At 61.6% G+C, this 115,343-nt stretch carries 61 protein-coding genes, 1 pseudogene and 2 riboswitches (1 of these 64 only partly in view); of the genes and pseudogenes, 26 read left to right on the top strand and 36 right to left on the bottom strand.

The window, feature by feature from the left end; all coding sequences use genetic code 11:
- Nucleotides 1-627, top strand: partial view of an amino acid deaminase gene (locus tag ACA065_RS18145; RefSeq protein WP_497690885.1) — the 3' portion only. Its footprint begins 582 nt before the window's first position; the window shows 627 of its 1,209 coding nt (coding positions 583-1,209); its start codon lies beyond the left edge, outside the window; the stop codon is at nucleotides 625-627.
- Nucleotides 628-755: 128 nt separating this feature from the next.
- Nucleotides 756-1,661, top strand: a complete 906-nt coding sequence (locus tag ACA065_RS18140; protein ID WP_497690884.1) for a sugar kinase — start codon at nucleotides 756-758, stop codon at nucleotides 1,659-1,661.
- A gap of 122 nt (nucleotides 1,662-1,783) precedes the next feature.
- Here ACA065_RS18140 and ACA065_RS18135 read toward each other — a convergent pair whose 3' ends face one another.
- The 20 genes from ACA065_RS18135 to gloB all read right to left on the bottom strand — a co-directional run bounded on the left by ACA065_RS18135 (nucleotide 1,784) and on the right by gloB (nucleotide 30,166).
- Nucleotides 1,784-2,059 carry a peptidylprolyl isomerase gene (locus ACA065_RS18135; protein ID WP_003174397.1) on the bottom strand — a complete coding sequence of 92 codons (276 nt, stop codon included), beginning with the start codon at nucleotides 2,057-2,059 and terminating at the stop codon, nucleotides 1,784-1,786.
- A gap of 50 nt (nucleotides 2,060-2,109) precedes the next feature.
- A complete protein-coding gene (locus tag ACA065_RS18130; protein ID WP_497690883.1) occupies nucleotides 2,110-4,647 on the bottom strand; it encodes a PAS domain-containing hybrid sensor histidine kinase/response regulator family protein in 2,538 nt (845 codons plus the stop codon).
- A 137-nt stretch (nucleotides 4,648-4,784) separates the two neighbouring features.
- On the bottom strand, nucleotides 4,785-6,743 hold the full coding sequence (locus tag ACA065_RS18125) for an acetoacetate--CoA ligase (protein ID WP_497690882.1): 1,959 nt from the start codon (nucleotides 6,741-6,743) through the stop codon (nucleotides 4,785-4,787).
- A gap of 48 nt (nucleotides 6,744-6,791) precedes the next feature.
- A complete protein-coding gene (locus ACA065_RS18120; protein WP_497690881.1) occupies nucleotides 6,792-7,565 on the bottom strand; it encodes a 3-hydroxybutyrate dehydrogenase in 774 nt (257 codons plus the stop codon).
- 7 nt (nucleotides 7,566-7,572) lie between these two features.
- A complete protein-coding gene (locus ACA065_RS18115) occupies nucleotides 7,573-8,964 on the bottom strand; it encodes a GntP family permease (protein WP_497690880.1) in 1,392 nt (463 codons plus the stop codon).
- Between the two features lie 297 nt (nucleotides 8,965-9,261).
- Nucleotides 9,262-10,659, bottom strand: a complete 1,398-nt coding sequence (locus ACA065_RS18110) for a sigma-54 interaction domain-containing protein (RefSeq protein WP_497690879.1) — start codon at nucleotides 10,657-10,659, stop codon at nucleotides 9,262-9,264.
- 148 nt (nucleotides 10,660-10,807) lie between these two features.
- A complete protein-coding gene (locus ACA065_RS18105; protein ID WP_497690878.1) occupies nucleotides 10,808-12,379 on the bottom strand; it encodes an ABC transporter ATP-binding protein in 1,572 nt (523 codons plus the stop codon).
- A gap of 10 nt (nucleotides 12,380-12,389) precedes the next feature.
- Entirely contained in the window at nucleotides 12,390-13,412 is a 1,023-nt protein-coding gene (locus ACA065_RS18100) for an ABC transporter permease (protein WP_497690877.1), read from the bottom strand.
- A complete protein-coding gene (locus ACA065_RS18095) occupies nucleotides 13,412-14,473 on the bottom strand; it encodes a microcin C ABC transporter permease YejB (RefSeq protein WP_497690876.1) in 1,062 nt (353 codons plus the stop codon). The genes ACA065_RS18100 and ACA065_RS18095 overlap by 1 nt, the downstream gene beginning before the upstream one ends.
- Nucleotides 14,473-16,335, bottom strand: coding sequence for an extracellular solute-binding protein (locus tag ACA065_RS18090; protein ID WP_497690875.1), 1,863 nt, complete (start codon nucleotides 16,333-16,335; stop codon nucleotides 14,473-14,475). Before ACA065_RS18090 ends, ACA065_RS18095 begins: the two co-directional genes overlap by 1 nt.
- 127 nt (nucleotides 16,336-16,462) lie before the next feature.
- Nucleotides 16,463-16,744, bottom strand: a complete 282-nt coding sequence (locus ACA065_RS18085) for a peptidylprolyl isomerase (protein WP_497690874.1) — start codon at nucleotides 16,742-16,744, stop codon at nucleotides 16,463-16,465.
- A gap of 858 nt (nucleotides 16,745-17,602) precedes the next feature.
- Nucleotides 17,603-18,409 (bottom strand): IS3 family transposase, encoded by an 807-nt coding sequence (locus tag ACA065_RS18080; RefSeq protein ID WP_497695377.1) that lies wholly within the window; start codon nucleotides 18,407-18,409, stop codon nucleotides 17,603-17,605.
- A gap of 26 nt (nucleotides 18,410-18,435) precedes the next feature.
- The gene (locus ACA065_RS18075; protein ID WP_497690620.1) at nucleotides 18,436-18,741 is read right to left on the bottom strand and encodes a transposase; all 306 of its coding nucleotides are present in this window, start codon (nucleotides 18,739-18,741) and stop codon (nucleotides 18,436-18,438) included.
- A gap of 1,161 nt (nucleotides 18,742-19,902) precedes the next feature.
- Nucleotides 19,903-21,519: an ABC transporter ATP-binding protein gene (locus tag ACA065_RS18070; RefSeq protein WP_497690873.1), complete on the bottom strand. Its 1,617-nt coding sequence runs from the start codon at nucleotides 21,517-21,519 to the stop codon at nucleotides 19,903-19,905.
- A 1-nt stretch (nucleotide 21,520) separates the two neighbouring features.
- Nucleotides 21,521-22,540, bottom strand: coding sequence for an ABC transporter permease (locus tag ACA065_RS18065; protein ID WP_159955783.1), 1,020 nt, complete (start codon nucleotides 22,538-22,540; stop codon nucleotides 21,521-21,523).
- Between the two features lies 1 nt (nucleotide 22,541).
- A complete protein-coding gene (locus tag ACA065_RS18060; RefSeq protein ID WP_497690872.1) occupies nucleotides 22,542-23,615 on the bottom strand; it encodes a microcin C ABC transporter permease YejB in 1,074 nt (357 codons plus the stop codon).
- Nucleotides 23,616-25,448: an extracellular solute-binding protein gene (locus ACA065_RS18055; protein ID WP_497690871.1), complete on the bottom strand. Its 1,833-nt coding sequence runs from the start codon at nucleotides 25,446-25,448 to the stop codon at nucleotides 23,616-23,618. It lies immediately after the preceding gene.
- A complete protein-coding gene (locus ACA065_RS18050) occupies nucleotides 25,445-27,274 on the bottom strand; it encodes an extracellular solute-binding protein (protein WP_497690870.1) in 1,830 nt (609 codons plus the stop codon). Before ACA065_RS18050 ends, ACA065_RS18055 begins: the two co-directional genes overlap by 4 nt.
- A 619-nt stretch (nucleotides 27,275-27,893) precedes the next feature.
- Entirely contained in the window at nucleotides 27,894-29,300 is a 1,407-nt protein-coding gene (locus tag ACA065_RS18045; protein ID WP_497690869.1) for a transglycosylase SLT domain-containing protein, read from the bottom strand.
- A 98-nt stretch (nucleotides 29,301-29,398) separates the two neighbouring features.
- Nucleotides 29,399-30,166, bottom strand: coding sequence for a hydroxyacylglutathione hydrolase (gene gloB, locus ACA065_RS18040; protein ID WP_497690868.1), 768 nt, complete (start codon nucleotides 30,164-30,166; stop codon nucleotides 29,399-29,401).
- Nucleotides 30,167-30,231: 65 nt separating this feature from the next.
- Between gloB and ACA065_RS18035 the strand changes: the two genes are divergently transcribed.
- The 5 genes from ACA065_RS18035 (at nucleotide 30,232) to ACA065_RS18015 (ending at nucleotide 35,446) form a co-directional block, all read left to right on the top strand.
- The gene (locus tag ACA065_RS18035; RefSeq protein WP_497690867.1) at nucleotides 30,232-30,990 is read left to right on the top strand and encodes a methyltransferase domain-containing protein; all 759 of its coding nucleotides are present in this window, start codon (nucleotides 30,232-30,234) and stop codon (nucleotides 30,988-30,990) included.
- 86 nt (nucleotides 30,991-31,076) lie between these two features.
- Entirely contained in the window at nucleotides 31,077-31,529 is a 453-nt protein-coding gene (gene rnhA / locus ACA065_RS18030; RefSeq protein ID WP_497690866.1) for a ribonuclease HI, read from the top strand.
- A gap of 79 nt (nucleotides 31,530-31,608) precedes the next feature.
- Nucleotides 31,609-32,349, top strand: coding sequence for a DNA polymerase III subunit epsilon (dnaQ, locus tag ACA065_RS18025; protein WP_497695376.1), 741 nt, complete (start codon nucleotides 31,609-31,611; stop codon nucleotides 32,347-32,349).
- 249 nt (nucleotides 32,350-32,598) lie between these two features.
- A complete protein-coding gene (locus ACA065_RS18020; RefSeq protein ID WP_497690865.1) occupies nucleotides 32,599-34,854 on the top strand; it encodes an Orn/Lys/Arg family decarboxylase in 2,256 nt (751 codons plus the stop codon).
- Nucleotides 34,855-34,864: 10 nt separating this feature from the next.
- Nucleotides 34,865-35,446, top strand: a complete 582-nt coding sequence (locus ACA065_RS18015) for a GNAT family N-acetyltransferase (protein WP_497690864.1) — start codon at nucleotides 34,865-34,867, stop codon at nucleotides 35,444-35,446.
- 49 nt (nucleotides 35,447-35,495) lie between these two features.
- Here the strand turns inward: ACA065_RS18015 and ACA065_RS18010 are convergent, their stop codons facing one another.
- Nucleotides 35,496-39,701: a glycosyltransferase gene (locus tag ACA065_RS18010; protein ID WP_497690863.1), complete on the bottom strand. Its 4,206-nt coding sequence runs from the start codon at nucleotides 39,699-39,701 to the stop codon at nucleotides 35,496-35,498.
- A 141-nt stretch (nucleotides 39,702-39,842) separates the two neighbouring features.
- Nucleotides 39,843-40,760, bottom strand: a complete 918-nt coding sequence (locus tag ACA065_RS18005; protein WP_497690862.1) for a LysR substrate-binding domain-containing protein — start codon at nucleotides 40,758-40,760, stop codon at nucleotides 39,843-39,845.
- 145 nt (nucleotides 40,761-40,905) lie between these two features.
- Between ACA065_RS18005 and gspG the strand changes: the two genes are divergently transcribed.
- On the top strand, nucleotides 40,906-41,355 hold the full coding sequence (gene gspG / locus ACA065_RS18000) for a type II secretion system major pseudopilin GspG (protein ID WP_497690861.1): 450 nt from the start codon (nucleotides 40,906-40,908) through the stop codon (nucleotides 41,353-41,355).
- Nucleotides 41,356-41,458: 103 nt separating this feature from the next.
- The gene (locus tag ACA065_RS17995) at nucleotides 41,459-41,803 is read left to right on the top strand and encodes a hypothetical protein (RefSeq protein ID WP_497690860.1); all 345 of its coding nucleotides are present in this window, start codon (nucleotides 41,459-41,461) and stop codon (nucleotides 41,801-41,803) included.
- A 60-nt stretch (nucleotides 41,804-41,863) separates the two neighbouring features.
- On the opposite strand, the gene ACA065_RS17990 is transcribed toward ACA065_RS17995, so the two are convergent.
- Entirely contained in the window at nucleotides 41,864-42,100 is a 237-nt protein-coding gene (locus ACA065_RS17990) for a hypothetical protein (RefSeq protein ID WP_497690859.1), read from the bottom strand.
- Between the two features lie 228 nt (nucleotides 42,101-42,328).
- Here ACA065_RS17990 and ACA065_RS17985 point away from each other — a divergent pair, with 228 nt between their 5' ends.
- Nucleotides 42,329-42,886, top strand: a complete 558-nt coding sequence (locus tag ACA065_RS17985) for an NADPH-dependent FMN reductase (RefSeq protein WP_497690858.1) — start codon at nucleotides 42,329-42,331, stop codon at nucleotides 42,884-42,886.
- Between the two features lie 1,146 nt (nucleotides 42,887-44,032).
- Here ACA065_RS17985 and poxB read toward each other — a convergent pair.
- Nucleotides 44,033-45,757 (bottom strand): ubiquinone-dependent pyruvate dehydrogenase, encoded by a 1,725-nt coding sequence (gene poxB, locus ACA065_RS17980; protein WP_497690857.1) that lies wholly within the window; start codon nucleotides 45,755-45,757, stop codon nucleotides 44,033-44,035.
- Between the two features lie 77 nt (nucleotides 45,758-45,834).
- Nucleotides 45,835-47,067: an NADH:flavin oxidoreductase/NADH oxidase family protein gene (locus tag ACA065_RS17975; RefSeq protein ID WP_497690856.1), complete on the bottom strand. Its 1,233-nt coding sequence runs from the start codon at nucleotides 47,065-47,067 to the stop codon at nucleotides 45,835-45,837.
- Between the two features lie 72 nt (nucleotides 47,068-47,139).
- Here ACA065_RS17975 and ACA065_RS17970 point away from each other — a divergent pair, with 72 nt between their 5' ends.
- Nucleotides 47,140-47,547 (top strand): MerR family transcriptional regulator, encoded by a 408-nt coding sequence (locus ACA065_RS17970; RefSeq protein ID WP_497690855.1) that lies wholly within the window; start codon nucleotides 47,140-47,142, stop codon nucleotides 47,545-47,547.
- A 121-nt stretch (nucleotides 47,548-47,668) separates the two neighbouring features.
- Here the strand turns inward: ACA065_RS17970 and ACA065_RS17965 are convergent, their stop codons facing one another.
- Both ACA065_RS17965 and ACA065_RS17960 read right to left on the bottom strand, forming a co-directional pair.
- Nucleotides 47,669-48,163, bottom strand: coding sequence for a DUF934 domain-containing protein (locus ACA065_RS17965; protein ID WP_017136920.1), 495 nt, complete (start codon nucleotides 48,161-48,163; stop codon nucleotides 47,669-47,671).
- A complete protein-coding gene (locus ACA065_RS17960) occupies nucleotides 48,147-49,805 on the bottom strand; it encodes a nitrite/sulfite reductase (protein WP_497690854.1) in 1,659 nt (552 codons plus the stop codon). The genes ACA065_RS17965 and ACA065_RS17960 overlap by 17 nt, the downstream gene beginning before the upstream one ends.
- 423 nt (nucleotides 49,806-50,228) lie before the next feature.
- Between ACA065_RS17960 and ACA065_RS17955 the strand changes: the two genes are divergently transcribed.
- Complete coding sequence (locus tag ACA065_RS17955; RefSeq protein WP_497690853.1) at nucleotides 50,229-51,296, top strand: ABC transporter substrate-binding protein; 1,068 nt, start codon at nucleotides 50,229-50,231, stop codon at nucleotides 51,294-51,296.
- Here ACA065_RS17955 and ACA065_RS17950 read toward each other — a convergent pair.
- Nucleotides 51,293-51,511, bottom strand: a complete 219-nt coding sequence (locus tag ACA065_RS17950; protein WP_497690852.1) for a DUF2970 domain-containing protein — start codon at nucleotides 51,509-51,511, stop codon at nucleotides 51,293-51,295. The genes ACA065_RS17955 and ACA065_RS17950 overlap by 4 nt on opposite strands.
- 113 nt (nucleotides 51,512-51,624) lie before the next feature.
- Between ACA065_RS17950 and ACA065_RS17945 the strand changes: the two genes are divergently transcribed.
- Nucleotides 51,625-58,881: an NEL-type E3 ubiquitin ligase domain-containing protein gene (locus ACA065_RS17945; protein ID WP_497690851.1), complete on the top strand. Its 7,257-nt coding sequence runs from the start codon at nucleotides 51,625-51,627 to the stop codon at nucleotides 58,879-58,881.
- A gap of 57 nt (nucleotides 58,882-58,938) precedes the next feature.
- Here the strand turns inward: ACA065_RS17945 and ACA065_RS17940 are convergent, their stop codons facing one another.
- A complete protein-coding gene (locus tag ACA065_RS17940; protein WP_497690850.1) occupies nucleotides 58,939-63,738 on the bottom strand; it encodes a dermonecrotic toxin domain-containing protein in 4,800 nt (1,599 codons plus the stop codon).
- A gap of 139 nt (nucleotides 63,739-63,877) precedes the next feature.
- Nucleotides 63,878-67,588: a methionine synthase gene (gene metH, locus ACA065_RS17935; protein WP_497690849.1), complete on the bottom strand. Its 3,711-nt coding sequence runs from the start codon at nucleotides 67,586-67,588 to the stop codon at nucleotides 63,878-63,880.
- A 166-nt stretch (nucleotides 67,589-67,754) separates the two neighbouring features.
- Between metH and ACA065_RS17930 the strand changes: the two genes are divergently transcribed.
- The 4 genes and pseudogenes from ACA065_RS17930 to ltrA all read left to right on the top strand — a co-directional run bounded on the left by ACA065_RS17930 (nucleotide 67,755) and on the right by ltrA (nucleotide 73,699).
- Complete coding sequence (locus tag ACA065_RS17930) at nucleotides 67,755-70,061, top strand: fatty acid cis/trans isomerase (protein ID WP_497690848.1); 2,307 nt, start codon at nucleotides 67,755-67,757, stop codon at nucleotides 70,059-70,061.
- A 63-nt stretch (nucleotides 70,062-70,124) separates the two neighbouring features.
- On the top strand, nucleotides 70,125-71,147 hold the full coding sequence (locus ACA065_RS17925; RefSeq protein WP_497690847.1) for an acyltransferase family protein: 1,023 nt from the start codon (nucleotides 70,125-70,127) through the stop codon (nucleotides 71,145-71,147).
- A gap of 59 nt (nucleotides 71,148-71,206) precedes the next feature.
- Nucleotides 71,207-71,791 carry a Fe-S biogenesis protein NfuA gene (nfuA, locus tag ACA065_RS17920; RefSeq protein ID WP_017136914.1) on the top strand — a complete coding sequence of 195 codons (585 nt, stop codon included), beginning with the start codon at nucleotides 71,207-71,209 and terminating at the stop codon, nucleotides 71,789-71,791.
- 484 nt (nucleotides 71,792-72,275) lie between these two features.
- A pseudogene (gene ltrA, locus ACA065_RS17915) lies at nucleotides 72,276-73,699 on the top strand (group II intron reverse transcriptase/maturase).
- A gap of 136 nt (nucleotides 73,700-73,835) precedes the next feature.
- On the opposite strand, the gene cobM reads toward ltrA, so the two are convergent.
- The 4 genes from cobM to ACA065_RS17895 all read right to left on the bottom strand — a co-directional run bounded on the left by cobM (nucleotide 73,836) and on the right by ACA065_RS17895 (nucleotide 75,948).
- Nucleotides 73,836-74,582: a precorrin-4 C(11)-methyltransferase gene (gene cobM / locus ACA065_RS17910; protein ID WP_497695375.1), complete on the bottom strand. Its 747-nt coding sequence runs from the start codon at nucleotides 74,580-74,582 to the stop codon at nucleotides 73,836-73,838.
- A 69-nt stretch (nucleotides 74,583-74,651) separates the two neighbouring features.
- Entirely contained in the window at nucleotides 74,652-75,044 is a 393-nt protein-coding gene (locus ACA065_RS17905) for a cobalamin biosynthesis protein (protein ID WP_497690846.1), read from the bottom strand.
- Nucleotides 75,041-75,748, bottom strand: coding sequence for a CbtA family protein (locus ACA065_RS17900; protein WP_497690845.1), 708 nt, complete (start codon nucleotides 75,746-75,748; stop codon nucleotides 75,041-75,043). Before ACA065_RS17900 ends, ACA065_RS17905 begins: the two co-directional genes overlap by 4 nt.
- Before the next feature lie 11 nt (nucleotides 75,749-75,759).
- Nucleotides 75,760-75,948 (bottom strand): CbtB domain-containing protein, encoded by a 189-nt coding sequence (locus ACA065_RS17895; RefSeq protein ID WP_497690844.1) that lies wholly within the window; start codon nucleotides 75,946-75,948, stop codon nucleotides 75,760-75,762.
- A gap of 98 nt (nucleotides 75,949-76,046) precedes the next feature.
- Nucleotides 76,047-76,253, bottom strand: a riboswitch (cobalamin riboswitch).
- Between the two features lie 1,123 nt (nucleotides 76,254-77,376).
- A riboswitch (cobalamin riboswitch) is annotated at nucleotides 77,377-77,576 on the top strand.
- A gap of 93 nt (nucleotides 77,577-77,669) precedes the next feature.
- Here ACA065_RS17895 and cobW point away from each other — a divergent pair.
- From cobW to ACA065_RS17855, 8 genes are all read left to right on the top strand, one after another.
- On the top strand, nucleotides 77,670-78,737 hold the full coding sequence (gene cobW, locus ACA065_RS17890; protein ID WP_497690843.1) for a cobalamin biosynthesis protein CobW: 1,068 nt from the start codon (nucleotides 77,670-77,672) through the stop codon (nucleotides 78,735-78,737).
- 3 nt (nucleotides 78,738-78,740) lie between these two features.
- Nucleotides 78,741-82,502 carry a cobaltochelatase subunit CobN gene (gene cobN, locus ACA065_RS17885; protein WP_497690842.1) on the top strand — a complete coding sequence of 1,254 codons (3,762 nt, stop codon included), beginning with the start codon at nucleotides 78,741-78,743 and terminating at the stop codon, nucleotides 82,500-82,502.
- Nucleotides 82,503-82,551: 49 nt separating this feature from the next.
- The gene (locus ACA065_RS17880) at nucleotides 82,552-83,550 is read left to right on the top strand and encodes a magnesium chelatase ATPase subunit I (RefSeq protein ID WP_497690841.1); all 999 of its coding nucleotides are present in this window, start codon (nucleotides 82,552-82,554) and stop codon (nucleotides 83,548-83,550) included.
- 53 nt (nucleotides 83,551-83,603) lie between these two features.
- Nucleotides 83,604-84,221 carry a vWA domain-containing protein gene (locus ACA065_RS17875; protein WP_497695374.1) on the top strand — a complete coding sequence of 206 codons (618 nt, stop codon included), beginning with the start codon at nucleotides 83,604-83,606 and terminating at the stop codon, nucleotides 84,219-84,221.
- 197 nt (nucleotides 84,222-84,418) lie between these two features.
- Nucleotides 84,419-97,324 (top strand): amino acid adenylation domain-containing protein, encoded by a 12,906-nt coding sequence (locus ACA065_RS17870; protein WP_497690840.1) that lies wholly within the window; start codon nucleotides 84,419-84,421, stop codon nucleotides 97,322-97,324.
- Nucleotides 97,321-108,645 carry an amino acid adenylation domain-containing protein gene (locus tag ACA065_RS17865; RefSeq protein WP_497690839.1) on the top strand — a complete coding sequence of 3,775 codons (11,325 nt, stop codon included), beginning with the start codon at nucleotides 97,321-97,323 and terminating at the stop codon, nucleotides 108,643-108,645. The genes ACA065_RS17870 and ACA065_RS17865 overlap by 4 nt, the downstream gene beginning before the upstream one ends.
- Before the next feature lie 511 nt (nucleotides 108,646-109,156).
- Nucleotides 109,157-110,305 (top strand): macrolide transporter subunit MacA, encoded by a 1,149-nt coding sequence (gene macA, locus ACA065_RS17860; protein ID WP_497690838.1) that lies wholly within the window; start codon nucleotides 109,157-109,159, stop codon nucleotides 110,303-110,305.
- A 3-nt stretch (nucleotides 110,306-110,308) separates the two neighbouring features.
- Nucleotides 110,309-112,267: a MacB family efflux pump subunit gene (locus ACA065_RS17855; RefSeq protein WP_497690837.1), complete on the top strand. Its 1,959-nt coding sequence runs from the start codon at nucleotides 110,309-110,311 to the stop codon at nucleotides 112,265-112,267.
- 136 nt (nucleotides 112,268-112,403) lie between these two features.
- On the opposite strand, the gene ACA065_RS17850 is transcribed toward ACA065_RS17855, so the two are convergent.
- Nucleotides 112,404-113,081, bottom strand: a complete 678-nt coding sequence (locus ACA065_RS17850; RefSeq protein ID WP_497690836.1) for a helix-turn-helix transcriptional regulator — start codon at nucleotides 113,079-113,081, stop codon at nucleotides 112,404-112,406.
- A 231-nt stretch (nucleotides 113,082-113,312) separates the two neighbouring features.
- Nucleotides 113,313-114,557 (bottom strand): methionine gamma-lyase, encoded by a 1,245-nt coding sequence (locus ACA065_RS17845; RefSeq protein WP_497690835.1) that lies wholly within the window; start codon nucleotides 114,555-114,557, stop codon nucleotides 113,313-113,315.
- A gap of 123 nt (nucleotides 114,558-114,680) precedes the next feature.
- Between ACA065_RS17845 and ACA065_RS17840 the strand changes: the two genes are divergently transcribed.
- A complete protein-coding gene (locus tag ACA065_RS17840) occupies nucleotides 114,681-115,151 on the top strand; it encodes an Lrp/AsnC family transcriptional regulator (RefSeq protein ID WP_497690834.1) in 471 nt (156 codons plus the stop codon).
- Nucleotides 115,152-115,343: the final 192 nt, after the last annotated feature.

Here is a 115,343-nt window from a genome sequence, read left to right as displayed (position 1 = left end):
CACGCCATCAGCGGCATCCGCGACTTCGCCGCCAGCCTGGTGCGTTTGGCGGTGGATCTGCAAAACAACGGCGCCTTCGACTTGCCCAAGCCGATCATCAGCGCCTCGGGCTCGGCCTGGTACGACCTGATCGCCGAATCCTTTGAAGAGCAAAACGCCGCTGGCCGTTTCCTCAGCGTGCTGCGCCCTGGCAGCTACGTGGCCCACGACCATGGCATCTACAAAGAGGCGCAATGCTGCGTGCTCGACCGTCGCAGTGACCTCAATGAAGGCCTGCGCCCGGCGCTGGAAGTCTGGGCCCACGTGCAATCGATGCCCGAGCCAGGCTTTGCAGTGATTGCCCTGGGCAAGCGTGATGTGGCCTACGACGCTGGTTTACCTGTGCCGCTCAAGCGCTACAAGGCCGGTATTGTCCCGGCTGAAGGTGATGACGTGACCGCGTGCAAGGTCACCGCGGTGATGGATCAGCACGCGTTCATGACCGTGGCGCCTGGGGTTGAGCTGCGTATTGGCGACATCATTTCCTTTGGCACTTCGCATCCGTGCCTGACCTTCGACAAGTGGCAGGTGGGCTGCCTGGTGGATGAGCAGTTGCAGGTGGTTGAGTCCTTGCATACCCGCTTCTAAACCGCGTCGCGCCCTTCGCGAGCAAGCCCGCTCCCACATTCGACCGAGTTCCTTCAGTTGAAATGCAATCAAATGTGGGAGCGGGCTTGCTCGCGAAGAGGCCCTCCAGAACACCGAGAGACCCAGGCATGAACACACAACCACGCATCGCCCTCATCGGCGAATGCATGATCGAACTCCAACACCGCGCCTCTGGCGACCTCCAACAAAGCTTCGGCGGCGACACCCTCAACGCAGCCGTCTACCTGCGCCGTGAGTTGGGCGCTGTCGGCGCGGTCGACTACGTCACCGCCTTGGGCGATGACAGTTTCAGCGATGCCATGTGCCAACAGTGGGCCGAAGAAGGCCTGGGCCTGAGCCTGGTGCAGCGCCTGGCTGGGCGCCTGCCAGGTTTGTACTGCATCCAGACCGACGCGAATGGCGAACGCAAATTCCTCTATTGGCGTAACGAAGCCGCCGTGCGCGACTGCTTCACCACCCCGGCCGCCGAACCGATCCTGGCCGCCCTGGCGGATTACGACGTGGTGTATTTCAGCGGCATCACCCTGGCGGTACTCGGTGAAATCGGGCGTGCGCGCTTACTGCACACCCTGATCGAGACCCGCAAGCGCGCTGGCAAAGTGGTGTTCGACAACAACTACCGGCCACGTTTGTGGGCCAGCGTCGAGGCGGCGCGCGTGGCGTATCACACGGTGTTGGCCGAGGTGGATATTGCCTTGCTGACCGAGGACGACGAGCGTGCGTTGTTTGGTCATGCCGACAGCGAGCAGGTCTTTGCGGCGTACCCGGCGATTGCAGAGGTGGTACTCAAGCGTGGGGCGGATGACTGTTTGATCCGCTGTGATGGCAAGCGCTTTGCCGTGCCGGCGCTGAAGGTCGAGAAGGTGGTGGACACTACGGCGGCGGGGGATTCGTTCAGTGCGGCGTATTTGGCCAGTCGGCTTAAAGGTGAGTCGCCAGAGGAAGCGGCCTTGGCCGGGCATCGGCTGGCGAGCCGGGTCATCCAAGTGCCTGGGGCTTTGATCCCAAGATAGTCGGTGAACTGATCGTTCCCACGCTTCGCGTGGGAATGCCTCACCGGACGCTCCGCGTCCGCTTCTGGGACGCGGAGCGTCCCTGGCTGCGTGCCCACGCAGAGCGTGGGCACGATCGCTGGTCAGTCGCGGTAAAACACCTGCACCAAGTGATACCCAAACTTACTCTTGATCGGCCCATGCACCACCTTCACCGGCTTCTTGAAGATCACCGCATCAATCGCCCCGACCATCTGCCCTGGTCGCACTTCACCCAGGTCACCGCCGCGCTTGCCGGACGGGCAGGTCGAGTATTTCTTGGCCAGCACATCAAACGCTTCACCCTTGGCAATGCGCTGCTTGAGCTGTTCGGCTTCTTCACTGGTTTTCACCAGGATGTGACGGGCTTGGGCTTTCATGTTGTTACCTTGCAACGGTCAAACGGAAGGGCGCGCGATTATGCCTGAAGTCATTCGTCGACGCTGATCATGCTGCGGATTTTCGTCGCCAGCAGGTCGATGGAAAACGGCTTGGCGACCATGTCCATGCCGTCTTCCAGGAAGCCTTGGCGCTCGGCGGCTTTTTCGGCGTAACCGGTCATGAACAACACACGCAGGCCGGGCCGGTGCTGGCGGGCGATTTCCGCCAATTGGCGGCCGTTCATGCCCGGCAGGCCGACATCGGTCACCAGCAGGTCCACACGCAGATCCGACTCCAGCAACGGCAGCGCGGTGCGTGCATCCGCCGCCTGGTGGGCGGTGTAGCCTAATTCGTCCAGCACATTGACCACCAGCATGCGCACGGCGGGGTCATCTTCGACCACCACCACCGCTTCGCCGGCCAGTGCCAGCGGCGCTTCGCTCAGATGCGCCGGCAGGTTGCTTTCCAGCGCGGTGCCATGCAGGCGCGGCAGGTACAGGCGCACGCACGTGCCTTGGCCCGGCTCGCTTTGAATGGTCACGTGGCCACCGGATTGCTGGGCAAACCCGTAAATCATCGACAGCCCCAGGCCAGTGCCTTGGCCGATGGGTTTGGTGGTGAAAAACGGGTCGAACGCCTTGGCCAGAATCTTCGGCGCCATGCCGCTGCCGTTGTCACTCACGCCGAGCATCACATAATCCCCGGCCTTGACCGGCTCAAGCGTGGTGATGTCGGTGCCGTCCAAGTAACTGTTGGCGGTTTCGATGAGCAATTCGCCGCCGTCGGGCATTGCATCGCGCGCATTGATCACCAAGTTAAGCAGGGCATTTTCCAACTGGCTGGCATCGGTGTTCACCGCCCAGATATCGCGGCCCAGTACCACTTTGAGCTCGATATGCGCGCCTTTAGTGCGCTGGAACAAGTCTTCCAGCGACGCCACCAGTTGGTTTGGGTCCAGCGGGCGACGGTCCAGCGACTGGCGCCGTGAAAACGCCAGCAACCGATGGGTGAGGGCGGCCGCGCGGTGGGCGGAGGACACCGCCGCATCGGTAAACCGGCCGATCTCGTCGCTACGCCCCGCAGCGATGTAGCGTTGCATCAGGTCCAGGCTGCCGATAATCCCGGTGAGCATATTGTTGAAATCATGGGCGATGCCGCCGGTGAGCTGGCCCACCGCTTCCATTTTCTGCGCATGGCGCAGGGCATCTTCGGCGCGCTCGCGTTCGAACATCTCGTTTTGCAGGCGTTGGTTGGCCTCGGCCAGCGCCTGGGTGCGCTGGGCCACACGTTCTTCGAGGTTTTCGTTGAGGTTGCGCAGGGCTTCTTCGGTGAGTTTGCGTTCAGTCTCATCGATCACAAAGATGTAGAAACCGTTCACCGAGCCGTCATTGCTGAAGCGCGGCAGGTACTTCATCAATGCATGGCGCGGCCGGCCGTCGTGGTGCGGCGTAACCGTCATGAAGCTGCAGGCTTTGCCCCGCAGCGCAGCGGCGATCTTGTCCTCGCGCCCGGCGTACAGCTCGTCGCCGATCACTTCGCGGATGCTCTTGCCGTACAGCTCTTGCGGCGTCATGCCGTACCACTCCAGGTACGCACTGTTGTTCAGGCGAAAACGCTGTTCGTGATCGACATAGCCGATCAACACCGGCATGGCGTTGATGATCAACTGCAGCTCGGTCTGGCTTTGGCGCAACGCCTGTTCGGTATGTTTGCGCTCGGTCAGGTCCAGCGCGGCGCCTAAAAAGCGTGCCGGGCGGCCTTGATGGTCCTTGTAGCAGCGGCCGCGGGCAAACACCCAGCGCACTTGGCCGTCGGCTTGCAGCAGGCGATATTCCTCGGCGTATTCGGTGCCGAAGGTGATGCAATGCTTGATGCTGCGCGCCACCATGCCACGGTCTTCGGGGTGTACGCCTTGCAGGTAGTCGCTGATCGGCAAGAGGCCGGCGTCACTGGGGTCAACGCCGTGCAGGTAGGCGAAATGGGCGTCGGCGATAAAGCGGTCTTCGCCGATATCCCAATCCCAGGTGCCCACTGCGTCCGTAGCCGCCAGTGCCAGCTGCAGGCGTTGCTCGCTGTTGTGCTGGGCCTTGAGGCTGTCTTCGGAGCGCTGTTGCAGCTCGAGGGCTTTGCTGCGGCGTTCGTTGGTTTCGATGGCGGTGACCAGGATGCCGGCCACCGCACCGCTTTCATCGCGCACGGGGCTGTAGGTCAGGTCGAGCCAGATTTCGGTGTCGCGATGGTTGCGTTGCAGCACGAAGCGCTGTTCGCTGAAGGTGCGCACCTGGCCGGTCAGGACCGCGTCGTAGACCGGTGCGGTAAAGCTCGCCAGTTCCGGCCAGGTCTCATGCGCCGGCTGGCCCAGGGCGCCGGGGTGTTTGTTGCCCGCGAGCGCGGCAAAACTATCGTTGTAGAGCTGAGTGAGTTGGCGGCCCCACAGCAGCAGCATCGGCATCGGTGAGTGCACCACGATATCGACGGCTGTGCGCAGGCTTTGCGGCCAATCATTGGCCTCACCGAGGGGGCTTCGTGCCCAGTCCAGCCGTGCAATCAATGCGGCGGCTTCGCTACCGGTGGATGTTCCATTCATGAAAAAGCCCTACATCTGACACTTTGAAGTACAACAAAAGCCGATTATCCCGCGAGACGGGAACGGCTGACTACCCCTCGAAAAATAGCATGCATTGGGGCTTTGTCTTCAAATGAGTGCTTTTGCGCTGAAACCTTTCATCCTTGCGCCAGCTCAGGGCGGTCGCGAAATTGCTCCAGGGCCTGCGGGTTGGCCAGTGCATCGGTGTTTTTGACCGGCTCGCCGTGCACCACATTGCGCACGGCCAACTCGACGATCTTGCCGCTGATGGTGCGCGGGATATCGGTGACCGCGAGAATCTTCGCCGGCACATGGCGTGGCGTGGTATTGGCGCGAATCACTTGGCGAATCTGCTGCTCAAGGGCGGCATCCAGTTCGATGCCGTCATTGAGGCGCACAAACAGCACCACGCGCACATCGTCCTGCCAGCGTTGGCCTATGGCCAGGCTTTCCAGCACCTGCGGGACTTTCTCCACTTGGCGATAAATTTCCGCCGTGCCGATACGCACCCCGCCCGGGTTGAGCACCGCGTCGGAGCGCCCGTGGATCAGCAGGCTGCCATTCGGGCGTTGTTCGGCGTAGTCGCCCTGGGCCCACACACCGGGAAACTGGTTGAAATACGAGGCGCGCAGTTTTTTCTGCTGCGGGTCATTCCACAGGCCTATCGGCATGGCCGGAAAGTGCCGGGTGCACACCAGTTCGCCTTTTTTGCCGATCAACGGCTTGCCCTGGTCGTCCCACACTTCGATGGCCATCGCCAGGCTCTTGCACTGCATTTCACCGCGGCGCACCGGCAGCACTGGGTTGCCGATCACAAAGCAGGAGACGATATCGGTGCCGCCGGACATCGACGACAGGCACAGCTCGCCCTTGATTTCGCGGTACACGTAGTCATAGCTCTGCGGTGACAGCGGCGAGCCTGTCGAGATCAGGCCTTTAAGGCTGCTCAGGTCGTGGCTTACGCGAGGTTGCAAGCCGGCCTTTTCCAGGGTGGCAAGGAACTTGGGGCTGGTGCCGAACACGCTGATTTTTTCGGCGTCGATCAGGTCGATCAAGCGCTCGGGGCCGGGGTGAAACGGTGAGCCGTCATACAGCACGGCCGTGGCGCCGAGGGCCAGCACTGACACCAGCCAGTTCCACATCATCCAGCCGCAGGTGGTGTAGTAGAACAGGCAATCCTCGCGCGACAGGTCGGCGTGCAGGCCGTGCTCCTTGAGGTGCGTGAGCAGCACGCCGCCGGTGCCGTGGATGATGCACTTGGGCACGCCGGTGGTGCCGCTGGAATAGAGGATGTACAGCGGGTGATCGAACGGCACCGCGACGAATTCAGGTTCGCCGCCGGGTTGGTAGAAGGCATTCCATAGCGCGACCCTGGCCTGTGTCCGGTAGTCCTCGACGCGCGCGTGAGGCCGCGCGTACGGCACGATAATCAACTGCTCGAGGGACGGCAGGCGTTCGAGGATTTCATTCAGTTTGGCCGTCTGGTCGATGTCCTTGCCGGCGTAGCGATAACCCGCGCAGGTGATCAGCACCTTAGGCTCGATCTGGCCAAAGCGGTCGATCACGCCTTGGGTGCCGAAGTCTGGCGATGAACACGACCAGATCGCGCCGAGGCTGGTGGTGGCAAGCATGCCTGCCAGGGTTTGCCAGGTATTGGGCATGCACGCAGCCACGCGGTCGCCGACGCCGACACCGGCTGCGCGCAGGCTGTGTTGCAGGCCGGCGACGTGTTCGGCAAGTTCGGCGTAGGTGAGTTGTTCGCGCTGGCCGTCTTCGCTGATGGCGACCACCGCCGGGTGATCATCGCGACGGCGCAGCAAGTGTTCGGCAAAGTTCAGGGTGGCGCCGGGAAACCACTGGGCGCTGGGCATTTCGGCATCTTCGATCAACGTCGCGGTGGGCGGGTGGCGAAATTGCACGTCGAAGTACGCGACGATGGCCTGCCAGAAGGCGGGGCGCTGGTCGATGCTCCATTGGTGCAGGGCGGGGTAGTCAGGCAGCTGCAGGCCGTGACGTTCATTGATAAAACGCCGGAACTTGTCCATCCGCGTGTTGCGGATGCGCTCGGGGGAGGGTTGCCAGAGGATCTCGGACATCAGCAAAGTCTCTTGTTCTCGTTCCCACGCTCTGCGTGGGAACGATCTTTATTGGGCCAGCCAGCCGCCATCAATATTCCACGCCGCACCGCGCACCTGAGCGCCGGCCTCGCTGCACAAAAACAACACCAACTCACCCAGCTGCGGCGGCGTCACAAACTCCAGCGACGGCTGCTTCTCGGCGAGCAAGTCATGTTGGGCCTGCTGCGGATCGACGCCTTTGGCCGCGCGATCATCAATCTGCTTTTGTACCAGCGGCGTCAACACCCAGCCCGGGCAGATGGCGTTGCAGGTGACGTTACTGGCAGCGGTCTCCAGGCCCACCACCTTGGTCAAACCGATCACACCATGTTTGGCCGCCACATACGCGGCCTTGCCCACCGAGCCGACCAGGCCATGCACCGAGGCAATGTTGACGATACGCCCCCACCCCTTGGCCTTCATCCCCGGCAAACTTAATCGTGTGCTGTGGAACACCGAGGACAGGTTGATCGCGATGATCGAGTCCCAACGTTCGGCCGGGAAGTCCTCCACCGCCGACACATGCTGGATGCCGGCGTTGTTGACCAGGATATCCACGCCGCCGAACTCACGCTCGGCGTAGGCAATCATGTCGGCGATCTGCGCCGGGTCGCTGACGTCGGCCGGGTGATGGCCGACCTTGCCGCCGAACGCCTGCACCTGGGCGATCACCGCGCTGGCATCGCCAAAACCGTTGAGGATCAGGTTGGCACCGGCCTCTGCCAGGCTCAGCGCGATGCCCAAGCCGATGCCGCTGGTGGAGCCGCTAACCAGGGCGGTCTTGCCGTTCAATGTCGTCATGAAAACCTCACACAATGCCGGTGGCGTAGAAAGTACCGATCACCACGAACACCGCGAGGGTCTTGATAATCGTGATGCCGAAAATGTCCTTGTAGGCTTCGCGGTGGGTCAGCCCGGTGACTGCCAGCAGCGTGATCACCGCGCCGTTGTGGGGCAGGGTGTCCATGCCGCCGCTGGCCATGGCCGCGACGCGGTGCAGCACTTCAAGGGGGATATTGGCCGCATGCGCCGCCGAAATAAAGCTCTCGGACATCGCCGCCAGCGCGATGCTCATGCCGCCGGAGGCCGAACCGGTGATGCCGGCCAGCAGGGTTACGGTGATCGCTTCGTTGACCAGCGGGTTGGGAATGCCCTTGAGCCAGTCCGCCAACACCAGAAAGCCCGGCAACGAGGCAATAACCGCGCCAAAACCGTATTCCGATGCGGTGTTCATCGCCGCCAGCAGCGCGCCGCTGACCGCACTTTTGCTGCCTTCGGCGAGCTTGCTGCGGATCGCCGACCAGCCAAATACCAGCACCATCACGATGCCCACCAGCAACGCCGCCTGCACCGCCCAGATCGCCGTCAGCTTGGCGATTTCGGTGGTCACCGGCGCGCTCATGCCCGGCAGGCTGAGGCTGTGGGTCTTGCCGTACCACTGCGGGATCCAGTGGGTGAACAGCAGGTTCATCACGCCCACCAAGATCAGCGGTGACAGCGCGATCCATGGGTTGGGCAAGCTCAGGTTTTCGGCGGTTTCCGGCTCGTTACGCAGCTCGGTGCCGTAGCCCTCGCCGGCACGCTGGGCCTTGTTGCGCTGGCGCGCCAGGTAAAGCATGCCGGCGCAGAACACGAAGACTGTGCCGACAAGGCCCAGCCACGGCGCCGCCCAGGCGGTGGTGTTGAAGAAGGTGCTGGGGATGATGTTCTGGATCTGCGGCGTGCCGGGCAGGGCGTCCATGGTGAACGAAAACGCGCCGAGGGCGATGGTGGCCGGGATCAGGCGCTTGGGGATATTGCTCTGGCGGAACATCTCCGCGGCAAACGGGTACACCGCAAACACCACCACAAACAGCGACACGCCGCCGTAGGTGAGCAGGGCGCAGACCAGCACGATCACCAGCATCGCCTGGCGCGTGCCGAGCAAGCGGATCGCGGCCGCGACGATAGAGCGTGAAAAGCCCGACAGCTCAATCAGCTTGCCGAACACCGCACCGAGCAGGAACACCGGGAAATACAGTTTGATAAAACCAACCATTTTTTCCATGAACACCCCGGTAAACGCAGGGGCGACGGCAGACGGGTCGGTGAGCAAAACGGCGCCGAGGGCGGCGATGGGGGCAAACAGGATAACGCTGTAGCCACGGTAGGCAGCCAGCATCAACAGCGCGAGCGCTGCCAGGGCAATGATCACACTCATGGTGTGTCTCCAGATCGAGTTGTTATTTTTGTGGGGTGGTGCTTTGGAGAGGGGCTATAGCGAGATGTGTGCCAATTACTTAAATTGTTGAAATATAACGATATTATTTGATTTGTGATCAGCGGTTCTGAATTTAATCTCTATGTGGAGACAAGTGAAGACCCAATGTGGGAGCGGGCTTGCTCGCGAAAGCAGCGGTTCAGCCAGCACATCTGTGGCTGAACCAGCGCATTCGCGAGCAAGCCCGCTCCCACATTAGATTGTCTTCATAGGTGGAATTAGGTCTCTGTTTTGAGACTAGGCAATGCCAAGGGCGACCATTTTCTTATACAGCGTCGACCGCCCAAGCCCCAGCCGCTTCGCCGCCTCCACCACATTCCCTTCACAGGCCTTGAGCGCCGCCGCAATCACCTGCCGATCAAACCGCTCCCGCGCCGCCGCAAACGTCTCGCCCGTGACCGTTTGCACCGCGTCACGCGCCACCGGGCTGAACGTGCCAATCGCCGCGCGAATCTCCATGGCATCCAACACCAGGCCATCACTCAACAACGCCGCGCGCTCCAGCACATTGCGCAGTTCGCGGATATTCCCTGGCCATGCGTGCTGTGCCAGCAGCGCCAGTGCCTCAGGGTTCAGTTCATGCTGGCTGCGCAGCTCTTCAAGAATCGCCTCGCTCAACGCCGGAATATCGTCCAGGCGCTCACGCAACGGCGGCACCTGGATCGGCAGCACATTCAGCCGGTAATACAGATCCGCGCGAAACTCGCCGCGCTTGATCGCCGCTTGCAGGTCCATGGACGTGGCGGCAATCACCCGCACATCGCTGTGCAGCATTTCATTGGAGCCCACCGGCTCGTATTCCTTTTCCTGCAACACCCGCAGCAGTTTGCTTTGCAGCGCCAGCGGCATGTCGCCGATTTCGTCGAGGAACAGCGTGCCGCCCTGGGCGATCTGTAATTTGCCGGGACGGCCCTTGCGGTCGGCGCCGGTAAACGCGCCCGGCGCGGTGCCGAAGAACTCGGCTTCGAGCAGGTCACCGGGTATCGCCGCGCTGTTGATGCTGACAAAGGCCTTGTGCGCACGCGGCGAGGCGCCGTGAATCGCCTGGGCCAGCAGCTCTTTGCCAGTGCCGGTTTCGCCCAGCAGCAACACCGGCGACTCGGCGCTCGCACTGCGCCGCGCCCGGCGTTTGACTTCCAGGCTGGCCGCGCTGGTGCCGATAAAGTGCGCAAAGTTGTATTTGCTTTGCCGCGAACGCAACAGCGAGCGGGTCGACGCCAGCTCCTGCTGCATGCTCAGGTAGCGCTCAATCAGCGGCGACAGATTGCGCAGCTCATCGAACAGTGCAAAACCAATCGCCCCGATCACGGCGCCGGCATCGTCATGGATCGGCAGGCGCATCACCACCAACGGGCCCTTGGGCGTGTCCTGGATATCCAGCAAAATCGGCTGGTCATTGCGCACCACCTGGCGCAACAAGCTGTTGGATATCACCTGTTCGCAAGGCTGGCCGATGGCTTGGTCGGCGCTTTTGAGGCCGAAACGCTTGGCGTAGCGTTCGTTCATCCACACGATATTGGCGTCACGGTCGACGATCACCGTGCCTTCGCTGGACTGCTCGATGATCTCGAACAGCGACTGGATGGCCAGGCCGCGAACCTGTTGGTAATCCTTGAGGCTTTCGTTGCTATTCATGCGTGCGAATCCTGTGAACGGTGATCGTTCCCACGCTCTGCGTGGGAACGCCTCCCGTGACGCTCTGCGTCACTTGGCGTGCGGGACGCGGAGCGTCCCAGGCGGTGTTACCACGCAGAGCGTGGGAACAATCTCACAAAGCCAGCTCCTACAAAGGGAGATGCGCCGCCGCCAGCAGCTCTTTGGTGTACGCGTGCTGCGGCGCTTCAAACACCTCATGGCTCGCGCCACGTTCCACCACCTTGCCGTCCTTGATCACGATCATGTCGTGGGCCATGGCGCGTACCACCGCCAGGTCATGGCTGATAAACAGGTAGGTGAGGCCGTATTTCTCCTGCAATTCACGCAGTAACGCCACCACTTGTTTTTGCACCGTACGGTCGAGGGCAGACGTGGGCTCATCCAACAGCATCAGCGCCGGCTTGAGCACCAGGGCGCGGGCGATGGCGATGCGTTGGCGCTGGCCACCGGAAAACTCGTGGGGGTAACGGTGGCGGCTGGCGGGGTCGAGGCCCACGTCCTTGAGCACCTGGATCACTTGCGCGTCGCGTTCGGCCAAGCTGCACGGCGCGTGCACTTCCAGGCCTTCGCTGATGATTTGCTCCACCGACATGCGCGGGCTGAGGCTGCCGTAAGGGTCTTGGAACACCACCTGCATCTGCTTGCGCCACGGGCGCATTTGCTGGTTGTTCAGTGGGTCAAGGGCTTCGCCCTGGAAGCGGATACTGCCGGTGGAGTCGAGCAAACGCAGGATCGCCTGGCCCAAGGTGGATTTGCCCGAGCCGGACTCGCCGACAATCCCCAAGGTCTTGCCGCGCTGCACGCTGAGGCTGATGCCGTCCACCGCGCGCAAGTAGGTTTTGCGGCGGAACAAACCGCCGCTCAGAGGGAATTGCACGGTCAGGTTGTCCACCTGCAACACCGTTTCGCGCTCATCACTGCACAGCGCATCGCCGGCAGGTTCTGCATCCAGCAACAGGCGGCTGTAAGGGTGTTGCGGTGCGCTGAACAGCGTCTGGCAGTCGGCCTGCTCGACTATTTCCCCGGCGCGCATCACGCACACGCGCTGGGCAATGCTGCGCACCAGGTTGAGGTCATGGCTGATCAGCAGCAACGACATGCCCAGGCGTTGTTGCAGCGACTTGAGCAGCAGCAGGATTTTGCGCTGTACCGTCACGTCCAGCGCGGTCGTGGGTTCGTCGGCGATCAGCAGTTCCGGTTCGCAGGCCAGGGCCATGGCGATCATGACGCGCTGGCGCTGCCCGCCGGACAGCTGATGCGGATACGCCTTTAGGCGCTCCTGGGGCTTTTGAATGCCCACCAGTTCGAGCAATTCGAGGATGCGCGCCTGCGCCGCCTTGCCGCCCAACCCCTTGTGCAGCAGCAGGGTTTCGCCGATCTGCTTTTCGATGCTGTGCAGCGGGTTGAGCGAAGTCATTGGCTCTTGGAAGATCATCGCAATGCGGTTGCCGCGCAGCTTTTGCAGGGTCGCCGCCGACGCGCCGATCAGCTCCTGGCCGCGGTACTTCACCGAGCCAGTTGTTTCAGTGCCGGCTTCGGGCAGCAATTGCAAAATCGAATGGGCCGTCACCGACTTGCCCGAGCCCGACTCGCCCACCAGCGCCAGGCATTCGCCGGGGCGCACGTCCAGGCACAGGTTGCGCACCACGGTCTGGCCGCTGAAGGCGACACTGAGGTCGCGAATTTCGATCAGGTTCATCTGCAGTCACTCATGAACGTGGGTCGAAGGCATCACGTAATGCCTCGCCGATAAAGACCAGCAGCGACAGGATCAGCGCCAAGGTGAAAAACGCCGTCAGGCCCAGCCATGGCGCTTGCAGGTTCTGCTTGCCCTGGGCGATCAGTTCGCCCAACGACGCACTGCCAGCGGGCATGCCGAAGCCGAGGAAATCCAGGGCGCTCAGGGTTGAAATTGCCCCAGTCAAAATAAACGGCAGGTAACTCAAGGTCGCGGTCATGGCATTGGGCAGGATATGCCGACGAATGATCTTGCCGTCGCCCAGGCCCAAGGCGCGTGCAGCCTTGACGTATTCCAGGTTGCGCCCGCGCAGGAACTCGGCGCGCACCACGTCCACCAGGGCCAGCCAGGAAAACAGCGCCATGATCCCCAGCAGCCACCAGAAATTCGGCTCAACAAACCCTGAGAGGATGATCAACAGGTACAGCACCGGCAGGCCCGACCACACCTCCAGAATGCGCTGGCCGAGCAGGTCCACCCAGCCACCGTAGTAACCCTGCAAGGCGCCTGCGGCAATGCCGATGGCGGCGCTGATGGCCGTGAGGGCCAGGGCGAACAGAATCGACACCCGCGCGCCGAAGATCACCCGCGCCAGCACATCCCGCGACTGGTCATCGGTGCCCAGCCAGTTCACCGTTGAGGGCGGGCTGGGGGCAGGGCGGGTCAGTTCGTAATTGGGCGTGTCATCGCTGAACGGGATCGGCGGGAACAGCATCCAGCCGCCGTCCTGCTTGATCAGCTTTTGCACGTAGTCACTGCGGTAGTCGGCCTGGAACGGCAGCTGCCCGCCGAACTGCTGCTCGGTGTAACGCTTGAGCACCGGGAAATACAGCTCGTTCTTGAAGCTGAGCACCCAGGGTTTGTCATTGGCAATCAACTCGCCGCCCAGGGTCAGGATAAACAGGCCGATAAACAACCACAGCGACCACCAGCCGCGACGGTTTTTCTTGAAGCGCTCGAAACGCCGACGCGCCACCGGGGACAAATTAAGCATCAGGCGTTCCTCGCGGCGAAGTCGATACGCGGGTCCACCAGCGTGTAGCAGAGGTCGCCGATGAGTTTTATCAGCAGGCCAAACAAGGTGAAGATAAACAGCGAGCCGAACACCACCGGGTAGTCACGGGACACGGCGGCTTCGTAGCTCATGCGGCCCAGGCCATCCAGGGAAAAGATCACTTCGATCAGCAGGGAACCGGCGAAAAACACGCTGATAAACGCCTGGGGAATCCCCGAGATCACCAGCAACATCGCGTTGCGGAACACGTGGCCGTACAGCACACGGCGTTCGCTCAAGCCCTTGGCGCGGGCCGTCACCACATATTGTCGGGTGATTTCATTGAGGAATGAGTTCTTGGTGAGGATGGTCAAGGTGGCAAACCCGCCGATCACCAACGCGGTGACCGGCAGCACCAGGTGCCAGAAATAGTCGGCTATCTTGCCCACCGTGCTCAGTTCTTCGAAATTCTCCGAGACCAGCCCGCGCACCGGGAACCAGTTCAGCGACGTGCCGCCGGCAAACACCACGATCAGAAACATCGCAAACAGGAACGCCGGCATCGCATAACCGATGACGATGGCGGTGCTGCTCCACACGTCAAAACTGCTGCCGTGGCGTACTGCCTTGCGAATCCCCAGCGGGATCGACACCAGGTAGGTAATCAACGTGGCCCATAAGCCGAGGGAAATGGTCACCGGCATCTTTTCCAGGATCAGGTCGATCACCGTCGAGCCGCGAAAGAAGCTGTTGCCGAAATCCAGCTGCGCGTAGCTCTTGAGCATCAGCCACAGGCGTTCCGGTGCGGGCTTGTCGAAGCCGTATTGTTTTTCGATGTCCTTGATCAGCTTCGGGTCCAGGCCGCGGCTGGCGCGCGAGCCACTGCTGATGCCCTCGCCGGATGAGCCACCGACGGCACCGCCGCCGATGCCTTGCAGGTGGGCAATCGCTTGCTCCACCGGGCCGCCAGGTGCGGCTTGGACGATCACGAAATTGACCAGCAGGATGATCACCAGCGTCGGAATGATCAGCAGCAGGCGCCGCACGATATAGGCAAACATCAGCGCGCACCTCCGCGTTTTTTCAACTCGGCAGTCATTTGCTCATTCGTCAGCGGCGTGGGGCTGATTTCCCACCAGGTTTCCAGGGCTTCGTCGTTTTTGGCCTCAATGGCCGGGCGGCCGAAGCGGTTCCACCAGGCGGCGGAGGTGCCGGGTGGGTAGTAGTTGGGAATCCACAGGTAGTTCCATTGCAGCACCCGGTCGAGGGCGTGGGCGTAGGTGAGCATTTGCGCCTGGGTGTCGGCCTTGACCAGGCCCTTGATCAGCGTGTCGACGGCCGGGTCCTGGAGCACCATGTAGTTGTTGGCGCCGGAGTCAAACGCGGCGGCGGAGCCGAAGTAGTTGTAGAGCTCCATCCCCGGCGAGGTGGTGACCGGGAAGCCGGTGACGATCATGTCGTAGTCACGGGTCATCAGCCGGTTGACGTACTGGGAGGAGTCGATGCGGCGAATATTCAAGGTGATGCCGATTTGCGCCAGGTTGCGTTTGTACGGCAGTAACAGCCGTTCCAGGCCGTTTTGCGTATTGAGGAAAGTGAACTCAAGCGGCTCGCCCTCGGCGTTGACCAACTTGTCACCTTGCGGCTTCCAGCCCGCTTCCTCCAGCAAAGCCAGGGCTTGCAGCTGCTTGTCGCGGATCATGCCGCTGCCGTCGGTGACCGGGGCCTTGAACACCTGGGTGAACACTTCGTCCGGGATCTGCCCGCGCAGCGGCGCCAGAATCGCCAGTTCCTCTTTAGTCGGCAACTGGCTCGCGGCCAGTGGGCTGTTGGAGAAATAGCTCTGCTGGCGGATGTACAGGTTGCGCATCATCTGCCGGTTGGCCCATTCGAAGTCCCACAACATCGCCAGGGCCTGGCGCACACGGCGATCCTTGAACATCGGCTTTTGCACGTTGAACACATAGCCCTGGGCCGGTTGCGGCATCTCTTTGGCCAAGTGCGCGCGTTGCAGGCGGCCGTCGTCGAGGGCCGGGCCGTTATAGCCGATGGAATAGCCGGTGGCGGAGAACTCGCGGTTGAAGTCGTAGGCGCCGCCGCGCAGCACCTGGCGGGCCACTTCGGTGTCGCCGAAGTACTCCAGGCTCAGGTGGTCGAAATTGTACAGGCCACGGCTGACGGGCAAGTCCTTGCCCCACCAATCCGGGTCGCGGGTGAAGGTGATGGTGGCGCCGGAGTCGATCTTGCTGACCTTGTACGGGCCGCTGCCCAGCGGGGCCTCGTAGCCGCCGCCGTTGGCGAAGTCGCGGGTTTTCCACCAGTGCTCGGGGAACACCGGCAGGGTGGCGATATCCAGGGGCAAGGTGCGGTTTTCATTGCTGGAAAAATCAAACCGTACCTGGCGCTCGCCTTCGACTTCGACGTGTTTGACGTCGGCGAACAGGGTGCGAAAGCGCAGGCTGCCTTGGGTCATCAGTAGGTCGAAGCTGTAGCGCACGTCTTCGGCGGTGATCGGCTTGCCGTCGGCAAAACGTGCCTTGGGGTTCAGGTAAAAGCGTAGCGACAGGCCGTCGTCGGCGCGTTCCATCTTTTCGGCGACCAGGCCGTAGACCGTGTAGGGCTCATCCAGGGAGCGCTGGGCCAGCGGGGCGTAGAGCCAGCCGTCGACCTGGGAGACGCCGATGCCTTTGTCGATGTACGGCAGCACATGGTCGAATCGCCCGATCTCGATGGCCGAGCGTCGCAGGCTGCCGCCTTTGGGCGCGTTGGGGTTGGCGTAGTCGAAATGGGTGAAACCGGCGGGGTATTTGGCCGGTTCGCCGTAGACCGTGAGGTAGGTCTGCGGGGCCGCGATCACGGCGGTGCTGGCCAGCAACAGGGCCAGGGCGCAGCGTAGGAGTGTTGTGGAAAAAGCCAATCGCATTGTCAGCCTTGAGCGCCGGGTGAAGAATAGGTTTTTGTACGTTAACGGCTTAAACGTCGCCAGTCATCACATGCACAACGGCCCACCAAAAGGCGGGCCGTTGTTTATAGCATCAGCACAGGCTGGATCAGTCCTGGCGGCTGGTGACTTCCAGCAGGTGGTAGCCGAACTGGGTTTTCACTGGGCCTTGTACGGTGTTGACCGGGGCGCTGAAGACGACGGTGTCGAATTCTTTGACCATCTGGCCTGGGCCGAACGAACCGAGGTCGCCGCCTTGACGGCTGGAAGGGCAGCTGGAGTTGGCTTTGGCGATTTCTGCGAAATCGGCGCCGCCTTCGATCTGGGCTTTGAGTTCGTTGCACTTTTCTTCAGTGGAAACGAGGATGTGACGGGCGGTGGCTTTGGCCATGGGGAATAACTCCTTGAATAAAAAGGGTGAGCGTACCGGATTCAGGCGGTTATTTGTTGGCAAAGTTCCATGTTTTGTTGGTGGAGTACATATCCATTATTTAGGTAACGGCGGCCTATGGTTCCGCTCTTACAGCGGGTCACTTTTTGAAGGACCAAAAAGTAACCAAAAAGTCCTCGCCCCACCACTCGGCACCTCGCTTAGGCTCGGTGTGCCCGCACGCAGGCTTGAATCCGTGGGCCGCCGCGATGGGCCATCCTTGGCCCAGCGCGGCTAACCCGGCGTCCTGCCGGGTTACCCACGGATTCAAGCCTGCGTGCGGCCAGCGTGGTTGACGGGGCGCCTCAGATCACAATCAAAAGCAAGATCAAAAGCAAGAGCACGGCGGCCTAGTAGCCGACCTGAGTGGTTGAAGCAGAAGCAGGGCAACAGCACAGCAAGAACAGATCAAAAGCAGAGCTGCTTTTCTGTGGGAGCTGGCTTGCCTGCGATGCAGACACATCGGTACATCAGGCATAGCCAGGTGATGCCTTCGCAGGCAAGCCAGCTCCCACATTGACCGAGTACACACATCTACCTGATGTACTGAGCTCCAAATGTGGGAGCGGGCTTGCTCGCGAATGCGGTGGGTCAGTTACAAATAAGCTGACTGACACACCGCCATCGGGAGCAAGTCGAACCGTCGCACCGCCCCTCCCACAATTTGACCGAGTTTGGCTGTCAGCACCGCAGTGCTCTGCTTTTTGTGGGAGCTGGCTTGCCTGCGATGCAGACACCTCGGTACATCAGGCATACCCAGTTGATGCCTTCGCAGGCAAGCTGATCTGGTCCAGTAATTTTGGACATTCTTTTCGGTTCTCAAGCGGCCATCTTTTCTGCCGCTGCCGGCGAGTGATATCCGTTGTAGCTGTGGCGCCTTACATTGTTGTAGCGCGCCACATATCGGTTGATATCAACACGGGCCTCGAACTCTGAATCGTAACCGTCTTCAGGGACCCATTCGGATTTCAAACTGCCAAAGAAGCGCTCCATCGGGGCGTTATCCCAACATTGGCCTTTTCGACTCATGCTTTGCTTTAGCTCATGGGCCATCAGTTCGTCCCTGAATTTATGACTGGTGTATTGGCATCCCTGGTCTGAGTGAAACAGCACGCCTTTCGGTTGCCCTCTCAGCTCAACGGCCATGCGCAGCGATACACTTGCTAGAGTCGCATCGGCGACCAATGAGTAAGACCATCCCACCACCCGTCGTGCAAATAGATCCAAAACCACGGAGAAATAGAGCCAGCGTTTACCTATCTGGATGTAGGTGATATCTGCGCACCAGACTTTGTTGATATCCGCCACATAAAACTCACGGTCCAGCACGTTCTCAGCTATCAGCGACTCAGCGCCCGACGATTTGTACTTATGGGGTCTGCGTTGGCTGCTGGAGATCCCGGCTTCCTTCATCAAACGACTAGCCATGTAGCGTCCAACTTTATGCTCTACACCCTGCATATCCTTGGCGAGCGTTCGGGCGCCGGCTGAACCTTTTGAGGCTTTGTGGAACTTGATCAGCACAACTTTGAGCGCTTCGCGCTCCGGGTTGGTTTTCCCCTGGCGCTGACGCCAGGCGTAGTAGCTGCTGCGGTTGACTTCAAACACTCGGCAGCAATCCGAAATGCCATACTGTTCGCCTAGCTCGCTGATCAGAGGGAATGATCTTTGGAGTCCAAAAGCAGGAGAACACTGGCCTTTTTTAGGATTTCGATATCCCTTTCTTTCTGCCTGAGCAGAGCTTTGAGTCCCTGTATTTGTTTTTGGTCGGCGGTAATGGCCTTTGTGCCAGCTAGCGTTGAGCCTGTACGTTCTTTCCTGACCTGCTCAACCCATCGGCGCAAGGCTGTAGGGCCGATATCGAGGTTGGCACAGACCTCGGGAACAGGCTGATCTTGATCGAGCACCATGCTTGCTGCATTGAGCTTAAACTCGCTGGAATAGGACTTTCGCATCATCATGCACACCTTAGATTTGGGCGCCATCATAGCGCCCTATTGATGTGTCCAATTTCATTAGGCCAGATCAAGCCAGCTCCCACATTTGACCGAGTACACACATCAACCTGATGTACTGAGCTCCAAATGTGGGAGCGGGCTTGCTCGCGAATGCGGTGGGTCAGTTATAAATGAGCTGGCTGACACTCCGCCATCGGGAGCAAGTCGAACCGTCGCACCGCCCCTCCCACAATTTGACCGAGTTTGGCTGCCAGCACCGCAGTGCTCTGCTTTTTTGTGGGAGCTGGCTTGCCTGCGATGCAGACACCTCGGTACATCAGGCATACCCAGTTGATGCCTTCGCAGGCAAGCCAGCTCCCACATTTGACCGAGTACACACATCAACCTGATGTACTGAGCTCCAAATGTGGGAGCGGGCTTGCTCGCGAATGCGGTGGGTCAGTTATAAATGAGCTGGCTGACACTCCGCCATCGGGAGCAAGTCGAACCGTCGCACCGCCCCTCCCACAATTTGACCGAGTTTGGCTGTCAGCACCGCAGTGCTCTGCTTTTTGTGGGAGCTGGCTTGCCTGCGATGCAGACACCTCGGTACATCAGGCATACCCAGTTGATGCTATCGCAGGCAAGCCAGCTCCCACCTTTGACCGAGTACACACATCTAGCTGATGTACTGAGCTCAAAATGTGGGAGCGGGCTTGCTCGCGAATGCGGTGGGCCATTCACCAGCTACATCAACTGACACACCGCCATCGGAAGCAAGCCCCCTCCCACATTTGATTGAGTTCAGCTTCCAGGATCAGGTCGGCCGTCAGGCCGCCTCTGCTTTTGCTTTTGATTCAACCACTCAGGTCGGCTACTAGGCCGCCGTGCTGTAGATCTTGATCTTGATTTTGATCTTAGGCGCCCCGTTAAACCACGCTGGCCGAACGCAGGCTTTGGAGCGGGGGTAAACCGGCAGGACGCCGGTTTAGCCGCGCTGGGCCAAGGATGGCCCATCGCGGCGGCCCCCGCTCCAAAGCCTGCGTGAGGGCACACCGAGCCGGAGGCGAGGTGCCGAGTGGTGGGGCAAGAGCCTTTTGGTTACTTTTGGGCTCTTTTCAAAAGTGACCCGCCGTAAGGGCGGAACCCATACCCGCCATCACCCAAATAACGGATATGTACTCAGTCAACCCCAACAACAGCGGGCACCAAAAACGCCGCCTCCAACAACTGCCGCGTATAAGCATGCTTGGGCTCAGCAAAAATCGCCGAAGCCTCCCCCTGTTCCACCACCTGCCCATGCTTGACCACCATCAACTGGTGACTCAACGCCTTGACCACCGCCAAATCATGGCTGATAAACAAATAGGTCAAGTTGTACTTGGCCTGCAAACTGCGCAACAACTCCACCACCTGCCGCTGCACCGTCCGGTCCAACGCCGACGTCGGCTCATCCAGCAAAATCAGCCGCGGCTTGAGCACCAACGCCCGGGCGATCGCGATCCGCTGCCGCTGCCCCCCGGAAAACTCATGCGGATAACGATGCCGCGACTCCGGATCCAACCCAACCTCGCGAAGCGCTGCAATAATCGCCGCCTCCTGCTCAGCCGGCGTGCCCATCTTGTGAATCCGCAACCCCTCGCCAACAATCTCACTGACACTCATCCGCGGGCTCAAACTGCCAAACGGGTCCTGAAACACCACCTGCATTTCCCGCCGCAACGGTCGCACCTGCTGCTGCGTCAGGCGGTCCAACTGGTGGCCCTCAAAGCGAATCCCACCTTTGCTGGCAATCAACCGCAAAATCGCCAGGCCCAGCGTCGATTTACCCGAACCACTCTCACCGACGATGCCCAAGGTCTGGCCCTGGGGCAGGCTGAAATTGATGCCATCCACCGCTTTGACGTAATCCACGGTATTACGCAAAAAGCCCTTCTTGATCGGAAACCACACCTTCAAATCATCGACTTCCAGCAACGGCGGCCCGACCTCATTGCTCGCCGGCCCACCGCTGGGCTCCGCCGCCAGCAGCTCCTGGGTGTAAGGGTGTTGCGGCGCCTGGAACAGCGTCTCGCAAGCGGCCTGCTCGACGATGCAACCCTTTTGCATCACGCACACGCGATGGGCGATACGCCGCACCAGGTTCAAGTCATGGCTGATCAGCAGCAAGGCCATGCCGAGGCGCGCCTGCAACTCCTTGAGCAGTTCAAGGATCTTCAACTGAACCGTCACGTCCAGCGCGGTCGTCGGTTCATCGGCAATCAGCAATTCGGGCTCGTTAGCCAGGGCCATGGCGATCATCACCCGCTGGCGCTGACCGCCGGACAGTTCGTGGGGCAGGGCCTTGAGGCGCTTGTGCGGCTCGGGGATGCCCACCATCTCGAGCAGTTCCAAGGTGCGCAGGGTTGCGACCTTACCGGTGAGCCCTTTGTGCAGGCCGAGCACTTCGTTGATCTGCTTCTCGATGGTGTGCAGCGGGTTCAGCGAGGTCATCGGCTCCTGGAAAATCATCGCAATGCGGTTGCCACGAATATGCCGGATGGTTTTCTCTTTGAGGGTCAGCAGGTCTTGCCCGGCGTAGGTGATGGTGCCGGCCGGGTGGCGTGCCAGCGGGTAGGGCAGCAGGCGCAGGATCGAGTGCGCGGTAACCGATTTGCCCGAGCCGCTTTCGCCGACCAGGGCCAGGGTTTCGCCGCGCTTGATATCGAAGCTGACGTTGTTGACCACGCGGTGGTGGTGCTCGCCGGTCACGAACTCGACGCAGAGGTCGCGGACTTCGATCAGATTGTCCTGATTCATCTCATTTCCTCGGGTCGAAGGCATCGCGAGCGGACTCGCCGATAAACACCAGCAAACTCAACATGATCGCCAGCACGGCAAAGGCACTCATGCCCAGCCACGGCGCTTGCAGGTTGGATTTGCCCTGGGCCACCAGTTCACCCAATGACGGTGAGCCAGCCGGCAGGCCGAAGCCCAGAAAGTCCAGGGCGGTGAGGGTGCCGATGGCGCCGGTGAGAATGAACGGCATGAAGGTCATGGTCGACACCATGGCATTGGGCAGGATATGCCGGAACATGATCGCGCCGTTCTGCATGCCCAGTGCGCGGGCTGCGCGCACGTATTCGAGGTTGCGCCCGCGCAGGAACTCGGCGCGCACCACGTCGACCAGGCTCATCCACGAAAACAGCAGCATGATCCCCAGCAGCCACCAGAAGTTGGGCTGCACAAAACTGGCGAGGATGATCAGCAGGTACAGCACCGGCAAGCCTGACCAGATCTCCAGGAAACGCTGCCCGGCCAGGTCGACCCAGCCGCCATAAAAGCCCTGCAAGGCGCCGGCGATCACGCCGATGATCGAACTGAGCACGGTGAGCGTCAGGGCAAACAGCACCGACACGCGGAAGCCGTAAATCACCCGCGCCAATACATCGCGGCCTTGGTCATCGGTGCCCAGCAGGTTGACGCTCGAAGGCGGCGCGGGGGCGGGGACTTTCAGGTCGTAGTTGATGCTCTGGTAGCTGAACGGGATCGGCGCCCACAGTGTCCAGGCGTCCTTGGCCTTGAGCAGTTCCTGGATATACGGGCTCTTGTAGTTGGCCTCCAGCGGGAACTCGCCGCCAAAGGCGGTTTCCGGGTAGCGCTTGAGCGCCGGGAAGTACCAGTCGCCGTCGAAGTGCACGGCCAACGGTTTGTCGTTGGCGATCAACTCCGCGCCCAGGCTGAGCACGAACAAAATCAGGAACAGCCACAGCGACCACCAGCCACGCTTGTTGGCCTTGAACCGTTCGAACCGACGGCGATTGAGGGGGGACAGGTTCATCTCAATGCTCCCGGCTGGCGAAGTCGATACGCGGATCGACCAGGGTGTAGGTGAGGTCGCCGATCAGTTTCACGATCAGCCCCAGCAGGGTGAAGATAAACAGCGTGCCGAACACCACCGGGTAGTCACGGTTGATCGCCGCTTCAAAGCTCATCAGGCCCAGGCCATCGAGGGAGAAGATCACTTCGACCAGCAACGAACCGGTGAAGAAAATCCCGATAAACGCCGAGGGGAAGCCGGCAATCACCAGCAGCATGGCGTTGCGAAACACATGGCCGTAGAGCACGCGGTGGTTGGTCAGGCCCTTGGCCTTGGCGGTGACCACGTATTGTTTGTTGATCTCGTCGAGAAAGCTGTTCTTGGTCAGCAGCGTCATGGTCGCGAAGTTGCCGATCACCAGCGCGGTGACGGGCAGCGCCAAATGCCAGAAGTAATCGAGGACCTTGCCGCCCCAACTCAACTCATCGAAATTGTTCGAGGTGAGCCCACGCAAGGGGAACCAATCCAGGTAACTGCCGCCGGCAAACACCACGATCAGCAGGATCGCAAACAGGAACGCCGGGATCGCATAGCCGACGATGATTGCCGAGCTGGTCCATACGTCGAAGTGGCTGCCGTGGCGCGTGGCCTTGGCGATGCCCAGCGGGATCGACACCAGGTACATGATCAGCGTGCTCCATAACCCGAGGGAGATGGACACCGGCATCTTTTCCTTGATCAGGTCGATGACCTTGGCGTCGCGAAAGAAGCTGTCGCCGAAATCCAGCCGGGCGTAGTTCTTGACCATGATCCACAAGCGTTCCGGCGCCGACTTGTCGAAGCCGTACATCTTTTCGATTTCCTTGATCAAGGCCGGGTCCAGGCCTTGCGCGCCTCGGTAGCTGGAACCGGCCACCGAGACCTCGGCACCGCCACCGGCGATGCGGCTGGTGGCGCCCTCGAAGCCTTCGAGCTTGGCGATCATCTGTTCCACCGGGCCGCCGGGGGCAGCCTGGATGATGATGAAGTTGATCAACAAAATCCCGAACAGCGTGGGGATGATCAGTAATAGGCGGCGAACAATATAGGCCAGCATTTAATCGCCTCCGCTCGCCGGATCGGCGCTCGTGTCCAGGGTGACGGCAGGTTTTACATCAGGTTTGGCCCACCAGGTGGCGGTGCCGACGTCGTAGAGCGGCGGGACCTTCGGATGGCCGAGATGGTCCCAATACGCCACGCGGAAGGTCTTGATATGCCAGTTGGGGATCACGTAATAGCCGAACTGCAGCACGCGATCCAGGGCCTTGGCGTGGTCGATCAGGCTTTTGCGCGAGTTGGCGTCGATCAGCTCTTCGACCAATTGGTCGACGGCCGGGTCCTTGAGCCCCATGTAGTTGCGGCTGCCGGGTTTGTCGGCGCTGGAAGACGCCCAGAATTCGCGTTGTTCGTTGCCCGGCGAGGTGGATTGCGGGAAGCTGCCGACCAGCATGTCGAAGTCGCGTGAGCGCAGGCGGTTGATGTATTGCGACACGTCCACGCGGCGGATCACCAGGTTGATGCCCAGGTCCGCCAGGTTGCGCTTGAACGGCAGCAGGATGCGTTCGAATTCGGTCTGGGCCAGCAGGAACTCGATGGTCACCGGTTTGCCGGAGGTGTCGACCATCTTGTCGTCGACGATCTTCCAGCCGGCCGCTTGCAGCAACTGGTAGGCCTCGCGCTGCTGGGTGCGGATCATGCCGCTGCCGTCGGTTTTGGCAGGCTCAAACGCCTGGGTGAAAACTTCGGCCGGGATCTTGTCGCGAAACGGCTCCAGGATCGCCAGCTCCTCCGGGCTGGGCAGGCCGGTGGCGGCCATTTCCGAGTTTTCAAAGTAACTGCGGGTGCGCGTGTAGGCGCCGTTGAACAGTTGTTTGTTGCTCCACTCAAAGTCCAGCAACAGGCTGATCGCCTTGCGTACGCGCACGTCCTGGAACATCGGCTTGCGCGTGTTGAACACAAAGCCCTGCATGCCGGTCGGGTTGCCGTTGGGGATTTCTTCCTTGATCAGCCGGCCCTCGGCGACAGCCGGGATGTTGTATGCGTTGGCCCAGTTCTTCGCGCTGAACTCCAGCCAGTAGTCGAATTGCCCGGCCTTCAAGGCTTCCAGCGACACGGTGCTGTCGCGGTAGTAGTCGGTGATGCGGTTATCGAAATTGTAGAAACCTTGGGTAACCGGCAGGTTCTTGGCCCAGTAATCCTTGACCCGCTCGTAGCGCACCATGCGCCCAGGCTTGACCTCGGCGACCTTGTACGGCCCGCTGCCCAGCGGTATTTCCAGGTTGCCCTTGGCAAAATCGCGGCTGGCCCACCAATGCTTGGGCAATACCGGCAATTGGCCGAGGATCAGCGGCAGTTCGCGATTATTGGTGCGCTTGAACTTGAACAGCACCCGCAGCGGGTCTTCGGCCACCACTTCGTCAACGTCGGCGTAATAGGTGCGGTACAGCGGCGAGCCGTCCTTGATCAGCGCCTGGAAGGTGAACACCACGTCTTCGGCGCGGATCGGGTGGCCATCATGAAAGCGCGCTTCGGGGCGCAGGTAGAAACGCACCCAGCTATTGTCCGGGGCTTTCTCGATCTTGCCGGCCACCAGCCCGTATTCGGTGATGGGCTCGTCCAGGCTTTGCATGGCCAGGGTGTCGTAGATCAGCGGCAGATTGTCTGCCGGCACGCCTTTGCTGATGTACGGGTTGAGGCTGTCGAAGCCGCCCATGCTCGATTCGCGGAAGGTGCCGCCCTTGGGCGCGTTGGGGTTTACGTAATCGAAATGCTTGAAGTCGGCGGGGTACTTGGGTGGCTCGTTGTAGAGGGTAAGCGCATGTTGCGGCGCGGCGTTGGCCGCGCTGCACAGCAACAGGCTGCTCAGTAACGCGTTGCGCAAAGACATCATTGGGCTTTCTCCGAAGCTTTCAGCCACCACGCGCTCAGGCCCAGGCTGTAGGGCGGCGTGGTGACAAAGGCGAACCGGTTGCGGTAGGCCAAGCGATGATAGTTGAGATACCAGTTGGGAATACTGTAGTGCTGCCACAGCAACACGCGGTCGAGCGCACGGCCGGCGGCCAGTTGTTCTTCGCGGGTTTGCGCCGCCAGCAGTTGCTCCAGCAGGCGGTCGACCACCGGGTTGGCGATGCCGGCGTAGTTCTTGCTGCCCTTGATCGAGGCTTGGCTTGAGTGGAAGTACTGCCACTGCTCAAGACCTGGGCTTAAGGTTTGGTTGAGGGTGATCAGGATCATGTCAAAGTCGAACTGATCCAGGCGCTGTTTGTATTGCGCCCGGTCAACGGTGCGCAGGCGCGCGTCGATGCCGATGCTGATCAGGTTTTCGACATACGGCTGCAGAATGCGCTCCAGGTTTGGGTTGACCAGCAGGATCTCAAAGCGCAGTGGTTGCCCGTCACGGTTGAGCAGGCGCTGCCCCGACAGCTTCCAGCCGGCTTCGCCTAACAAGGCCAGGGCGCGGCGCAGGGTTTGGCGCGGAATGCCGCGACCGTCAGTCTGGGGCAGGCTGAACGGCTGGGTGAACAGGTTGGCCGGCAATTGGTCACGGTAGGGCGAGAGCATCAGCCATTCATGGCCCACCGGCACGCCAGTCGCCGCAAACTCGCTGTTGGGGTAATAACTCAAGGTGCGTTTATAGGCGCTGCTGAACAGGGTGCGGTTGGTCCACTCAAAGTCGAACATCAACCCCAGGGCTTCGCGCACTTTGGTTTGGGTGAAGGTTGGCCGCCGCGTGTTCATGAACAGGCCTTGGCTCTGGGTCGGGATCTGGTGGGCGATCTGCGCCTTGATCACATCGCCCCGGTTGACTGCCGGGAAGTTATAGCCGGTGGCCCAGTTCTTGGCCTGGTGCTCGATATAGATATCGAATTCACCGGCCTTGAAGGCCTCGAAGGCCACGTCGCTGTCGCGGTAGAACTCCACTTCGACCTTGGCGTAGTTATACAAACCCTGGTTGACCGGCAGGTCCTTGCCCCAGTAATCCTTGACCCGCTCGAACACCAACTGTCGGCCAGGCGTCACGTGGGTGATGCGATACGGCCCGCTGCCCAACGGTGGCTCGAAGGTGGTGGCCTTGAAGTCGCGGTTTTTCCAGTAATGCTGGGGCAATACCGGCAGTTCGCCCAGGCGCAGGATCAGCAACGGGTTGCCGGCGCGCTTGAACACAAAGCGAATACGGTGGCGGTTAAGGATGTCGACGCGCGCCACTTCCTGCAGGTTGGTGCGGTACTGCGGGTGGCCTTCGGTCAGCAGGGTGCGATAGGAAAACGCCACGTCATAGGCGGTGATCGGCTTGCCATCATGGAAGCGCGCTTGCGGGCGCAGGTTGAACACCACCCAGCTGCGATCCTCGCTGTACTCCACTGACTGGGCAATCAGCCCGTAGCTGGAGGTGGGCTCGTCGCCGGATGGCGCGTATTGGCCGGTGCCGACCATCAACGGCTCGTTCAGCTCGTTGACGCCATATTGCAGGAAATTGGGGGTGGAGACGGGGCTTGAGCCCTTGAAGGTGTAGGGGTTGAGTGTGTCGAAGGTGCCAAATGCCATAACCCGCAATGTCCCGCCTTTCGGCGCTGCGGGGTTTACCCAATCGAAGTGGGTGAATGTTGCCGGGTACTTTAGCCTGCCGAACTGCGTGTAACCGTGGCTCTCGGTAATCGTCGCGTTCGCTGCAAAGCTCAAGGCCAGACTTATTAGTAGAAGGAGGGGACGCTTCAAGTCAGAGATCCGATCCAGGCGGCTTGGGCTTTATGATCGGTACAGTAACAGCTTGTTCCGGTTGGAAAAAGGCTGTTTCCGGGGCTGACTGAGGGTTGGCAAGGTCTTGGGCCAAAGGGCGATCAAATGTGGGAGGCCCCACTACCTCTTCGATGTAGCGCTGTCGCGCATCAAACTGGATATCGGTCTAGGCTTAAAGCGCGCGCGGGGTAGAGACCGTAACCAGCACTGGTGTGTTAGCACCCGAGTGGGAGAGTGGTCCGCACGGTATCGGCGTGGAGTCATTGTCGGCACAGCAAGCTGTGACCACGTATGAGAGAGTGAATCTTTTTCGCCACCGTGTATCCCGCGATGCCAGCTTATCTTGCTGCGAGCGACTTCCCTCGCAGAACAAAAACCAACGGAGCAGTTTGCGAACCGCGCCGCGTGAGAGTGTGGAAAATAGCTCAATAGTGGGAAAGGCAGGCTATTTTTCAAAGCAAAAACAACGAGTTGCCTTATGTTTGATGAGAGCTGGCTTGCCTGCGATAGCATCGGCTCGGTCTTACTGATACACCGAGGTGTTTGCATCGCAGGCAAGCCAGCTCCCACAGAAGCCGGCCCATGCCTTAGGTTTTGTTTAGCGTGGCCCGGAAACCACCAGCATTTGCCCAGGTTTCAACGCCTGGCCAGTACGCGGGTTCCAGCGCTTGAGATGTTGCATCTCAACGTTGAAACGCTTGGCGACGATGTACAGCGAGTCGCCTTTTTTAACCTTGTATTGCACGGGCTTTTTACTGCTGGCGACGATTTTGCGCGTGTCCTGCATCACCAGGGTCTGGCCGACCTTGAGCGCCTGGCCGTTAAGCTTGTTCCAGCGCTGCAGGTCATGCACATCGACCTTGTTCGCCTTGGCAATCAGCGTGAGGTTGTCGCCACTGCGTACCTTGTAGTTACGGCTGCGCCCGGCCACGCGCGCGGTCTCGACTTCGTCGAACACCTGCTTTTTCGGGCGCATCGCCAGCAATTCTTCAGGCTTCATCGTCGAAAGGGTGCTGGTGAGCAGTTGCGCCTTGGAGCTTGGCACCAGCAAATGCTGGGGGCCGTCCAGGGTGGTGCGTTGTTTCAGGGCCGGGTTGAGCTGGAACAGCTCGTCTTCGTCGATTTCAGCCAGCGCGGCAACCCGTGACAGGTCCATGCTTTGCTTGACTTCGACCACTTCGAAGTACGGCGTATTGGCAATCGGGTTCAGGTTGACGCCGTAGGCCTCGGGCGCCAGCACCACCTGGGACAGCGCCAGGAACTTGGGCACGTAGTCCTTGGTTTCCTGGGGCAGCGGCAGGTTCCAGTAGTCGGTGGGCAGGCCGAGCTTCTCATTACGCTCGATGGCGCGGCTGACCGTGCCTTCGCCGGCGTTATAGGCCGCCAGGGCCAGCAGCCAGTCGCCGTTGAACATGTCATGCAGACGCGTCAGATAGTCCAGGGCGGCGGTGGTAGAGGCGGTGATGTCGCGGCGGCCGTCGTAGGCGCGGGTCTGGCGCAGGTTGAAGTAGCGCCCGGTGGAGGGAATGAACTGCCACAAGCCGACCGCATCGCTGCGCGAATAGGCCATTGGGTTGTAGGCACTCTCAATCACTGGCAGCAGCGCCAGCTCCAGGGGCATGTTGCGTTCTTCAAGGCGTTCGACGATGTAATGAATGTAGAGGCTGCCGCGTTCGCCGGCGTTCTCCAAGAAGGACGGGTTGCTGGCGAACCACAAACGCTGTTGCTCGATGCGCGGGTTGACGCCCAGGCCGTCCTGCAATTGAAAGCCCCGTCGCATGCGTTCCCAGACATCCTGGGGCACTTCGGGGCTAGGCTTCTCTGAGAGCCAAATAGGTTTTTGCTTGATCTTGGCAGCAAGATTGGGTTTGGGTTGCACGGTGGATTGTGCAGCGAAGTTGGTCGATTGGCAGCCCGCCAGAGTAGCGGACACAGCCACCGCCACGGCTTGAGCCAGGCGGGTCAATGCGTCTGAAGAGATGGATTTACGAATAGATGACGACATTGGCTGGAAGTAAGTTCCGGGCAAAAATGTCGAGCGATTCTAGAAAGTGCTTTGGTTCCGGTCAACCATTCAGAAATTCCGTATCAGATTGCGTCCGCTTAGAACTTATCTTTCCAGGCCCTCAAGCTAGCAAACACCTCGGCCCCAGAGCGGTTATCGCGTCCATTCCGTTCGTCCGCTTTTTGTTTAACGGATGTTTCAGCGGTGCGTAAAAAAGGGTTAGTACGTTTTTCCAGGGCCAGGTTTGACGGCAATGTCATTTCGCCGCGAGCCCGCAGTTGCTTGACGTGCTCCACGCGTTCGGCGATGTCGGCGTTGTCCGGTTCCACGGCTTGGGCAAATTTCAGGTTACTTTGTGTGTACTCGTGGGTGCAGTACACCAGGGTCTCGGCGGGCAAGGCGGCCAGGCGTTCCAGCGAGGTGTGCATTTGTTCCGGTGTGCCTTCGAACAGGCGGCCACAACCGGCGGCGAACAGGGTGTCACCACACAACAGCACGCCTTGGTGGTAAAAGGCGATGTGGCCAAGGGTATGACCCGGTACGCTATAAACGTCGAAGTCCCAGCCCAACACGGTGATGCGGTCGTTATCCTGCAGGGCCACGTCCCGCGCGGGGATTTTTTCGTTCGCCGGGCCGTAGACCTTGGCATTTGTCACACTTTTCAGTTGCTCGACGCCGCCGACATGATCATGGTGATGGTGGGTGACCAGGATGTCGCTGAGGCGCCACTGCGGGTTCTGCTTGAGCCAGGCCAGCACCGGCGCGGCATCGCCGGGGTCGACCACGGCGCAGCGCTGGGTGTGCGGGTCCTGTAACAACCAGATGTAGTTGTCGGTGAAGGCGGGTAGGGCACTGATCTGTATCATTCTTCGATTCGCCAAGCTGAACACATTGGTGCATCTTAGAACGTCTAGGCGAGTTGGAGAATGCAATGACTGATAAAGCGTTCGCCCAGGCCGATCCTGAGTGGCTGGCCCTGATCAGCGCAGCCCGTGAATGGCTGTCCGGGCCGATCGGGCAATTTCTGCTGGATGAGGAACGGCGCATGCTCGAAGACGAGCTGGGCCGGTTCTTCGGCGGCTACCTGGTGCATTACGGCCCATCGGCGCAGACGCCGCCCGCCGCGCCGCAGGTGCAGCGTAATGTGCGCCTGGGCGCGCCGTTGCCGGGCGTCGAAATTGTCTGCGAAGAGCAGGCCTGGCCTTTGAGTGAGCACGCTGCCGACGTGGTGGTGTTGCAACACGGCCTGGATTTTTGCCTGTCACCTCACGGTTTGCTGCGCGAAGCCGCCAGCAGTGTGCGCCCCGGTGGCCATTTGCTAATTATCGGCATCAACCCCTGGAGCAGTTGGGGGCTGCGCCATGTGTTCGCCCATGACGCCTTACGCAAGGCGCGTTGCATCTCGCCCTCGCGGGTAGGCGACTGGCTGAACCTGCTGGGCTTTGCGCTGGAGAAACGCCGCTTCGGGTGCTATCGTCCGCCGCTTGCGTCGACCAAGTGGCAAGGCCGCCTGGCCGGCTGGGAACGCCGCGCTGGCGCCTGGCAGCTGTCGGGTGGCGGCTTCTATTTATTGGTGGCGCGCAAGATTGTGGTCGGGCTGCGGCCGGTGCGTCAGGTGCTACGCCAGCCGATAGGCAAGCTGGTGCCGATGCCGATGGCCAAGGTCAATCGCAAGCAAAGCGAACCGTAAAACCTCTTTTTGATTACCGGCCGAGTCTTTCGGCCTCGGGATACTGTCGGCCCATTGCCGCCAGCCCGTTTTGATGGATGCAACCGATGACCGATAGCGTAGAACTCTTCACCGATGGCGCCTGCAAGGGCAACCCTGGCCCCGGCGGCTGGGGCGCTTTGCTGGTGTGCAAGGGCGTGGAGAAAGAGTTGTGGGGCGGCGAAGCCAACACCACCAACAACCGCATGGAGCTGATGGGCGCCATTCGTGGCCTCGAAGAGCTCAAGCGCCGCTGTGACGTGCTGTTGGTGACCGACTCGCAGTACGTGATGAAGGGCATCAACGAGTGGATGGTCAACTGGAAGAAGCGCGGCTGGAAAACCGCGGCCAAGGAACCGGTGAAAAATGCCGACCTGTGGCAACTGCTCGATGAGCAATGCAATCGCCATAACATCACCTGGAAATGGGTGCGCGGGCACGTCGGCCACCCGGGTAACGAACGCGCCGACCAGTTGGCCAACCGGGGTGTGGATGACGTGCGGGGCTACAAGCAAAGCTGAGGCTGCTGACGTGTTAACATCGCGCGCTTTGATTTACACCACACTGCCTACCACCGTTGAGAGCTGAACCCTGATGGCCATCCGATCTGTTGTACTCGATACCGAAACCACCGGCATGCCGGTGACCGATGGCCACCGGATCATCGAAATCGGCTGTGTCGAGCTGATGGGTCGCCGCCTGACCGGTCGACACTTCCACGTCTACCTGCAACCGGACCGGGACAGTGATGAAGGCGCGATCGGCGTCCACGGCATCACCGACGAGTTCCTCAAAGGCAAGCCGCGCTTTGCCGAAGTGGCGGATGAGTTTTTCGAATTCATCAACGGCGCCCAACTGATCATCCACAACGCGGCGTTCGACGTCGGCTTCATCAATAACGAATTTGCCCTGATGGGGCAGACCGACCGTGCGGATATCTCCCGGCACTGCTCGATCCTCGACACCTTGATGATGGCCCGTGAGCGCCACCCGGGCCAGCGCAACAGCCTGGATGCGTTGTGCAAACGCTACGGCGTCGACAACTCCGGCCGTGAACTCCACGGCGCCTTGCTCGACTCCGAAATTCTGGCTGACGTTTACCTGACCATGACGGGTGGGCAAACCAGCCTGTCCCTGGCCGGTAACGCGTCCGACGGCACTGGCTCGGCGGAAGGCTCGGGCAATCGCCCTTCGGAAATCCGCCGCTTGCCGGCTGACCGCAAGCCCACGCCGATCATCCGCGCCAGTGAGCAGGATTTGGCTGAGCATGCGGCGCGGTTGGAAGCCATTGCCAAGTCGGCGGGTGCGCCGGCGTTGTGGTCGCAGCTGACGCAGCAATAAATCAGGTGGAATGCTATTCAACATGTGGGAGCGGGCTTGCTGTGGCGAGGGAGCTTGCTCCCGCTGGGGGGCGAAGCCCCCCTAAAAAGCTGACGCCAACTGCGCTGTCGAGCGGGACGATTCGACAAGCTACCTCGCCACAGCAAGCCAGCTCCCACAGTTGATTTGCAGCGCCTTGAAAATCTTCATTCGCGCCATTCCCTTCCAGCTTCTACCCTGAGTGCATAGCCCTCCGGAGTTCGAGCGCTCATGTACAAAGACCTGAAGTTCCCTGTTCTTATCGTACATCGCGACATCAAGGCCGACACCGTTGCCGGTGACCGGGTTCGAGGCATCGCCCTAGAGTTGGAACAGGAAGGCTTCAGTATTTTTTCCGCCGTGGACTACGCCGAAGGCCGGCTGGTGGCTTCTACCCATCATGGCCTGGCGTGCATGTTGATCGCCGCCGAAGGCGCCGGGGAAAATACCCACTTGCTGCAAAACATGGTCGAGCTGATTCGGCTGGCGCGGGTGAGGGCGCCCAACCTGCCAATCTTTGCCCTGGGTGAGCAAGTCACCCTGGAAAATGCGCCGGCCGATGCCATGAGCGAGCTCAATCAACTGCGCGGCATTCTGTACCTGTTCGAAGACACCGTGCCGTTTCTGGCTCGGCAAGTCGCTCGCGCTGCACGCACTTACCTTGATGGCTTGTTGCCGCCGTTCTTCAAAGCGTTGGTGCAGCACACCGCCGATTCCAATTACTCCTGGCACACGCCCGGCCATGGCGGTGGCGTGGCGTATCGAAAAAGCCCGGTGGGGCAAGCGTTTCATCAGTTCTTCGGCGAAAACACACTGCGTTCGGACTTGTCCGTCTCAGTGCCGGAACTAGGCTCGTTGCTCGATCACACCGGGCCTTTGGCTGAGGCCGAAGCCCGCGCCGCGCGTAACTTCGGCGCCGATCACACGTTTTTTGTGATCAACGGCACCTCGACGGCCAACAAGATCGTCTGGCACTCCATGGTCGGTCGTGACGACCTGGTGCTGGTGGACCGCAACTGCCACAAGTCGGTGTTGCATTCGATCATCATGACCGGCGCAATCCCGTTGTACCTGTGCCCGGAGCGCAACGAACTGGGGATCATCGGCCCGATTCCCCTGAGCGAGTTCAGCCCCGAGTCGATCCGCGTCAAGATCGAGGCCAGCCCCTTGACCCGTGGGCGGCCACCCAAAGTAAAGATGGCGGTGGTCACCAACTCCACCTATGACGGCCTGTGCTACAACGCCGAGCTGATCAAACAGCAATTGGGCAACAGCGTCGAGGTGTTGCACTTCGACGAGGCCTGGTACGCCTACGCGGCTTTTCACGAGTTTTTTGCCGGGCGCTATGGCATGGGCACCTCGCGCACGCCAGACAGCCCGCTGGTGTTCACCACGCATTCGACCCACAAACTGCTGGCCGCCTTCAGCCAGGCTTCGATGATTCATGTGCAAGATGGCGGTGCGCGGCAACTCGACCGCGATCGTTTCAACGAAGCGTTTATGATGCATATCTCCACGTCGCCGCAGTACAGCATCATCGCCTCGCTGGACGTGGCGTCGGCGATGATGGAAGGCCCGGCCGGGCGTTCGCTGTTGCAGGAGATGTTTGACGAGGCCTTGAGCTTTCGCCGTGCGCTGGCCAATTTGCGCCAGCACATCGCCGCTGAAGATTGGTGGTTCTCTATTTGGCAACCGCCCTCGGTGGCCGGCATCGACCAAGTGGTCACGGCGGATTGGCTGCTGCACCCGCAAGATGACTGGCATGGTTTTGGTGATGTCGCCGAAGACTACGTGCTGCTGGACCCGATCAAAGTGACGCTGGTGATGCCCGGCCTTAACGCCGGAGGGGCCTTGAGCGATTGCGGGATTCCCGCCGCGGTGGTCAGCAAGTTCCTCTGGGAGCGCGGGTTGGTGGTCGAAAAGACCGGGCTGTATTCTTTCCTCGTGTTGTTTTCCATGGGTATCACCAAAGGCAAATGGAGTACCTTGCTCACCGAATTGCTGGAGTTCAAACGCAACTACGACGCGAATGTCAGCCTGGCCAGTTGCCTGCCCTCGGTGTTCAAGCAGGGCCCGGTGCGTTATCAAGGCTTGGGTTTACGCGATCTGTGCGACCAATTGCATAGCTGCTATCGCAGTAACGCCACCGCCAAACACCTCAAGCGCATGTATACGGTGTTGCCGCAAATCGCGATGAAACCGGCCGACGCCTATGACCAGTTGGTGAGGGGTGAGGTCGAAGCCGTCTCAATTGACGCCTTGCCAGGACGCATCGCAGCGGTAATGCTGGTGCCTTATCCGCCAGGCATTCCGTTGATTATGCCGGGCGAGCGCTTTACCGAGTCGACGCGCTCGATCATCGATTACCTGGCCTTTGCCCGGACGTTCGATAGCAGTTTCCCCGGTTTTGTCGCCGATGTTCATGGGTTGCAACACGAAGACGACGGCAGCGGTCGTTGTTACACCGTCGATTGCATCAAAGGGTAAAAGGATGTTTATGCAAGCTGTAATGAACCCGAAGTACCCGGGGCTCAGTGTGCGGGTCGCCGATGAAGGCTTTGATGCCTATGTGTGGGGCAATGATTTCAGCTTTGAGGTCAGTGCCTACGGCGTTCCGCAGATGGGCAAGCGCGTCGATCAGTGGGTTGTCGAGCCCATCGTGCCGTACCGCAAGTGTTATGGCATCGACCCCGAAGAGTTCGCGAGTTTTCGCGATGCAGCCGACAGCGCGATCTTCATGGCCTACCTGGATGATCGTGCGGTGGGGCATATTGTGGTCAGCACCAATTGGAACGGTTTTGCTCACGTCGACGAACTGGCGGTGGTGCTGCCTGCGCGGCGCCATGGGGTGGCCAAGGCATTGCTGGATGTGGCGCAGTTCTGGAGCCGCAAGAAAAACCTGCCGGGCATGATGCTCGAAACCCAGAACAACAACCTCGGTGCCTGCCGCCTGTATGAGCGCTGCGGCTATGTGATGGGCGGGATCGACCACCTGCGCTATCGCGGGATCGACCCGCTAACCCGCGAAGTGGCGATCTTCTGGTATCGGTTGTTCAAAACCGAGCTGGGTGTGGCCTGAACAGGGCTCGTCGGCACTGTTTCAGACCGCACCGGGGCAGCAGGTGAGGTTATGAATTGATCCAAGAGTGCTCGGCACCGATATCAATCTTCAGTTGGTCACGGAACGCGCGATAGTGCTTTTTGGCCTCTTGCACTGTCTCTTGTAGCCCGTCGGGCTCCGTTATACCTCTGCCCGAATAGTACTGGCGGGTTTCGCTTTCCAGGTCGAATCGGTCACCGCGTATGGGTTTTCCGTTGACAACTTTGTTTTCTTTGGACATTAAATCGAAGGCCGCGTTGTAAATGTCGGGTCGTTTGGATTTCAGGACGTCGGTAAACAGGGTCGGGCCGACGGTCTCAAAAATTTTACCTTCGTAGGTCAGAAAGTCCGACGTGTAACCGACCGCGCCCCTGGCATCCCGGCCAACGGTGGGGCGATTGGCCTCAAAGTAGGCCTTGTTTTTGCCGAAGCGGCGATTCATCTCCGCGATCATTTCAGTGACGACCGGGTTGTCCGCTTGTGTGGCGAAATTGCTCGTATTAACGAAGGGTTGGTAGTCGGTGACCTGGTGCATGACTGGCTGGCTGACCATGATGTCCCCATCACCGGCGTTCAGGCCTGTCGCTCCGACAGAACCCTTGATCACGTCATCGGTGTCGAGGTAGATGCCGCCGTATTTGTTCATTAGCGGGTAGCGCGCCACGTCGGAGGCGGCGGCGAGGTTCTGGCCCTGACCCTTGCGGAAATATGAATACAGGTCGGTGGTGTTCAAAGATTGGAAAAATTCGTCTTCGTGCAGGTTCATGACCGTAACGCCAGGCGCGTCTTTTTCCAGCTTGAGTTTCAGGGTTCGGAACAGCTCCGGAGTATCTGCGTCGATGTGCACAATAGAGGTGAAGCCGGGCATTTTCTCGGCGTTTTTGCTGATATTGCTCACCAGTTTGTCCGGTATCTCGCCGCCGGCCCAGAAATAGTGAATATCTTTTGGCAATGGCCGGACATTCTTGGGCTTCTGCAATATGGCCGGCGTGGGCGCTTCGATGAACCTGAAGGTGTGGGACTCGATCTTTTTGGCTTTCATCAACTCATCAAGCGAGCCCTCTTGCCATTTGTTTTTTGCGCTTCTCCAGAGATAGCGTTTGTTTCTAGTGTCATAGCTCCAGGCCCCCACCTTGGTGTCAAAGACGGCGACGTAGTTTGTGCCCTTATGGTTGATGACGTAGGGGTAGGCAGAACCCGTGCCTATTTTTACGTCGTCCACCGGCACCACGTAAGTGCTATCGCCGAGCTTCCAGGCAGGCGGGGTTTCACCCCCGATTAAACGATGGGCGGTGGCTGAAAGCTCCCAACCATTGCTGCCCAGGTCCCTGACGGCAAGGTCGGGTTGGTTGGCGTTGGGGTGCTGGATAACACGCTGGCCATCCTTGAGTTTGGACTGATAGAGCCCACCGTCGATTTTTATATATTCTTTGTTGCCCGGGCCCACATAGACATTGGCCTCCAAGCCTTTGACCCGCAGCAAGTCGGGGGAAATGTCGACCGCGTAGCTGCGCAGCGCGGACGGGTTGAGTACTTTGAGTTCATCTGCGTTCGCCACTACGCGGGGCTTGAACTTCTTCAGCGGCGCACCGTAGGGCCGCCCCTTTACCACGTCATAGTCGTACCAGTTGCTGTTGCGCAATACGGCACCCGTTTCCTCGGTGCGGTCGAGGAGCTTGTAGCTGCCCACGGCAACTACGCCTTGCTGTTTGCCCGCCACTTTGAGCACGTCGTAGCTGCCGCTGGCACCCCTGAGGACGTTGATCGCCGCCCGTCCCTTGGACCAGACCAAGCGGCTGGCGCCCTTGAGCAGGTCGCCCGCGCCACCCACCGGGTTGAGTGCCTCGAGTGCAGCGCCGCCGAGGAATCGAGCCGCTTTCGTTGCGGTCTTCAGGCTTGCCACGCCCTTGGTCAGCACCTTGCCCGCCTGGGCAGCCTTGCCGACGCCCATCGTCACCAAGCCAACCATATCCAGGCCCAGGTCAAACAAGCCGTCGCCGATATTGCCCTTCATGAAATTGACAATCGCCGACCTGAAGGGAATCAGGTTGAGGAAAAAGTTGCCGATTGCGTCGTCCGCAGCTGCGCTCTTGTCGTAGGAGGTCATCCCGCTGGCATGTTGCCGCAGGTCGTCATTGTGCAGGTCGAGGGATTTGGCGAACACTTTGGCGATGTAGTGAGTTCGCGCGGAATTGAACACCTGGGGTGTTTGAGACACGGTCGGGTTTTCCTTGGCCTGTTTGGCGTGCTCGTCTTCAAATGGGTTGAACTGAACGGTTTTATACAGCCTGTTGGCGTCTCTTCTTTCGAGCTTGTCGTAGGGTGGCGAGTACTGATCTTTCAGGTAGTTGTGTTTTGAAATGGTGCCGGTGCTGGTATCAATCCGATAAACGTTAACCTGCTTGTCGCGGGTGATTTTCACATCCAGTGTATGGCCTCGTCTGGACAAGGTTTTTGTCCAGAAGTCGGTGCCTATTTTGTATTCATTGGTATGGAAGAACTCGAGCTGGCCATACTCGAAGTTCTGCTTATCCTCCGGTGACAGGTTCGAGATAAGGTACTGGGTCAGGCCCGTGTGGCCTTTTTCCTGTGCGGCGATGGCCTCTTTGTAGCGCTCGTTAAAAGCGTCTGCCACCGTCAGTTTGCCGCTCGCGGATTTTTCGCAGAACTCAAGAATGGGAATTCGCTTGTCCTGGGTCTCCCAATGTTCCTTCTCGTCATGCTTGACCTTGTCACCCTGCATGACGATATCCAGCATCGAGTGGTTGCCGGGGAAGCGGCCGGGGCGTCCTGGGTTCGACCAGACTTTGTGGATGTTTTTTGCCTTGAAGACACTGTCTGGCACACCAGGGAACTCTTCCCGGAGCAACTCCAGTGCCATTGCCTCGCGGTTTGGGATGGCTGTTGCAAGCGCTTTGGAGGTGGCTTGCAAGGCACTTTGCTGGGCGTTGAAGGCATTTTGCACCGCCCGCATTTCGCTCTCGGTAGGCGCTGTGTTGCCGGCATTCAAGTGGCCATGGACGACCCCCCAATGACTCAAGGCATCGTGCTGAATACGCTGGGTGAGCGCTACGCCGAGGTCGACTGCCTCGGCGTTGGCCAGCACCTCGCTATAGCTCATTGTGAGGACGCTTCCTGGGGACTGGGCCTCCAGCTTGGCCACCGCGATTGCCAGCTGCGTCCAGGGAATACTGCCGTAAGTCACGTTGGGCGGGATGTCCTTGACCCGATACTCAGGCGCGACCCGTGCCAGCAACAGGCGGGCAGCGAAGTCGGCCGATTGTGGGGTGGCTCGTCCTTGCTCCACCAGGCGGCGGCTCAGGCCGTCGATCACCACCGCCGCCGGCTTGTTCCAATACTGCCGCTGCCCGAGGTCAAAGCCGGCGACGCTGTTGCGTGCCGGCGTGTTCAGGGATTCCGGGTCCAGGCCCAGGTGGATGGCTGCCAGCAAGTAGTCATTGCTGCTGGCATCCGTGGCTATCCCACCCAACTTGGTTTGTATGGCCTGCCCCAATGCCTGGGCCTTGGCCGAGCCCAGCAGCGTTTCCATCGCGGAACTGGTGTAGTTGAAGTCATCGCTCGACAGGTTGGCGTCCGACAGCAGATAGCCCAGCACGCCTTTTTGTTTGTTTGCCAGTGGCAGCCCGGGCAAGGTCGAGTCGGGTGCATTCAGCAGGTCGGTGATGCTTTGTTTTTGCTGCGTTGTCAGTGGGATCGGCCAGGACAGCGCCCCGCTGAAATTGCCCAGGGGATGGTTGTGGGCGTGTTGTGTCGCGCGCTGGTAAAGCGCGAGCAACTCGTCCAGGGTTTTCGGTATGTTCAAGCCACTGCCGCTGAGATAGGTGTGAAGCTTGACGACGGTCGTGGGGGTCAGGTTGTGTTTCTGGTAGTAGGCAGAGAGCTCACATACCGGCAGTGAAAGGCTGTTCAGCTGTGCTGTCAGCTGTGTCTCGATACGGCTTTGCTGATCGCTGGATAAGTCGCCGGGGAAGGCTTTGGTCAGCTCTTCAAGCATCGGTCGCAGTTTCGCCGCCAGCTCTTTCCAGTTGCAGTGTTCCGCAAAGGCTTTCTTAAGGGCCGCCGGGTTGTCGAGTGTGTCAAGGCTTGTGTCGTTGGCCGCGCCCACAGGCGAGGGGGCCTGGAGTGTGATCGAAGCGTTGGCGGCTTGTGTTGAGTCGTGCTGGACCAGACCGGTGAGAGACAGCTTTGCAGCCGTATTGTGGATGGCATTCATAGGGAACCGCTCCTTAGTTTCAGATTCGTCCGATACAAAGCGCCATTGGCGCTTTGCAGCGAGTGGGTGTGAAAAACTTCGGATGGGGTTCCAGCGTGATTGTCAGCACGTGTTTCGCTGACCGGGCGGGGGGAAGGGGGGTTAAGGTGCCAGCGTGTTGCTGGAGGCGCCGGCCAGCAGGGCTTCGGCCTTTTGCGTGACAATTTCCAGCAGCGCATTCAATGCTGGCGTGGGTTCAGCGTCCTTCAAGATCAATGCGTAAAGGATGACAGGGATGGGCGGCGATAACGGGCACGCATCCAGACCTGCGTCCCGTGCACCCGTTGCGGTGAACGGGTCGACAATCGCCAAACCTTCGCCGGCTTCCACCAGGCTGCGCATCATCTGATAGGTCTGCACCCGTGTTTGCACCACCGGCAGTGGGCGCAGGGCTTGCAGCTTGGCGTCCAGCAGGCGGCTCAATGGGTCATGCCCTTCCAGCCCGATCATCGACTGCCCGGCCAGGTCTTGCAGCGCAATGTATTTTTGCTTGGGCTTGAGCCAGCCATGGGGTGCGAGCAATTGCAGCTTGCCCTGAGCCAGTACGCTGCTTTGGATTTGCGGGTGTTCCGGGTCATGCAGGCTCAGGCCGACATCGGCTTCGTGCAGTAGCAGGCTCCTGACGATTTCCCGGGTTGGTTGGCTTGACAGGTTGCACGGCGTGTCCTGGAAGCGTCGGCGCAGTACCGCGATGCTTTGCGGCAACAGCTGATTAGCCAGCGGCGGGGTGCACAGGGCGCGCAGGGTTGGCGCGTGATGGTGTTTCAAACGGCTGGCCAGGCGTTGTACCGGTTCCAGCGCTTCGTAGAGGTGGGCGATTTCAGCTTGCAGCTCAAGGGCTTCGCGTGTCGCTTGCAAACGCCCACGCACGCTGGCAAAGAGCATGAAGCCCAGTTGCTGCTCGGCATCCTTGAGTGTGGCGTCTACATCGCCCACGGGAAGTTGCAACCACTCGGCGGCCGTGCCGAGGTGTCCGGTCTGCAAGATGGCCTGAATCACTTCGATATGACGTAAACGCATCGCCGGAGTCTATGTTCAGTGCGGTGGGGTTTCAATGGCTTGGGAAAAAACAGCGTGGGTCGGCTACCGTTAAGTCTGCTCGCGACTGCAACCTGCAGGTCACACAAAGCGTGTAATAACCGACGAACCCTCAGGGAGCCTTGCGATGTCCGGCAAAACCGCAGTGATTGGTAGCGTGCACGCCCAGCGCGGTTTTACGCGTTGGGCGGTGCTGGTGGTGTTGGTCGTCATCGGGTTACTGGCCCTGGCGGTGGGGCCACGGCTGTTCGGCAACGTGACACTGGCGGAAATAGCCCAGGCGAAGGCTCAGGTGAGCGAATTGGGCAAGGCGCTCGAGCGGTTTCACCAAGACACCGGTCGCTACCCTCAGGACGAAGAAGGGCTGGAGGCGTTGACTGTACAGCCTGCCGGCGAGGCGAAATGGAAAGGCCCCTACGTCAACGAAGAGCTGCTGACAGACCCTTGGGGTGTTGCCTACCAGTACCACTATCCTGCCACTGCGCCTGAAATGCCCTTCGACCTGTTCTCGTTCGGCAAGGACCGCACACTGGGTGGCGTAGGGGATAACAAGGATATTACCTACGCAGGCAACTGATTCATCTGGCAATACCCTGCGACCTGATTAGAATGAATGCTCTGATCATCAACGACCAATGCCGGTTAGCCGGTACATACAACAAAAACAGGTCTGGTCTCACATGCCTATACCCTCGATGTTTTTCGGGGTAACGGCCAAACAACTGCTGGTCTTGGCGACCGTCGGGTGCGTGGCTGCTTATCTCTTCAATAATCATGATGAACACACACCGGAAAACCTCGCCCTCGAGGCGTTTATCCGTTCTCAGGAACAGGTGGGCGAGCAGGTGGGCGCTGTGCTGGAGGTTGCACTGGTCAGGCAGGTGGTGGCTTATCCCGCGTATGGCACGCCGGGCTACAAGCGTTCGCTGTATGCCGTGGAAGGGGAGCGGGGGCGGTTGCTGGTGACGCTAAAGCAGATGGACGGCGAGCAGGGCGTCGAGGTGACGCAGCTGCAGCGGCCGTGATCACCCAGCCCAGTCATCGCCATCAATGGCCAGGACTGAGCAGGTCGATAAGGCGAGATCTTATGAAGCGAGGAACGTTGGGGATTCGCGGACAATAATCTTGTCCGACTGGATCAGTCTGAATTCATCACCGTCCAATTTCTCTACACGGTCGCCAATGGCCAGCTTGTAGGTGGTGGTAGGCGTCGAGCCAGCCTGGCTGTCCTGCGCCGGGTTGGATTCCTGGAACTCATGCACCGAATACACGCGTCCTTCCGCGTCTCTGGCATGGAACTGTCCGACAAGTACTGCAGCCATCTGTTTAGAACCTCTGGAGATAAACACTCGATTTGCGGTTCTGTAGACCGTCATGGAGCGGGGTAGTTTACCTATGGAAAAAAAATACTATTCTTTGACGTTTTCAGGCGTTTCCTACGCAGGTAAGTGCGTGGCAAACGGCGTCGGGATTATCAAAACCTTCTGGTGAACCTGCTGCGAAGACTCTATAACTACTGGCTCCTTTAGTCAGACGTCGGGAAAACCTCAATGAGCAAGGTCTACACGATTGCCGTCCTGGTTGGCAGCCTTAGAAAAGAGTCGATCAACCGCAAGGTCGCCATGGCCTTGGCCGAACTGGCCCCTGCCAATCTCAAGTTGAACATTGTCGAAATTGGCGATTTGCCACTTTACAACGAGGACATCGACGGGGCATCGCCGCCCGCAGCCTACAGTACTTTCCGTAAACACGTGAGCTCATCCGACGCGGTGCTGTTCGTGACCCCGGAATACAACCGTTCCGTACCGGCGCCTTTGAAGAATGCCATCGATGTGGGCTCGCGCCCTTATGGGCAAAGTGCCTGGAGCGGTAAGCCGGGGGCGATCATCAGTGTGTCGCCGGGGGCGATTGGTGGGTTTGGTGCTAACCATCATCTGCGTCAGTCCCTGGTGTTTCTCGATGTGCCGTGCATGCAGCAGCCAGAGGCGTACCTGGGTGGGGCGGGCAGTGTGTTTGATGAGGCGGGCAAGGTGTCGGACAAGACCAAGCCGTTCTTGCAGGCGTTTATTGATGCCTATGGGGAGTGGGTTGAGAAACAGTTGGGTTGAGGTGGGGGTGGTTATTGAGTACATATCCGTTGCTGCGGTAACGGCTTCGTAGGGTTCCGCTCTTACAGCGGGTCACTTTTGGCAAACGCCCCAAAAGTAACCAAAAGGTCTTTGCCCCACCACTCGGTGCCTCGCTAAGGCTCGGCATGCCCGCACTCCGGCCCGTTTCCGCGGGTCGCCGCGATGGGCCATCCCTGGCCCAGCGCGGCTAAACCGGCATCCTTGCCGGTTTACCCGCTCCACCGTGCCTACTTGCGGCCATCGTGGTTAACGGGGCCTGTCAGATCAAGATCAAAATCTACAGCACGGCGGCCTAGTAGCCGACCTGAGTGGTTGAAGCAAAAGCAGGGCAAAAGCAGATCAAAAGCAGGGCAAGAGCGGATCTGCTTTTCTGTGGGAGCTTGCTTGCCTGCGATGCAGACACCTCGGTACATCAGGTATGCCCAGGTGATGCTTTCGCAGGCAAGCCAGCTCCCACCTTTGACCGAGTACACACATCTACCTGATGTACTGAGCTCCAAATGTGGGAGCGGGCTTGCTCGCGAATGCGGTGGGCCAGTTAAGAATAAGCCGACTGACACACCGCCATCGGGAGCAAGCCCCCTCCACAGTTAACCGAGTTCAGCTTCCAAGAACAGGTCGGCTGTCAGGCCGCCTCGACTTTGCTTTTGATCTAACCACTCAGGTCGGCTACTAGGCCGCCGTGCTGTAGATTTTGATCTTGATCTTGATCTTAGGCGCCCCGTTAAACCACGCTGGCCGAACGCAGGTATTACGGAGCGGGTAAACCGGCAGGACGCCGGTTTAGCCGCGACGGGGCAGGGACGGCCCGTCGCGGCGGCCCGCGGAGTAATGCCGGAGTGAGGGCACACCGAGCCTAAGCGAGGTGCCGAGTGGTGGGGCAAGAGCGTTTTGCTTACTTTTGCGCTGTTCAAAAGTGAGCCGCCGTAAGGGCGGAACCAATACAAGCCATCACCCAAATAACGGATATGTACCCAAACAAAGCCAGCTCCCACAGCCCCCCGCCGTCAAGCCAAACGATCCACCAGTGCAAGGGCCTGTCCAGCGCGCCACACGCACCCGCGTCTGGTCAAGGTGGTCACCCAAGTAGTGATCCGCTACGGCGCTGCCAGGCGCTACTGAAGCTCAGCGCAACCAGTTGGTGCGTGCCAGTTCGATCACCTCATCACCACGTCCGCTCATCACCGCCTTGAGCATGTACAGGCTGAAACCCTTGGCCTGCTCCAGCTTGATGCTCGGCGGCATGACCAGTTCCTGAGTCGCCGTGACCACATCCACCAGCACCGGGCCGTCGTGGGCCAGGGCACGGCGCAACGCAGGTTCGAGGTCTTCGGATTGCTCCACACGAATCCCGAGGATGCCCATGGCGTTGGACATGGCCGCGAAGTCCGGGTTTTTCAGCTCGGTGCCGGTGTCCAGGTAGCCGGCGGCTTTCATTTCCATAGCGACGAAACCCAGTGATGAGTTATCAAACACGATGACTTTCACCGGCAGTTTCAGCTGTGCCAACGAGATGAAATCGCCCATCAGCATCGCGAAGCCACCGTCGCCGGACATCGAAATCACCTGACGCCCGGGAAACGCCGCCTGGGCGCCGATGGCCTGCGGCATGGCATTGGCCATCGAACCATGGTTGAACGAGCCGATCAGGCGGCGTTTGCCGTTCATTTTCAAGTAACGCGCAGCCCACACGGTGGGCGAGCCGACGTCGGCGGTGAAGATGGCGTCGTCATCGGCCAACTCGCTGAGCAAACGCGCGACGTATTGCGGGTGGATCGGCCGGTCAGCCTTGGAGGGCTCGGCCAGGTCATCCAGGCCCTGGCGGGCTTTCTCGTAGTGCTTCAATGACGTGTCGAGGAAGCTGCGATCGGTCTTGCGGGTCAAGCGTGGCAGCAGCGCGTCGAGGGTCTCGCTGACATCGGCCGCGATGCCCAGGTCCAGCGTGGCACGACGCCCGAGCGCCTGCGGGTTGCGGTCGACCTGGATGATTTTCGCATCGGTGGGGTAGAACTGGCGGTAAGGGAAATCGGTGCCAAGCATGATCAGTGTGTCGCAGTTGAGCATCGCGTGGTAACCCGAACTGAAACCGATCAGGCCAGTCATGCCCACATCGAACGGGTTGTCCCATTCCACATGCTCTTTACCGCGCAAGGCGTGTACCACCGGCGCGCCGAGGGCGTCGGCCAATGCCACCACTTGGTCGTGGGCGCCGGCACAGCCGCTGCCACACAGCAGGGTGACTTTCTGGCTGCTCTGCAGGATCTCGGTGAGGCGTTGCAGGTCCTGTTCCGCTGGCAGCGTGCGCGGCGCGTGCAGGGCCGGCCACGGCTTGTATGTGTCTTCGACTTCCAGCAACGACACATCGCCGGGGATGACGACCACCGCCACGCCACGGTTGAGGATCGCCGAGCGCATCGCGCGGTGCAGCACCTGTGGCATTTGCGCGGGGTTGGTCACCAGCTCGATAAAGTGGCTGCACTCCTTGAACAGTTCCTGAGGGTGGGTTTCCTGAAAGTAGTTCAGGCCGATCTCGGAGGAGGGGATTTGCGCCGCGATGGCCAGCACCGGCACGTGGTTGCGATGGCAGTCAAACAGGCCATTGATCAAGTGCAGGTTGCCCGGCCCGCAGCTGCCGGCACACACCGTTAATTCGCCGGTGGCGGCAGCTTCGGCACCCGCGGCAAACGCGGCCACCTCCTCGTGGCGCACGTGCATCCACTCGATGCTGTCCATGGTGCGCAGGGCGTCGGTCAAGCCGTTGAGGCTGTCGCCGGTCAGGCCCCAGATGCGCTTGATACCCGCCTGTTCAAGGGTGGTCGCCAATTGCTGGGCCAGGTTGATTTTCGCCATGAAGAACTCCAATCGTCAGTGAGGTTAAAAACTGCTGATCAATAGGGGACAGTTCGATCACGGCGGATGTTCACCCTTTAGTGTGAAGATTGCGTCATGGCGGCGCGGTATTGGCGGGTGCGGCGGGCGATAAACCACTGATCGCGGACTAACGCGATGCAGGGTGCAACGCCGGCCTTGGGCAGATAGCCGCGACTGAGCCGGCGCATCTGATACCGCACCACGGCAAGCGTGGCGAGGGAGGCCAGGGGTTTGCGCTTCCAGTCAATCGGTTTGAGTTGCGGGTTGGGATCGCGACCTTCGCGCCAGTGTCGAATCAGTTGCGGCTCCAGCGTCAGCGCCGTGGCGATACCGGCCATGGCGATGCCGCTGTCCAGCACCTGTTGCACGATCGGCAAGCGGCGAATGCCACCGGTGACCATCAGTGGCATGGTGGCGATGGTCGCCACGTCCTTGGCAAACTCCAGGAAGTACGCTTCACGGGCCAGGGTGCGGCCGTCCCGCGCGTCGCCTTGCATGGCCGGCGCTTCGTAACTGCCACCCGATAACTCCAACAGGTCGATGGGCAGCGGGTTGAGCATTTCGACAACTGCGCGCGCGTCGGCCTCTGCAAACCCACCGCGCTGGAAGTCCGCCGAATTGAGCTTTACCGCCACGCAAAAGGCCGGGCTGACCGAGGCGCGAACCGCATTGATCACCTCCAGCAGCAAGCGCGCACGATTTTCCAGCGAGCCGCCCCAGCGGTCGGTGCGTTGGTTGCTGAGCGGCGAGAGAAATTGGCTGATCAAGTAGCCATGCGCGCCGTGGACCTGCACCCCGGTAAACCCGGCTTTCTCGGCCAGGCGCGCGCTGGTGGCGAAGCGTTTGATCACGTCTTGAATGTCGTCTTCGGTCATCGCCTTGGGCGTGGCGAACATCTTCGAAAAACCGCCCAGGTCGAGCGCCACGGCGGAAGGCGCCAAGGCTTGCTGGCCGAGGTTGGCCATGGTCTGGCGGCCTGGATGGCTGAGTTGCACCCAAAAGTGCACACCTTTGGCGCGGGCCACATCGGCCCATTCGCGGAAGCTGTCCAAGTGCTGCTCATCTTCCAGGGCGACGCCGCCGGGGCCGGTCATGGCGCGGTGGTCGATCATCACGTTGCCGGTCAACAACAAGCCAGGCTCGCCGTCTGCCCAGGCCGTGTACAACCGCTTCAATTCGCGCGACGGCGCTTGCTTGGCATCCGCCATGTTCTCTTCCATCGCCGCCTTGGCGATACGGTTGGCGAGGACCTGGCCGTTAGGCAGTTGCAAGGCTTCGAAAGGTGACATGCGTTGACTCCTGAGCGGGGGAGGCCTCAGGCTAAGCTTAAAGTTAACTTTAATGTCAAGCAGGGCGTGGCGATGAATATTGGTGAGCTGGCAAAACAGAGCGGTCTGGCGGCGTCGCGTATTCGCTTTTATGAGGCCGAAGGGCTGATCAGCCAGGTGGGGCGCCAGGCTAATGGCTATCGACGCTATTCAGCCGAAGCGCTGCAAACCTTGCAGTTGATTCAAAGTGCGCAGCAGGCCGGGTTCACCTTGCAGGAGCTTAAAGCGTTGATGCCGGCGCCGGGCGAGAGCAAGCGCGACGAATTGATTGAGGCTCTGGAGCGCAAGGTGGCGCAAATCGAAACGATGCAGGCGCAGCTGGCCCATAGCAAAGCCCAGTTATTGGGCGTGATCGAGGCGGTGCGGGCGCACCCGGCAGATGTGCCGTGTTCCATGGGGCAAAAGCAGGTGCTGGCGTCGATCACGGATGATCGTCGTTGATCGTTCCCACGCTCTGCGTGGGAATGCCGCTTCGGACGCTCTGCGTCCCGCTGACGAGTGACGCGGAGCGTCACGGGATGCACTCCCACGCAGAGCGTGGGAGCGATCACTGCGCTAACGTTTAGCGACGGCGGAACAGCGGCAACGGCTCATCCGTGGCAGCCTGGTACGTCACCGAGAAGTCCTTGAGGCTTTCCAGCGCTTCGTACGGGTCTTTGTCGGCGCGCAAGGCGAAGGCATCGAACCCGCAGCGGCGCAGGTAGAACAGCTGGTCACGCAGCACGTCACCAATTGCCCGCAGCTCGCCCTTGTAACCGTAGCGGTCACGCAGCAGGCGCGCGTTGGAGTAGTTGCGCCCGTCGGTAAAGGCCGGGAAGTTCAGGGCGATGACCTGGAAGTGCTGCACGTCATCGCCGATTTCTTCGGCTTCTTCATCGGCGTCCAGCCACACGCCCAGGCCGCCATCGCGGGCCTTGAGCGCATGGCCGTGCTCGCGCCACAGGGCCAACGGCACGATCAGGTCGTCGCAGTTGGAAATGCCGTCGAAGCTCGCGTCCTTGGGCAGCAGGTGCCAGGTTTCGTCGAGGACTTCGTTGTTCTTAATGATTCGCTGCATAGACGCGCTCCTTGAACAGGTCGATGCCGATGCGCTGGTAGGTGTCGATGAAACGCTCATCTTCGGTGCGCTGTTCGATGTACACATCGATCAGCTTGCCGATCACCTCGGGCATGGCTTCCTGGGCGAAGGACGGGCCGAGGATCTTGCCCAGGCTCGCATCGCGGCTGGCGCTGCCACCCAGGGACACTTGGTAGAATTCTTCGCCTTTCTTGTCCACGCCCAGGATGCCGATGTGGCCGACGTGGTGGTGACCACAGGCGTTCATGCAACCGGAGATGTTCAAGTCCAGCTCGCCGATGTCGAACAGGTAGTCCAGGTCGTCGAAACGGCGCTGGATCGATTCGGCAATCGGGATCGATTTGGCGTTGGCCAGGGAGCAGAAGTCGCCGCCCGGGCAGCAGATGATGTCGGTCAACAGGCCGATGTTCGGCGTGGCGAAGCCGCCTTCGCGCAGCTCGCCCCACAGGGTGAACAGTTGGCTTTGCTCAACGTCCGCGAGGATGATGTTCTGCTCGTGGGAGGTGCGCAGCTGGCCGAAGCTGTAGCGCTCGGCCAGGTCGGCGACGCCGTCCAGTTGCTTGTCGGTGATGTCGCCCGGTGCTACGCCGGTAGGTTTGAGCGACAGGGTCACGGCGACATAGCCCGGTTTTTTGTGCGCCAGGGTATTGCGGGTACGCCAGCGGGCGAAACCTGGGTGCTGCTGGTCGAGGGCTGCGAGCTCGGCGTCCTGATTGCTCAGGGCCTTGTACTCAGGGTCGACGAAGTGTTTGGCAACGCGGTGCACTTCGGCTTCGGTCAGGGTGGTCTGGCCGCCGCGCAGGTGTTCCATTTCGGCGTCGACTTTCTGGGCAAACACCTCAGGGGTCAGCGCCTTGACCAGGATCTTGATCCGGGCCTTGTATTTGTTGTCACGACGGCCATAGCGGTTGTAGACCCGCAGGATAGCGTCGAGGTAGCTCAACAGGTCCTGCCACGGCAGGAACTCGTTGATAAACGCACCGACCACCGGCGTTCGGCCCAGGCCGCCACCGACGAGAACACGGAAACCCAGCTCGCCGGCTGCGTTGTGCACCGGCTCAAGGCCAATGTCGTGCACTTCGATTGCTGCGCGGTCCGAGGTCGAGCCATTGACGGCGATCTTGAACTTGCGCGGCAGGTAGGCGAATTCCGGGTGGAAGGTGGTCCATTGACGGACGATTTCACACCACGGCCGTGGGTCGATCAGTTCGTCAGCGGCAACGCCGGCGAATTGGTCGGTGGTCACGTTGCGCAGGCAGTTACCGCTGGTCTGAATGGCGTGCATCTGCACAGTCGCCAGCTCAGCCAGGATGTCCGGCACGTCTTCCAGCGCCGGCCAGTTGAACTGTACGTTCTGGCGGGTACTGATGTGGGCATAACCCTTGTCGAAGTCGCGGGCGATCTTGGCCATCATGCGCGTCTGACGTGAAGTCAGTTGGCCATAGGGCACGGCTACCCGCAGCATCGGCGCAAAGCGCTGAACATAAAGGCCATTTTGCAGGCGCAGAGGGCGGAACTCTTCTTCGCTCAGCTCACCAGCCAGGTAGCGTCGGGTCTGATCACGGAACTGCTTGACGCGGTCCTCGATGATGCGCTGATCGTATTCGTCGTATACGTACATATAGGTCCTGTTCTCGGCAAATCTGCGCGCACGGCCGCGCACTCCCAACGGAGCCGGCGCACGATACCAGTTTGCGTTTATGCGCAAAAGTGATGTTTGAGTATATGTAAATAACCAAATTGACTAATGAGAACTGTTATCGCGATACCCACATTTGTCATGCGGGCAATCATCAACTTTACTGTGAGCGTGTTTGAGTGCAATCACCTATAAAACCGATAAGAGGCGATGCAATGAGCAATTCGACCAAAGTCCGTAAACCTGACAGTACCGTTGATGCCTGGGCCATTTTGTTCCTGATCATTTTAGTGGTTGGAGCCGCCGTATTCTGGGTTAGCCACCAGTAAAAGAAGCGTGATTGAACCTCGATTGACTGTCGCATTGCCACTATGATGGCGGTCAACATTCGAGGCACAAACAACCATGTTGAAGGTTCTGATTGCGTGTATGTGGTTACTGGGCTCGACGTACGGGGCGCTAGCCCACGCCGCGTCAGTGGTGTTTCTCAACCCAGGCACGTCCACCGAAACCTTCTGGGTCAGCTACGCGCAATTCATGCAGGCCGCTGCCAAGGACCTCGGCCTGGATTTGCGCGTGCGTTATTCCGAGCGTGACGCCCATACCACCCTGATCCAGGCCCGGGAAGCACTGCAAGGTGCCGAGCGGCCCGATTACCTGGTGTTGGTGAATGAGCAGTATGTCGCCCCGCAGATTCTGCGCATGGCCATGGGCAGCGGGGTCAAGCTGCTGATCGTGAACAACGCGCTCACCCCCGACCAGGTGCAATTGCTGGATGCCCGCGATGACGCGCAGTTGATCGGCAGCCTGGTGGCCGACGACGAGCAGGCCGGTTACCTGATGCTCACGGATCTGCTGCGCCAGCATGGCCCGGTCGCGTCTGGCGACACCCTCGACCTGCTGGCGTTTTCCGGCGCCAAGAACACCCCGGCCGCGCAGCGACGTGAGCAAGGCTTGCGCCGCGCCCTGGCCGAGCACCCTGAAGTCCGCCTGCGCCACTTGGTCTACGGGGAATGGAGCCGCCAGCGCGCCTTCGAGCAAGCCACGCAACTGTTCAGGCGCCACCCGCAGACAGCGCTGGTGTGGTCGGCCAACGATGAGATGGCACTGGGCGCCATGCAGGCCTTGCAAGACAGCGGGCGGGTGCCGGGCAAGGACGTGTTGTTCAGTGCGGTCAACAGTTCGCCGGACATAGTGCAGGCACGCCTGGACGGGCGGCTGACGACGCTGGTCGCCGGGCATTTCACCCTGGGCGGTTGGGCCATGGTGCTGATCAACGATGATGCCAAGGGCGTCGACATCAGCGCCTACGGCGGGCGCGACCGCCAGCAAGCCTTATTCCAGTTGATCGACGGCGAGCAGGCGCAGCGTTTGTTGGGGCCGACGCCGCCGGTCGATTTTCAAGCACTGTCGGCGGTCGGCAAGCCGGCGTCCTACCGTTACCCGTTCAGCCTGCAACTGCTGCTGCATTAAACCCCGGCCAGGTGCAGCACCAGCTTGACGATGGCAAACAGCGTCAGTGCAAACACCGCCGTGAACAGGATGCCCAGCCCTACAAAATGGCTGGGTTTGCCATGGGTAAAGTCGCGCGCACGATTTTTCCCGCTCTGCACACCAAAGGCCGCCGCCAACACGCTGTGCAGCATTTGCCAGAAGGTTGGCGGCTTGTTGTCGAGTGGATCGTCCATAAAACCCTCGTCAGTAAGACTGTCCCACACAGCATAGTCGCCCCGTATCTATACACCACCAGCCTGGGGCTGAACGGTGATGTGCTGTCACTTCATTTAACAGGAGTGACAGCATGTCCGATTCATCCCCCCGTTCCGCCGTTGGTAAGCCGCTGGCGGCGACCCTGAGTATTCACGGCGATTTCCTCGAAAAGGCTGTGCCGCAATGGTTGGTCGACGCGACGCCGGCCCGTCGTCTGGCGCTTAAACAAAGCACGGCGGCCTTGCCGGGCTGGTACAAAAACGCCTCGCCCGAACAGCGCAAAACTGTCACCGCCAGCGTCAAGGCCAGCACCCTCGCTCAGACCCGACTCGACAACACCATGGCCACGTTCCAGGACGTCGATGCCTTCGCCAAGCCATTGCTGCTCAAGGCCTTGAAAGACCAGTTTCAGGTGGACGTCGATGTCGACAAGACCCTGCTTTGCCTGCGCCGCCCGCTGGCGGTGACGGTGCTGGAGCTGGAAGTGGCGTCTTTCGAATTCCTCAAGTTGTCGATGCTGCAAGCGGCGCTGCATAACTTCGAAGCCTGGGAGTGTGCAAGCGGGGCCTACCACAAGAGTTCCGGCTTTGTAGTACAGGCGAGCAGCCCTGACACTTACGAGCCCACCACGGTGAACCTGACGGTCAGCCAGTTCCTGACGTTGTGCCGCAGCCTGGACGTGGGCGCCAAATACCAGGCCTACCTGAAGACGTTCTTCGAACCCGCCGATGCCACCGCCAAGGCGACCCTGCGCCAACAGTTCATTGCCAGCCAGAAAACCGCGATGCGCGCCGCCGCCGACCAGGCGTTGCTGACCCGAGACATTGAGCCTGCGGACCACGCGATGATCGTTTCGGTGATCAACGGCGAGGTGCATCCACGGATGGGCAAAAAACAAGTCTGGTTCAACGACATGGGCCTGATGAGAAAACGCATGACCGGCTGCGTGGCGTTCGTTATCTGCGAAAAGTACCGCTACAACGACGAGGTGATTCTTTACATTCCCCAGGACCCGGTGCACCCCCTCAAGCGCTACACCGTTGCGCAGATGCGCCAGACGTTCAAGCGTCTGTTCACCGCCAGAGACGGCATGCAGTCCAGCGACGCCAGCCCCACCACCTACCAGCGCTTTTTCAGCCAGTTCGTGCCGTATGCGCAGCGTGGGTATTACTTCAGCCAGTTCACCCAAGAGGCGGCCGATTCCCCCGGTGGCCCCCTGACGTCGCCGTGGCGCACGATCATCGAAACGGTCAGCGAAGTGTCGCCCGTTACCCACATCAAGGAGCTGCCGCCGGCGCGTCCTGCAAAAATGGAACCGGCGCCCGACCCGTATATCGCGCCCTCTTATGTCACCCGCAAAGGCCGTGGGCCGTGGGCGGACAATGTGGACCTGTGGGATTACCTGTTTGAGCAAAACCGCGACAAGGCCTATGCCGATGCCCGCAGCCATGCGGTGCCCACCGCTGAGGTCGACATCAAGGCACGGGAAGCGAAGCTGGCCCATCTGCTGGAGATCGGCATGCTGGGCTTGAACATGGTCTCCATGTTTGTCCCGGTATTGGGCGAGATCATGATGGTGGTGATGGCCGGGCAATTGCTCTACGAAACCCTCGAAGGCTCGATCGAATGGGCCGAGGGCGACAAACGCGCGGCCAAGGCGCACCTGGTCGACGTGGCCGAGAACCTCGCGCAGTTGGCCGTCATGGCCGGCGTGGGCGCAGCGGTCAGCACGTTCAGGGCGGCCAGGCCGGAACCGGTTATTGAAAACCTTAGCCCCGTCACGTTGCCCAACGGCGAAACCCGTCTGTGGAAGCCCGACTTGAGTGGCTATGAAAGCGCCGTCACGCTGGAGGCCAGCCCAGGCCCCAATGCGCTGGGGCAGCATCACCTGGAGGGCAAGACCTATATTCGCCAGGGCAATAAGGTCTACGAGCAGTGCTTCGATGACTCGATCAAACAGTGGCGTATCAAGCACCCGAGTGACGCCGATGCCTACCAGCCGATTCTGCACAGCAATGGCCGTGGCGCCTGGCGCCACACCCTGGAGCGGCCGCTGGCGTGGGACCGCCTGACCCTGTTGCGGCGCATAGGCCATGCCACCGAGGCTTTTTCCGATACCGAGCTGATCAAGGTCGCGGATGTCAGCGGCGTCAGCGACAACGCCCTGCGCAAAATGCACATGGACCTTGCGGCGCCGCCGCCTGAGCTGACGGATGCCATGCGCCTGTTCAAGGCCGACACCGACACCGGCCAGGTGATCGATCAGTTGCGTGGCACACAACCGATTGATGACCGGTATCTGTATGCGCTGCCCCTGGTCGCTGAAATGCCCGGTTGGCCGAAGGCGCGGGTGCTTGAAGTCTTCGAGGCACCGGGGTTGTCGGGCGCGTCGGTCAAGTACGGTTCCGAGCGCCTGCTGCGTGGCGCCGCTGCCAAGGCACCGATCAAGATCAGCCGCAGCGATATCCTCGGCGGTCAGTTACCCGCACACATTCTGGCGGCACTCGATGAACAGGAAGTCATTGGTTTGCTGGGCGCGCAAGGCGCTCGGGTGGTGGAACAGAGGCCACAAGAGTTCGGCAAGCAACTCACCGAGTACGCCCAGACGCGCAAGCCGGCGATTTTCGACAGTATCTACGCGGGCACCGAGCCGGTGGCGAGCCAGGTCCGGCAGTTGCAGCGCAGGTGTCCGGGGCTCAGCGAGGCAGGCGCCCAGGAAGCCTTGGCCCATGCGCGCCCGGATGACCTCAAGCAACTGCACGCCACTCGCCGGGTGCCCTTGACCTTGCTGGAGGAAGCGCGCTGGTATGCGCGCCAAGGCCGTCAGACCCGCGCCTATGCCGGTTTGCGCAGCGAAAACATGGCCTCGGCGGACAGCCGGCGCCTGGCGCTGCATTGCCTGGAAAAACTGCCGGGTTGGCCGGACACGCTGCGCCTTGAGGTGCGCGAAGTCAGTGACAGCGGCCTATTGCTGGACAGCATCGGCAGCGCCACCGCGCGCGACAAAAAGTACCTGGTGAAAAAAGGCCCACGCTTCCAGGCGTTCAATGAGCGGGGAGAGGCGCTCAACAGCCTGCCCAAAGAGGGCGACAATTTTTATGCCTCGCTGATGCATGCCTTGCCCGATGAAGCACGGCGCGGGCTGGGGGTGCCCCAGGTCAGCCAGAGCGCCGAGCTGCAGGAAAAAATCATTGATTTTGCCGACCGCTATCGCAGTGAAACGCCGCAACTGCTGGAACCACAAGGGCGGTTGCCCAAGCCGCCGGTGCGGATCAACGACACGCTGATAGGGTATTACGCCAGCGGGCGCGACTCGAATCTGCGGGCGCATCTGGTGGTCAGGGCGCGAGCGCTCTACCCGGAACTGAGCGATGCCCAGGCCGGTGGTTTTATTCGCCAGTTGCAACAGCCGGGCAGAAGCGGCAGGGAGATCTACAACATCCTGCAAAATCGCGAGCGCGAATACACAGCGCTTGTGAGGACACTCGACCAATGGGTGGGCCAGCCTGCGGTGGCGCCGAATCCGTTCAGTGCCGCACCCGACAATTCAGCGTTTTTGCATAGAACCCAAGTCGCCCGGGAACTCAAGGCTGCGTGGCAGCGCGCCCCGCTGGCCGGGGAAGTGCCCAACGCCACTCGCCTGTCGATTGTGATCAATCAGCCCTTGCCGCCGCTGACGGCTGACTTTGCGCATATCCGTGAGTTGTCGGTGGGCGGGCGCGGTTTGAACGATGCCAACGCGGATGCGTTTCTGGCGCAGTTTCCCAATGTGCACACCCTGTCGATCGGTGAACGGCGCTTTGCATGGGATCGCAACTTGCTCGGCCAGCCGTCGCTGACAACGGTGCCCCAGGCGGTGAGCGAGATGGCCCAGCTCAACAGCCTGACGTTCAGGGCGGATGCATCGTTGTTGGCCGCGGACTTTTCCTCCAGGCTCAATGCCTTGACTGCGCTTGAGGCGTTGCATATCGAGTGCAGCGGGTTTTCTCCGACGGCCCTTGATAGCCTGGACCTGTCTGCGCTGGTGCAGTTGAAACGGCTGCAGATCGATGCGCCTCATACGTTGTCGCAGTGGCCTGCGTATGTTGAGGGCTTTACCCGGTTGGAGCGCCTGGACCTGGCCAATACCAGCATCCGCACACTGCCTGAGCGCCTGTATCTCGGGCATGAACAGCTCTGGGCCGGCTTGTCGCTGGACTGGTCGAAGTTTTCCCGCGAAGCGTTCAAGCCCGCCTTTCTCTACGTCAAGCACTACCCGGCGGATGCGGGACATCTGGTTGACCTGCATCAGATGGTGCGCGATTACGCCAGGGGTGAATTGACACTGTTGTTCGGCCCGTCCGAAATCACCACTGCATTGCATGCGAAAGTCATGACGTGGAATACCCCTGAATCACGGTTTGCCGCTGTCGAGTTCCTGAGTGATGAGCACAGCGGGCTGTTCGGTCAGTTCTACTTGCCGCGCACAAGCGACGGGCCGAGATTGCACATGCGCGCAGCGCCTTGGCAGATGGGGCGTAACGCTCAGGTTATCAGTGCGCTCGAGCACAGTTGGCGCGGCGCTGTGGCCAAACGCTACAGTCTGGACGCCAATGTGTCGGTGTTCGAGCTGCCGATGCCGGGCGCTCACGAAACCGTCCCCGTTGCCGATGGCAGCGTGGTTGAGCTGCCTCAACTGCCGGCTGGGACATTTTCCCATGTGCAAACGTTGCGCCTGGACCGGATCGGCACCTCTATCGAACAGACGCGCGGCTTCATTCGGGCATTCAGCGGCACACAAACCCTTGAACTCAGAGGGGTTGGCTTGACCGAAGTGCCGATTGGTGCGGGTGAACTCCCCGCGTTGACGCGGCTTGATCTGTCCGACAACCGCCTGGTGGTGACGCCTGCGGTTCAGGAGCAACTCAATGGCCTGCACAGCCTTGAGCTGCTGGACCTGCGCAATAACCGGCTGAACCAGCTGGATGTCAGTGCATTGACTCGCCTCAAGGCGCTGAACCTGAGAGCGGCACAATTGAAGGCTTGGCCGACAGGTGCGCAGGGCCTGCCGCAATTGTCCTGGATTGACTTGCGCGATAACCAGATACCGACACTGCCGCCAGAGGTTCTGGCCAATGATGAAGCACTGCTGAAGGTTAACTTGGCGGGTAATACGTTCAGCCCTTCGGGAGCGACGGCTCTTAAAGAGGCGCAGCAGCGGATCGAGTCCGCCAAAGGCTTGCCGGAGGGCACATTGGACCGGTTTGCACTGGAAACGCTGCCGCCCGAGTTTCCACCGGAGGAAACCGCGCTGTCGATTGCGCATCATTTGTTGCCCTTGCCGCAGCGGGCGGCGGGTCTGGAAGGCGAGAGCGGTTTTCTCAGAAACTTGCAGCTTCTGAACCCGGCGATTACCGAAGATCAGGCACTGCAACGGCTTAAGCAACTGCGTAACCAGGGCATGAGTGAGCCGCAAATAGATGAGCAATTGACCCAGTGGCATCAGGACGGCGAAGCGCTGACGCGCCAGCTCAATAGCTGGCTCTTCATCCGCGAGGTACAGGCTGCGCAGTTCAGCCTATCGGCGGAAGACCGTGGGCTGGCCGCCTGGCGTATTCGCCAGTGTTGGCAAGATGGGCTGTTGGGTGGCACGGATCAAACCTTGAGCCTGGAGGGCACACAAACCGGTGATTTGCCGGCGCTGAACGTGCAGTTTCCTCAGGTGAGCACCTTGGATTTGACTGGGGTGAGGTTTTCCGCGCAAGGCTCCAACGGCTTTCTTGAGGCGTTCCCGCAACTGAACCGGCTGGTGCTGAGCGGCAACGCATTGACGCAACTGCCCGAAGCCGTTGGGGGCATGCGCCAGCTTGAGCGGCTTGAGTTGGCGGCCAACAGCTTTTCCTCTGCCCAGTCGCTGTATCGTCAATTGGGCGGCGAACGCCTGCGATGGTTGGGCCTGAGCAACAACAGCCTGAGCGAATTCAGCCTGCAGGCCTTCACTCGGCTCCAGACACTGGACCTGAGCTATAACCCGATTCTTCACTGGCCTGACGGCGCGTTAGAGGCTGCCCACCTGCGCAGGCTTAACCTGAGCGGCAATCGATTCACAACCTTCCCGGACCGGTTGCTGGGCGGCAACCATGACGGCTTGGTTGCCGGCACCCGCCTGACGGATTGCCGCGACTTGTCGCTCAATAGTCTGGAGCAGCTCAGGGACTACAGCGACTCCCAGGGGCGGGCGGATGTCATGGGGCGCACGTGGCAGGACCTGGACCTGAAAATCCGAGAGCTCGAAAACGACAGCGATATCGGCTCAGGCTCAGAGGGCGACCCAGGCTCCGATGGCGACTCAGACCCGGATGACGACTCCGGCCCGGATGCGGGCGGCAACGCGCATGGGAATGTTCAAACCCCCGAAAGCATTGACGACTCAGAGCTTGAGGTTGACGCACAGGCATTGGAGCCATGGCTGGCTGATACGCGTGCTGACCTCAGGGCCCTCAGAAGCGACCTTTGGACACAGCTGGCGCAAGAACACAATCACCAACGATTCTTTCATTTGATCTCGATGCTGCGCCTCACCGATGAATTCCGGTATGCCCGCGTCGGCTTGACACACCGGGTATGGGAGGTGATGCAAGCGGCCTCGGAGAATACTGAATTGCGCCAGCTGCTGTTCCATAACGCGGAGACTCATGGCACTTGCGCTGATGGTCGAATTCTTACCTTCAGCGACGTGGAGATTCGGGTGTACGAATACAACACGTTGCGCACTATCCCCCTGCAACAGACCGAGCAACGAGGCCGGGCCTTGATGAACCTGTCTCGTCGCCTGTTTCGACTCGACAGGGTCGAGGCACTGGCTGAGGCGGTGGTGGTTGAAGCCGCCAAGAGGCCTGAAGACGCCGCGGAAGTACGGCTGGAGTACCGCATAGGCCTGACGCAAGGGTGGCCCGACGGATTGGAATTGCCTGGGCAACCCGCAAACATGCAATACGGTACACCGATCAGCGGTCAGCGCTTGGCGGCGGCCCGGGCTTCGGTACTCGAGGCAGAACGCTCTGATGCGTTCTTCCTGGACCTGATCTCCCGCGATTACTGGGTGCGTTATCTTACCGAACGCTACCCCGAGGCGTTCGCTGAACTTGAAGAAAACGCCTCCATCCGGCAGGACCAGGTAGAGGATGAGCACAGTGGCAGAGACGACAGTGCACAGAGCCTGGAGCGTTATATCTCGGCGATCGAGGTGCTGAAAAAAGAGCGGGACACTGCACGCACCAAAAAGCTGGTGGAGTTGTCCAGGCGTGAGGAGCAACGGCTGGCGCCTGGGGTTGAGGAACCGCAACCCGGTCCGTCACGCCTGGCGTAGTCACTCTGGCCCCCATACCCGCAGGTGCGGGTATGGGGTTTTTTTTGCTGATTTCACTTAGGCGCGAGGCGGTTCCAGGCCCAGGAACAATTTCTGATCCAGGGGTGGTTTGATCGTGGCTTTATCCAGATCGACCACGGCGCGGTTGTCTGCCACCGCGTTTTCGATCAGTTGTTTGCGTGTCAAAAAGCGCTGCGCCGGCAGTTTCAAGTGAGCAAAGCTGTGTTGCGCTGCCGGCGTTTCGACGCTGGGGTAATGGAAATGCGCATACCACAACACGTTCAGCGTATTTTTTTCGCGCACGGCGTATTCGGTCAAAAAGTCACCGGCCGCCAGCGGGGTGCGGCTGCTGACCAGGTTGATGTCAACCAGGCCATGGCGCCACAGATAGTCAATGTTGTGAGCCTTGGGCAGTTGTTGCTTGTAGCCTTCGCCGCACATCTCGTGGGCCAGTTTGCGGGCGGCGGACGCTGCGTCACTGTAGGTGGCGATCAAGTCGACGGCGTCGGCGTGGGTGGCGTGGTCGCGTCTGATTTCGTTGATCAGGGCATCGATTTTGTCCGCATGCTGGGTCAACATGTTTTCCCAGTCCAGCGGGGTGACGGTCTCGCGCCGCGTGGGGTCGAGGAGTTTGCGTTGTTGGCTGCGTATCATGCGTTCGATTCGAGCCCTTTCGGCGAACACCGTTTCTGCGCTGCGTTTAATCGTGTTCAACGAACGCGTTACCAAGGCTTTCGGCGGGATGACCGGTGCAGCTGGGGTAACTTCAACCCATACACCTTCATCGGTGTGTTCGAGGTAGGAGGCCACGGTGTTTCCGGTGAGTGGGTCGGTGATGTCGACAAAGTTGCCGGGCGCCCCTGACTGGGTAGGGCGCAAATCCCCCACCAGCGTTTTCTTGTTGCGTGTCTTGATCACTCTGCGAGTGGCCGGTTTCGCCCGAGCGGGGAGACTCGCGCTGGGTGGTTGAGCAAATCCCTCCTGCGTGAGGATCAGGTCGGCCAACTGGGCTTCCAGGCTGGTACGGGCGTCAACAAGGTGTTCCAGGAGCGGTGTTTGATATTCTCCTCGCAAAAAGCCGGAGCCCATTTCAGTCAATGAATTGAATGCGTTCCCCAATGCTTCATATCGTTCTAGGACGTACGAGAGCACGTCAATCTGTTCGCGCGCTGAGTAGCCACGGGTGGTACGCATTTCTGTATGCGCCAGTAAGCTAGCGCTGGTTCCGGGGGCGCCGAGTTCAGCCGTGAAATAAGCCTCCTCCACGGTTCGCGGGGTATAGGCACGATTCACGACGAGTTCGAAAAGAAGTGTCAGTGCCTGTTGTTTCAGGGCGACCGAGGAGATGTGTTGATAATCGGGATAGAGTTCTAATAGAAGCTTGCGCAGTTCCGGGTCCGCCTGCTTGAGGGCGGTTTCAATTTTTTCTGCCGGCTCGATCATTTGCTTGGCCGTTTCAAATTGTCGCTTTTTGATGTGGGTGTATGCCTCGTAGGTGTGCGTGACGCCTTCGGACAGTTCTCGCCTGGCCCGTGTCTCAACTTCCTCGACGGTTTCACCGTAATCGGTGACATAGGTATCGGCAAATTTTTTGTGTGCGACGGCATAGAGCTTTCCCCAGTACGCATAGACGGTTCTTGTGGATAAATCCCGCATTTTTTTGAATTTCGGGCTGGTTCTATCCAGATCCATCATTTCAGCCGACTTCGTTTTGATCTGCTCCATCACGGAATTGTAGGGCTGGGCGTTTTCCCGGTACTTTTCGAAGGCGGTGTTCCATTGCTCAGTAGCCTTCACTACCTCAAGGCGCCTCTGCTCATGGCGCTCAGTGATCCTGGCATGCAGTTCTGGATACTTGACCGAGGAGCCTAGTCTCAGCCAATCCTCTCGCAGGGCTCTTTGCTGGTCGCTTAATCGATCAGCGCAACTGTCAAGCGCGTCGTTGAGCCGAAGCGAATTGTTCGCCAATCGCACGTACTCGGTATTTAGGCTGTGCAAATTTCTATTTAGCGCGGCGATCTGATCCCGGCGTTCTCGCTGCCACTTATCCAGCTTTTCCCTGGGCATGCCACCTTCCAGCCGGGCCTTGCGCTCCAGCCGCCAATGCCCTTGAGCATCGCTGGCCAGCTTGAAACCAGGGTGCAGCGGGCGTTGCGGGTCCACCAGGTAAACCTCACCGAAACCCGGCACCACACTCACCTGGAACAACAGCCCGCCAAGGCTGGCGTGCCAGGTTTGGCCGATGCGGTACAGCCCCTTGAGCGGGCCGCTGGCCTCGGCAGGCGGCAAGGTATCGGGCCACGGCACGTGGACGTCGAGCAACGCCTTGAGCAACTTCGCACTCGCATGGGGGCTGGCCAGCGAGCGGCCGAAATCCAGCGCGGTGTGGCCTGTGGCCGGTGGCTCACCGGGCAGCGCCACGGCGCCATGGCGAATCAGCGACGTGCTGGGCTGAGGCGGTCGACCTGCAGGATGGTGCCAGGAGGCCAGCCGCAGGGCGGTTTCCTCGGCAGCCGGGCGCGCCAGGGGCCGGTGGCTTCGGGTGGAGGGCGTGGCTGCGTGCAACAACAGCATGGCGGTATTGAGCAGCAGATCAATCAGTGCCAGCTCGCGCGTGGTTGGATCGCTGCTGTCCAGGCCCGCCAAGTCCTGCTCCAGGCTACTGATCAGCACCACAAACCAACCGGCCAACATGGCGGGGCCGCGTACCAGTGGCAACAACAGGCTGTTGAACAACAGCCCGGCGCCCTCCATCACAATGGCCCAGCGGCTTTCGTGGTTGGACACCGACTCGCGATCCGCCAGGTCGACCATGGCCCGTGCCGTGCTGCCAAACAAGTGGCTGAGCAATTGGCCGTTGACTTGCGATTGCAGCCATTCTTCGGCGCCTTCGTCGACGGCCAGTGTTGCGGGTGCTGGCTTTTCAGGGGCGGCAAATTCATCGCCCGGCAGGAAGCGAATGATGTGCGGCTCTTTGAACCCACCACGGTCGTAAATGGGCCGCGCGGTTTCGCTCAGCCAGGTCAGCACGCTGGTTTGCAGCTCGCCGGGGCTGGCGAGTGCTTCGAGCAGGGCCTGGCGTGTCGGGAATTGATGCAAGGCATCGGCATACAACGGTCGATACAGCACGTGCGGGCCTAGGCTGGCGTCGCGCGGCTCGATCAAAAAGACGTTGTTGACAGCGTCAGGCGTGGCCCCGGCCTTGCGGCACAGGGCCAGTGGGCGCAGGACGATTTCCTGGCCGTCGACGACCCTGTCTGCGGGTGTCTCGCCCATCAGGGCTTTGACATAACGGTAGCCGGTGGTGGTGACCCCGTGCTGCTGCCTGATCGCGTATTCCAATGCCCGCGTCGGCAACTGCACCTTGAGTTCACGGGTAAACAGTTTTTCCCGTCGACGTGCGTCGACGGTGTCGGACAGCAACAACGCTTTGATCTTCTGCGGATAGGCCGTGCCAATGTCGACACGCTGGACCAAGCCCTGGCTGCCCAGCACGTAGTCTTCGCTCAGCCAGTTCGGCAGTGTCCCGGCGCTTTTGGACGACAGCGTAAGCGTGCCTTTAGGTTTGCCGGCCAGGTTCTTCACCGCCAGCTCCGTCAGCGACAGCCGTGCATGCTCGATGATGCCGGCACCGCCTGGGTAACCGGCCGCCACGGCGAAGTCGAGTACCACATCGTCGGGGTCGTGATCACCGTGGTCGGCCTGCATCTGTTTGCGCAATGCGTTGCGGCTGAAGGCATGGATGTTTTCAATGCCCTCATTGAACGAGCGGCCCTGGTTGAGGCGCAGCACCTGGGCCATGTCCTGCAGGTGGCGATGGTAGGCAAAGCGCTCATTGGCAGGGGCTTGCCTGAGCCACTGCGGGAGTTTTTCGTCGACCTTTTGCAGGTGCGTGGGGGCGGCCACGCTGATTGGCGTAAACAGCAGTGCCGGGTCTGTGAGTGTGTCCAGGATCTGGTCAAGTGCTGCTTCGCTGTGCCCCTGATACGCCAGCGTTTCCAGGTCTTCGAGTTGCTGATTGAGAATAAGCCCGGCCTGTTGTTCAAACACGTTGCCGTCTGGCTCATTGCGCCGCCACGTCAGGCTGTCGAACTGGAACTGCTCCTGCATTCGGGCGCCCCAGGCCTCGCCGAAGGCGTCCAGGGATTCAAATGCCTCGATGGCCCCGGCCGCGCTGCACAACAGCACCTGTTTATCGCGCACCAGCAACAGGTCGGGCGTCAACAGGCACACGTCCTTGCCGGCTTTGGCCAGCGTGGTTTCAATGAAGTAGGCATAGGTGGTTGGCGTGGAGCGGGGCAGGCGCTCGACGCGCACCGGCCAGGCTGCAGTGGTGGCCAGCATGTCCCTTTGGATGTCGCTCAGGTCCGAGCGGCCGGCTGCCGCTGCGGTCATCTGACCGTTGAGAAACTCGCCAAGCCATTGCCAGCGACTGCTGCCGTGGCTGTCCGTTTCGCTCCAGTAGCTGGCCAGGTCAGCCTGGAAATGCAGGTAAAGCGAGCCGGGCAGTTCATCGATGATCTGCGCGATCACCTGCATATCGATGTCGGCCAGGCGGCTGTCGGGCATGGGTGACAGGTAGTACGGCAGGCCGTTCTGGGGTTGCAGGTCGAGCAGGCGCGGGTTCAGGGTGTGGGCCACCGCGACACTGATCAACAGTGGGAAGGCATAGCTGCCGTCGGGCGTGGGGCTGGCAAGCTTGAGCGTGAGCAGGTCCAGTTTCAGACGCGGATAGTGCTCCCGGATACCGCCGAGCAGTGCCTTGAACACCACTGAAAACAAGGCCGGGCGAGTAGCGAAATGGGCATGGATGGCTTGGGCGGGTAACGGGCTCAGGGCCGTGGGTAGATCGGGCATGACGAAATCCTGTTTTCTGTGGGTACCCCGGTGCTGGGTGAGCTGCCGGGTCAGCGGACCGCTGATCGGTCCTGCACAGAAAAAAGGATTTCGTGGTTACGGGGGCGGCATTGGGATACCGCAACACGTACCCAAGTGTTTAGTTGTCATACCCCAAGTTAGGTGCCAGCCAGCGCTCGGTCACGTTCAGGTCCTGGGCCTTGCGCGCGGTGTAGCTGTGCACTTGGTCCTTGTCGACCTTGCCCACGGCAAAGTACTGCGCCTGCGGATGGGCGAAGTACCAGCCGCTGACCGCCGCTGCCGGGAACATCGCGTAATGCTCGGTAAGGAACACGCCGCTACGGCCCGCCTGCATTTCGCGGGCTTCAGGATCCAGCAGTTGGAACAGCTGGGCTTTCTCGGTGTGATCAGGGCACGCCGGGTAACCCGGGGCAGGGCGGATGCCGCTGTATTGCTCCTTGATCAGCGCCTCGTTATCCAGCTGTTCGTCCTTGGCATAACCCCAATGCTCTTTACGCACTTGCTGGTGCAGCCATTCGGCGCAGGCTTCGGCCAGGCGGTCGGCCAGGGCCTTGACCATGATCGAGTTGTAGTCGTCGCCCGCATCCTGATAGGCCTTGGCCACTTCTTCGGCGCCGATACCGGCGGTGGTGATAAAACCGCCGATGTAGTCGGTCACGCCGCTGTCTTTTGGCGCAACGAAGTCGGCCAGGGAGAAGTTCGGCTTGCCGTCGGTCTTGATGATCTGCTGGCGCAAATGATGCAGCTTGGCAATCGGCTGGCCGTCGTCGCCGTAGACTTCCAGGTCATCGTCCTGCACCTGGTTGGTCGGCCAGAAACCGAACACCGCACGGGCGCTGATGAGTTTTTCGTCGATCAGCTTCTTGAGCATTTCCTGGGCGTCGGCATACAGCGCGGTGGCGGCTTCACCGACCACTTCGTCTTCGAGGATGCGCGGGAATTTGCCGGCCAGGTCCCAGGAGATAAAGAACGGCGTCCAGTCGATGTACTCGGCCAGCACCTTGAGGTCGATATTGTCCAGCACCTTGGCACCGGTAAAGGTCGGCTTGACCGGCGTGTAGCTGCTCCAGTCGAACTGCGGCTTCTTGGCGATGGCGGCCGGGTAGCTCAGGCGTTCGGTGCGGGCGCTGCGGTTGGCCGTACGCTCGCGCACGTCGATGTATTCCAGGCGGGTTTTTTCGACAAAACCGGCCTTCAATTCCTTGGACAGCAACTGCGTGGCTACGCCCACCGCACGCGAGGCGTCGGTCACGTAGATCACCGCGTCATTGCTGTACTTCGGTTCGATCTTCACCGCCGTGTGTGCCTTCGAGGTGGTGGCGCCACCGATCATCAACGGCAGGTGGAAGTCCTGGCGCTGCATCTCGCGGGCCACGTGGACCATCTCGTCCAGTGACGGCGTGATCAGCCCGGACAGCCCGATGATGTCGCACTTCTGTTCCTTGGCCACCTGCAGGATTTTCTCCGCCGGCACCATTACGCCCAGGTCGACAATGTCATAGCCGTTGCAACCCAGCACCACGCCAACGATGTTCTTGCCGATGTCGTGCACGTCGCCTTTCACGGTGGCCATCAGGATCTTGCCCTTGGCTTCCGGCTTGTCGCCTTTTTCCAGTTCGATGAACGGGATCAAGTGGGCCACGGCCTGCTTCATCACCCGGGCGGATTTCACCACTTGCGGCAGGAACATTTTACCGGCGCCGAACAGGTCGCCGACGATGTTCATGCCGGACATCAGCGGGCCTTCGATCACTTCGATCGGGCGGCTGAACGACTGGCGGGACTCTTCGGTGTCTTCAACGATGTGCGTGGTGATGCCCTTGACCAGCGCATGTTCCAGGCGCTTGTTCACCGGCCAGCCGCGCCATTCTTCGGTCTCGGCTTCTTTGACGCTGCCGTCGCCTTTGTACTTGTCAGCGATGGCGAGGAGGGCGTCGGTGCCTTCCGGCGTGCGGTTGAGCACCACGTCTTCTACGGCGTCGCGCAGTTCGGTTGGGATCTGGTCGTAGATCTCCAACTGGCCGGCGTTGACGATGCCCATGGTCAGGCCATTGCGGATCGCATACAGCAGGAACACCGAGTGAATCGCCTCACGCACTGGGTTGTTGCCCCGGAACGAGAACGACACGTTGGACACGCCGCCCGAGGTCAGCGCATACGGCAGTTCGTCGCGAATGTAGGCGCAGGCGTTGATGAAGTCGACCGCGTAGTTGTTGTGCTCCTCGATACCGGTGGCGACCGCGAAGATGTTCGGGTCGAAGATGATGTCTTCCGGCGGGAAGCCGACTTCATTGACCAGGATGTCGTAGGAGCGTTTGCAGATCTCTTTTTTGCGCGCTTCGGTATCGGCCTGGCCGGCTTCATCGAAGGCCATCACCACCACGGCGGCGCCGTAGCGTTTGCACAGCTTGGCGTGATGAATGAACTGCTCGACACCTTCCTTCATGCTGATGGAGTTGACGATGCCCTTGCCCTGGATGCATTTGAGGCCGGCTTCGATCACTTCCCACTTGGAGGAGTCGATCATGATCGGTACGCGGGAGATGTCCGGCTCGCCGGCAATCAGATTGAGGAAGGTCACCATGGCCTTCTTCGAATCGAGCATGCCCTCGTCCATGTTGATGTCGATCACCTGGGCGCCGGCTTCCACCTGCTGCAGGGCGACTTCCAGGGCTTCGGTGTAGTTGTCTTCACGGATCAGGCGGGCGAACTTGGCCGAGCCGGTGATGTTGGTGCGCTCGCCGACGTTGACGAACAACGAGCTGCGATCAATCGTGAACGGTTCCAGGCCCGACAAGCGGCAGGCCTTGGGGATGTCCGGGATTGGGCGCGGCGCATAACCGGCCACGGCCTTGGCGATGGCTTCAATGTGGCCCGGCGTGGTGCCGCAGCAGCCGCCGACAATGTTGAGGAAGCCGCTTTGGGCGAACTCTTCGATGACCTTGGCGGTTTGCGACGGCAGTTCGTCGTACTCGCCGAATTCGTTGGGCAGGCCGGCGTTCGGGTGCGCGGAAACGTGGGTGTTGGCCTTGTTCGACAGCTCTTCCAGGTACGGGCGCAACTCGCTGGCGCCCAGGGCGCAGTTAAGGCCCACGGACAGCGGCTTGGCGTGGCTGACGGAGTTCCAGAACGCTTCGGTGGTCTGGCCCGACAGGGTACGGCCGGAGGCATCGGTGATGGTGCCGGAGATCATGATCGGCAGTTCGACATTCAGTTCTTCAAACACGCCTTGCACGGCGAAGATTGCTGCCTTGGCGTTGAGCGTGTCGAAAATGGTCTCGATCAGGATCAGGTCGGCGCCGCCCTCGATCAGGCCTTTGGTGGCTTCGGTGTAGTTTTCCACCAGCTCATCAAAGGTCACGTTGCGGTAGCCAGGGTTGTTTACATCGGGCGACAGCGAGCAGGTGCGGCTGGTAGGGCCGAGCACACCGGCGACAAAACGCGGCTTGGCCGGGTTTTCCAGGGTCTTGGCGTCGGCGACCTTGCGCGCCAGTCGCGCGCCTTCTACGTTTAATTCGTAGGCGAGTTCTTCCATGCCGTAATCGGCCATGGAAATGCGCGTGGCATTGAAGGTGTTGGTTTCCAGAATGTCGGCGCCGGCATCCAGGTAGGCCTTTTCGATGCCGCCGATCACGTCTGGGCGGGTAATCACCAGCAGGTCATTGTTGCCCTTGACGTCACTCGGCCAGTCGGCAAAACGTTTGCCACGATAATCCTGCTCTTCGAGCTTGTAGCTCTGAATCATCGTGCCCATACCGCCGTCGAGGATCAGGATGCGTTCCTTGAGGGCTTGGTGAAGGGCGTGCAGACGAGCGCTACGATCGGGCATGGGACTACTCTGGTCAGGCATTTCGGAGGGGCTGAATCATAGCAAACCTGTGCCGATTTAGAGCATGCCCAGGTTTTGCATGAATATCGTTCATGTTGGTGGTGGTCATGGCCCGGTAGAATCGCCGGCAATTAGCGATCGCACGCATTGAATCGGGACCGGATACATGTCACTTCGCCTTATCGTCAGCGCCGTACTGGCCTTGATTGCCAGTGCTGCCCAGGCAGACGCATTACCGGCCAACAGTTCCGCACCGGCACTCTCTTATACACGCGACATTCAACCGATCTTCACCGAAAAGTGCGTGGCCTGCCACGCCTGCTACGACTCCGCGTGCCAACTCAACCTGGGCAGTGCCGAAGGCGCGGCCCGTGGCGCCACCAAGGTGCCCGTCTACGACGGCGAACGCAGCCAGGCCACGCCCACCACCCGCTTGTTCTATGACGCCTTCGGCCAGCAAGCCTGGCAGCAGAAGGGCTTTTATTCGGTGCTGGACGCCCAAGGCAGCCAGGCTGCGTTGATGGCGCGCATGCTGGAGTTGGGCCATAACGCGCCGCTTGAACCGAACGCCAAGCTGCCCGACGAGATCATGCTGGGCCTGAACCGCGAGAACCTGTGCGCCATGCCCGGCGAGTTCAATGCCTACGCCGGTGCCCACCCCAAGGAAGGCATGCCGCTGGCAGTCACCGGCCTGACCGACCAGCAATACCAGACGCTGCAGCGCTGGCTGGCCTCCGGCGCGCCGATTGATGAGCAAGGCCTGGCACCCAGCGCCAAGGAAGCCTTGCAGGTGCAACAATGGGAAAACCTGTTCAACCAGCCGGGCGCCCGCGAAAGCCTGGTGGCGCGCTGGTTGTACGAGCATTTGTTCCTGGCGCACATCTACTTCGAGGACGGCGAGCCGGGGCACTTTTTCCAGTGGGTGCGTTCACGCACGCCGAGCGGCCAGCCCATTGACTTGATCGCCACCCGTCGCCCCAACGATGATCCGGGCACCAACGTTTATTACCGCCTGTGGCCGGTGCAGGGCGTGATCGTGCATAAAACCCACATCACGTACCCGTTCAGTGCGGCGAAGATGGCGCGGATCAAAGCGCTGTTCTATGCCGGCGACTGGCAGGTCAACGCGTTGCCGGGCTACGGGCCAGGGCGCCGTGCCAACCCGTTCGAGACGTTCGAAGCGATCCCGGCCAAGGCGCGTTACCAATTCATGCTCGATAACGCCGAATACTTCGTGCGTACCTTTATTCGCGGGCCGGTGTGCCGTGGGCAGATCGCCACGGACGTGATCCGTGACAACTTCTGGACCCTGTTCCAGGACCCGGACCACGACCTCTACATCACCGACGCGCGTTACCGTGGCCAGGCCACGCCGTTGCTGGCGATGCCGGGGCAGAACGATGACGTGGGCAGCGTGCTCAGCCTGTGGCTGGCCTATCGCGATAAGCGCAACAGATACGAAGCCTTGCGCCGTGACAGCTATGCTGACTTGCCGCCGCCGAGCTGGTCGAGCGTGTGGGCCGGTAATGACAACGCCCTGTTGAGCATTTTCCGCCATTTCGACAGCGCGTCGGTGACCAAAGGCTTGATCGGCGAGGTGCCGCAGACAATGTGGCTGTTCGACTATCCGCTGCTGGAGCGCACCTATTACCAGTTGGCAGTGAATTTCGACGTGTTCGGCAACGTGTCGCACCAGGCCCAGACCCGCCTTTACTTCGACCTGATCCGCAATGGTGCCGAGCAGAACTTTCTGCGTTTGATGCCGGCGGATACCCGCGACGACTTCATGGACGATTGGTACCAGAACAGCGGCAAACTCAAGCTCTGGCTGGACTATGAAGCGATTGATGATGACACGCCGAGCGGGCTGCCTCTGGACGAGAAGGATCCGAAACGCGATTTTGCCAATCAGTTGCTGACCCGCTACGGTGACCTGAACGCCAGCCCGGACCCGATCAACCGCTGTACCGGGGCCTATTGCTCGCGCGATGGGATTGAGCCGGCGTTGCAGGATGCGGAGCAGGCCTTGAGCCGCCTGACGTCACGCCCGGCAGCGGGGCTCAAGGTGATTGGCCAATTGCCTGAGGCCACCTTGCTGCGGGTCGAAACGGCCAACGGTCAGCGGGTGGTTTACAGCATGCTGCGCAACCGCGCCCACAGTAACGTCGCGTTTTTGCTGGGTGAGGCTTATCGCTATCAGCCGGGGTTGGACACGGTGACGATCTATCCGGGCGTGCTGAGCAGCTATCCGAATTTCATGTTCAACCTCCCGGCGCAGGATGTGCCGGCGTTTGTCGCGGCGATGGAAAATGCCAAGGACGCCAAGCGCTTCGAGAAGATTGTGGATCGGTGGGGTGTGCGCCGCAGCCATCCGCTGTTCTGGCAGTACTTCCATGACATGTCGCAGTACATCCACGAAACCACGCCGCTGGAAGAAGGCGTGCTGGACATGAACCGCTACGAGAATCTTTGATCGACCTTTGGTCGTCCGCCATGGTCCCAGCTTCATGTAGATGAGTTGGGAGAGTGGCGGACGATGTTGATCTCGGTACAGGCGCTGCGCGCTCTGGCGGCCTGGACGGTGGTAGGGCACCACTTCATGCAGATTTTTTTCGGCTTCAAGGCTGACACCGCTTTGGGGCGGTTGTTTGTCGAAAAGGGCGCGGCGGGCGTGGATGTGTTTTTCGTCATCAGTGGCCTGGTGATCTTCCTGTCTACCCAAGACAAGGACCTGCCGCCCTGGCGCTTCTTGTTGTACCGCCTGTTGCGCATCGTGCCAGCCTATTGGTTCTACACCCTGCTGATGGCGTTGCTGGTAGTGGTCGCCCGACCGATGTTGCCGGACCAGAGCGTCGATGCTGCCCATCTGTTGATGTCGCTGATGTTTATCCCTTCCGAGAACCCCGGTGGTTATGGGGTGTACCCGACCCTCAACGTCGGCTGGACGCTAAACTACGAGATGCTTTTTTACCTGCTGTTTGCGTGGGCCTTGTTGTTTCGTCGGCAGTGGCGACTGTTGGTGGTGGCGGCGTTGCTGTTTGCAGTCTGCGAGGCCTGGACCTCGTTCGGCTGGATCAGTGAGTTTTATCGCTCGGACATCGTCGTCGAATTTCTGATGGGTATCGGCATCGGCATGCTCTACCGCAAGGGCTGGATTCGGCCTGGGTTGTGGCTGCCGCTGCTGGGGATCGCCGCTGCGCTGCTGGCGATTTATCATTGGCCGGCATCACCGCGCGCCCTGACGTGGGGCCTGCCCAGCGCGGTGCTGGTGGTGGCGTGCATCGCTCTGGAGCGGTTCTTCGCCAACAATCGGCTGCTCAAAGTACTCGGGGACTGTTCCTATTCGGTGTATTTGCTGCACGTGCTGGTGCTGTCGGCCGGTGGCTATATGGCCCAACGCTACGGCCTGAACCCTTACGCGGTGCTGGCCGTGTGCGTTGCTGTGATCGGCCTGGGCGCCCTGGGCAGCTACCGCTGGCTGGAGCAGGGCAGTTATCGGTTGCTCAAAGGGTGGTTCGACGGCGACGAGCGGCCAAGTTTATCCCGACAAAAATACTAGGACTTTGTATCTCGGTAATAATTTGGCGTAAACTGCGGGCAAGCCTGTGAGGAGTTTCCATGACTGCCATAACCATTACCGACGCCGCCCACGATTACCTGGCTGACCTGCTGTCCAAGCAGAACACCCCAGGTATCGGTATCCGCGTCTTCATCACCCAGCCTGGCACCCAATACGCCGAGACTTGCATTGCCTACTGCAAGCCCGGGGAAGAGAAACCTGAAGACACCGCCCTGGGGCTGAAAAGCTTCACCGCGTACATCGACAACTTCAGCGAAGCCTTCCTCGACGACGCTGTGGTCGATTACGCCACCGACCGCATGGGCGGCCAGTTGACCATCAAGGCGCCCAACGCCAAGGTGCCGAACGTCAACGCCGACAGCCCGGTCAACGAGCGCATCAACTACTACCTGCAAACCGAGATCAACCCAGGGCTGGCCAGCCACGGCGGTCAGGTCAGCTTGATCGACGTGGTGGAAGACGGCATCGCCGTGCTCAAGTTCGGCGGCGGTTGCCAAGGCTGCGGCCAGGCGGACGTGACCTTGCGTGAAGGCATCGAGCGTACCTTGCTCGAGCGCATTCCCGAGCTCAAGGGCGTACGTGACGTGACCGACCACACGCAGAAAGAAAATGCCTACTACTGAGTAAGGTGTTCACTGCGAACAAAAAAACGGCGCCCCGTGAGCGCCGTTTTTTTATGTGCGCCAGGCATGGCGCGTTGCGCGAAGCGCAACCAGCTTGGCTGTGGTGGCCTCGCTGGTGACTTGGAGGTGAAAGTCCTCTACACACCCGGCAAGGGGAAGTGTTAGCCAGAGGCAAGGGTGTCGCGGGTGACTGCGAATCTGAAGGAAGCCCGAGGCAAAATGCTGGCCTGACGAACAGGAAGCGGATAGAGGCGGCGTAGCGGGGTAAGACGGCATAAATCGTTAAAGCCCAATACTTGCACGGAACGCTACGACGTATATCCGACAGGCATAAGCAGGAAGGTCGCGCGAATTACCCTGGGAGATCTGTAGGTTTGCCACTGTGCTACCGGCGTCGAGAGGCGACGGGATGAGCCTGCAGAAGTCAGCCGAGGCCGTAGTAAGTGGCGAAAAAAAAACCACGCCACCAAGGGCCGAACAGGTTATGCCGCCAGTAGGCGTCAGAGTCTCGTCGAATGTCGAAAAAGCAGAAATCTCTCCATAAGAGGGCTGTAACCCCAAGTCCCGGACGGAATCCGAGGCTTGCGGCTGGCAGTGCGCAGACATCGGCGGCGTCTGTGACGTGGACGAACGCGGAGCCGGACACGCTGATGGCGCGGGTGCTTGCACCCGCCAACCTCAAGCGTGCGTATCAACGCGTAGTCAGCAACAAGGGCGCACCGGGTGCCGATGGCATGACGGTCGACCAGTTGGCGGGCCACGTGAAACAGTATTGGCCGACCCTCAAGGCAAGGCTGCTGGCCGGCGAGTATCACCCGCAAGGTGTACGCGCTGTCGAAATTCCCAAACCTAAGGGTGGAACACGCCAATTGGGCATTCCTAATGTCGTGGATCGCCTGATCCAGCAGGCGCTGCTACAACAGCTCTCGCCGATCTTCGACCCTCTGTTCTCGGACTACAGCTACGGTTTTCGTCCGGGCAGAAGCGCCCATCAAGCCATCGAAACCGCTCGCGGCCATGTGGCGGCGGGTTACCGCTGGTGCGTGGAACTTGATCTTGAGAAGTTCTTTGATCGAGTGAATCACGACGTGTTGATGGCCAAAGTTGAGCGTCATGTCGAAGACAAACGCGTACTCAGACTGATCCGCCGTTACCTTGAAGCGGGAGTTATGTCGGGCGGGATCGCCAGCCGACGGCAGGAAGGGACGCCGCAAGGCGGCCCGCTCTCGCCGTTGCTGTCGAACATCCTGCTCAACGAACTCGACCGGGAGTTGGAGCGGCGGGGCCATCGCTTCGTTCGTTATGCCGACGATGCGAACATTTATGTACGTAGTCTCCGTGCAGGCGAACGAGTGCTGGCCGGAGTTGAGCGTTTCCTGAATCAGCGTCTGAAACTGACGCTGAATCGGGAAAAGAGCCACGTGGCACGGCCATGGGTTTGCGATTACCTGGGTTACGGGATGAGCTGGCATCAACAGCCGAGGCTAAGAGTGGCAACGATGAGCCTGGGCCGCTTGCGTGATCGACTCAGAGTTCTTCTGCGCGGAGCGCGGGGTTGCAAGATGGTCAGGACTATCGAGCGAATAAACCCTGTTTTGCGCGGTTGGGCGGGCTACTTCAAGCTGAGTCAGGGCAAAAAAGGCCCTCGAAAAGTTGGACGGCTGGGTGCGGCATAAACTTCGGTGTGTCTTGTGGCGCCAATGGAAACGGCCCTCCACGAGGGCGCGTAACCTAATACGCTTGGGGCTCACTGAAGATCGCGCCTGTAAATCTGCCTTTAACGGTCGAGGCCCATGGTGGAACTCGGGAGCGTCACACATGAATCAGGCGTTGCCGAAGAAACTGTGGGACAGACTCGGGCTGGTCTCAATACTGGACACGATAAACCGGCTTAACCGCATAACCTGAACCGCCGTATACGGAACCGTACGTACGGTGGTGTGAGAGGACGGCGGATGTGAATCCGCCTCCTACTCTATGCTTTAAAATCAGTGTTTTGTAAGGTGTTTCTGCCAAAGAAGATCAACTGTGGGAGCGCATTTCTTCAGGGGCGGTAGAGGTGCGCGTGGCCTGCACGGTACAGCGAGGACTCGCTGAAGCTGTCATTCGCCAGCACCCGCCCGACTACGATCAGCGCCGTACGCCGAAAACCTTTGGCCGTTACCTTTTCGGCAATATCACTCAGCGTACCGACCACCCAATCCTGATCCGGCCACGTCGCCCGGTGCACCACGGCAATCGGGCAATCCGCGCCGTAGTGCGGCAACAGCTCTGCGACGATCTTCTCCAGGTGGTTAACCCCCAAGTGAATCGCCATGGTCGTGCCGTGACGCGCCAAGCTGTCGAAATCCTCACCGGCGGGCATGCTGGTTTTGTCGGCATAGCGGGTCAGGATTACGCTCTGGGCGATATCCGGCAGGGTCAGCTCTGTCTCCAGCAACGCCGCGCAGGCCGCCACCGCCGTGACGCCCGGGATGATCTGGAACGGTATGCCCAACTCACGCAAGCAGCGAATCTGCTCGCCAATCGCCCCATACAGGCTTGGGTCACCGGAGTGCACGCGTGCCACGTCCTGGCCTTTGGCGTGGGCTGCCTTGATCAGCTCAATGATCTGTTCCAAGTGCAGCTCGGCACTGTTGACCACCTGTTCCGCCTGATGACCTTCCAATACCGCTGCCGGCACCAAAGAGCCCGCATAGATGATCACCGGGCAACTGCGGATCAACCGCTGGCCTTTGACGGTGATCAATTCCGGGTCGCCGGGGCCTGCGCCGATGAAGTAGACGGTCATGGAGAATTCCTGCTGAAAACGGGCGAGCATGAAGAATGCTCATGATCGAGAAGGGCGATTATCCGGTTTTTAGTCCGCGCAGGCTAATGCAAAGGTGGCTTGGGCGACTTTTTTGCGCGTGATCAGCAGGCGGGCAGGGGCCTGTGAGAGCTGTTCAGCCAGGGCCAGTGCGGCGCTTTCGGCGACGCCATAACAGCCGGTGTGGGCAAACGCGACCTCGGATTTGTGGCTGAGGTGCGGTTCAAATACCGCCAATTGCGTTGCGCTGAAACACTGCAGCGGCAAATTCAACACCTGCGCCAGGGCGAGCAACCCCGGCTCATTACTCTTGCGGTCGATACTCGCCAGCGCGGTGATGCGATGGCGCTCGACGCCGCCCTCGGCGAGGGCGGCGTCAAACAGGCCCAGCAGGGTGTGAACATCACAGCCCCGCTGGCAGCCCAGGCCGACCACCAAGGTCATGCCGAGTATTGATCGTCGCGGTTGCGGCGAAACAGCCAGGCGCTGATCAGGCCCAGGGCCAGCCAGAAGGCAACGTTGGTCAGTTGCGAAGCGATTTTGAACTGTGCCTCCAGCGCTTGCGGCGCCAGCATTGAATGCACTTCAGGCTGCGGCGCACCCACCACATGCGGCACGGCCAGGATCGCCACGCCCAAGACTTTGAGCAGCCAGTTGCGGCCAAACACCAACAGTGCGATACCAGCCGCTGTGGACGCCGCGGTGCCGATCCACCAGATCTGGCGCTGTGCCAGGTCGGCGGCAGCGGTGCCCGGCAACTCCGGTGGCAGGCCCAGGGTCGGTGCCAGCACAAACGTCGCGTAACCGGCCAAGCCCCAGAGCAACCCTTGAGCCGTGCGGGTTGGCGCGCGCAAGGTGTAGAGACCGGCGAGCATCAGGGCAAAACCGACCGCCACCACCAGGTTGCCGCCGGTGGTCGATAGCACGCGCTGCCAGCCGTCTTCCGGCTCCCAGGCTTCGGCGTCGTGGGTGTGAGCGGCAGCGCCTTGCGCATGTTCATGGGGCATTACTTCGGCAGCCGCCGGGGCCTTCTCAAAGGTTTCTGCCTGCAAAATCAGCGGGGCGACCCAGAAGCTTTGCAGCAGGGTCAGCAGCAGGGCGGCCAGCAAGCCGGTGAAACCTGCGGTTTGGGCGATACGCTTGATCATGTCGGCAGGTCTCAGTGGCACGGGAACGCGGCGCTGTGGCGGGTATCGTGGGCGGCGTTATGCACGGCCTCGATATGCGAGAAACCGGCGAAATACACCAGGCACGCGCCCAGGATCGACGCGCCGATGGCGGCGGTCAGGCGTTGGCTCAGGGTGGCGGTGCTACTGGCGGTGTGCGAGGTGCTGCTGGTGATCGACATGGCGCGTCCCTTCTGGGTGTCAGGGTGAAACGAGCGCATGAAAACCCCGCGAGCCGGGCACGCAGGGTTTTGAACAGCGCCCGCCCACCGCGGGTTTGTTATCTGAATTTTTTCGGGCCGGTCTCCGGGCTTGCGAGGGACACTGGGTCTTAAAAACATCGCCTTCCCATGCCGTACAGGCACAGTGGATCTGACGTTTCACTCGCTTACCGTTGCGGGGGCAGCACCGGAATTCTTATGTGTAGGCATAAGGCACCGGTTTCCCGTTTCACCCTGTGAAGGGCACCCGAAACAAGGTGTGTAGGAGAGCATGGGGGTGGGAGGGGAGTCAATTGGGATATGTGTTTTTGGGGGGGCGCTTGGTGTGTGTGTACATATCCGTTGCTGCGGTAACGGCCGCTTATGGTTTCGCTCTTACAGCGAGTCACTTTTGGCAAACGCCCCAAAAGTAACCAAAAGGTCTTTGCCCCACCACTCGGTGCCTCGCCTAGGCTCGGCATGCCCGCACTCCGGCCCGGTTCCGCGGGTCGCCGCGATGGGCCATCCCTGGCCCAGCGCGGCTAAACCGGCATCCTTGCCGGTTTACCCGCTCCACCGTGCCTACGTGCGGCCATCGTGGTTAACGGGGCCTGTCAGATCAAGATCAAGATCAAGATCAAAATCTACAGCACGGCGGCCTAGTAGCCGACCTGAGTGGTTGAAGCAAAAGCAGGGCAACAGCAGAGCAAAAACAGATCAGAAGCAGAGCTGCTTTTCTGTGGGAGCTGGCTTGCCTGCGATGCGGACATCTCGGTAAATCAGTGAGACACAGTTGATGCCTTCGCAGGCAAGCCAGCTCCCACCTTTGACCGAGTACACACATCTACCAGTTGTACTGAGCTCAAAATGTGGGAGCGGGCTTGCTCGCGAATGCGGTGGGCCATTCACCAGGTGCATCAACTGACACACCGCCATCGGGAGCAAGCCGAACCGTCGCACCGCCCCTCCCACATTTAACCGAGGTCGGCTGTCAGGCCGCCTTGGCTTTGCTTTTGATTCAACCACTCAGGTCGGCTACTAGGCCGCCGTGCTGTAGATTTTGATCTTGATCTTGATCTTAGGCGCCCCGTTAAACCACGCTGGCCGAACGCAGGCTTTGGAGCGGGGGTAAACCGGCAGGACGCCGGTTTAGCCGCGCTGGGCCAAGGATGGCCCATCGCGGCGGCCCCCGCTCCAAAGCCTGCGTGAGGGCACACCGAGCCGGAGGCGAGGTGCCGAGTGGTGGGGCAAGAGCCCTTTTGGTTACTTTTGGGGCTCTTTTCCAAAAGTGACCCGCTGTAAGAGCGGAACCATAGGCCGCCGTTACCGCAGCAACGGATATGTACACCAACCAACCAGACAACCAACCAACCAACCCAACCCCATCATTGACCATCCCCCACGCACTGCGTAGCCTTGCACCTTCGAGGTTCTTCGGCCCACGCCGAAGCTAAGAAGGGAACGCGGTCCAAGCCGCGGCTGCCCCCGCAACTGTAAAGGGTTCAGCTGTCTGCCACGCCACTGCCAATACGGCGGGAAGGCGCAGCCAGCGCCGGTCGCAAGACCCACAAACCCCAAGCCAGGAGACCTGCCTCGCAACCGATTTTCTACTTCAACCGGGCGGGGTGATCCGGTGACGAAATCCGCTTCTGCGCACCGCCGCAGGGCCTATCGTCCCGTATGCCCGCCCCAAAGGGCATCCGATGAAAACACTGGCCAAACTCCCCGTCACCATCGTTACCGGCTTTCTCGGCTCGGGCAAAACCACCTTGCTGCGCCATATGCTCGACAACGCCCAGGGCCGTCGCATCGCCGTGATCGTCAACGAGTTCGGCGAGCTGGGCATCGACGGCGAAATCCTCAAACAGTGCTCCATCGGTTGCACCGAAGAAGAAGCCAACGGCCGCGTATACGAACTGGCCAACGGCTGCCTGTGCTGCACCGTGCAAGAAGAATTCTTCCCGGTGATGCGCGAATTGGTCGCCCGTCGCGGCGACCTCGACCATATCCTCATCGAAACCTCGGGCCTGGCCCTGCCAAAACCTCTGGTGCAAGCCTTCCAGTGGCCGGAAATCCGCAGCGCCTGCACGGTGGACGCAGTGATCACCGTGGTCGACAGCCCGGCCGTGGCCGCTGGCACCTTCGCCGCCTTCCCGGACCAGGTTGACGCCCAGCGCAAGCTCGACCCAAACCTGGACCACGAGTCGCCGCTGCACGAGCTGTTCGCCGACCAACTGGCCAGCGCCGACCTGGTGATCCTCAACAAAGCCGACCTGATCAGCCCTGAAGACCTGGCCCGCGTGCGCCTGGAAGTCGCCGAAGAGCTGCCGCCAGCGGTGAAAATCGTCGAAGCCAGCAGCGGTCGCCTGCCGTTGGACGTGCTGATCGGCCTGGGCGCCGGCTCCGAAGAACACATCGACGGCCGCCACAGCCACCACGATCATCACCACGACGATGAAGGCGAGCATGACCACGATCACGACGCCTTCGACTCCATCTCCATCGACCTGCCGCAAGCCGACGAAGCGCTGCTGCTCGACGCCTTGACTCAACTGGTAGTGCAACACGGCATCCTGCGCGTCAAAGGTTTTGCGGCAATCCCGAACAAGCCGATGCGCCTGTTGATCCAGGGCGTGGGCACGCGTTTCGACAAGCACTTCGACCGTGCCTGGGGCACCGACGAAGCGCGCATCACGCGTCTGGTGCTGATCGGCCAGGAGCTGGACGCGGCGGGCCTCGAAGCGCAACTGCGCGCCGCCCTCAGCGTTTAACCCATGCACCTGCTCAGGACCCAGCCCGGTGGTTTCGTCTCCGACGACAATATTGCCGACTTAGGCCAAACCCCCGCTGAACTGGTGATCCTGTGCAGCGGCGACTCCAGCCTGGCGTTGCTCGCCGAGGCGGCCCAGCAGCTGCCCGACGATTACCCAAGCGTTCGCCTGGCCAACCCGATGCAGGTGCAAAACCATGCCTCGGTCGACCTGTACGTGGATGAGGTGTTGCGCCACGCCAAGGTCATCCTGATTTCGCTGCACGGCGGGATCGGTTATTGGCGCTACGGCATTGAGCGCTTGGTGGAGTTGGCTGAGCGCGGCGTGCAACTGATCCTGGTGCCGGGTGATGACCGCCCGGACCCGGAACTCAGTAGCTTGAGCACCGTGGGCGTGCAAGAACGTGACCGCCTCTGGCACTTCCTGCGCCAGGGCGGCCTGGGCAACGCGCTGGATTTTTATCGCTGCCTGGCCAGCACTTACCTGGGCCGCGACTACGCCTGGGCCGAGCCGCAAACCCTGCCGCGCACCGCGATTTACCACCCGCACAACGCCAGCGCGCGCCTGAATGATTGGCAGGCGGATTGGAACGCCGATTGGCCCGTGGCAGCGGTGCTGTTCTACCGCTCGCATTTGCAGGCGGCCAATACCGGTTTTATCGACGTGTTCTGCCAACGCTTGCAGGCGGCGGGTCTCAACCCATTGCCGATGGCGGTGGCCAGTTTGAAAGAGCCCGGCTGCCTGACGGTGGTCGAGGACCTGTTGGATGAAGTGCAGGCGGCGGTGATTCTGAACACCACCGGCTTCGCCCAGTCCAGCCCCGAAGCGCCGCATTTGCGCCCGTTTCGCCGCAATATCCCGGTGATCCAGGCGATTTGCGCCCAGGACAACCAGCCCGGCTGGGAAGCCAGCGAACAAGGCCTCGGCCCGCGTGATTTGGCGATGCACATCGCCTTGCCGGAGCTGGACGGGCGCATCATCAGCCGCCCGATCAGCTTCAAGGACCTGGCCTGGCGCAGCGAGCGCAGCCAGTCCGACGTGGTGTGCTACCGCGCTGCGCCCGAGCGCATGGATTTCGTCGCGGAGCTGGCACGCCGTTGGGTCGAACTGGCGCGGGTGCCGAATGCGCACAAACGAATCGCACTGATCCTCGCCAACTACCCGACCCGCGACGGCCGCATCGGCAACGGCGTGGGCCTGGACACGCCCGCAGCGGCGCTGAATATCCTGCGCGCGCTGCAAGCTGAAGGTTACCCGGTGCCAACTGAGTTGCCCGACAGCGGCACCGCCCTGATCCACGAACTGCTCGGCGGCGTGACCAACGATCTCGACAGCCTCGACCTGCGCCCGTGTCAGCAAAGCCTGGGCCTGGACGACTACGAGGCGATGTTCCAGCGCCTGCCCGAAGCCAACCGCCAAGCCGTATTGGAGCGCTGGGGCGCCCCGCACAACGACCCGATGTGCCGCGATGGCCGCATGATGATCGCCGGCCTGCGCCTGGGGCTGACCTTTGTCGGCATCCAGCCGGCGCGCGGTTATCAGGTGGACCACAGCGCGGTGTACCACGACCCGGACCTGGTGCCGCCCCACGGCTATCTGGCGTTTTACTTCTGGTTGCGCCACACCTATGGCGCCCACGGAGTGATCCACGTGGGCAAACACGGCAACCTTGAATGGCTGCCGGGCAAAGGCGTGGGCCTGTCGGAAAACTGCTGGCCCGATGCGCTGCTGGGGCCGCTGCCGAATATCTACCCATTTATCGTCAACGACCCGGGCGAGGGCGCCCAGGCCAAGCGCCGTACCCAGGCGGTGATCATTGATCACTTGATGCCGCCGCTGACCCGCGCCGAAACCTACGGGCCGTTGCGTAACCTGGAACTGTTGGCGGACGAATATTACGAGGCGCAGCTGCTCGACCCGCGCCGCGCCCTTGAACTGCAAAAAGACATCCTCAAGCTGGTGCGCGAAACCCGTATCGACCAAGAGCTTGAGCTGGATAACGACGCCGATGCCGCCGTCTGGTTGCCGCGCCTGGACACTTACCTGTGCGACTTGAAGGAGTCGCAGATCCGCGACGGCCTGCATATCTTTGGTGAGTCACCCGAAGGCCGCTTGCGCATCGACACCTTGCTGGCCTTGCTGCGCATCCCGCGGGGCGATGGTCGTGGCCCGCAATCGAGCTTGCTGCGCGTATTGGCCAAGGCGTTTGAACTGGGCTTCGACCCCCTCGACTGTGCCCTGGCCGAGCCCTGGACCGGGCGTCGCCCCGAGGTGTTGCAGCAGATCGATGCGCAGCTCTGGCGCACCGCCGGCGATACTCGCGAGCGCCTGGAGTTGTATGCCGCGCGGTTGATCGAGCAGGCGCTGGAAGGGCCGATTGAGCAGCTTGAAGAGCCGGGCTGGCACGACGTGAAGTCGGTCATCGAGAACCTGCGCATTGTCGTCGCGCCGCGCCTGGACGCCTGCGGGCCAGCGGAAATGCGCGGTTTGCTGGATGCCTTGAGCGGTCGCTTCGTACCGGCCGGCCCCAGTGGCGCGCCGAGTCGTGGGCGCCTGGATGTGCTGCCCACCGGGCGTAACTTCTTCAGCGTGGATGTGCGCAATTTGCCCACCACCACCGCCTGGCGCATCGGCTTTCAATCGGCCAGCCTGATCCTTGAGCGGCATTTGCAGGACCATGGCGACCACTTGCGCCAGCTCGGCCTGTCGGTGTGGGGCACGGCCACCATGCGCACCGGCGGCGACGACATCGCCCAGGCCATGGCGCTGATGGGCGTGCGCCCGGTGTGGGCCACGGGCAGCCAGCGGGTGGATGATTTTGAAATCCTGCCGGTCAGCCTGCTCGACCGCCCGCGCGTGGACGTGACGCTGCGCGTGTCCGGGTTTTTTCGCGATGCCTTCGCCAACCTGATCCGCCTGTTCGATGCGGCGGTGCAGGCGGTGGCGGCCCTGGATGAGCCGGATGACATGAACCCGCTGGCCGCCAAGGTGCGCAGTGAACGTGAAGCCCTGCGCCTGTCGGGCCTGGACGAAGAAGCCGCAGCCAAACAAGCCGGCTGGCGCATTTTCGGCGCCAAGCCAGGGGCGTATGGCGCAGGCGTGCAGGGCGCGATTGATGGTCGCCTGTGGCAAAGCCGCGAAGACTTGGCCGAGGTCTACCTGAACTGGGGTGGCTACGCCTACGGTGGTTCCGATGAAGGCACCGCCGCCCGCGAACAGTTCTCCCGGCGCTTGAGCCAGGTGCAGGCAGTGTTGCAGAACCAGGACAACCGCGAGCACGACCTGCTCGATTCCAACGACTACTACCAATTCCAGGGCGGCATGCTCGCCGCCGTGGAAACCCTGAGCGGTGACAAGGCTGCCAGCTACCATGGCGACCATAGCCAGCCAGACCTGCCGAAGATTCGCACCTTGAAGGAAGAGCTGAACCGGGTGATCCGTTCCCGCGCCGCCAACCCCAAGTGGCTCGAAGGCGTGAAGCGGCATGGTTATAAAGGCGCGTTCGAAATGGCCGCGACCGTGGACAACCTGTTCGCGTTCGACGCCACCACCGCGCTGATTGATGATCACCAATACGCCTTGCTCGCCGACGCTTACCTGCTCGACCCTGACACCCGGGCCTTTGTGCAGCAGCACAACCCCGCGGCACTGCGCGACATGACCGAACGCATGCTCGAAGCCCAGCAGCGTGGCCTGTGGCAAGAACCGGGCGCGTATCGCGAGGCATTGGAAAACCTGTTGCTGGACATAGAAGAAGACAGCTGACCGCTCGTTCCCACGCGGGAGCGTGGGAACGATCCATTTAGAGTTGACTATGACTGATATTCCACATTTCCCGCTGTCCGCCGTGGTCGGCGCCGACGAACTGAAACTGGCGCTGTGCCTCACCGCCATCGACCCCAAAATTGGCGGCGTGCTGATCGAAGGCCCACGTGGCATGGCCAAGTCCACCCTGGCGCGAGGCTTGGCGGATCTGCTCGCCAGCGGTCAGTTCGTCACCTTGCCGTTGGGCGCCACCGAAGAACGCCTGGTCGGCACCCTGGACCTGGACGCCGCACTGGGCGAGGGTCGCGCGCAGTTTTCCCCTGGAGTTCTGGCCAAGGCCGATGGCGGCGTGTTGTACGTTGATGAAGTCAATTTACTGCCCGATCATCTGGTTGATCTGCTGCTGGACGTGGCCGCCAGCGGCACCAACCTGATTGAGCGCGATGGCATCTCCCATCGCCACTCGGCGCGTTTTGTGCTGATCGGCACCATGAACCCGGAGGAGGGCGAGTTACGCCCGCAGTTGCTCGACCGCTTCGGCTTCAATGTGGTGTTGAGCGGGCAAACCTTGCCCACCGAGCGTGGGCAAATTATCCGTCGGCGTTTGGATTTCGACAGCGACCCTGCCGCGTTCTGCACGCAGTGGGCCGAGCAACAAGCCGCCTTGCGCGAGCGCTGCACCCAGGCGCGGGCGCGGCTCGACAGCATTGAGCTGGATGACCAGGCCTTGGCGCAGATCACCGAGCGCTGTTTTGCCGCCGGTGTCGATGGCTTGCGCGCCGACCTGGTGTGGTTGCGCGGCGCCCGCGCGCATGCGGCCTGGCGGGGTGCCGCAGCCATCGCCGAGGAAGACATCGAAGCGGTGGCCGAATTTGCCTTGCGTCATCGCCGCCAAGCGCAAACCCCGCCGCCTAGCCCACCCAATCAAGGCCAGCCGCCCAAGCCTTCAGAGACCTCGCCAGGCCAGGGCCAGTGGGGCGACATGCCCGCGCCGGCCTTGCCCACGGGCGCACGCCGGGATGTGCCCACCTGGCCAAAAAAGCCCTAGGCATTCGCCCTCGACCTGACGCGGGGGCGGATGCCCGGCCCAAATCAGGGCGACTGGACAAAGGCAGGCACGGCAAGGCGCGCAGCGCACAGCAAGGCGCGATCAACTGGCCGGGCACCTTGCTCGGCGGCCGGCCGCGAAACCGCGAGGATTTGTTGTACCACCTGCGCAGCCGCGCAGCCCATGAGCTGTGGCTGGTGATTGTGGATGCTTCGGCGTCGACGCGGCGCCATGGCGCATTGACCGACGCCAAAGGCCTGCTCGCCCAGTTGTTCGACGATGCTTACCGGCAACGTGCACGCATGGCGTTACTCACCGCCAGCGGGCAATCGCCCACATGGCACGTGCAGGGCTTGAAGGCCGCAAAAGGCTTGACCGGTTGGCTGGCTCAACTCGGCGCAGGTGGCGGCACGCCGTTGCTGGCGGCATTGTCCGAGGCCGGACAGTGGCTGCAAGCGCGACGCCAGCGTTTTCCCGCCGAGCAGCAGCGTTTGTTGGTGATCACCGATGGGCGGCTCAAGGACATCAGCGGTTTACCGCTGCTCGATTGCCCCGGGCTGCTGGTGGATATCGAACGCGGGCCGATCAAACTGGGGCGAGCGACTCAGCTGGCCCATGAGCTGCACCTGGACTATCGACATATCGACAGCGTGTCGCCGCAACAAAAGTGAACGTTGCCTGATTTGCGCTTGTCCCCGCTTCCCATGTCACCCCCCGCCTGCCAAATCCCTTAATTTTCCAAGCCTGCCGGAAGCCTCTCCAGGCCTACGGCTGTGCCTGCTTTTTACAGGCGCCCAGCACACCCGATCCAAACGGCAGCTGAAAACGGACTTTCTCCTCCACCGTGACTTATCAGGCAGGTTACCCCATGCAGTTCAGCGAATTATTGGCAGCGATTTCCACCCACGCGATCCGTCTGCAACTGGAAGAAGGCGACCTGATCATCCTGGGTGACGACGAAGCGCTGGACGACGCGCTGTGGGATCAATTGGTCGCGCACAAGCCGCGCTTGCTTGAGTGGGTGGCCGCACAGGGCGGCGACTGGCTGAGCCCGGCGTATCGCATCACCCCGGACATGCTGGCGCTGGTCGACCTCGACCAGCCGGCTATCGACCGCATCGTCGCGGCCATCCCCGGCGGCGCGGCGAATGTGCAGGATATTTACCCGCTGGCGCCGCTGCAGGAAGGCATGCTTTACCACCACCTTTCGGCGGAGCAAGGCGACCCTTACGTGCTGCACGCACAATTTGTGTTCGACAGCCGTGCGCGCCTCGACGCCTTCGCGCAAGCGCTGCAATGGGTGATCGACCGTCACGATATCCTGCGCACCTCGATGGCCTGGGAGCGCCTCGACGAGCCGCTGCAAGTGGTGTGGCGCAAGGCAACCCTGGCGTGCGAAGAGGCACATTTGACTGGTGGCGACGCTCTGGCCCAACTGCTGGCGCGCTACGACGCGCGCACCTACCGCATGAACCTGGGCCAGGCGCCGCTGCTGCGCCTGGTGTTTGCCGATGACCCGGCCAACCAGCGCGTGGTGGCGATGCTGCTGTTCCACCACACCATCCTCGACCACACCGCCCTCGATGTGGTGCGCCACGAAATCCAGCTGTACCTGGCCGGTGAGCAAGCCCAGGCCGGTGAGCCGGTTGCGTTTCGCAGCTACATCGCCCAGGTGCGCCATGGCGTCAGTGAGCAGGCGCATGAGGCGTTCTTCCGCGAGATGCTGGCGGATATTGATGAGCCAACCCTGCCCTTCGGCTTGCAGGATGTGCAGGGCGATGGGCAGGGCATTGATGAGGCGCGCGTCCCGGTGGCCAGCGCTCTCAGCCGTCGCCTGCGCAGCTTGGCGCGCCCCCTTGGCGTGAGCGTGGCGAGCATGATGCACCTGGCGTTGGCGCGCGTATTGGGCGTGGTGTCCGGGCGCGACGCGGTGGTGTTCGGCACCGTGATGCTTGGCCGCATGGGCGCAGGCGAGGGCGGTGAACGGGCGTTGGGCATGTTCATCAACACTTTGCCGCTGCGCGTGGATGTGGGCGAGCAGGGCGTGCGCGCCGGGGTCAAGGCCACCCATGAACGCCTCACCACCTTGCTCAATCATGAACATGCGTCCCTGGCCTTGGCCCAGCGTTGCAGTGGTGTGGCGGCGCCGACGCCGCTGTTCAGCGCGATGCTCAACTACCGCCACAGCGCCGCCACCGATATGGCCGCCGTCATCGACGTCGCCGAAGGCATCCAGGTGCTGGGCGCCGAGGAGCGCACCAACTACCCGCTGACCGTCAACGTGGATGATTTGGGCGAAGACTTTGCGCTGACCGTCATGGTCGACGCGAGCATCGGCGCCCAGCGCGTCGCCGGCTACCTGCATACCGCGCTGCAAAGCCTGGCCGATGCCCTGGAACAGCGACCGGATCAGCCGCTGAGCGGCCTGAACATCCTGCCCGACGCCGAGCGCCACCATCTGCTGCACGGCCTCAACCAAAGCCCCACGCACTACACCGACACCGCGCTGATCCACCAGCAAGTCGAAACCCATGCCGCCGCGCACCCCGAAGCCATCGCCCTGCGCTTCGGCAGTCAGCGCCTGACCTATCGCCAACTCAACGAACGCGCCAACCAGGTCGCCCACCGCCTGCTGGCCCAAGGCGTGCGCCCGGATGACCGCGTGGCGATCTGCGTAGAGCGCGGCCCCGAGATGATCATCGGCCTGCTGGGCATCCTCAAGGCGGGCGCCGGTTACGTGCCGATTGACCCGGCTTACCCGCTGGAGCGCATTGCCTACACCCTGGCCGACAGCGAACCGTTGGCCGTGCTGGTGCAAGCCAATACTCGCCATCTGATGGGCGAGCTGACGCAGATCGACCTCAACAGCCTGCGCGGCGAATCCATCGTCAACCCGCGCCTGAACCTCAGCCCGGCCAGCCTGGCTTACGTGATCTACACGTCCGGCTCCACCGGCCTGCCCAAAGGCGTGATGATCGAACACCGCCAAGTGGCGCGGCTGTTCACTGCCACCCAGCACTGGTTCGGCTTCAACCACAACGATGTGTGGGCGCTGTTCCATTCGTTCGCCTTTGACTTCTCGGTGTGGGAAATCTGGGGCGCGCTGATGCACGGCGGCCAATTGCTGATCGTGCCGCAACTGGTCAGCCGTTCGCCGGATGAGTGCTACGCGCTGATCTGCGAGGCCGGTGTGAGCATCCTTAACCAGACGCCCAGCGCGTTCCGCCAGTTGATCGCGGCGCAAAGCGCCCAGGCCCATTCCTTGCGCCAAGTGATCTTTGGCGGCGAAGCCCTTGAGCCGGGCATGCTCAAGCCGTGGTATGCCCGCGCCATCAACGCTGGTACACAACTGGTCAATATGTACGGCATCACCGAAACCACCGTGCACGTCACCTACCGCGCGCTGGAAGCGGCGGACGCGCAGTTGGTCGGCGTCAGCCCGATTGGTGTGCGCATTCCCGACCTGCAGCTGTATGTGTTGGACGAACGCCGCGAACCCTTGCCGGTTGGCGTGGTCGGCGAGCTGTACGTCGGCGGCGCCGGGGTGGCGCGCGGTTATCTGAACCGTGACGCGCTCAACGCCGAACGCTTCCTGGCCGACCCGGCCACGGGCCTGCGCATGTACAAGACCGGCGACCTCGGCCGCCTGCTGGCGGACGGCAGTGTCGAGTATTTGGGGCGCAACGACGACCAGGTGAAGATCCGCGGTTTCCGTATCGAGCTGGGCGAAATCGAGGCCCGCCTGGCCACCGCCGATGGCGTGCGTGACGCTGTGGTGATCGCCCGCGAAGACGTGCCGGGTGACAAGCGCCTGGTGGCCTACGTGATCGCCGAGCGTGAACTCGGGGCTGCCGAACTGCGCGACTACTTGCTGCTGAGCCTGGCCGACTACATGGTGCCAAGCGCCTTCGTATTGCTGGATAAATTCCCGCTCACCACCAACGGCAAACTCGACCGCAAGGCCTTGCCGGCCCCGGATGCCGACGCATTGGCGCGGCGTGACTACGCGGCGCCGCAAGGCGCGGTAGAAACCGCCATCGCGGCTATCTGGCAGGACTTGCTGAAGCTCGACAAGGTCGGCCGTGACGACAACTTCTTCGAACTCGGCGGCCACTCGCTGCTGGCGGTCAAACTGATCGAGCGCATGCGTCAGGTGGACTTGAGCGCCGATGTACGCGTGCTGTTCGGCCAACCCACACTGGCTGCGCTTGCGGCGGCGGTGGGCGGCCAGCAGGAAGTGCAGGTGCCAACCAACCTGATCAGCACGACGAGCGAACAGATCACGCCGGGCATGCTGCCGCTGGTGGACCTGGACCAGGCCGCGATCGACCACATCGTCAACAGCGTGCCTGGCGGCATCGCCAATGTGCAGGACATCTACGGCCTGGCGCCCCTGCAAGCGGGCATTCTTTACCACCACCTGGCAACCACCGAAGGCGACCCCTACGTGTTGCAGGTGCAGTTCAGCTTCGCTGACCAAACCGCGGTGGACGCGCTTATCCACGCGCTGCACAGCGTGATCGAACGCAATGACATCCTGCGTACCAGCATTCTCTGGGAAGGCCTCGATGAGCCGGTGCAAGTGGTGTTGCGCCAGGCGCCTCTGGCGGTTGAGCGCATCGACGTGCACGGTGTTGACGCCCTGGCGCAGCTGCAACAACGCTTCGACCCTCGCCACTATCGCCTCGACCTGTCGCGCGCCTCGCTGATGCATTTTGGTTACGCCCAGCAAGCGGGCGGCTACGTCGGCATTCTGCTGCTGCACCACATCCTGCTCGACCACACCGCCTTGCAAGTGCTGGTCGCAGAAATGAGTGCCAGCCTGGCCGGTAACAGCGCGCACCTGCCGGACGCGGTGCAGTACCGCAACTACGTGGCCCAGGCGCGCCTGGGCGTCACGCAGGCGCAACATGAAGCGTTCTTCAGCGACATGCTCGGCGACATGGATGAGCCGACACTGGCGTTCGGTGTGCAGGACGTGAATGGCGACGGCAGCGGCATCGTCGAAGCGCACTTGCCATTGGCACCGGCACTCAGCCAGGGCCTGCGCGAACAAGCGCGGCAACTCGGCGTGAGCACCGCCAGCCTGGTGCACCTGGCCTGGGCCCAGGTGCTGGCGCAAGTCTGCGGCCAGCAAGACGTAGTCTTCGGCACCGTGTTGCTGGGCCGCATGCAAGGCGGCGCGGGCGCCGACCGAGCGCTGGGGATGTTCATCAATACCTTGCCGCTGCGCGTCAGCCTTGGCGCCGTCAGCGTGCAAGCCGGTGCGCGCGCCACCCACGCGCGCCTCGCGCAGTTGCTCGGGCATGAGCACGCCTCGCTGTCACTGGCCCAGCGTTGCAGCGGCGTAGCGGGTTCGCAGCCGTTGTTCAGCACCTTGCTCAACTACCGCCACAGCGCGCCGGGCGAAGCCCCGGGAGACAGCCCGTTTGCCGCCTCCGGTATCGAGATTCTCAGTTCCCAAGAGCGCAGCAACTACCCGTTGGTGCTCAACGTGGATGACCTGGGCACAGGCTTTGCGCTGACGGTGCAGGGCGTGGCCAGCGTGGACGTACAGCGCGTGGGCGACTATATGCTCACCGCGCTGGGCCACTTGGTGACGGCGTTGCAACAAGCGCCGACCACGCCCTTGCAGGCGGTGTCGATTCTGCCGGCTGCCGAACGCCACCAACTGCTGGTGGGCTTCAACGCCACCGCCCGTGAATACCCGTCGCAGCTCACCGTGCATCAGCTATTCGAGGCCCAGGCACTGGCGCGCCCCGAAGCCGTGGCGGCGGTGCATGGCGCGTTGTCGTTGAGCTATCGCGACCTCAATCGTCGCGCCAATCGCCTGGCCCATCACTTGATCAATCAGGGTGTACAGCCTGGGGAAAGCGTGGCGACTGCACTGCCACGCTCGCTGGATTTGCTGGTGTGCCAACTGGCGATCCTCAAGTGCGCAGCAGTGTATGTGCCGCTGGACATCAACGCCCCCGTCGAGCGTCAAGCCTTTATCGTGCAAGACAGCGGCGCGCATCGTGTACTCAATAGCTTGGCCGACCTGAACCTGGACGCGCAGTCGCCGCGCAACCCGGACCTGGCGCAGTCCTCGCAAAGCGTGGCGTACATCATGTACACCTCCGGTTCCACTGGCGCACCCAAAGGCGTGCAAGTGCCGCATCGCGCGGTCTCGCGGCTGGTGCTGAACAACGGCTATGCCGATTTCAACGAACGTGATCGCGTGGCCTTTGCCTCCAACCCGGCGTTCGACGCCAGCACCCTCGAAGTGTGGGCGCCATTGCTCAATGGCGGCTGTGTGGTAGTGGTCGAGCATGCCGTGCTGCTGTCCCAGGCGGCGTTTGCCTCGCTGTTGCAGGAGCAAGCCGTCAGCGTGTTGTGGATGACTGCCGGCCTGTTCCATCAATACGCCGACGCGTTGCTGGTGGTGTTCCGCCAGTTGCGCTACCTGATCGTCGGCGGCGATGTGCTCGACCCGCAGGTGATCGGCCGCGTGCTCAAGCACGGCAAACCCCAGCATCTGCTCAACGGCTACGGGCCGACCGAAGCCACCACGTTCTCTACGACATTTGAAATCACCACGCTGGGCGAGGGCGGCATCCCGATTGGCCGGCCGATTGCGAATGCCCAGGCCTACGTACTGGATGCGCGCCAGCAACCGCTGCCGCTGGGCGTGGTCGGTGAGCTGTATATCGGCGGCGCAGGCGTGGCCAAGGGTTACTTGAACCAGCCGCAATTGAGCGCGCAAAAGTTTATCCCGAACCCCTTCGGCGACGGCCTGCTGTACCGCACGGGCGACCTGGCCAGTTGGCAGGCGGACGGCACCTTGCTGTACCAGGGGCGCAATGACCTGCAAGTGAAGATTCGCGGTTACCGCATTGAGCCCGGTGAAATCGAAGCCTGCCTGGCCGCCTTCCCCGGTGTGAAAGACGCCGTGGTGCTGGCCCGCGAAGACGAGCCGGGTGACAAGCGCCTGGTGGCGTACTACACCGCCCAGGCTCCGTTGGACATCGAAGCACTGCGCGCTCATCTGCAAGGCCAGTTGCCGGATTACATGGTGCCGTCGGCCTACGTGTGGCTGGAGCTGCTGCCGTTGACCGCCAACGGCAAACTCGACCGTAAGGGCTTGCCGGTGCCGGACCAGAGCGCGTTGCTCAGCCGCGGTTACGAGGCACCGCAAGGCGAAGTGGAAACCCAGCTGGCGCAGATCTGGCAGGACGTGCTCAAACTTGAGCGCGTCGGGCGCCATGATCATTTCTTTGAGTTGGGCGGGCATTCGTTGCTCGCGGTGAGCCTGATTGAACGCATGCGCCAGGTCGGCCTGAGCTGTGACGTGCGCGTGTTGTTCAGCCAGCCAAGCCTCGCGGCATTGGCGGCGGCAGTGGGCAGCGGCCGTGAAATAGGGGTGCCGGCCAATGGCATTCCCGCGGGCTGCACGTACATCACACCGTCGATGTTGACGCTGGTGCAGCTCGACCAGGCCGCTATCGAGCGCATCGTCGCGACGGTGCCGGGCGGTGCGGTCAATGTGCAGGACATCTACCCGCTGGCGCCGTTGCAGGAAGGCATTCTTTATCACCATATCAGCGCCGAGCAGGGCGACCCGTACCTGCTGCAATCGCGCATGGCGTTCGACAGCCTCGAACGTTTGCACGCTTTTATGGGCGCGTTGCAACAGGTCGTAGCCCGTCACGACATCCTGCGTACCGGCGTGGTCTGGGAAGGCCTGGACAACCCGGTGCAAGTGGTTTGGCGTGACGCGCAACTGCTGGTGCAGGAGGTCGCCTTGAACCCGGCTGACGGTGGCATCATCGAGCAGCTGCACACACGCTTCGATGCCCGTCACTACCGCCTCGACATCACCCAGGCGCCGTTGCTGCGCATGGTCTACGCACAAGACCCGGCGAACAATCGGGTAGCGGCGATCCTGTTGTTCCACCACCTGGCGCTGGACCATACCGCCATGGAAGTAGTCGGCCAGGAAATGCGCGCGTTCCTGTTCAAACAATCGGACGCGCTGCCCGAAGCGGCGCCGTTCCGCAATTACGTAGCGCAGGCGCGCCTCGGTGTCAGCGTGGCCGAGCATGAGCAGTTCTTCCGCGAGATGCTCGCCGATGTCGATGAGCCGACCTTGCCGTTTGGCGTGCAGGATGTGCAGGGCGATGGCCGCGATATCGAAGAGGCGCAGCTGCACCTGGACGCATCACTGGCAATGCGTGTGCGTGAGCAGGCGCGGGTATTGGGTGTCAGCGCCGCCAGCCTGATGCACCTGGCCTGGGCGCAAGTGCTGGGGTTGGTGGCCGGGCGTGATGATGTGGTGTTCGGCACCGTGCTGATGGGCCGTATGCAAGCTGGTGAGGGCGCCGACCGTGCGTTGGGCATGTTCATCAACACCTTGCCGCTGCGCGTCGACGTGGCCGTCGGCGCTGCCGTTGCGGTCAAGGCCACCCATGCGCGTTTGAGCGCACTGCTCGGTCACGAGCACGCATCCCTGGCGCTCGCCCAGCGTTGCAGCGGCGTACCGACGGCCGTGCCGTTGTTCAGCGCCTTGCTCAATTACCGCCACAGCACCCCCGGTGAAATGGCCCGCGATGGCCAGGGCATCTGGGAAGGCGTGCAACTGCTCGGCGGTGAGGAGCGCAGCAACTACCCGCTGACCCTCAGCGTCGACGACCTCGGCGCAGGCTTTGCTCTGACTGTGCTGGCGCTGCCGCAGATCGGCGCCCAGCGCCTGTGCGGCTATATGCACAGCACCGTGGAGCAGTTGGTGGCGGCCTTGGAAAACTCGGCGTCAACTGCACTCAACCAACTGCCTGTTTTGCCCCTGGCAGAACGCGACACCCTGCTGCGCGAATTCAACGCGACCGCCGCGGACTTCCCAACCGGGCACACCGTGCACGGCGCCTTCGAAGCCCAGGTGGAACGCCAGCCCCACGCGATTGCCGTGCAGCAGGACGGCGAAGTCCTGACCTATCAGCAACTCAATCAGCGCGCCAACCAGGTGGCCCATCACTTGCTGGCACTTGGCGTGCAACCCGACGACCGCGTGGCAATCTGCTGCCGCCGTGGCCCGCAGATGCTGGTGGGGCTGCTGGGGATTCTCAAGGCCGGCGCAGGCTACGTACCCATCGACCCGGCTTACCCCGCCGAGCGTATCGCCTACCTGCTGCAGGACAGCGCGCCGATAGCGGTATTGGCCGAGGCTAGCACCCGTGACCTATTGGGCGCGCAGGCCACTGTGGACCTGTTCGACGAACGCTTGCGGCATCAGCCCATCGGCAACCCACAACTGGCCACCCTGACCCCGGCGCACCTGGCGTACGTGATCTACACCTCCGGCTCCACCGGCCAGCCCAAAGGTGTGATGGTGGAACACTGCACCGTGGAAAACCTGGTGCACTGGCATTGCGAGGCCTTTGGGCTGGACGCGCGCAGCCACACCAGCAGCGTCGCCGGGTTTGGCTTCGACGCCATGGCGTGGGAAGTCTGGCCGGCACTCTGCGCAGGTGCCATCCTGCACCTGCCGCCCGCCGAGGTCGGCAATGAAAACATCGACGAATTGCTCGCCTGGTGGCTGGCGCAGCCGCTGGATGTCAGCTTCCTGCCGACCCCGGTGGCCGAGTACGCATTTAGCCAGAACCTGCAGCACCCGACCTTGCGCATCCTGCTGATCGGCGGTGATCGCCTGCGCCAGTTCAACCATGAGCGGCGTTTTGCGGTGATCAACAACTACGGGCCAACCGAAGCCACGGTGGTCGCCACCTCGGGCCGCGTGCGGGCCGGGCAGGCGCTGCATATCGGCCGGCCCATCGCCAATGCCAGTGTCTACGTGCTGGACGCGCAACTGCGCCCGGTGCCGGTGGGGGTCGCCGGTGAGCTGTATGTGGGCGGCAGCGGCGTGGCGCGGGGCTATTTGAACCGCGCCGATTTGACCGCCGAACGCTTCCTGCAAGACCCCTTCAACAGCGGGCGCATGTACCGCACCGGCGACCTGGCGCGTTGGTTGCCCGACGGCAATATCGAATACCTGGGCCGTAACGACGACCAGGTCAAAGTGCGTGGCGTGCGCGTCGAACTCGGCGAAATCGAAAGCCGCCTGGCGGCACTCGACGGCATCGGTGAAGCCGTGGTGCTGGTGCGCGAGGGTCGCCTGGTGGCCTGGTTCACCGAAAAATACCCGCTGGCGATTGAAACCCTGCATGCGCAGCTGCAAGAACAGCTGCCCGACGCGCTGGTGCCAGCGGCCTACGTCAAACTCGCCACGCTGCCGCTGACCGCCAACGGCAAGCTGGACCGCAAGGCCCTGCCGCAACCTGATCAAGCCGCGTTGCTCAGCCGCGACTATGCAGCGCCTGAAGGCTCGGTGGAAACCACCTTGGCGCGGATCTGGGCTGAGGTGTTGCAAGTCGAACAAGTCGGTCGCCACGACCATTTCTTTGAACTGGGCGGCCATTCGCTGTTGGCCGTCAGCCTGATCGAGCGCATGCGCCAGGTCGGCCTGAGTGCCGATGTGCGCGTGCTGTTCAGCCAGCCAACCCTGGCTGCGCTGGCTGGTGCAGTCGGCAGTGGCCGCGAAGTGCAGGTGCCGGCCAACCGCATTGCTGCCGACTGCCAGCGCATTACCCCGGACATGTTGCCGTTGGTTGAACTCGACCAATCGACGATTGATCAGGTCGTCAGCCGCGTACCAGGCGGCGCTGCCAATGTGCAGGACATCTACCCGCTGGCGCCGTTGCAGGAAGGTATTCTCTACCACTACATCACCGCCGAGCAGGGCGACCCGTACCTGCTGCAATCGCACCTGGCCTTCGACAGCATTGAGCGCCTGAACGCCTTCGCCCAGGCGCTGCAACGGGTCATCAATCGCCATGACATCCTGCGCACCGGCGTGGTCTGGGAAGGCCTGGCGCAACCGCTGCAAGTGGTGTGGCGCCAGGCTGAATTACCGCTTGAAGAGCTGCACCTGCAAGGTGATGTACTGGCCGGCCTGCATGAGCGTTTTGATGCGCGACGCTATCGCCTGGATATCAGTCAGGCGCCGTTGATCTGCCTGAAGTACGCCCAGGACCCGGCCAATCAGCGTGTGGTGGTGGTGTTGCTCTATCACCATATCGTCCTCGACCACACCGCCTTCGACGTGGTGCTGCGCGAAATGCAGGGCCACTTGCTCGGCCAGCCAGCGCCAACGGCGCCGCCGATGCCGTACCGCAACTACGTGGCCCAGGCGCGCCTGGGTGTGAGCGAGCAGGAACATGAAGCGTTCTTTCGCGAGATGCTCGGGGATGTCGATGAACCGACCTTGCCGTTCGGCTTGCAGGACGTGCGCGGCGACGGCAGCGCCATCGAAGAACACTGCCTGCGCCTGGACAGCGACCTCAACCGTCGCCTGCGCGCCCAGGCGCGCTTGCTCGGCGTGAGCACGGCCAGCCTGTTCCACCTGGCCTGGGGTCAAGTGCTGGCGGCCACCTCGGGTCGCGCCAGCGTGGTGTTCGGCACCGTGCTGGTCGGCCGTATGCAAGGCGCAGAGGGCGTCGACCGCGCGCTTGGGGTGTTCATTAATACCTTGCCGCTGCGCCTGGATATCGACGAACAGGGCGCCCGCGCCGCCGTCCGTGCCACCCATGGGCGCCTTACCGCGTTGCTGGGGCACGAACACGCGTCCCTGGCCCTGGCCCAGCGTTGCAGCGGCGTGGCGGCACCGGCGCCGCTGTTCAGCTCGATGCTCAACTATCGCCATCGCGGCGTCGCGACGCGCTCCGCCGACGCGCAGCAAGCCTGGGAAGGCATGCAGACGCTGGTCAACGACGGGCGCACCAACTACCCACTGACCTTGAACGTGGATGACCTGGGCGATGGTTACGACGTCACCGCCTTGGCGCAAGTCGACGCGCAACGGGTGTGCGGTTATATGCAGATTGCCTTGGCCGGGCTGGTCGAAGCGCTGGAGCAGGCGCCGCATCAGGCGCTCAATCGCTTGCCGATTCTGGGCAGTGAGGAACGGCAAAAACTGCTGGTGGAGTTCAACGCGACCGAGGTGAACTACAACCTTGAGCAAACCTTGCACGGTATGTTCGAAGCCCAGGTGGCGCGCACGCCGCAGGCCGTGGCGGTCAAGGCCGCTGACCAACACCTGACCTACAGCGAGCTCAACGAGCGCGCCAACCGCCTGGCCCATCACCTGCTTGAACGTGGCGTGCAGCCGGATTCGCGGGTGGGTATCTGCGTCGAGCGTGGCCTGGATATGGTTATCGGCCTGTTCGCCATCCTTAAGGCCGGCGGCGGTTATGTGCCGCTGGACCCGGCGTATCCACGCGAGCGCCTGGCCTACATGCTGCAAGACAGCGCGCCGGTGGTGGTGCTGGCGCAAGGCGCGACCCGTGAGTTACTGGGTGATGTGCCGGTGATCAACCTGGACCACAGCGCCTGGCAGCACCAGCCCGCCGGCAATCCCCAGGTACCGGGCCTTACCGCCCAGCACCAGGCCTACGTGATCTACACCTCCGGCTCCACCGGCCAGCCCAAAGGCGTGATCAACGAGCACGCCGGGGTGGTCAACCGCCTGCTGTGGATGCAGGACGCTTACGGCCTCAAAGCCCATGACGCGGTGCTGCAGAAAACCCCATTCAGCTTCGACGTGTCGGTATGGGAATTTTTCTGGCCGCTGTTCACCGGTGCGCGACTGGTAATGGCGCGCCCAGGCGGCCACAAAGAGCCTGAATACCTGTGCGAAGTGGTCGAAGCCGAACAGATCACCACGCTGCACTTTGTGCCGTCGATGCTGGATGTATTCCTCGCCCACGGCGATGTCAGCCAGGCGGCCGGGCTGGTGCGGGTGATGTGCAGCGGCGAAGCCTTGCCGGGCAGCCTGGTGCGGCGCTTCAAGCAGCAGCTGCCGGGAAGCGGCCTGTACAACCTGTATGGCCCGACCGAAGCGGCGGTGGACGTGACCGCCTGGAACTGCGCGCGCCCCGACGTACCGGACAACACGCCCATCGGCAAACCGATTGCCAACACGCGCATGTACCTGCTGGATGCGCAATTACAGCCGGTGCCATTGGGTGTGGTCGGCGAGTTGTTTATCGGCGGCGTGCAAGTAGCGCGCGGTTATCTGAACCGCCCTGAGCTGACCGCCGAACGCTTCCTCAATGACCCGTTCACCCACGGCCGTATGTACCGCACCGGTGACGTCGGCCGCTACTTGCCCGACGGCAATATCGAGTACCTGGGCCGCAACGATGATCAGGTGAAAATTCGTGGTCTGCGCATCGAACTGGGCGAAATCCAGGCGCGGCTGCTGGAGCATCCGCAGGTTAACGAAGCGGCTGTGGTGGCCCACGAAGACCGGTTGGTCGCTTACTACACCGGCGTGCCCGCCGGCATTGAACAGCTGCGTGCCCACCTGCTGCAGCACCTGCCGGACTTCATGGTGCCCGCGCTGTTCATGCACCTCGACGCGCTGCCGCTGAGCCCCAACGGCAAGTTCGACCGCAAGGCTTTGCCTGCGCCGGGCATGCACGCGCTGAGCGTGCGCGAGTACGTCGCGCCGCAAGGTGACACCGAGATCCTGCTGGCCAAGCTATGGGCCGAACTGCTCAACGTGGCGCGCGTAGGGCGCCATGACAACTTCTTTGAACTGGGCGGGCACTCGCTGCTCGCCGTGAGCTTGATCGGGCGCTTGCGTCAGGCAGGCCTGGAATGCGACGTGCGGGCGCTGTTCGAGCAGCCGACCCTGGCCGGCTACGCCGCCATAACCGAACGAATGGAGATCGTCCTGTGAGCCTTTCTGAGCTGTTGGCGACGCTGAAAACCAAGGACATCCAACTGGCGCTCAAGGGCGAGCAGTTGTCGGTGCAAGGCAACAAACAAGCGTTGAGCGACCCGGCGATCCTCGCCGCGTTGCGCGAGCACAAGCCGGCGTTGATCGAGTTGATCAAGGCCGGCGAGTATTCGGCGACCAAGGCTGGCGAAGTGCAAGTGCCCGCCAATGGCATCCCGGCGGGCGCCGAGCGCATCACGCCGGCCATGCTGACGCTGTCGACGCTGAGCCAGGACGAGATTGATCGCATCGTCGCCACGGTGGAGGGCGGTGTGGCGAATATCCAGGATATCTACCCGCTGGCGCCATTGCAGGAAGGCATTCTGTTCCACCATGTCAGTGCCGAGCAGGGCGACCCGTATGTGATGCAGTCGCAGTTTTCGTTCGACAGCCTGGCGCGCTTCGAGGCATTCGCTCAGGCTTTGCAACGCGTGATGGACCGCCACGACATCCTGCGTACCGGCGTGGTCTGGGACGGTTTGCAAGAGCCGTCACAAGTGGTTTGGCGCAGGGCGCAACTGCCGGTGCAGGCCCTGGCGCTGGACCCGGCCGACGGCGATATCGCCGCCCAGTTGCACGCGCGATTTGACGCCCGCCACTATCGCCTTGACGTGACCCAGGCGCCGTTGCTGCGCCTGGTACGTGCCGACGACCCGCCCCATCAGCGCATCGTTGCCACGTTGCTGTTTCATCACATGGCCCTCGACCACAGTGCCCTCGAAGTGGTGTGCCATGAACTGCAAGCATGCCTCTTAGGGCAGGGCGCAGCCTTGGGCCAGGCTGTGCCGTTTCGCAACTATGTGGCGCAGGCGCGGTTGGGGATCAGCGAGCAGGAACACGAAAGTTTCTTCCGCCAGATGCTCGGCGACATCATCGAGCCGACCTTGCCGTTTGGCCTGCAGGATGTGCAGGGCGATGCGCGCGGGATTGCCGAGGTCAGCCTGCCGTTGGCGCCAGCGCTGGGCCAGCGTTTGCGTGCGCAAGCCCGGCTGCTGGGTGTGAGCGCCGCCAGTCTGTTCCATATGGGCTGGGCGCAGGTACTGGGGGTGTTGGCCGGTAAAGAACACGTGGTGTTCGGCACGGTATTGATGGGCCGCATGCAAGGCAGCCATGACACCGATCGGGCGCTGGGGATTTTCATCAACACGCTGCCGTTTCGCGTGGACGTCGGCGCCGAGGACGTGCGCGCCGGGGTCAAGGCCACGCATGCGCGGCTGACCACCTTGCTGCGCCACGAACACGCCGCGTTGGCCCTGGCCCAGCGCTGCAGCGGCGTGGTGGCGCCGACGCCGCTGTTCAGCGCCTTGCTCAACTACCGCCACAGTGCCCCGGCCGCCAGCGCGCAAGCCGTGTCGGCCTGGCAAGGGATCGCGGCGTTGAGTGCCGAAGAGCGCACCAACTATCCGCTGACGTTGAGTGTGGATGACCTCGGCGAAGGCTTCGGCCTGAGCCTGCTGGCCAGCACGTTGGTAGACCCGCAGCGCATCTGCGCCTACCTGCAAACCGCGCTGGAAAACCTGGTGACTGCGCTGGAGCAGGCGCCGCACACACCGCTCAATCAGGTCTCGGTAGTGCCCGCCGCCGAGCAACACCAGCTGCTGGAGCAGTTCAACGCGACCCAGGCCGACTTCACGCAAGGCACCACGCTGCATGCGCGTATCGAGGCCCAGGCCGCGCTCACGCCCGAGGCTGTCGCCGCCGTGCACCAAGGCCGCCAGCTGACCTACGCCGATCTGAACCAACAAGCCAACCTGCTGGCCCATCACCTGCTGGCGCTGGGGGTCAAACCCGACGACCGCGTGGCCATCGTCGCCCGCCGTGGCCTGGACACCCTGGCCGGGCTGCTGGCGATTCTCAAAGCGGGCGCCTGCTATGTGCCGGTCGATCCGTCGCACCCGGCCGAACGCCTGCATTACCTGCTGACCGACAGCGCGCCGGTGGCGGTGTTGACCCAGCAGTCGCTGCTGGCGCGCCTGCCCGCAGTGGACGTGCCGGTGATCAACCTGGACCGCTTCACCTGGCAGCACCACTCGGCGAGCAACCCTAATGTCAATGTCACGCCATCGAACCTCGCCTATGTGATCTACACCTCGGGTTCCACCGGCCTGCCCAAAGGTGTGATGGTCGAACACCACACCGTGGCCAACCTGGTCGACTGGCATTGCCGCGCCTTTGACCTGTGCGCCGGGCGCCACACCGCCAGCGTCGCCGGTTTCGGCTTTGATGCGATGGCCTGGGAAGTGTGGCCGGCGCTGTGTGTCGGCGCGACCTTGCACCTGCCACCGGCCAATGACGGCGCCGAAGACATCGACGCCTTGCTGGCCTGGTGGTGCGCGCAACCGTTGGACGTGTGCTTCCTGCCCACGCCGGTGGCCGAGTACGCCTTCAGCCAACAGATCGAACACCCGACGTTGCGCACCTTGCTGATCGGCGGCGATCGCCTGCGCCAGTTCTCGCGCGCCCAGCGTTTCGAGTTGATCAACAACTACGGGCCGACTGAGGCCACGGTGGTCGCCACCTCCGGCAAGGTCGAGGCAGGCCAGCCGCTGCACATCGGCAAACCGATTGCCAATGCCACCGTGTACCTGTTGGATGAGCAGCAACGGCCGGTGCCGCTGGGTGTGGCCGGTGAGCTGTATGTGGGCGGCAAAGGCGTGGCGCGCGGTTACCTGAACCGCCCCGAGCTGACCGCCGAACGTTTCCTGCAAGACCCGTTCAACGCCGGGCGCATGTACCGAACCGGCGACCTGGCGCGCTGGTTGCCAGACGGCACTCTCCAATACCTTGGGCGTAATGACGACCAGGTGAAGATCCGTGGCGTGCGCATCGAATTGGGCGAGATCGAAACCCAGCTCAACCAATTGCCCTGCATTCAGGAAGCGGTGGTGTTGGTGCGTGAAGAGCGGCTGGTGGCTTACTTCACCGAAAACGCTCAGCTCGACGCGCTGGCCGTAGGCGACATTCGCTCCCATCTGGTGGCGCACCTGCCGGACTACATGGTCCCGGTCGCCTATGTGAAGCTTGACGCATTACCTTTGACTGCCAATGGCAAACTCGACCGCAAGGCCTTGCCGGCGCCGGACATGGCCGCTGTATTCACCCGCGGGTACGAAGCGCCCCAGGGCGAGATCGAAAGCGTACTGGCGCAGATCTGGGCCGATGTGCTGCAAGTAGAGCGCGTCGGGCGCCGCGATCATTTCTTTGAACTGGGCGGTCACTCGCTGCTGGCGATGCGCATGGTTTCCCAGGTGCGTCAGCGCTTGGGTGTCGAATTGATCCTCGGCGACCTGTTTGCCAATGCCGAGCTGGCGGCAGTCGCCGAAGTGCTGGCCCAGGCGGGGCGCAGCACCTTGCCGGATATTCTGCCGGCCAACCGCGATGAAGACGTGCCGCTGTCTTTCGCCCAGCAGCGCCTGTGGTTCCTGGCGCTGATGGAAGGCGCCAACACCGCTTATAACATCCCTATCGGCCTGCGCCTGCGTGGGCAGTTGCATGTCGAGGCGCTGCAACGGGCGCTGGCGCGTATTGTTGCGCGCCACGAAACCCTGCGCAGCCGTTTCGCCCAGCACGGCGACGATGCCAAGGTGCTGATCGTGCCCGCCGAAGACGTACTGCCGCTGCAAGTGCAGGACCTGCGCCGCCACCCACAACCGCAGCAGGCGTTGGACGCCTTGATCCACGGCGAAGCCTCGGCACCGTTTGACCTGGAGCGCGGCCCGCTGCTGCGCGGGCGGCTGGTGGTAATGGCCGACGATCACCATGTGCTGTTGCTGACCTTGCACCACATTGTCTCCGATGGCTGGTCGATGGGCGTACTGACCCGCGAGCTGATGGCGCTGTATCAAGCGTACAGCCACGGCCTGCCTGACCCGTTGCCGGCGCTGGCGATCCAGTACGGCGACTTTGCCGTGTGGCAGCGTTTGTGGCTCAGCGGCGAAGTGCTGCAGCGCCAGAGCAGCTATTGGCAAACGGCCCTGGCGGGTGCGCCGGCCTTGCTCACCTTGCCCACTGACCGCCCGCGCCCTGCGCAACAGGACTACGCGGGCAGCAGCGTCGAAGTGCGCCTGGACGAACGCCTCACCGCTGGGCTCAAGGCCTTGAGCCAACGCCATGGCACCACGCTCTACATGACCATGATGACGGCCTGGGCCGCGTTGCTGGCCAGGCTGTCCGGGCAGCACGATCTGGTGATCGGCTCGCCGGTGGCCAACCGCACGCGCAGTGAAGTCGAAGGCTTGATCGGCCTGTTCGTCAACACCCTGGCGGTGCGCATCGACACCTCGGGTGGGTTGAGCACCGAGGCGCTGTTGGCGCGGGTCAAGGCGCTGACGCTGGAGGCCCAGGCCCATCAGGACCTGCCGTTTGAACAGGTGGTGGAGATCACTCGGCCAACGCGTAGCCTGGCCCATAGCCCGGTGTTCCAGACCTTGCTGACCTGGCAGGACAGCAGTGCGCCGACCCTGGCGCTGGGCGACCTGGCCTTGGAAGGCATTGTCGAGAACAGCCACTTTGCCAAGTTCGATTTGTCGCTCAACCTCAGCGAAGTGCAGGGCAGCATTCTCGGCGCATTGGAATATGCGGTGGCGCTGTTTGATCAGTCGACCGTGCAGCGTTACGTCGGCTATTTCACGCGCCTGCTGCAGGCCATGGTCGATAACGACCAGGCGGTGCTTGAGCATGCGCCGTTGGTGGATGAGCGTGAACGTCAGCACCTGCTGGTTGATTTCAACGCCACGCAGGTGACTTACAACCTCGACCAAACCCTGCACGGGCTGTTCGAAGCGCAGGTGAAACGCACACCGGACGCGGTTGCGGTCAAGTCCGGCGAGCAGCAACTGACCTATGCCGAACTCAACGCGCAGGCCAATCAGTTGGCCCATCACCTGCTGGCGCTTGGCGTGCAGGCAGATTCGCGAGTGGCGATCTGCGTGGAGCGCGGCCTTGCGATGGTCGTCGGGCTGTACGCGATTCTCAAGACCGGCGCCGCCTATGTGCCGCTGGACCCGGCCTATCCACTGGAACGCCTCGCCTACATGCTGGAGGACAGCGCGCCGGTCGTGGTGCTGGCGCAGGGTTCTACCCGCGAGTTGCTGGGCGCGGTGCCGGTGGTCGATCTGGACCAGCCCTGCTGGCAGCAGCAACCCGTTGCCAACCCCGGCGCAGAGGGCGTCACGGCGTATGTCATCTACACCTCCGGTTCCACCGGCCAGCCCAAAGGCGTGATCAACGAACACCGCGGCGTAGTCAACCGACTGCTGTGGATGCAGGACGAATATGGCCTCAAGACGCATGACACGGTGCTGCAGAAAACCCCGTTCAGCTTCGACGTGTCGGTATGGGAGTTCTTCTGGCCGCTGTTGACCGGCGCGCGCTTGGTGATGGCGCGCCCAGGCGGGCATAAAGAGCCGGAGTACTTGTGTGAAGTGATCGAGGCCGAACAGATCACCACGCTGCACTTTGTGCCGTCGATGCTCGATGTATTCCTGGCGCACGGTGACGTGAGTCAGGCAGCCGGCCTGGTGCGCGTGATGTGCAGCGGCGAAGCCTTGCCGGGCAGCCTGGTGCGGCGCTTCAAACAGCAGTTGCCGGGCAGTGAGTTGCATAACCTGTATGGCCCGACCGAAGCGGCAGTCGACGTTACCGCGTGGAATTGCACAGGCCCGCTGACGCCGGACAACACGCCAATCGGCAAGCCCATCGCCAATACACGCATGTATCTGCTCGACAGCCAGTTGCAGCCAGTGCCGCTGGGCGTGGTGGGTGAGCTGTTCATCGGTGGCGTGCAAGTGGCGCGTGGGTATCTGAACCGGCCGGAGCTGACGGCTGAGCGTTTCCTCAACGACCCGTTTAACAACGGGCGGATGTACCGCACCGGTGACGTCGGGCGCTATTTGCCCGACGGCAATATCGAGTACCTGGGGCGCAATGATGACCAAGTGAAAATCCGTGGTTTGCGCATTGAACTGGGGGAAATCCAGGCGCGGTTGACCGAGTATCCGTCGGTCAATGAAGCCGCCGTGGTGGCTCGCGAGCAACGCCTGGTGGCTTACTACACTGGCGCGCGCAGCGAAATTGACGCGCTGCGCAGCCATCTGCTGCAGCACCTGCCGGAGTTCATGGTGCCGGCGATGTTCGTGCACCTTGACGCGCTGCCGCTGAGCCCCAACGGCAAGCTCGACCGTAAAGCCTTGCCGGAGCCTGGCCCGGACTCAGTGGTGGTGCGCGAGTACGAAGCGCCTCAGGGCGACACGGAAATTGCCTTGGCCAGCCTCTGGGCCGAGTTGCTCAACGTGGAGCATGTGGGCCGTCACGACAACTTCTTCGAACTGGGCGGGCACTCGCTGCTGGCCGTCAGCTTGATGGGGCGCATGCGTCGCCTTGGGTTGTCAGCGGATGTGAAGGGGCTGTTTGGCCAGCCGACACTCTCGGCATTGGCGGCGACCCTGGGCGCTGGTCGCGAAGTCGCGGTGCCGGCCAATCGCATTGCTGCCGATTGCACGCAGATCACCCCGGCCATGCTGCCGTTGGTCCAGCTGGATCAAGCGGCTATCGACCGCATCGTTGCGAGCATCCCCGGCGGCGCGGCGAATGTGCAGGACATTTACCCGCTGGCGCCGCTGCAGGCCGGCATTCTCTATCACCATCGCGCCGTCTCGACAGGCGATGCGTACCTGCTGCAGGCGCAGTTTGCCTTCGACAGCCTGCTGAGGCTGGAGGCCTTCGCCCGTGCGTTGCAGGCGGTGATCCAGCGCCATGATGTGTTGCGCTCATCCTTGCATTGGGAGGGCCTGGAAGAGCCGGTGCAGGTGGTTTGGCGTGACGCCAGGTTAAGCGTGGAAACAGGCCCGCTGCCGGAACGTCTCGACCTGGCGCAAGCGCCCCTGATGCGTCTGGTTTACCTGCAGGAACCGCAGCGCGTGGTGGCGACGTTGCTGTTCCATCACCTGGTGATGGACCACATCGCACTGGATATCCTGCAGCACGAAATGCAGGCGTTTTTGTTGGGCCGAGAGGATGAGTTGGACGCTGCGGTGCCGTACCGCAATTACGTGGCCCAGACCCGTTTGGGTGTTGACGATCACGAAACGTTCTTGCGCGAAATGCTGGGCGAAATCGACGAACCCACCGAGGTCGAGGACCTGGGCGGCACTGAAAAAGCCCATCTGGCGATTGACCTTGATTTGAGCCAACGCCTGCGTACCCAGGCTCGCCAAGCGGGCGTAAGCGCCGCGAGCCTGATGCACCTGGCCTGGGCGCAGGTGTTGGGCAAAGTCAGCGGCCGCGAGCAGGTGGTGTTCGGCACCGTGATGCTCGGCCGCCTGCAAGGTGGCGAAGGCGCCGAGCGGGCCATGGGCGTGTTTATCAACACGTTGCCGTTGCGCGTCGACCTGGGTGAACACACGGTGCGAACCGCGTTGCGCGCTACCCATGCGCGTCTCACCCAGTTGCTCAGCCATGAGCACGCGCCCCTGGCCTTGGCCCAGCGCTGCAGCGCGGTGCCGGTAGCGACGCCATTGTTCAACGTGCTGTTCAACTACCGTCACAGTGCGCCGCAACAGGGTGGTGTGGCCGCGGCATGGCAAGGTATTCAACTGCTGAAAGCCGAGGAACACACCAATTACGGGTTGTCGGTGAGTGTGGATGACCTCGGTGAGGGTTTCAGCCTGCAAGCCATGGGGCAGGGCACCGGGCGTTTGTGCAACTACCTGCAGGTCGCGCTGGAGCAACTGGTGCAGGCGCTGGAGCACAACACTCAAACCGCCATCAGCCGCTTGCCGGTCCTGCCCGCCGCCGAACGCGAACAGCTGCTGGCGTTCAACGCCACCACCCGTGCGTTCCCCCGTGAGCACACGGTGCAGAGGCTGTTTGAAGCCCAGGCCCAGGCGCGCCCTGACGCTGTGGCGGTGCTGCAGGGCGAGCAGGCGTGGAGTTACGGTGAGTTGAACACTCGCGCCAACCGTCTGGCCCATCACCTGTTGAGCCTGGGTGTTCGGCCCGCCGACACGGTGGCGATCCTGCTGCCGCGCTGCATGGATTTACTGGTCAGCCAACTGGCCGTGCTTAAATGCGCGGCGGCCTATGTGCCGTTGGATATCAACGCGCCCGCCGAACGCCAGGGCTTTATGCTGCAAGACAGCGGCGCGGCGTGGTTGCTGACCCACAGCGAGACGGTCGTTGAATACCCGGCACGGCGCCTGGACCTCGACACGCTGGCTCTGGACCCGCAACCCAGCCACAACCCGGATTTGTCGCAGTCTTCGGACAGCGTGGCGTACATCATGTACACCTCCGGCTCCACCGGCACGCCCAAGGGCGTGTTGGTGCCGCATCGCGGTATCACGCGGCTGGTGCTCAACAACGGCTATGCCGACTTCAACGCAGCGGACCGCGTGGTCTTCGCCTCCAACCCGGCGTTCGACGCGAGCACCATGGACGTGTGGGGCCCATTGCTCAACGGCGGCCAGGTGCAGGTGATCGACCATGCGACCCTGCTCGACCCGCGCGCCTTCGGCATTGCGCTGCAAGGCGCGACGGTGCTGTTTGTGACCACCGCGCTGTTCAACCAATACGTGCAGATGATGCCTGAGGCGCTGGCCGGCTTGCGCATCCTGCTGTGCGGCGGCGAGCGTGCCGACCCGGCGGCGTTCCGCAGTCTACTGGCCCAGGCGCCGGGCTTGCGGTTGGTGCATTGCTACGGGCCGACCGAAACCACCACCTACGCCACCACGTATGAAGTGCGCACACTTGCCGAGGACGCCGACAGCGTGCCCGTCGGCAGGCCGATTTCCAACACGCAGATCCATGTGCTGGATGCTTGGCAGCAACCGGTGCCCGTGGGGGTGACTGGTGAGATCTGCATCGGCGGCGACGGCGTGGCCAAGGGCTATTTGAACCGGCCTGAGCTGAGCGCTGAAAAGTTTGTGCGAGACCCGTTCAACCCAGGCGCCTTGATGTACCGCACCGGCGACCTTGGCCGTTGGACGGCGGACGGCCTGCTGGCGTGCATCGGGCGCAATGACGACCAGGTCAAGATCCGTGGTTTTCGCATTGAGCTGGGCGAGATCGAGGCGCGCCTGGCGACGTTTGCGGGCATTCAGGAAGTGGTGGTGCTGGCGCGTGAAGACGTGCCGGGTGACAAGCGCCTGGTGGCGTACTTCACCTGGGCGGGCGAACCCGCCGAGGTCGACAGCGTACGTGCGCATCTGCACAGCCAATTGCCGGACTACATGGTGCCGTCGGCCTACGTGCCGCTTGAGCATCTGCCGCTGACGGCCAACGGCAAGATTGATCGCAAAGCCTTGCCGGTTCCGGCCTTGGGCGCGTTGAACCGCCGCGATTTCGAAGCACCGGCCGATGCGTTGGAGCAGATCCTGGCGCAACTGTGGGCCGAGGTATTGAAGCTCGACCAGGTCGGGCGGCATGACAGCTTCTTCGAGCTGGGCGGGCATTCGTTGCTGGCGATCCGACTGGTCAACCTGATGGAAGAAGCGGGGTTGCAGGTGTCCCTGGCCGAGCTGTTCCAGCATGCCAGCGTGGCCTGCGTTGCCGCGATGTTGCACCAGCGCACGGATCAGCCGGTGCGCGACAGTTCGGTGATTACCGTGCGCAGCAGCGGCTCGCAGCCGCCGCTGTTTCTGGTGCACGAGTTCAGCGGCATGGATGTGTACTTCCCGGCGCTGGGCCAGCACCTGCCCGGTGACTACCCCATTTACGGCCTGCCGGGCGCGGCGCTTGGCGAGTCGCACCTGAACACCATGGAAGGTCTGGCGGCGCGCATGGTCGGGCTGATTCGGGGTATCCAGCCCCATGGGCCGTACCGGCTCGCGGGTTGGTCGTTTGGTGGCGTGTTGGCCTACGAAGTGGCGATGCAGTTGTTGGGGCTGGATGAGGCGGTGGCCTTCCTCGGTTTGATCGACAGTTACGTGCCGCGCATGACCGACCAGGGCAAGACGCGTTGGAGCGGGCCGGATGCCCTCAAGCGGCATTTGCTGTTGCAGTGCACGGCGTATTGGAAAGCACAGGGAGGTGTGGATGAGCTGGCGAGCCTTGACTACTTGGAGGCAGGCATTGGACAGCTGGACTTTGCGGGTCTGCTGCAACGCTGTCGCGATGAAGGTTTGCTATACGCGCAAATGGCAGCGGCTGCGGACGCGGACCTCTTGAGTTTTATCCAGCGTGAGGTCGGGCATGGGCATGCGTTGGCGCATTACAGCCTGTTCCCACTGCCGGTGGCGGTGCACCTGTTCAGCGCGCAGGAGCGGCCGACCGAGTTGTCGCGGCGCAGTGTTTCGCTGGGTTGGGAGGACGCGTTGGCGCCGGGGCAATTGCGCCAGGTGCAGGTGCCGGGGGATCACCAGAGCATGATGCAGGCGCCGCATATTCAGGCGTTGGGGCGTGCGATGACTGAGGCGCTGGCAGTGGGTGTGCCGGTGGCTGAGGCGGCGCATCAGCCGTTGTTGCGCATTCAGAGTGGGCGGGCGGGGTATGCGCCGGTGTTCTGTGTGCCGGGGGCGGGGGATAGCGTCACGGGGTTTGTGGGGTTGAGTGAGGCGCTGGGGCGTGACTGGCCGTTGTTTGGGCTGCAACCGCGCGGGTTGGATGGCGAGGGGGTGCCGCATAGCCAGGTGGAAGCGGCGGCGCGGTGTTATCTGGCGGCGCTGGCGCAGGAGTGCCCGCAGGGGCCGGTGCATTTGGTGGGGCATTCGTTTGGCGGCTGGGTGGCGTTGGAGATGGCGCTGCGGTTGCAGGCGATGGGCCGCGAGGTGGCGTCGTTGACGGTGATTGACAGTGAATCGCCGGGGGGCTCGGGTAAGCCTTATACGACCACGGCGGCGTTGTTGCGGTTGATCGAGGCGATGCAGTTGGCGGCTGGGAAGTCGCTGGGTATCGACCCGGTGGATTTTGCCGGGCGTGATGAAGTGGCGCAGCGCAAGGGCTTGCATGCCGGGATGGTGGGTGTGGGGTTGTTGCCGGGGCGCTCTGCGGTGGATGCCATGGACGGGCCGGCGCGCACGTATGCGGCGGCGTTGCGCACGGTGTATCGGCCTTTGCAGCGTTATAACGGGGTGGTGCGGTTGGTGTTGGCTGAGGATCCTTCGCTGGATGCGGCGGGGAATCAGCGGGAGCAGGGGTTGATGGTTGAGGGGTGGCGGCGGCAGGGGAGTGGGTTGCAGGTTTGGTATGGGCCGGGGAACCACTTTACGTTGCTTAAGGCGCCGAATGTGGTGGGGTTGTCGCGGTGGTGGCTGGAAGGGGTGGTGATTGGGGAGGTGGTGTCTTGAAGGCCGTGCGCGGATCCAAATGTGGGAGCTGGGTGGGGTACATATCCGTTGCTGCGGTAACGGCGGCTATTGGTTCCGCTCTTACAGCGGGTCACTTTTTGAAGGACCAAAAAGTAACCAAAAAGTCCTCGCCCCACCACTCGGTGTCTCGCCTAGGCTCGACATGCCCTCACGCAGGCTTTGGAGCGGGGGCCGCCGCGATGGGCCATCCTTGGCCCAGCGCGGCTAAACCGGCGTCCTGCCGGTTTACCCCCGCTCCAAAGCCTGCGTTCGGCCAGCGTGGTTTAACGGGGCGCCTCAGATCAAAAGCAAGATCAAGATCAAAAGCAGATCAAGAGCCGAGTGATCTCTTCCTGATGTATGGAGATCCAAATGTGGGAGCGGGCTTGCTCGCGAATGCGGTGGGTCAGTCTCTGATTGTTTGACTGACACCCTGCAATTGGGAGCAAGCCCTCTCCCATATTTTTGAATGTTTTCGCCGCAGACCCTCTTCATCTTTTTATGGTCATTTATGCAAAAGTCAACGTTTCGCAAACTCGGAATGCTCGCGGTAGTGGTGGTTGCCATTGGCCTTGTGGTCTACACGGTGCAAGCACCCGCCGATGCCCCGCAATACCTCACTGCCACGGCTGAACGGGGTGACATCGAAAACGCCGTGTTAGCCACCGGGCTGCTCGAAGGTATCAAGCAAGTCGACGTCGGCGCCCAGGTTTCCGGGCAGTTGAAGTCGCTCAAGGTCAAGGTGGGTGACAAGGTCAAGAAGGGCCAATGGCTCGCTGAAATCGACCCGTTGATTCTGCAAAATACCCTGCGCAAAGCCCAGGTGGATGAGGAGAACCTGCAGGCCCAGCGCCGCGCCACGGCGGCGCAGCTCAAGCAGGCCAAGTCGGTCTACGAGCGCTACAAAGGTTTGCAGGTTGACGAGTCGGTTTCGCGTCAGGATTTCGAGGACGCCGAATCCACCTTCCAGGTTCAGCAAGCCAACCTGTTGTCCCTGGACGCGCAGATCAAAAGCGCGCATATCCAGATCGACACCGCCAAGGTCAACCTGGCCTATACCCGCATCGTCGCGCCCATCGACGGTGATGTGGTCGGCATTGTCACCCAGGAAGGCCAGACCGTGATCGCCAGCCAGTTGGCGCCGGTACTGCTCAAGCTGGCGGACCTGGACACCATGACCGTCAAGGCCCAGGTGTCCGAGGCGGATGTGATTCATATCAGCCCCGGCCAGCAGGTCTATTTCACCATCCTCGGTGAGGCCGACAAACGCTACTACGCCAAGCTGCGCGGCACGGAGCCGGCGCCGCAGAACTTCCTCGAGACCCAGACCGCCGGCACACCCAAGCAGAACACCGCGGTGTTTTACAACGCACTGTTCGATGTGCCCAACCCCGATCACCGCCTGCGCATCGCCATGACCGCCCAAGTGCGCATTGTGCTCGACACTGCCCAGGCCGCGTTGATGGTGCCGGTGGCGGCACTCGGTGCGCGCAACGCCGATGGCAGTTACCCGCTGCGCGTGCTGGATGCCAAGGGCAAAGCTGTGTCGCGGAATGTGAAGGCCGGCATCAATAACAACGTCAAAGTGCAGATTCTGGACGGTCTGGCCGAGGGCGATAAAGTCGTGATCGGCGATGCAACACCTGTGGCGGGGAGTTGAGCCATGACCCAACCCCTGCTGGAACTCAAGGGCATCACCCGCAGCTTCATGGCGGGCGAGCGCGAATTCATTGCGCTCAAAGGCATCGACCTGACCATACATGCCGGGGAAATGGTCGCGATCATCGGCGCCTCAGGCTCGGGTAAATCGACCCTGATGAACATCCTCGGCGGTCTGGATTACGCGACTGCCGGTAGCTACAAGATCAACGGCATCGAAACCCGTTCGCTGGGCGATGAGCAACTGGCGGAGCTGCGCCGCGATTACTTCGGCTTTATTTTCCAGCGTTACCATTTGCTGGCGCACCTAAGCGCCTTGCACAACGTGGAAATGCCGGCGATCTATGCCGGCACTCCAGAGGCTCAACGCCACAGCCGCGCGCGCGATTTGCTCACGCGCCTGGGCCTGGCGGGGCACACGACTCATCGGCCGAGCCAGCTTTCCGGTGGCCAGCAGCAACGCGTGAGTATTGCCCGCGCGTTGATGAATGGCGGTGAAGTGATCCTCGCCGACGAACCCACTGGCGCGCTCGACACCCACAGCGGCAAAGAGGTGATGCGCATCCTCGCCGAGCTGCACGCCGCCGGGCATACGGTGATTATCGTCACCCACGACCCCAAGGTGGCAGCAAATGCCCAGCGCATTGTCGAGGTGTGCGATGGCGAGATTGTCAGCGACAAGGCCAACGACAGTGTCGGCCTGGAGCTGCCCAGCGAGGCTCCGGTAGAAACCAAACGCAGCGGAGCACGGCGTCTGGTGGCGAGCCTGGGCTTGTTCAAGGAAGCCTTCAATATGGCCTGGGTTGCGCTGATTTCCCATCGCATGCGCACCTTGCTGACCATGCTCGGGATTGTCATCGGCATTACTTCGGTGGTGTCGATCTCGGCTATCGGTGAGGGCGCCAAGCGTTATGTGCTCAAGGACATCCAGGCCATCGGCAGCAACACCATCGACATCTTTTCGGGCACCAGTTTTGGTGACAGCCGCGCGTCTGCCATCGAAACACTGATGCCGTCGGATGTGGAGGCGTTGAACCAACTGTATTACGTCGGCAGCGCCACGCCGGTGGTGGGCCGCAACCTGCTGCTGCGCTTTGGCAACATCGACCTGGATGCGCAGGTCAATGGCGTCAGCGACCGCTATTTCAAGGTCAAAGGGCTGAAGCTGGAAGCCGGGATTGCCTTCAGCGAAAGCGACGCGCGGCGCCAGGCGCAGGTGGTGGTAATCGACCACAACACCCGGCATCGCCTGTTCGGGCCGAATGTTGACCCGTTGGGCCAGGTGATCCTGGTCGGCAACTTGCCGTGCACGGTGATTGGCGTGACGGCCGACAATAAAAACATGTTTGCCGCCAGCAAAGCGCTGAACGTGTGGGTGCCTTACGAAACGGCGGCAGGGCGGCTTTTGGGCCAGCGCCATCTGGACAGCATTACCGTGCGTATCAAGGATGGCCAGCCAAGCAAGGTGGTGGAAGACAACGTCAATAAACTCATGCTGCAACGCCATGGCACCAAGGATTTCTTTACCAACAACCTCGACAGCATCATGCAGACCGTGCAGAAAACCAGCCGCTCCCTGGCGCTGTTGTTGTCGCTGATCGCGGTGATTTCGTTGCTGGTAGGCGGCATCGGCGTGATGAATATCATGCTGGTGTCGGTGACCGAGCGTACCCGCGAGATCGGTATTCGCATGGCGGTAGGCGCGCGACAGTCGGATATTCGCCAGCAGTTTCTGGTGGAGGCGGTGATGGTGTGTTTGATCGGCGGGATGATCGGGATCTCGCTGTCGTTCGCGATCGGCTATCTGTTTTCGTTGTTTGTGAAGGAGTGGGAAATGGTCTTTTCCCTGGGCTCGATCATTACCGCGTTTGCCTGCTCGACGATGATCGGCATTGTGTTTGGCTTTGTGCCGGCCAGGAATGCGGCGCGCTTGGACCCGATTGAGGCGTTGGCAAGGGACTGACTGGATCAGGTATCACTGACACTGGAGATCAAATGTGGGAGCGGGCTTGCTCGCGAATGCGGTGGGTCAGCAGTACATTTGGCGCTGACACACCGCATTCGCGAGCAAGCCCGCTCCCACAGGGTTTTGTGGTGATCTAGAGGGAGGTCACTGGCCCTTCGTCTGCCGCATACATCCATCGCAACAACGAATGCCGCCCGCTGATCCCCAGCTTGATCGCCGCGCGCTTGAGATAACTTTCGATGGTGTTGACCTTCAGCGTCAGTTGTTCCGCCAACTGCGGCGCAGTGCGCCCGGCCAGCAAGCCTACGCATACCTCAAGTTCACGCTTGGACAGGGTCAGGCCCGATTGCACCAGGCGTTCTTCAATGCGTCGGCGCAGGGTTTCGATGGCCTGGTTTTTCGGCACCGCCAGGTCGCTGTTCTGTCGGCACGGCTGGATCGCGGTGATGTGTTTTTCCACCATGGGCAGCAACAGCGTGGAGAAGTCCTGCAGCATGCTGCGTTCCTGCGCTGAAAAACTGTCGGAATGGTGCGCGCGATACACCGACAGCACGTAGCGCATATCGTCTTTGCGGCGCGTGAGATGCAGTTGGGCGGCGGGTTGTTCTTCACCCAGGGCCGCCACCGAATCGGTGTAGATCGGGCTGATCAGGCGCCGGGTTTGGCCTTGCGCGTTCACCCGCAATTGCGTGATATGGGTGGCGTCCACTGCCAGTTGGGTGAGGATGAGGTCATGCAGCATGCGTGGAAAATGGCGACTGCCGGTGCTGGCGATGACCTTGCCTATATGTGGGAACAGGTGTGAGTTCATCAATTCGTCCATGAGTTTCGAGTGTAGGTATTCAGCCTTATAACGACGGGGTTTAAGAAGGTTACGGGTACGAATAACCTACAGTGATAATGCTCCCGCCGAGACGTATGCTAGTACAGCATCGCGAGATGAGGGGGATCCAATCTGCAAAAAATCAGATTAAAAACGCATAAGGATGGTCGGACCTGTCCGACCATCGTTTGTGGGACAGCACTACGTCGGGCGTAGGCCTTATTTTACTGCGTGCTCTTCTAGCGCAGCCTGACGCGGTGCGGTACGGGTGCACTTGTTCAGCGCCTGCCGTATATCCGCCAGCAGGTCGGCAATGTCCTCAAGCCCTACCGACAAGCGCACCAAACCCTCGCTGATACCGTGTTGCGCGCGCTGCTCTGGGGTGTAGGTGGAGTGGGTCATGCTGGCCGGGTGCTGGGCCAGTGACTCGGCATCGCCCAGGCTGACCGCGCGGGTGAACAGCGTGAGGGCATTCATGAAGCGCCGCCCGGTTTCAATCCCGCCCTTGAGTTCGAAGGCGATCATCCCGCCGGACTGCTTCATTTGCCGCGCCGCCAGTTCGTACTGTGGGAAAGAACGCAGGCCAGGGTAGGTCACCCATTGCACCGCCGGGTGCGCCTGCAAGGCTTCGGCCACTGCCTGGGCATTGCTGCAATGGCGATCCATGCGCAGGGCCAGGGTCTTGAGGCCGCGCATCAGCAAGGATGCATCTTGGGGCGACATCACCGCGCCGGTGAGGTCCTTGAGCCCTTGCAAACGGATGCGTTGCGCCAGGGTCTGGTTGCTCACGGCGATACCGGCGGTGATATCGCCGTGCCCGCTCAGGTACTTGGTGGCCGAGTGCACCACCACGTCGGCACCCAGTTCCAGGGGCCGTTGCAGGTATGGTGTGCAATAGGTGTTATCCACCACCACGGTAATGTTGGGTTGCTCGTGGGCGAGCTGGGCCACGGCGGCGATATCCACCAGCCGCAGGTTGGGGTTGGCCGGTGTCTCGCAGTAGATCATGCGGGTGGCAGGCGACAGTGCCGCGCGCAAGGCGGCCAGGTCGGTGAGGTCGACATGGCGCACCTTGATGCCGAATTCGCCGATGCCATGGTGCAACAGGGCGAAGGTGCAGCCGTAAACGGTCTGGCTGACGATTACTTCATCGCCTGGGCGCAGCAGGGTCCAAAACGTTGCGGCAATCGCGCCCATGCCGGAGCTGAAGGCCACGGCGGCTTCGCCGTTTTCCAGGGTGGCCATGCGCGATTCCAGCAGGGCCAGGGTCGGGTTGGAGATGCGCGTGTAGAAGTGGCCGCTGGCCTCACCGGCAAAGCAGGCGGCACCGTATTCGGCGGTGGGGAAAGCGAATGTGGCGGACAGGTAGATCGGCGGGACGAGGGCGCCGTGGTGGTCCTTGGGGTCATAGCCGTGGTGGATGGCGCGGGTAGAAAAGCCGAATGTATTGTGTTTATTGTTCATGTCCGACGCTCCTTATTTCCTACAATGCTATGCTCATAACCGCAGATGAACTTTGCGAAAGTTGCTGCTAAATCCTGTGTTAAGGGATGAAACGTCCCTAAAAATAATGAATCGAGGCAAGATATGCCCGTCAATCTGGATCGCACCGACAAGGCTCTTTTAAACGCGCTGCAAGGCAATGCCCGGCTGACCGTAGCCGAGTTGGCTGATCGGGTTTCGCTGACGACGTCGCCGTGTTGGCGGCGGGTGCGCAGCCTGGAAGAGAGCGGGGTGATCAGCGGGTATCAGGCGATCCTGTCGCCCAAGGCGTTGGGGTATGGGGTGACGGCGTTTGTCAGCATCATGATGGAAAGCCATACCCAGGAAATTGCTCGGGCGTTTGAGCAGCGGTTGCTGGAGATTCCCGAGATTGTGGCGTGTCATAACGTGTCGGGGCGGTATGATTTTTTGCTTGAAGTGGTGGCTAAGGATCTGGAGACGTTTGGGGAGTTTGCGCGGGAGGTGTTGCAGACGTTGCCTTGCGTTAAGGAGATTTATTCGAGTTTTTCGTATAAGTCGGTGCGTAGGTTGCGGGTGATTCCGTTGCCCGGTTGATGTGGGTACATATCCGTTGCTGCGGTAACGGCCACTTAGGGTTCCGCTCTTACAGCGGGTCACTTTTGGCAAACGCCCGGAATGCCGGCCCAGCCAAAAGTAACCAAAAGGTCTTTGCCCCACCACTCGGTGCCTCGCTAAGGCTCGGCATGCCAGAACGAAGGCTTGAATCCGTGGGCCGCCGCGATGGGC

The sequence above is a fragment of the Pseudomonas sp. LBUM1640 genome (assembly GCF_059716225.1).
The sequence above is the reverse complement of the archived record's forward strand: the minus strand, read 5'-3'. Positions and strand labels throughout refer to the sequence as shown.

What these genes read in the sequence shown, in the direction of transcription:
- ACA065_RS18140 (WP_497690884.1), top strand. Translation starts at nt 756, where the DNA reads ATGAACACACAACCACGCATCGCCCTCATCGGCGAATGCATGATCGAA.
- ACA065_RS18135 (WP_003174397.1), bottom strand. Translation starts at nt 2,059, where the DNA reads ATGAAAGCCCAAGCCCGTCACATCCTGGTGAAAACCAGTGAAGAAGCC.
- ACA065_RS18130 (WP_497690883.1), bottom strand. Translation starts at nt 4,647, where the DNA reads ATGAATGGAACATCCACCGGTAGCGAAGCCGCCGCATTGATTGCACGG.
- ACA065_RS18125 (WP_497690882.1), bottom strand. Translation starts at nt 6,743, where the DNA reads ATGTCCGAGATCCTCTGGCAACCCTCCCCCGAGCGCATCCGCAACACG.
- ACA065_RS18120 (WP_497690881.1), bottom strand. Translation starts at nt 7,565, where the DNA reads ATGACGACATTGAACGGCAAGACCGCCCTGGTTAGCGGCTCCACCAGC.
- ACA065_RS18115 (WP_497690880.1), bottom strand. Translation starts at nt 8,964, where the DNA reads ATGAGTGTGATCATTGCCCTGGCAGCGCTCGCGCTGTTGATGCTGGCT.
- ACA065_RS18110 (WP_497690879.1), bottom strand. Translation starts at nt 10,659, where the DNA reads ATGAATAGCAACGAAAGCCTCAAGGATTACCAACAGGTTCGCGGCCTG.
- ACA065_RS18105 (WP_497690878.1), bottom strand. Translation starts at nt 12,379, where the DNA reads ATGAACCTGATCGAAATTCGCGACCTCAGTGTCGCCTTCAGCGGCCAG.
- ACA065_RS18100 (WP_497690877.1), bottom strand. Translation starts at nt 13,412, where the DNA reads ATGCTTAATTTGTCCCCGGTGGCGCGTCGGCGTTTCGAGCGCTTCAAG.
- ACA065_RS18095 (WP_497690876.1), bottom strand. Translation starts at nt 14,473, where the DNA reads ATGTTTGCCTATATCGTGCGGCGCCTGCTGCTGATCATTCCGACGCTG.
- ACA065_RS18090 (WP_497690875.1), bottom strand. Translation starts at nt 16,335, where the DNA reads ATGCGATTGGCTTTTTCCACAACACTCCTACGCTGCGCCCTGGCCCTG.
- ACA065_RS18085 (WP_497690874.1), bottom strand. Translation starts at nt 16,744, where the DNA reads ATGGCCAAAGCCACCGCCCGTCACATCCTCGTTTCCACTGAAGAAAAG.
- ACA065_RS18075 (WP_497690620.1), bottom strand. Translation starts at nt 18,741, where the DNA reads ATGATGCGAAAGTCCTATTCCAGCGAGTTTAAGCTCAATGCAGCAAGC.
- ACA065_RS18070 (WP_497690873.1), bottom strand. Translation starts at nt 21,519, where the DNA reads ATGAATCAGGACAATCTGATCGAAGTCCGCGACCTCTGCGTCGAGTTC.
- ACA065_RS18065 (WP_159955783.1), bottom strand. Translation starts at nt 22,540, where the DNA reads ATGAACCTGTCCCCCCTCAATCGCCGTCGGTTCGAACGGTTCAAGGCC.
- ACA065_RS18060 (WP_497690872.1), bottom strand. Translation starts at nt 23,615, where the DNA reads ATGCTGGCCTATATTGTTCGCCGCCTATTACTGATCATCCCCACGCTG.
- ACA065_RS18055 (WP_497690871.1), bottom strand. Translation starts at nt 25,448, where the DNA reads ATGATGTCTTTGCGCAACGCGTTACTGAGCAGCCTGTTGCTGTGCAGC.
- ACA065_RS18045 (WP_497690869.1), bottom strand. Translation starts at nt 29,300, where the DNA reads ATGTCGTCATCTATTCGTAAATCCATCTCTTCAGACGCATTGACCCGC.
- gloB (WP_497690868.1), bottom strand. Translation starts at nt 30,166, where the DNA reads ATGATACAGATCAGTGCCCTACCCGCCTTCACCGACAACTACATCTGG.
- ACA065_RS18035 (WP_497690867.1), top strand. Translation starts at nt 30,232, where the DNA reads ATGACTGATAAAGCGTTCGCCCAGGCCGATCCTGAGTGGCTGGCCCTG.
- rnhA (WP_497690866.1), top strand. Translation starts at nt 31,077, where the DNA reads ATGACCGATAGCGTAGAACTCTTCACCGATGGCGCCTGCAAGGGCAAC.
- ACA065_RS18020 (WP_497690865.1), top strand. Translation starts at nt 32,599, where the DNA reads ATGTACAAAGACCTGAAGTTCCCTGTTCTTATCGTACATCGCGACATC.
- ACA065_RS18015 (WP_497690864.1), top strand. Translation starts at nt 34,865, where the DNA reads ATGCAAGCTGTAATGAACCCGAAGTACCCGGGGCTCAGTGTGCGGGTC.
- ACA065_RS18010 (WP_497690863.1), bottom strand. Translation starts at nt 39,701, where the DNA reads ATGAATGCCATCCACAATACGGCTGCAAAGCTGTCTCTCACCGGTCTG.
- ACA065_RS18005 (WP_497690862.1), bottom strand. Translation starts at nt 40,760, where the DNA reads ATGCGTTTACGTCATATCGAAGTGATTCAGGCCATCTTGCAGACCGGA.
- gspG (WP_497690861.1), top strand. Translation starts at nt 40,906, where the DNA reads ATGTCCGGCAAAACCGCAGTGATTGGTAGCGTGCACGCCCAGCGCGGT.
- ACA065_RS17995 (WP_497690860.1), top strand. Translation starts at nt 41,459, where the DNA reads ATGCCTATACCCTCGATGTTTTTCGGGGTAACGGCCAAACAACTGCTG.
- ACA065_RS17990 (WP_497690859.1), bottom strand. Translation starts at nt 42,100, where the DNA reads ATGGCTGCAGTACTTGTCGGACAGTTCCATGCCAGAGACGCGGAAGGA.
- ACA065_RS17985 (WP_497690858.1), top strand. Translation starts at nt 42,329, where the DNA reads ATGAGCAAGGTCTACACGATTGCCGTCCTGGTTGGCAGCCTTAGAAAA.
- poxB (WP_497690857.1), bottom strand. Translation starts at nt 45,757, where the DNA reads ATGGCGAAAATCAACCTGGCCCAGCAATTGGCGACCACCCTTGAACAG.
- ACA065_RS17975 (WP_497690856.1), bottom strand. Translation starts at nt 47,067, where the DNA reads ATGTCACCTTTCGAAGCCTTGCAACTGCCTAACGGCCAGGTCCTCGCC.
- ACA065_RS17970 (WP_497690855.1), top strand. Translation starts at nt 47,140, where the DNA reads ATGAATATTGGTGAGCTGGCAAAACAGAGCGGTCTGGCGGCGTCGCGT.
- ACA065_RS17965 (WP_017136920.1), bottom strand. Translation starts at nt 48,163, where the DNA reads ATGCAGCGAATCATTAAGAACAACGAAGTCCTCGACGAAACCTGGCAC.
- ACA065_RS17960 (WP_497690854.1), bottom strand. Translation starts at nt 49,805, where the DNA reads ATGTACGTATACGACGAATACGATCAGCGCATCATCGAGGACCGCGTC.
- ACA065_RS17955 (WP_497690853.1), top strand. Translation starts at nt 50,229, where the DNA reads ATGTTGAAGGTTCTGATTGCGTGTATGTGGTTACTGGGCTCGACGTAC.
- ACA065_RS17950 (WP_497690852.1), bottom strand. Translation starts at nt 51,511, where the DNA reads ATGGACGATCCACTCGACAACAAGCCGCCAACCTTCTGGCAAATGCTG.
- ACA065_RS17945 (WP_497690851.1), top strand. Translation starts at nt 51,625, where the DNA reads ATGTCCGATTCATCCCCCCGTTCCGCCGTTGGTAAGCCGCTGGCGGCG.
- ACA065_RS17940 (WP_497690850.1), bottom strand. Translation starts at nt 63,738, where the DNA reads ATGCCCGATCTACCCACGGCCCTGAGCCCGTTACCCGCCCAAGCCATC.
- metH (WP_497690849.1), bottom strand. Translation starts at nt 67,588, where the DNA reads ATGCCCGATCGTAGCGCTCGTCTGCACGCCCTTCACCAAGCCCTCAAG.
- ACA065_RS17930 (WP_497690848.1), top strand. Translation starts at nt 67,755, where the DNA reads ATGTCACTTCGCCTTATCGTCAGCGCCGTACTGGCCTTGATTGCCAGT.
- ACA065_RS17925 (WP_497690847.1), top strand. Translation starts at nt 70,125, where the DNA reads ATGTTGATCTCGGTACAGGCGCTGCGCGCTCTGGCGGCCTGGACGGTG.
- nfuA (WP_017136914.1), top strand. Translation starts at nt 71,207, where the DNA reads ATGACTGCCATAACCATTACCGACGCCGCCCACGATTACCTGGCTGAC.
- cobM (WP_497695375.1), bottom strand. Translation starts at nt 74,582, where the DNA reads ATGACCGTCTACTTCATCGGCGCAGGCCCCGGCGACCCGGAATTGATC.
- ACA065_RS17905 (WP_497690846.1), bottom strand. Translation starts at nt 75,044, where the DNA reads ATGACCTTGGTGGTCGGCCTGGGCTGCCAGCGGGGCTGTGATGTTCAC.
- ACA065_RS17900 (WP_497690845.1), bottom strand. Translation starts at nt 75,748, where the DNA reads ATGATCAAGCGTATCGCCCAAACCGCAGGTTTCACCGGCTTGCTGGCC.
- ACA065_RS17895 (WP_497690844.1), bottom strand. Translation starts at nt 75,948, where the DNA reads ATGTCGATCACCAGCAGCACCTCGCACACCGCCAGTAGCACCGCCACC.
- cobW (WP_497690843.1), top strand. Translation starts at nt 77,670, where the DNA reads ATGAAAACACTGGCCAAACTCCCCGTCACCATCGTTACCGGCTTTCTC.
- cobN (WP_497690842.1), top strand. Translation starts at nt 78,741, where the DNA reads ATGCACCTGCTCAGGACCCAGCCCGGTGGTTTCGTCTCCGACGACAAT.
- ACA065_RS17880 (WP_497690841.1), top strand. Translation starts at nt 82,552, where the DNA reads ATGACTGATATTCCACATTTCCCGCTGTCCGCCGTGGTCGGCGCCGAC.
- ACA065_RS17870 (WP_497690840.1), top strand. Translation starts at nt 84,419, where the DNA reads ATGCAGTTCAGCGAATTATTGGCAGCGATTTCCACCCACGCGATCCGT.
- macA (WP_497690838.1), top strand. Translation starts at nt 109,157, where the DNA reads ATGCAAAAGTCAACGTTTCGCAAACTCGGAATGCTCGCGGTAGTGGTG.
- ACA065_RS17855 (WP_497690837.1), top strand. Translation starts at nt 110,309, where the DNA reads ATGACCCAACCCCTGCTGGAACTCAAGGGCATCACCCGCAGCTTCATG.
- ACA065_RS17850 (WP_497690836.1), bottom strand. Translation starts at nt 113,081, where the DNA reads ATGAACTCACACCTGTTCCCACATATAGGCAAGGTCATCGCCAGCACC.
- ACA065_RS17845 (WP_497690835.1), bottom strand. Translation starts at nt 114,557, where the DNA reads ATGAACAATAAACACAATACATTCGGCTTTTCTACCCGCGCCATCCAC.
- ACA065_RS17840 (WP_497690834.1), top strand. Translation starts at nt 114,681, where the DNA reads ATGCCCGTCAATCTGGATCGCACCGACAAGGCTCTTTTAAACGCGCTG.